The sequence below is a fragment of the Brevibacterium sp. S22 genome (assembly GCF_004745485.1).
Classification (GTDB): Bacteria; Actinomycetota; Actinomycetes; order Actinomycetales; family Brevibacteriaceae; genus Brevibacterium.
In genome coordinates, this window is sequence record NZ_RHFG01000017.1 from 1 (window position 1) to 83,318 (window position 83,318).

Below are 83,318 nucleotides of genomic sequence, written 5' to 3' on the forward strand. Positions count from 1 at the left end.
TCTCAACCACTCACGCAGCAGTGGTTCCTCATCCTCGAGCAGGGTCAGAGCCGGAGCGGGAGAATTCGCCATAAACCAATTCTCCCAAACACCCAACCATTCAGGAATTAACGACACGCGACACTAGAGGCCATTCGCCGGAGGTGTAGCGGCCTACGTAATCAGCCACAAAAAACAACCGCCGGTCGGCAGCGAAGTGCACTGCCGACCGACGGCCGTTGACTAAACGAAGCCACCCTGCCGAGGCTACGTGCTCGGAAAGGGCAGGGCCGCCTCGGTGGGGGTGGCCCGTCACTTCCGCTCGAGTTCCTCGAGGCTGGGGTAGATCGTCTCCTTCGGGGCAACTCCGTGGTTGCGGATGAGCACGTAGTAGAGGACGAAGGTGACGACGATTCCGACGAGCCACGAGATGTCCGCGCCGCCGAGCTTCGCGACCAGCGGGCCGGTGTAGAACGACTGTGCGAGGAACGGGATCTGGATGAGCACGCCGACGCCGTAGGCGACGAGCGCTCGCCAGTTCCATGCGCCGTAGCGGCCGGCCCGGTCGTAGAAGGCCGGAATGTCGAAGCGGTCCTTCGAGATCAGGTAGTAGTCGGTGAGGTTGATGATGGACCACGGGGTGAAGACCATGAGCAGCGCGAGGACGAAATTCTTGAAGTTCGCCAGGAAGTCCGCCGAGGCCAGCAGCGCCACGAGCACAGTGAGCGTGACGATGCCGATGACGAAGGCCGCACGGGTCCAGCGGCGGATCGTCGCCTTGTTGCCGAAGGACGTGAGGATCGTCAGCGTGCACATGAACGCCCCGTAGGCGTTGAGCGTATTGACCGTCAGCTTGCCCAACAGGATGACGATGAAGATGAGCAGAGCGAACACGCCCCCGCCGACGATGTCGCCGACATAGGCGACCTGGTTTTCGACGAACAGGTTGCCGGACTCCGTCATGGCGGCAGCTCCGATGAGCGCACCCAAGGTCATCGACCATTGCGAGCCGATGACCGATCCGCCGAAGGTGAACCAGAACGTCTTCGACGACGGGGTCGAACGCGGCAGGTAGCGCGAGTAGTCCGCGACATAGGGCCCGTAGGTCAGCTGCCAGCCGACCGACAGAGCGATCGCCGAGAGGAACGCGGGGAAGGCGAAAGAGGAGCCTGAGATCAGTCCGGGTACGTCGACTTGCGTGAGCACACAGTAAGTGATGAACAGGAACCCGAGCAGGCCCGTCACCGAGGAGATCCGTCCGAGCACATGGATGTACTTGTATCCCAGCAGAGCCACGAGGGCAGTGAGTGCGCCGAAGATGACGATGCCCACTGCCGGGGTCTGAACGCCGATGATGAGGTTGACGGCCTGACCGGACAGGACCGCGCCGGTGGAGGCGAAGCCGATGTACATGAGGACGACGAGCACAAGCGGGATGATCGCCCCGATGATGCCGAACTGTGCACGCGAGGAGATCATCTGCGGTAGACCCAGCTGCGGACCCTGAGCCGAGTGCAGCGCCATGACGATGCCGCCGATGATGTTGCCGATGAGCAGGCCGATGATCGCCCACAGCGCATCGGCACCGAAGACGACGGCCAGAGCTCCGTCGACGATCGCGGTGATCTGAGTGTTGGCGCCGAACCACAGGGTGAACTGTGAACGTGGCGTTCCGTGACGCTCGGCGTCAGGCACCATCTCGATGGATCGCTTCTCGATCCCCGAACTGGTCGTACCAGCCATGATCTTCTCCTTTGAACTGATGAACCTGGTTCAGTGTGGCACCACTGCACAGCACCGACGAGGTTCAGATCACACTTTCTGTCCGAGATATCGGAATATCGACGAGGCGTGCTCAAGCCTCGGACGTAGAGTGGTCGGCCCGTCTGAGCGTGTGCTCTTACTTCGATAGGGAACGGGCGATGATCGTGCGCTGGATCTCCGAGGAGCCCTCGTAGATCCGGTAGATCCGGGCATCACGGACGTAGCGTTCGAGCGGGAAGTCCCGCGTGAAGCCGTATCCACCGTGGATCTGCAGGGCTTCATCGGCAATGAATGCGGCCGCCTCGGAGGCGGCGAGCTTGGCCGTTGCCGAGGACCGAGTGAAGTCCACCTCGGCGTCGCGCTGTTCGGCGGCATCCATCGTCAGCAGCCACGCCGAGCGGTACTTCGTGTACATGTCCGCGAGCTTGAACGCGATGCCCTGAAGCCGATTGAGCGGCTTGCCGTTGATTTTCCGCTCGCCTGCCCAGGCGACGGCGGCGTCGAGCGCGGCCTTGCCGATGCCCAGGCTCATCGCGGCGACCTCGATGCGCCCGCGGTCGAGCACGCGCATGGCCGTGGTGAAGCCCTCGCCCTCGACTCCGAGGAGCGCATCCTCGGGAACGACGGTGTCGATGACGAATTCGTAGACCGGGCTGCCGCGCAGACCCATCGTCTTCTCCGGGGGATTGAAGTCCAACCCCGCCGAGGAGGCCTTCGGGTCCACGATGAATGCACTGATCCCTTTGTGCCCGGCTTCGACGTCGGTCTTCGCGTAGACGACGATGAAGTCTGCGAAGCCGGCGTTCGTGATGAAGCATTTCGCACCCTTGATGTGCCAGCCGCCGTCGACCCGGGTTGCCTTCGTCGACATCTCCGCCGGGTTCGACCCGGCCCCTGGCTCGGTCAGTCCGAATGACCCGATGACCTCGCCCGCTGCCGCTCTCGGCAGCCAGTCCTGCCGCTGTGCATCGGTGCCGCCGAGGAGGATCGAGTCCGTGGCCAGGAATTGTGCGGTGATGATCGATGCCGTCGACGCGCAGGCCTCGGTGACCGCAGCGACCATCTGGCTCATTGCCACCGACCCGACGCCGGGCCCTCCGAACTCTTCGGGCAGGTTGAGGCCCATGACCCCCACCTCGGCGAGGGTCTTCAGGGTTTTATCGGAGACGCGTTCGTTCGCGTCCGCGGCGGCGGCCTGTGGGGCCAGGACATCCGCACTGATCTGGGTGACGGCATCGACGAGTTCCTGTTCGTCGGCGGTGATATCGAATGCCATGGTTGCTCCTTGCGACCGGGTTTGAACGTGAGGTAGACGCGGTGGACTGTCAGTGTGAGGCTGTGTCCGCGGGTGCGAAATCGGCATTGTGCTCGCCGAGGTGGGGCGCCGGCAGAGTGGATGCGGGGCGGGCGCCGTCGACGAGGAGAGGGTGGCCGAGATAGGCGTGCCCGGTGCGCGGATCGGTGGCGGTGAGGCCGCGGCCGGAGCCGATCGGACCGTCGACGGCTTCGTCGAAATCGAGGACTGGGGAGTTCGGGACACCGGCGGCGTCGAAGATCGCGCACAGCTCATCGACGGTGCGACCGGTCGTGAACTCTTCGATCTCGACGCGCAGCACCTCGTCGTTGTCTGACCGCTGGCCGTCGGTGGCGAAGCGCGGATCCGTGGCCAGCTCCGGCTTGCCCAGGGTGGCGGCGAGAGTGCCGAAGAGGCGGTCGTTGGCCACGGCTATGACGATCAGCCCGTCAGCTGCACGATAGGTGTCGAAAGGTGCAGAGACCGGGTGACGGTTGCCGACCCTGGCCGGGGCGGAGCCAGCGGCATGAAGCGAGGCATTCGTCGGCTGCATGGCGAGCATGACGTCGAGCATCGGAATGTCGAGGTGGGTGCCTTCGCCGGTGGTCTGGCGGTGGAAGAGCGCGGTGGAGATGCCGAAGGCGGCGAAGACACCCGCGGAGACATCGGCGATGGACTCGCCGATCCGGGTGGGGGAACCTTCGGGGAAGCCGGTCGAGGCCATGAGTCCGCTCAGGGCCTGGATGACTGTGTCGTAGGCCGGACGCCCGGCCTGCGCGCCATGCTGGCCGAAGCCGGAGATCGAGGCGTAGACGATATCGGGTTTCACGGCCTTGGCGTCCTCGTAGGACAGGCCGAGCTTTGCGGCGACGCCGGGGCGGAAGTTCTCGACGACGACATCGGCTTCGGCGATGAGGTCGAGCAGCCGTGCATGGTGCTCGGGATCTTTGAGGTCGGCTTCGATCGAGCGTTTGCCGCGGTTGAGGCCGGTGAAGTACGTCGACCCGGAATCGGTGAATGGTCCGAGATGTCGGGAGTCATCGCCGTGTCCGGGCATCTCGACCTTGATGACTTCTGCACCCTGGTCGGCGAGCATCGCTGTGGCGTAGGGACCTGCGAGAACACGGGAGAAATCGACGACCCGAACCCCGGAGAGCAGCTTCTTCGTTGCATTCATACGAGCTATCTTCGGCGCGGTCCAGGACGAAGACAACGGGGTGTGGTGCGAATTCGTCCGAAGTGTCGGATGCCGAGAGGTGATAGAGGTCAGTCCTGTTCAGTGGACGACATGAGGGCCCCGGTTCGCTGTGCTGCGAACCGGGGCCCTCGTGCTCTAACTGGGATCAGGGAGCGACGCGCTCGAACACTGCGGCCATTCCCTGGCCACCGCCGATGCACATGGTTTCCAGACCGAAGCGCGATTCGCGACGATCCATCTCGTGCAGCAGAGTGGCGAGGATGCGCCCGCCGGTGGCGCCGATCGGGTGACCGAGCGAGATGCCCGAACCGTTGACGTTGAGGCGCTCGGCGAAGTCGGATTCCGCGAGTTTGAACTCCCGCGTGCAGGCGAGCACCTGGGCGGCGAAGGCCTCGTTGAGTTCGATGAGGTCGATGTCGGAGAGTTCGAGTCCGGCGCGCTGCAGCGCCTTCGTCGTCGCCGGCACTGGACCGATGCCCATGGTCTCCGGCCCCACTCCGGCGACCGCCCAGCTGCGCATCCGAGCGAAGACCCGCAGGCCCAGCTCGGCGGCCTTTGTTGCGGTGGTGACGATGCACATCGCCGCGCCGTCATTCTGTCCCGAGGCGTTGCCCGCGGTCACCGTCGCCTCATCGTCGACCTTCGCCCGCAGCGGCTTGAGCTTCGCGAGCTTCTCCGCCGTGGAGTCGGGGCGGATGTGCTCGTCTGTGGTGATGACCTGTTCCGGAGTCTTGCGTGTGGCCGGCAGGGTGATCGGAACGATCTCCTCGGCGAACTTGCCCTCCTCGGTCGCCGAGGCGGCCCGCCGGTGCGATTCCGCGGCATAGGCGTCCTGTTCCTCGCGCGGGATCGAGTACTCACGGCGCAGATTCTCCGCAGTCTCGATCATCCCGCCGGGAACCGGGTAGTCGTCTCCGCCGGCGGTCACCCGACCGCGTGCCAGGCTGTCCTTGAGTTCGACACCCGTGCCTTTGACGCCCCAGCGGATCTCCTCGTTGTAGAACGGTGCCCGGCTCATCGACTCCGCACCACCGGCGATGACGAGATCGGCGAACCCAGCGTGGATCATCGCGTAGGCGTCGCCGATCGCCTGCAGGCCGGATCCGCAGCGGCGGTCCACCTGACGACCGGGAACCGTGGTCGGCAGCCCGGAGTTGAGGGCGACGACGCGGCCGATGGACGGGGTTTCCATATGCGGGTAGCCGTTGCCGAGGATGACATCGTCGACGGCCTCACCCGGCAGTGAGGTCTTCTCGAGCAGGGCGGTGAGCGCCTGCCGGCCGAGCTCTTCATGCGGCACGTTCTTGAACTGCCCGCCGAATCCGCCCACGGGGGAGCGGAGGGGTTCGCAGATGACGATGTCTTCGGACACAGAGTCTCCCTTTGGATCGTGATCGAGCCGTCCTGCCGGGGCAGAAGGCTCGATCCATTCGGCATCACTGCCGATACTGATATCAATACGTACTGATTTTGAACATATCCGAATGGATCGCCAGTGACAAGGGGGCGTCTCAATGAATGGGCGTCCGGGGGTGCGGCGCTGAGTGCGGTGAGCGAGTTCGCTCCTGCACGGGGCACGACTTGCCGAGATCGGTCGAGGCTGCCGGGTGGTCGGCAGGACCGCCTCGGCGAGCTCAGCGGACGGTCGGCAGTACCTCCTCGGCGACATCGAGGACCGTGCTCAATGCGGCATCCTGATGGTCGAGCCGGTAGGCGAGGTAGAGCTGCGTGATCTCGTTCGGGGTGTTGAGAGGGACCGCCGCGATCCGGGAATCGTAGCCGACGGCCACGGAGTCGAAGGTGATCGTCACGCCCATCCCAGCGGCGACGAGAGCGGAGATCGACTGCGAATCCGGTGCCTCCTGGACGACTCGTGGGCTGAAGCCGGCGTCGAGGCACAGGCGCATCGCCGTCTCGCGCAGGCTCGAGTTCGGTCGGGCGGGAAAGAGGACGAACGGCTCATCGGCCAGCTCCTTGACGTTGATCGATTTTCGTCCGGCCAGTCGGTGGCTGCTGGGAACTGCGACGCAGGGCCTCTCGACCGCGACCGGGCGTCCGGCAATGAGCGGCGGGCGCTTGCGCCACCGGACGAGTGCGAGATCGAGCGTGCCGTCCATGATCCGTTCGAGCCCTTCTTCGGAGTAGACGCTCGACTCGAGCTGGAAGGTGATCCCCGGGTTGCGCTCGTGCGAGGCGGTGACGAGGGCGGCGACGAGGTCGCGCGAGGACGGCTGTGAGTAGCCGAGGCGGACGCGACCGACCTCTCCGCTGGAGGAGCGGTGAACCGATTCGATCGCGGCCTGCTGGGTGGCGAGCATGTGCTTGGCCGGTTCGAACAGTGCCTTGCCGGCTGGAGAGAGGCTGACCGAGCGGGTGGTGCGCTGGAACAGGGAGGCGCCGAGCTCAGTCTCGAGGGTGCGGATCGTGCGACTCAGCGGCGGCTGGGCCATGCCGAGGCGTTCGGCGGCACGGCCGAAATGGAGCTCCTCGGCGACGGCGACGAAGGCGCGGATCTGCTGCAGCTCCATGGACGGTCTCCCCGGTCAGGTGGTCGATGACGAATTATTGCCTGGATTGATAATAATACGAAAGCTGTGGTTGCAAAGGTGATAATTCGACGGCGCGAGCCACAGACGGCGGCAAACCCGTCCGCTGATGGCAGTCGTTGATGGGCTCGTAAGGAAAGCGGGCGAGTCTGACGCCACCGCACGGGTGCGATAGCGTCATCAGTAACAACCATTATTGAGGGAACGGTGCTTGTTGAATAGGCCTCCGCCCAGGCGGGGCGGGGAAATCCCTTCTGAACGATCACGAGGAGTGGCAGATGACGGTGGAACGAGGCTTCGGCAGGCACCTCCGATGGATCGTTCCGCTCCTCCTCATCCCTCTGTCGGTTGTGATCTTCGGAATGATCGCACTGATGGCCTTGCCGGGTTCAGACGGTCCGGGCCTGACGTGGCTGGTCGTCGTCGCCGGTCTGTGTATGGCAGTGGCTCCGATCGTTTTCCTCATCCTGACGATCACAGGTGCGCAGAAGACTTATCGTCTGAGCGAAACGTATCGGCGGAAGGTGCAGAAGCGCTGCGAAGTACAGGCTCGCAGAACGGAGCAGCAGATCGTCGCCGAAGGAGGGCCACGCTGTGACTTCGAGGCTCGAACGATCGCGAGAGTGCAGGCTACTCACTGGTGCGAAACTCTGATGAATGGCGAAGCGCTGTCGGCCTCAGAGAACTTCAGCCTCAACCTTGAACCAGGCGAGTCTCTTGTGGATCAGTTCCGGGCCAAGTATGCACGCTTCTACGGCCAGAACGTGACCTACCGGACCGGCGGTGTCGTCGCCATGGGAAGCCCGCTCTTCGTCGTCGGTGCAATGATCGGATCGTCGGTCGGGAATGCGAATGCTCGATCCCAGGCGCGGCGGCAGGCGGCCGCGCAATGGAGAGAAATCCAGTACGTCGATGTGTTCGTCACCGACCGTAGGCTGATCGTTCCAGTTGGCGGACGCACGTTGTCCTTCTATTACGATGCTTTGGCTGCGTTCTACCCCGAGCTGGATGCAATGACCCTCACGATGGACTTCGGCGATAAGACCGAGCCGTTGCAGCTCTTCTCGCCGGACATCGCGGCGACGTCGGTCCTCATCATTCGTCAGCTTCAGGGCGTCGACGGACTGCGGCGCCACCCTGCGATCAAATCAATCAGCGACCGCGCGATCGCTTCTTGAATTCGTCGAGAGGGCAGGGCGTGGGTATCTGCATCATGTAACGAGTCGTCCGGGTCGGTCTACAAGTGCACGATAACGAGCATGTCCGAAATACCGGACAGAACTTGATGCAGCCCACTTCCGCATTCTGTTCCAGTCGTCAGAATGGATGGTGTAGTCAGAGCCGACAGCGCAGGGGAGTCCACGCCTCGGCGCGACGGCGAAGCGGCAGCCAAGCATCCGCCTCGTCGGACACAGCGACAAGGAGAATCCCATGACCACCAAGCCGTCGTTCACTCAGCACGACCCGTCCCGCGTCATCCGTGCCGACCGCGGAACCGAGATCACCGCGAAGTCCTGGCAGACCGAAGCACCCAAGCGCATGCTCATGAACAACCTCGACCCCGAGGTCGCCGAACGTCCCGAAGACCTCGTCGTCTACGGCGGCACCGGCCGCGCCGCCCGCTCCTGGGAAGCATATGACGCAATCGTGCGCACCCTCGACGACCTCGAGGACGACGAAACCCTCCTCATCCAGTCCGGCAAACCCGTCGGCGTCATGCGCACCCACGAATGGGCGCCTCGAGTGCTCATCGCGAACTCCAACCTCGTCGGCGACTGGGCCAACTGGGAGCACTTCCGCGAGCTCGAGGCCGAGGGCCTGATGATGTACGGCCAGATGACCGCCGGATCCTGGATCTACATCGCCACTCAGGGCATCCTCCAGGGCACTTACGAAACCTTCGGCGCCATCGCCCGCAAGCGCTTCGACGGCACCCTGGCCGGCACCCTGACCATCACCGCCGGCTGCGGCGGCATGGGCGGAGCCCAGCCGCTGTCCGTGACCCTCAACGGCGGCGCCTGCCTCATCATCGACGTCGACAAGACCCGCCTCGACCGCCGCAAGGGTAAGCGCTACCTCGACGAGGTCGAAACCGACCTCGACACCGCACTGGCCAAGGTCATCGAAGCCAAGAAGAACAAGCAGGCACTGTCGGTCGGACTCGTCGGCAACGCCGCCGAGATCCTCCCGCTCATCCTCGACCGCCCCGAGGCGGCCGAGGTCGACATCGTCACCGACCAGACCTCCGCGCACGACCCGCTGTCCTACCTGCCGATCGGCGTGAGCGTCGACGAATGGCACGACGAAGCCGACCAGGACGCCGAGAAATTCACCATCCGCGCCGAGGAGTCCATGGCCAAGCATGTGAAAGCCATGGTCGAATTCCAGGACCGCGGCGCCGAGGTCTTCGACTACGGCAACTCGATCCGCGACGAAGCTCGCAAGGCCGGATACGATCGCGCCTTCGAATTCCCCGGATTCGTCCCCGCCTATATCCGTCCTCTTTTCTGCGAAGGACTCGGACCCTTCCGCTGGGTGGCACTGTCCGGCGACCCGAAGGACATCGAAGTCACCGACCAGGCGCTGAAGGAACTCTTCCCGGAGAACGAACACCTCCACACCTGGCTCGACGCCGCCAACGAATACGTTGAGTTCGAAGGTCTGCCGGCACGCATCTGCTGGCTCGGCTACAAGGAACGCCATCAGGCCGGCCTGCTGTTCAACCAGCTCGTCGCCGAAGGCAAGATCTCGGCCCCGATCGTCATCGGCCGTGACCACCTCGACTCCGGGTCCGTCGCCAGCCCCTACCGCGAGACCGAATCCATGCTCGACGGCACAGACGCCGTGGCCGACTGGCCGCTGCTCAACGCCCTGGTCAACACCTCCTCGGGTGCTACCTGGGTGTCGATCCACCATGGAGGCGGCGTCGGCATCGGCCGCTCCATCCACGCCGGTCAGGTCTCCGTGGCCGACGGCACCGAACTGGCCGCGAAGAAGCTCGCCCGCCTGCTCACCAATGACCCGGGCATGGGCGTCATCCGCCACGTCGACGCCGGCTACGACCGCGCCTCCGAGGTCGCTGAAGAGCGTGGCCAGCGCGTGCCGATGATCCCCGAGCTCGACAAGCGCGACGAGGAATCTGCCGCACAGTAAGCAGTCTGCGGTGCAGCTGCGTACACAGGCGCTGCGTGGACAGGCGCTGTCGCGAATGTGGCGGCCTCTTAGGCACACACTGTTCTGAAATGCTCACGTTCCTCGGTGAGCATTTCAGAGAAAGGTGTGCCGAACGTGGAATCCGGCGTGCAGCTGCTGAATGGCTCACAAAAGGCGGGCAGCTCAGTTCTGAAACTGGGCTGCCCGCCTTTTTGTGGGCTGAGAGTGATTGAGCTGACGGCCGTCTGGGCAGAAGAGGTCTCTTTGGTACGCACTTCTCTGAAATGCCTACGTTCCTCGGTGAGGAATTCAGAGGAAGGTGTACCGGAAGAGGGACCTGGCCTGACGAGTGCCTACTCGTCGAGGAAGAGGTCGAGTTCGAGGTCGTCGGGGCCGTGACCGATGGACCCGGCTCGCGACGGATCGTGTGCGTAGACGGAGAAGTCCGTGACGCCGGCGTCGCTGAGCACCTCGTCGTCGATGAAGAAGTTGCCGGTGACCTCGCGGGGGTCGGAGGTGAGGATCGTCCATGCCGCCTCGGCCATGATCTCGGGCTTGCGACTGCGGGCCATTAGCTGTTCGCCGCCGAGGAGGTTGTTCACAGCGGCCGTGGCGATGGTCGTCCTCGGCCAGAGGCTGTTTGCCGCGACTCCGGCCTCGCGCTGCTCCTCGGCCAGCCCGAGCGTGACCAGCGACATCCCGTACTTCGCCATCGTGTAGCCCAAGTGCTTGCCCGCCCACGCAGGATTGAGGTTGAGCGGCGGAGAGAGGGTGAGCACATGAGCGGCGTCAGAGGCCTGGAGGTGCGGCAGAGCGGTCTTGGCCAGGAGGTAGGAGCCGCGCGAGTTGATCGAGTTCATCAGGTCGAACTTCTTCATCGGCAGGTCCTCGGTCGAGGACAGGTCGATAGCGCTGGCGTTGTTGACGACGACGTCGATCCCGCCGAACGTCTCCGCAGTCTGCGCGACCGCCCCGGCGACGGACTCATCGCTGCGGACATCACCGATGATCGGCAGCGCCTTCCCGCCGGCCTCCTCGATCTGCTCGGCCGCGGTGTAGACCGTGCCCTCGAGCTTCGGATGCGGCTCCGCCGTCTTTGCCAACAGCGCCACATTCGCCCCGTCCGCGGCTGCGCGCAGCGCGATCGCCAGGCCGATTCCCCGGCTTCCGCCGCTCATGAGAATCGTCCGTCCTGCCAGCGACCGGGTGGTGCTTCCCGCGCCGAGGTTGCCGTCAGTGGTCATTGTTCGTCTCCTTTGTCGGTGGTTCGATGCTTGGTATCTGTGATGCAGACTACTCGTTTGTGAGTTGTGCCGGGGAGTCGGCTGCCGCGACGTCCTCTGCCGCGGCCGCGTTCCCGTCGAAGCCGGCTCTACCCCTGTTTCCGTCAAGGTGGGTCAGGGCCGCGTTCCCGCCGAGGTCGGCGATCGCGCGCCTGGCAGCGAGGAACCCGCACATTCCGTGCGCTCCCGGGCCGGGTGGAACCGCGGCCGAGCAGAGGTAGATCCCTCCGTCGTCACGGCGCGCGCTCAGCCGGTACGGGTCGAAGCCGGGACCGGGGCCGAACACAAGCTGCAGCGGATCCTTCCGTCCCGTGAGGATGTCCCCGCCGACGAAGTTCGCATTGAGCGCCTCGATCTCGGACGTGCCCCGCGGAGTCACGGCCAAAATTCGATCCTGAGTACCGGGTGCGAAGCGTTCGATCTGGGACAGGATCGCCTCGGTAGCATCGCCGTCGAAGCCCTGTGGCACATGTGCATAGACGTCGATGGGAACGACCGAACCCTGCCCCCGACTGGGATCGGCCAGATGCTGCTGTGCGAGAAGCGCATACGGACGCTCTGGCATCCGCCCTTTGGCGACGTCCTTCTCCGCGGCAGCGACCTCTTCGTAGGTGCCGCCGAGGTGGACCGTGCCGGACCGTCGCGACGCTTCGTGTGACCACGGGATCCCGCCCTCGACGGCGAGTGCGACCTTGAATGCGGCCGGCCCGTTCTGCCAACGGCCAAGGGTCGTGCGGGCCCAGCCGCCTAGCTGGGACCCGGCGATGCGCTCCGCCTCGGCGGGGCCGGTATCGAGCATGAGCACATCGACGCCACCGAGATCGCGGACATCGTCGATGCGACGACCGGTTACGATCCGCCCGCCGAGGTGGTCCAGCAGAGACGCCATTGCCTCGGTGATCGCCCCGGAACCGCCGACGGCGACGGGCCAGCCGAAGTAATGGGCAGCCGAGGCCAGCGAGGTCCCGATCGCCGCGGACAGCGGCATATCGAAGGGGCCGAAGGTATGGGCGGCGACGCCGGACCACAGGGCCTTGGCCTCCTCGGTGCGGAAGAGGCGGGCGACGGCGGCCGCCGGCAGAGACGCCCGCATCCCCAAGGTCGCGAGGTGGAGAGGATGGCGGGGAATGTGAATGAGGGATTGGAGGAATTCGTCGGCCACGGTGGGCATTCGGGAAGCGACAGGGGAGAAGAAGCGGCGATAAGTGCGCGCATCGGAACCGAGGGTCCGCGAGGTCTCGACGACCGAGCGCAGTGCCGCAGCCCCGCGGCCACCGTCGAGCGGATGGGAGAACTCCACCTCGGTGAAGGCCCACTCCAAACCGTGTGCGGCAAGATCGAAGGTGCGGGAGAATTCGGCGGCGAGGCCGAAGGGATGGTGGCTGGAGCATTCGTCGTGGATGAGGCCGGGCAAGGTGAGCTCGGCGCTGCGGGCACCCCCGCCCACCCGGTCGGCGGCTTCATAGACGGTGACCGAGACGCCGGCGGCGGCCAATGTGATGGCCGCCGCCAGTCCGTTCGGGCCACTGCCGATCACAGCAGCGGTCGTCATTGTTCACTCCTCGGTCGGTTTGAAGGCCAGCGGATGCTGGCCCGAGGCCGGCCCCTGCCTGTCAGTCTGTCTGTCGACGACCGGCAGACTGACAGGCAGGGGCCGATCGGTTGCGGATCACTCAGCGGTTGAGGTCGGTCACCTGGGTCTCAGGGACCTGTTCCGTGACCACCTGGCGGGCCACCTCGGAGGCGGGGGTGTAATTCGGATTCCGCCAGGTGACATTGACCGGGATGGGGCCGTTGGGCAGCCAGGGCTGCTCGGCGACCGCATCGGCGACTTTCCACGTTCCGCGCTCCACGATACCCACGGCTGCATCGATGACCATATAGGTCTGCGTGTTCTTGTGGATCGGCTGTGATTCGACGAAGGCGACGATGAACTCGCCCGGCTCGAAATGGCAGCGACGCTGCAGCACGGCGATCAAGTGGTGGTTGTGCAGATGACCGTCACCGAAGTTGAACCCGACGAGCGAGTTGCACGCGAACTCGGCTTCACGGATCGTCGCCCGGTCAACGTCTTTGACGTGCTTGTACATCAGGGACAGCAGGCCGCGGCCTTGGCTGTGCATGCTCCGCCAACCCAGCGTCTGCTGAACGGTGAGCTCAGCGGCTTCCTGCGGGAAGCCCATCTGCTGCAGCTGGTTGACCTGGTTCTTCGTCGGCCGGGTGATGGCTTCGAGCTTGTCCTCGGCGCCGGGCTGGAAGCCCCACAGAGCCGATGCCCAGTTACCTGCGTACTGACGCATCGACGGGGTGAACGCGACGAGGTCCGGGCGCAGGTTGCCGAGCACGGGGAAGAAGAACAACCCGGCCAGCGACACGATGACCAGCCACGGCGACGAAGCGTCATAGATGCTGTAGCCGTCAGCGTTGGGGAACCCGAGGAACAGGAATCCGGCGGTGTAGGCGAACAGCAGGTTCCATTCCAGCGGCACTGCGAGCGGGAAGGTGGCGGTGATGAAGAGGTGGAAGCAGATCATCAGCCCGGCGGCGACGAGCGCGACCGTGAAGTTCGTGGTGAACAGCAGGACGATCGGCGTCGCGATCTCGACGAGTGTGCCGAGGCCGTGGCCGACGGCCACACCCAGTCCGCCGGGACGGACATCCTCGGGGAAGTTGCGGTAGTGGATCCGCTTGATGAGCTTGGACGGGATGATCGGGGCGTTCGAGATCATCGGCGGGATGACGAACGAGAAGTGCTTGCCGAACTTCGACACCCCGGCGCCGACCCACACGGAGAAGATGAGCAGCTTGAGCATGATGATCATGTCGACGAAGCCGCCGGCGAGCACCGGGGCGAGGGTGAACATGAGCACCGCGGGGCCGTACTGCTCGGCGCGGGCGGCGATGAAGATGACCTTGTCGCGCAGGCCGACGAGGGCGAGGAGCACGAGCGGGGCGATCATCATCACAGGAGAGACGAGGTTGCCGAAGCCCTCAGGGTAGTTCACGGTGACCTGTGCACCGGGAGAGCCGGGCAGGATGATCGGCACGAATGTGGCCACGAGCAGCAGGGCGTAGAGCACGACATCGACTTTGGTGCGATTGAAGCCGTTGGTGCCCGGCACCTTGCCCGGCCAGGGTGGCATCCGGATGGTGCCCGGACGCAGCCAGAACAGGTAGCCACCGGTCATCGGCTTGAACTTGCCGGCCAGAGGACCCCAGGAACCGGCGACGCCGATGGTCTCGAGCAGAAGCGTCCAGAGGACGAGTTTCTGGTAGACGATCGGTTCGTTCCACCACTGCGTGACGTGCCACGGAGCGCCTAGACCTGAGGTCAAAGTCGCGAGAGTGACGCCGAGTCCGATGTAGAGCACGGCGAGCTTCATGATGTAGATGCAGTGGAAGAGGAGTGGTGAGCCGAAGCCGAAGTCAACCCAGTGGAGGACGACGGCGCGGACCCGATCGGACAGCGGTTGCGACTGGAACGTCTCCATGTCGACCGGAGGTGGCACGGGAGTTGAGAACCCCATGGCGCTTCCTTTCTCGGCAGGTGCCCGACCCCGATGTCGGACAGTGGACCTGAACCCAGATTAGGAATGATGTGACGCAGATCCCATGGCCGGGGAAGCCGAACCTCAACGGTGCGCTTGTATCGGGGGTACAAAAGAGCGGGGAAGCTCAGTGTTCTGTGGGGGTGAGGTGATGGTGTGCGCAGAGTGCGGTTTCGATCGCGAGGCGGTCCGCGCTCACGGTCGTGCCGAGTTCAGCTTCGGCCATTTCGATGCGGTAGCGGATCGAATTCTTGTGCATCGACATCGCCGCTGCGGTTGCTGTGTAACTGAGGTCGTGGCGGAGGAATTCGCGCAAAGTCCGGCGGTGTCGGGAATTGGCCTCAGTGTCCTCGGCGATGGGACCGAGGACTGAACGCGCCCACGTCCGCGCCGCTTCGAGATCGCCGGCGAGGAGGGACACGACACTCATTCCCCACTGGTCATGGGAGACTAACGGGGCGTCGCAGGAACCGGCGATCGACACCTGCTGCACCCGGACGGCTTCCTGGTGAGAGAGCCTGAAGCCGGCGGTCAGTGGATGGGCCGAACCGATGGCAAGCTGGACCGATCCGTGCCGCGCGGCGAGCGACCCCGAGACGCCTGTTGCCGCACTGCCGGCGAAGCCGGCGAGCAGGGCTGAATCGAACGCCCAGTCATCGGGCACGGAGATCCATCCCCACGCAGTGTTCTGATCCCGGCCGATGATGAGCACCGGCTGCTTCGTTCCCAGCGCCTGGCCGAGGGCGCGGATTGCGGCGGTGAACCTCCCGAGCTGATCGGCCGTGTGATCAGCGCCCGGTGGAGTCCACGCGATCACCCCGATATGTCGAGCAGACAGTCCGTAGCCGAGTATCCGTTCGGCCGATGACGGGTCGACGTCATCCCCGTCGATGATCCTGCGTACCTGCGTCTCGCGTGCCGTGGCACGGTTGGCCAACCATGATTCGCGTTCGACCTCATAGTGGTCGGCGACCTTCTGGGAGATCCAGTCGATGTATTCGGAGACTTCGTCGACTTGGAATTGGAACACCGCCGTCACCAGCTGCGGTGGCAGCTCGTCGTCGGCAATGACGACTTCGTAGACCCGCTGGAGGAGCCGCTGCTGGCCCAAACGGTACGCCCTGACGAGGGCATTGACCGAGATTCCGCGCTGTGCCAGGGTCTTCGCGTAGTCGAACGCCGCTTGCGGAGGGCGGAGATGATCGGGGGAGAGCCGCTGTTCGAGGGCATCGAAGATCGTTTCGACATTCGACTCGATGCTTGCCCGCAACAGCTCCAGCAGTGCTGTTTCCCTGCTCAGTTCCGTGATTCGCGCGGCCAGATAGTCGTAGACGAGCGCGGTGAACTCAGTGATGTGCGGTCGCATCTGCGCGACGATCCGTGAGGTGTAGAGCTCTACCTCAGTCACATGCCCCTCATTGGGCAGGTGTTTCTGCGTTTCGGCCATAGCAGCACCCTAGTGCGCCGGATCGTGATCAGTGAATGAATCCGCGCGCGGACCGAAAGGATTTTGTACTCTGGAACGAATTCGGTGGAACCCTTTGGATGCCGCGGCCGGTGCCCGGGAGGGGCGATCGGCATACGGTTGGCCCATGGCAACGACGGCATTTGGCAATTCCCGCCCCGAGGCGGCCCTGGACCCCACGATGGAAGCGGCACAGACCTTCAGTGTCGCCGAGGTGGTCGGCTTGCCCTTCATCCGTGCGCACAGCGACCCGAACGGTGCATGCCTGAGCTGGCCCGAAGGCCGACTCAACAACTCCGAATTCGCTGCGGCTGTGGCAGCGACTGCGCAGACTCTGCGCGACCGACACGGCATCACCAGCGGCTCGGTCGTCGGCGTGCTGCTGCGCAACGTTCCTGAACTCATCACCACAATGTTCGCCACCTGGTCACTCGGAGCCGCACTGACGCCGATCAATCCGTCACTGACCGATGACGAAGTCCTCTTCCAGCTCGACGACTCCGGGGCGAAGGCTCTCGTCGGCGAGGAACGTGCGGATGCATTGTCTTTCGAGCTCGGACTCGGGTACCTGTCAGTGACTGATGAGTGCTTCCGCGCCGATCCGGGAGACGATCTCGCTGATGCTCTCGATGGCTCTGCCGTTCGGGAGGACGACGCCGGTCTCGTCGTCTACACCTCGGGAACCACCGGCCGACCTAAGGGCTGTGTGCTCGAGCAGTCGAACCTCGCCGCCATGGTGTGGTCTCTGGTCAACGGGCTCGACCATGGTGAAGACGTGCGCAGCCTGCTCGTTCTTCCGCTCTTCCATTGCAACGGGCTTCTCGCTGGGACGGTGATGCCGCTTAAGCTGGGTGGCAGCGTCCATGTGCTTCCGAAATTCGATCCGTCGACTTTCTGGGACGTCGTCGAGGCCGAACGCCCGAGCTATTTCTCCGCCGTGCCCACGATCTTCTCGGTCCTCGAGGCGCGGACCACTCGTGAGGTCGATGCGAGTTCACTGCGCTTCGTCATCTGCGGGGCGGCTCCCATGTCGAAGGACGCGATCGCTCGGTTCGAGAATAGATTCGACATCGATATGGTCGAAGGCTACGGGCTGTCCGAGTGCTCGGTGTGCGCGACTCTCAACCGCAACGACGGTACGGCCAAGCCCGGCACAGTCGGCCCTGCACTTCCCGGCTTCGAGATCGGTATCAAAGACCCCGACGGCACCCTCCTGCCCGTCGGCGAGACCGGCGAAGTCGTCATCGCCAGCCGCACGATCATGCGCGGTTATCTCGATCGTCCCGAAGCCACCGCCGAGGTGCTCCGCGACGGTTGGCTGCACACCGGGGATGTCGGATTCCTCGATGCCGACGGCTATCTCACCCTCGTCGACCGCATCAAAGATCTCATCATCCGCGGCGGCGAGAACATCTACCCCAAGGAGATCGAGGACGCCCTCCTCGGACATGATCTGGTCGTCGAAGCGGCTGTAGTCGGTGCCCCGGATGAGAAGTACGGCGAAGTCGTCGTCGCCCATGTGGCCCTGCGCAGCGGTGCATCTATCGCAGAGGAGGAGCTGCTCTCCTTCCTCGAACCGAGACTGGCCCGGTACAAGCTGCCTGCGCGAATCCACCTGTGCGAGAGCCTTCCGAAGAACTCGGTCGGCAAGATCGTCAAGGGAGACCTCCGCACCCGCTGAGCGACGCGTCACCAGCTGTCCGAAATATCGGACAATTCTCTGCGGGAGAGGTTCTGCCCTGCCACCGAGCGGTCCATACTGGGTGTGGACCACACTCGATCGGAAAGGGCCGACCGTCATGCAGCTATTCACCGGGATCAGCGAATTGGTCGTCAACGACCTCGACCGCCTCGGCGAACTCGACGTCATCACCGACGCCGCACTGCTCGTCGACGACGGCCGAGTCATCTGGGCGGGGCCGTCCGCCCAGGCGGACACGGCGGTGCAGAACCACCTCGGCGATGCGACGGCACGCGGCGTCAACGACGATGACATCGTCAATGGGGAAGTCACCTCGGCGAATGAATTGGGCGGACTCGAGACGATCGACCTCGATGGGAAGGCCGTCATCCCGGGCTTCGTCGACAGCCACAACCACCTCATCTTCGCCGGCGATCGGTCCGAGGAATTCGCGGCCCGGATGGCCGGGCAGAAGTACTCGGCCGGGGGCATCGCCACTACCGTGGCCGCGACCCGAGCCGCCACCGAGACTGAGCTCGAGGCGAACCTCGTTCACCTGGTCAAGCAGGCGAAGCGGCAGGGAACGACGACGTTCGAGATCAAGTCCGGCTATGGGCTGACCGTGCCCGACGAGATCCAGGCCCTCGACATCATCAACCGGCACACCGAGGAATCGACGCTCATCGCCGCCCACGTCGTCCCCCCGGAGTTCAAGGACGAGCCGGAACGCTACGTCGACCTCGTCATCGACGAGATCATCCCAGCAGCCGAAGGCAAAGCGAAGTGGATCGACGTGTTCTGCGAAACCGGTGCCTTCGCCGAGGATCAGACCCGGCGGATCATCGAAGCCGGCAAGGCCGTCGGAATGAAACCGCGGCTGCACGCCAACCAGCTCACCGAGGGAGGGGCGCTCAAGCTCGGCGTGGAACTCGGCTGCGTGTCCGTCGACCATGCGACCTTCGCCTCCGATGAGGACCTCGCCGTCCTCGCTGAGGCGGGCACCGTCGTCACTCTGTTGCCGAGTATCGAATTCTCCACCCGCCAGCCCTACCCCGACGCCCGCCGCTACGTCGACGCGGGAGTATCGCTGGCGATCGCCAGCGACTGCAATCCCGGGTCAGGGTTCTCCAACAGCATGCCGTTCGTCATCGCCATCGGCGTCCGGGACATGCACTTCACCGTCGAACAGGCGGTGTGGGCAGCGACAGCCGGCGGAGCCAACGCTCTGCAGCGCACCGATGTCGGCCACCTCGGAGCGGGAGCCCGCGCCGACCTGGCCATCCTCGATGCACCCAGCTACCGCCACCTGGCCTACCGGCCGGGTGTCCAGCTGGTCGAGAGGGTCTACTCCGGCGGTGAGCTCATCGTCGACAACCGATCCCGCGACTGAACGACATCACCACCCACGACATCGTCATCTGAGACGCACTCACAGAAAGGCACACGATGACCGACTTCATCGATCTCGACCCCGATACGCTGACCTTCGCCGAGGTGGTCGACGTCGCCCGCCGCGACGCAAAGGTCTCCCTGTCCGAAGCCACCCTGGCCCGGGTGAACAAGTACCGCGAGGCCATTGACGCCCTCGCTCAGGCGGAGAAGCCCGTCTACGGAGTCTCGACTGGATTCGGTGCGCTCGCCCAGCGTCACATCCCCGCCGAACTGCGCACCCAGCTGCAGAAGTCCCTTATTCGCTCCCACGCCGCCGGCGTCGGCGAACCCGTCGAACGCGAGGTCGTGCGCGCCCTCATGCTGCTGCGCGCCCGCACCCTGGCCACGGGGCGGGCCGGCGTCCGCGCCGAGGTCCTCCAGACCTACGTCGACCTGCTCAACGCCGGAATCACCCCGGTCGTCCACGAGTACGGCTCACTCGGCTGCTCCGGTGACCTCGCACCACTGTCGGCATGCGCCCTCGTCGTCATGGGCGAAGGCGTGGCCGAAGGACCCGACGGAGTGGCAGGGCCCGCCGATGAGATCCTCGCAAAGGCCGGAATCACCCCGGTCACCCTGGCCGAGAAGGAAGGCCTCGCTCTCGTCAACGGCACCGACGGCATGCTCGGCATGCTCATCATGGCCCTGACTGACTTGGAGAACCTGCTCACTGCCGTCGACGTGTCCGCGGCCATGAGCATCGAAGGACTCTTCGGCACCGACGCCGTCTTCGCCCCCGAGCTCCACTACGCACTGCGCCCGCACGCCGGTCAGGCCGCCTCGGCCGCGAACATGCTCGCCGCGCTCGCCGATTCCGGCATCACCGCCAGCCACCGCGACTCCACCCACCTCGTCCAGGACGCTTATTCGATGCGCTGCGCCCCGCAGGTCAACGGTGCCGCCCGCGACGCCGTCGCCTTCGCCACCCAGGTTGCTGAACGCGAGCTTCGGGCCGCCATCGACAACCCCGTCGTGCTCACGAACGGAATGGTGTCATCGAACGGCAACTTCCACGGCGCACCACTGGCCCACGCGTTGGACTTCCTCGCCATCGTCGCCGCGGACGTCGCCTCGATGTCCGAGCGCCGCACCGACCGGATGATGGATGTCGCCCGCAACCAGAACCTCACCCCGTTCCTCGCCGATGACGCCGGCGTCGACTCGGGCCTGATGATCGCCCACTACACGCAGGCGGCCATGGTCTCCGAGGCCAAGCGGGGCGCGACACCGGCCTCGGTCGACTCGATCCCGTCCTCGGCCATGCAGGAAGACCACGTGTCCATGGGGTGGTCGGCCGCTCGCAAACTGCGCAAGGTCGTCGACAACCTCGCCTCCGTCGTCGGCATCGAACTCTATGCCGCCTCCCGTGCCTGCGATATGCGCGACGCCGCACCGGCACCGGTGACAGGAGCCGTGATCGCGAAGATCCGTGAGACCGTTCCCGGACCAGGCCCTGACCGGTTCCTCTCGCCCGAACTCGCCGAGACCATCGCGAAGGTCAAGGACGGAACGCTGGTCGCAACCGCCGAGGCGGTTGCACCGCTGACCCACACCGTCACCGCTGCTGCCGGAACCTGGCAGCCGGAAGACGGCGGACCGGCCGTCAACGATCCAGAGTTCACTGCGCTGGGTAACCTCGAAGCCGCCGCCGAGGCTTCGGGCACCTCAGCAGCCACCACCCACCAGGACTGACACCGGGCTGGGACCGGTCGCCGACCGGACCCGACCGACGGGCCTCTGATGCCAGGGCCGGCCGACCACGGCGCCGACGCATCACCGGACCCGACCGATTTCGAACGGAGTGAACTGACAATGAGCGATGTCGTCTCGCTGCTGAGCCAGATCGAGGACACCGGCCGCGACACCCGCGGTCCGGGCTACCAGCGGCCCGGATTCTCGGACACCGAACGGGAGCTGCGTGAGTGGTTCCTCGCCGAGGCGGCCCGCCGCGGTCTCGATACCGAGATCGACGCCAACGGAATCACGTGGGCCTGGGCCACCCCGCAAGGTGCGAACGCCGTCGTCACCGGTTCCCACCTCGACTCGGTGCCCGGCGGCGGCGAGTTCGACGGTCCTCTCGGTGTCGCCTCGGCGCTGGCGGCCTTCGATGTGCTCAATGCCTCCGGCGCACTCGACCAGTCCACCCGACCCTTCGCTCTGGCTGTGTTCCCCGAGGAAGAAGGTTCACGCTTCGGCGTCGCCTGCCTCGGTTCGCGGCTGCTCACCGGTGCCATCGACGCTGACCGTGCACTCGGTCTCAAGGACGCCGCCGGTGACACCTTCGCCGACGTCGCCCGTGGCTATGGCCTCGATCCGGATCGGATCGGGCGTGACCAGTCTCGGCTGGCCGGAATCGGTTCCTTCATCGAACTCCATGTCGAACAGGGCGTCGGTCTGATCAACACCGATCAGGCCGTCGCCATCGGCTCCTCGATCATCGGTCACGGGCGCTGGCACTTCGCCTTCTCCGGTCAGGGCAACCATGCCGGCACGACTCCGATGAGTCATCGCGCCGACCCGGTGGTCGCGGCCTCCCGTGTGATCGGGGACATCCCGACCCTAGCGGCCGCCACTGACGCGAGCGCCGTGGCGACTGTGGGGCGCACTCTCATCCACCCGGGCGGGACGAACGTCATTGCCTCGTCCATGAGTTTCTGGCTCGACATCCGCCACCCTGACGACGCGGTCGTCAAGCAGGTGCTCGAGGCGATCAGCCACCGCGCCCAGGACCACGGCGCCGATTCCGGTGTCGAGGTGACCATCTCGCAGGAGTCCTACTCGCCGACGACTCACTTCACCGCCGATCTCAACTCCCGCTTGACCTCGGTGTTGCCGGACGCGCCGCTGCTGCCCTCGGGTGCCGGCCACGATGCGGGCATCCTCGCACCCCATGTGCCTTCGGCGATGCTCTACGTCCGCAACCCGACCGGCGTCTCCCACGCTCCCGAAGAGGCCTGCGAGGTCGACGACCAGAGGGCCGGAGTCGATGCGCTCGTCAAGGTGCTCGCCTGCGAACTCGGCATCGAGAACGCCCTGGCCGACGGCAATGCGGCAGGCCCGACGACAGGAGGTGCGCGATGAGCACCCGCTACTGGTGCGAATCCGCCTGGATCGACGGAGCCGTTGCTCACGGAGTCCTGCTGAGCGCCGACGACACCGGAACGCTCACCGCCGTCGAAACCGGGATCGACACCGCTCCGTCCGACGCCGAGGCGGTGTCCGGGTTCGTCCTGCCCGGCGGAGTCAACGCCCACTCCCATGCCTTCCATCGGATGCTGCGCGGTCGCACCCACGGCGACGGCGGCACCTTCTGGACCTGGCGCGAAGTCATGTACTCCGTCGCCGCGAAACTCGACCCGCAGGCCTACGAGACCGTGGCGCGCGCAGTGTTCGCCGAGATGCTCGCCGGCGGCTACACCTCGGTGGGCGAATTCCACTACGTCCACCACGCGCAGGACGGAACGCCGTACGGCACCGAGCGTCCCCGCGGGGACGCGAGCGACGATGCCGGACTCCGCGCCCACGCGATGGAACGAGCGCTGGCACGGGCGGCCGCCTCGGCGGGGATCCGCATCCGACTGCTCGACACCTGCTATCTCACCGGCGGCATCGACGCCGAACTCTCGGCCGAACAGTCCCGATTCGGCGACGGCACGATCGACGGATACATGGACCGGCACGCCGGCCTGATCGACACCTTTGCCGACGAATTTCCGGTCAACGCTCCAGGTGAGAGCTTCGTCCACGTCGGTGCCGCGATCCATTCGATTCGCGCGGTCCCGGCGGCGAATCTCCAGCGGTTCACCGAACTGTCCGGAGCTGTGCACGTGCACCTGTCCGAACAGCCGGCGGAGAACGAAGCCTCGCAGGCTGCGTACGGGGCTACCCCGACCGAGGTTCTCGCGCGCTCGGGGGTCGTCGACGACCGGCTCTCGGCCGTCCATGCCACCCACCTGAGCAAGCAGGACATCGCGATCCTCGCAGGCGCCCAGTCGACGATCGTCATGTGCCCGTGCACCGAGGCGGACCTCGCCGACGGCATCGGACCGGCCCGGGAGCTCGCCGACGCCGGAGCTGTGATCTCGCTCGGCTCCGACCAGCACGTCGTCCTCGACGCTCTGCGCGAGACCCAGGGACTCGAAGCGGGGGAGCGGCTGCGCTCCGGCCAGCGCGGACGGTTCTCACCGGCCGAACTCATCACCGCGCTCACCGAAGGCGGGGCACGCAGCCTCGACCTCCCGGTCGGTTCCCTCGAGGTCGGGAAGGCGTGTGACTTCGTGGCTCTGCGCACCGACAGCATGCGAACCATGGGGTCGCTGGACGAGCAGATCATCCTCACGGCCAGCGCGAGCGATGTGCATCTGACCGTCACCGGTGGCCGGGTCCGCGTGCGCGACGGAGTGCACACCGAGCTCGGCGATATCGCCGAACTCTACGCGCAGGCTTTCGCCGCGTTGGAGATGGAGGGCTGAGTCGTGGCTGAGGTTCCCGCACTGCGGCGGGCGATCGCGATCCTGCGGCATATGGCCTCGTCGAACCGATCGATCACGGCCGGCGCCCTGGTCCGGTCGCTGGAGATCCCGCGGTCGAGTGCGTATGACATCCTCGCCGTGTTGGAGGAGCTCGGGCTCGTGGCGCGCACCGAATCCGGGTATGTGCTCGGAGCCGGCGTGCACGAGCTCGGGGCATCCTACCTGCGGACGAACCCCCTGCAGCGGTTGGCGCAGCCGATCGTCCGGCAGCTCGCCGAGGATACTGCGACGACTGCGCAGTTGGCCGTGATCCGCGGCTGGGAGACGGAGTACGTGCTCAAGGAGCAATCCCTGAAATCCGTCGCGGTCATCACCGCCACCGGTGTGCGCATGCCCAGCTACCTCACGGCGACCGGGCGGGCGATCCTCGCTCAGCTTCCGAAGTCTGAGGTGCTGGCGATGCTGCAATCCGAAACCGAGTTCGTCACGCGCACGGGCAAGGGCCCGACCTCGGTGAAAGCGCTCAACGCGGTGCTCGCTCAGGAGCGACGGACCGGCACCGCGATCGAACACGGCGAAGTCACGCCGGGGATCTCGACGCTCGCGGCACCGGTGTTCGACGTGTTGGGTCGCCCGATCGCGGCCATCGGCCTCTCGTTCGTCACCGAGACCCTGCCCGAGGACACCGATCCGATCGTCGACCAGGTCAAGGCCGCCGCCGCCGAGGTGACCGCCAAGCTGCGGTGAATGTGTCCGATCCGCCTGCGCCGACTTTTCGGCGCGGTCGGGCCGAGCGTCAGAGCCCGAGGACTCGTCGCTCGCGCGCGACCTCCTCGACGATCTGGTGATCGCTGCGCAGCTCCTTGATCAGCGCGATGCCGAGGACGACCACGATGACGGTGAACGGAACCGCTGAGAGCATCGCCGCCTGCTGCAGGGCCTGCAGTCCGCCCACGAGGAGCAGGACCACCGCGCAGCCTCCGGTGAGGAAGCCCCAGGTCGCGATCACGGGACGCCGGGGCGCGAAGGATCCCTGCGACGACAGCGAGCTGAGGACGAAGGTGTTCGAGTCTGCGGACGAGACGAAGAACAGGATGACCATGATGATCGTGAAGACCGAAGTGAGCATGGACAGCGGCAGCTGGTCGAGGAGGCTGAAGAACGCGGTGTCGAGGTTGTCCTGAGTGGCGTCACCGATTCGGGCCCCGTCCATGTCGAACTTGATCGCCGAACCGCCCATGACGGTGAACCAGATGAAGAACACGGCGCTGGGAACGAGAAGGACTCCGGCGACGAATTCCCGGATGGTCCGGCCCTTCGAGATCTTGGCCAGGAAGATGCCGACGAAGGCGCTCCAGGACAACCACCACGCCATCATGAAGTAGGTCCAGCCGAGCATCCATTCGCTGTCTTCGGCATTCGTGGGTGTCATGAAGCTGAGCTCGACGAAGTCTCCGGCGAAGGCACCGACGGACCGGACGAACAGGTTGGAGACGAAGCCGCTGGGTCCGGTGATGAAGACGAACAGCCCCAGCAGAGTCGCCATGGTCAGCGTGATCTGCGAGATGTACTTGATGCCTCGGCTCACTCCGGTCAGTGCCGAACCGGTGAAGAGGAGGGTGAGCACGGTGATGACGATGATCTGCATGACGATGGTGGAATCGACGCCGAGGACGGTGTTGAGTCCCTCTCCGATCTGCGAGGCGCCGAGCCCCAGGGACGTCGTCGTCCCGAAGAGTGTGGCGATGATGGTGAGGATGTCGATGACGTTGCCGACCCAGCCGTCGACGAAGCGGCCGAGGACGGGGCGCAGCATCGTGGATACGAGTGCCGGTCGGCCCTTTCTGTGGGTGGAGTAGCCGATCGCCAGTCCGAAGACGCCGAAGATCGCCCAGGCTTGGAAGCCCCAGTCGAGGTAGGAGAACTGCATTGCGCGGATCGCCGCGTCCATGGTCTCCGGCTCGGCCAGTCCGTGGGGCGGGGTCATGAAGTGCGACATCGGTTCGGCCACTCCGTAGCTGACCAGGCCGATTCCCATCACAGCTGCGAGGATCATCGCGAGCCAGGTGATCGTGCGGTATTCGGGACGCGAGTCCTGCGAGCCGAGGCGGAGGCGACCGAATCGACTGGCGGCGAACGACACGAGCATCGCGATCGCGGCGAACGGAACGACGAGGTAGATCCAGCCGAATCCGGTGGACACTGTCGTCATGGCTCGCGTCATGATGTCAGAGAGCGCATCGGGTGCGATTGTCGCCCACACCATGAAGGCGATGACGACGGCGACCGAGCATACAAAGACTTTCCCCACTCGGTTGGAGTGTGGGGCTGCATCGGGTGCCGTGGGGGAGTCGGCCGTATCAAGTGCGGATCCGGCCCCGCCGGCAGGGGGAGGGTCGTCTGACCCGCTCGAGGAAGCGGACGCGGTTGAGCGGTCGGAACCGCCTGCAGTGCCGCTTGCGGGTTCGGGGGTGGGTGAGTTCAGCATCGTCATCGTGGTCTCCGGACTCACAGCCGCCTCGGTGGCGGGTATGAGCAATCGTCGGTTCAGCGGGTGGGATCGGGCAGATTACACAACAGGCCCCGCGAACTGGGTCGTTCGTGGGGCCGTGCGACTGACGAGTCTATGCGCTCGCCGCCGAATCGCCACATGTATGAAAGCGGAAACAGCAGAGTGTGAGTCTTCTCGCGGTGGAGTACTGACGCTGCCGGGCCCCGCCGACCGCTCGAGTTGTCGTCGCTGTGCCGAGTTATGCGGCGAGCGGTGGACGCTGGCTCGATCGGTCGGCGAGGGGCAGCAGCTGCTCAGAGGTATGGACGAGTGATGAGCTCGAGATACATTCCCGACGGGTCGAGGAAGTAGACATCGCGACCCCCGTGCTCGGTGTTCGTCTCCTGCGGGCGAGTGCGCTGTGGGTCCGCCCAGTAGTCAAGCTCGCGCTGTTTCAGCAGGTCAAGGGCTCGACCGAAGTGGTCGTCCGAGCAGAGGAAGGCCATGTGCACGGGCAGGATGTCGTACCCAGGCGGGGGAGAGGCGAACTGGATCATGACCCCGCCAGAGAGCATGATGTTGGCGAACGGTCCCCAGGACTGGGTGTGATCGGCTTCGAGAATATCGACATAGAACTGCGCCGAGGCGGCTGGATCGGCTGCGGCGACGATGGTGTGGTTGAAGGTTGCTGACATGATGAAGTCCCTTTTCGGATGGAGGGTGGTTCGCTGATAGCCCGAGATGTTTTCGGGCATGGTGAACTGAGAATTGAGAATTGACTTCATCATGAGGAGGACCGCGAGCAGAACGCTCGTGACCTCTGCGGCTCAACCGTCGACCGGGTTACCGATCCGTGAGCGGCTATATGCCTGTCCGGTCATCGGCAACGAGCATACAATCCGCCGGGTCGAAGCGGAACAGCTGTCGCGAACGTGGTCTGGGGTAAGGCACCTTCAGGATTCGACTGACGTGCGCATTCACGCTGTCGGCCGTGCACTTGTGCTCCAGGTGGCTTCTCCAAGAGGTAGAGTGTTGGCATGCGCAATTCCGGACTCAATTGGTGGTGGCTGCTCCTCACAGCAGCCGACTGACGCATACCCGCGGGCTGCATGGCAGCCCGCAACTTCTGTGGATCCTTCTGTGCGACCCGTGCAACTCTGACCGCATCACCGCACAATCGGGAGATCACACATGGATTCCTATTCCGCCACACTCGCACGAATGTCCCAGCTCCGCAGTGAGGTCGAAACGCAGCCGGACAAGTACAGAATGCTCACGGGCGAGCGTCCGACTGGCCCGCTTCATCTCGGCCATCTCTTCGGCTCGATCCTCGAGAGAGTCAGCCTGCAGAATCGTGGAGTCGAGACCTTCATCGTCCTCGCCGACTACCAGGTGATCACGGACAGGGACACCTCGGCGAATGTGAAGAACAACGTCCGCGAGGCGATCAAGGACTACGTCTCGGCCGGTATCGACCCCACACGGACAACGATCTTCACCCACTCGGCCGTACCTGCCCTGAACCAGCTCCTTCTGCCCTTCCTCAGCCTGGTCTCGGACAGTGAGCTTCGGCGAAACCCAACTGTGAAGTCAGAGCTTGCCGCCTCAGAGCGCCCGTTGAGCGGACTGCTGCTGACCTACCCTGTTCACCAAGCTGCGGACATCCTTTTCTGCAAAGGCAACTTGGTGCCGGTAGGCAAAGACAATCTTCCGCACGTCGAGATCACCCGGACCATCGCGCGCAGATTCAACGAACGATACGGCGGAGTTTTCCGCGAACCGGACGCAATGCTGACGCAGACTCCCGAGCTTCCTGGCCTCGATGGGCGAAAGATGTCGAAGAGCTATGGAAATGCCATCTCGTTGGGAATGAGCGCTGATGAGACTGCCGCCGTCATTCGCAAGACCCAGACAGATTCTCAACGACAGATCACCTATGACCCCCAGGGGCGGCCGGGGATTTCGGCACTTTTGGTGACCACGGCAGTCTGCACAGGTGCCGAGCCGGAAGATATAGCTTCGGAGGTCGGAGAATCCGGTGCGGGCGCGCTCAAATCCCTGGCCACAGAGGCGGTGAACGAATTCCTCTCCGACCATCGTGCGCGCCGGCGAGAACTTGGTGCGGACCCGACGACGGTTGATCGAATACTCGCGAATGGCAACGAGCGCGCCAATGCCATCGCTGACGCGACATTGGCGGAGGTCCGTGCAGCTATGGGGATGGACTATTGATTCAAGTAGGGCGCGCCCTCACCGCCGCTGGAGCAGGACTGCGATCTCGAGGTGCTTCGTGTGCGGGAACATGTCGAAGATCCGTGCCTGGGCGACCTCGTAGGCAGGCATCCGGGCGAGATCCTTCGCCAGAGTGACGGGATTGCAGCTCGAGTAGACGATGTGCTCGACGCCGGAGTTCTCCAGTGCTGCCGACAGCCGCGCCCCGATCCCTCGCCGAGGCGGGTTGACGATCACGCAGTCCGGTCGTTCGACGCCGGTTGATGCCGCCAAGTTCGCCTCGGCGAACTCCGTGGCATCGCCGGAGAGGAACCGGGAGTCGATGCCGAGCTCGGCGGCGCTGACCTTAGCGGACTCGATGGCCTGCTCGCTGACCTCCACCCCGGTGACCCGGCGGGTAGGGCCCGCACAGTAGAGAGCGAACCCACCGACACCGCAGTAGAGGTCCCACAGGTTCGATGCCTCCACCGCATCTACCCACGCGGCGACTTGGTTATAGAGCCCAATAGCTACGTGCGTGTTCGTCTGGAAGAAACTCTGTGGCCGCAGATGCAGATCGACACGATCGAGGTTCATCCGCAGCGATTCGCCGCGGAACATCTCCTCGCGGCTGCCTTCGAGAACGGCCTTGTGCTCGGGCAGCAGATTCACCGACACCACGGACGCGGCGGGAATGAGCTCGAAGAGCGGCCCTTTCCGCGACCGCAGCACATCGAGACCGTGCTGAGTGCGGACGACGAACCGGATCATCAGCTCACCCGACGGCGCCGCCGTGACATGGACGAACTTCAGCTCCCCGCGGCGAGCAGAGACATCGTAGGGCTCGAGCCCGGTGCCATCGAGGAAGTCCGCAAGCACCGGAATCACCGCACGGATCGCCGGGGCCTGAATTCCACAATCACGCAGATCGACCCCGTGGAACTCCTGATCGAGGATGCCCAAGGTGATGTGCCTGGCCGACCCGCCGACGGCGAGCTTCGCCCGATTTCTGAAATCCCGTGCCCCGCCGGCGAAGGTCGGCAGCCAAATCCGGGGCGCTGCCTCGGCGAGGGTCTCCCGGCACCAGGACTCCTTGTCCGTGATCTGCTGCCCATAAGGCGTCTCGATGAGCGCGCAGGAACGGCATTCCCCGCGCTCGAAATACCCGCAGTTCAGGCGCCCATGATCCGCCGAGGCGGGGGTCAGCGGCAAGGTCGTCATCCCCTCATTCTATTCCGCGATCGGCTCCGGAATATCGTTGACCCGGATCGTCTGGCACCGTAGAGGAATTCGGACAGATCGCCGAAAAACGGGGTGAGCGTCGAGAAACGCACGCGCACACCCGTGCCTCGACGCTCAGCCCGTTTTTCGGCGGAGCCGGGAGATCAGGCGGCAATGAAGGCGAGGGCGACGAATGTGCCGAATGAGACGAACGGGGCGATCGCTGCAATCGCGATGGCGATGATGCCGGGTGTTCGGCCCCGCCCGGTGACCGCGGCCGTGATGCCGAGGATGATGCCTGTGAGACCTAAGCAGGTGCACAGGCCCTGGACTCCGACGAGAACGGTCGCCAGGGTCTGATACCAATCCGGTGTGTCCGTGAAGTAGTAGCCGGACGGGGCCTCGGACGGCCCGACGGTCACGCCCAGGATCACCGAGGCGGCCAGGCTCAGGGCCATGGCGACGATCGAGAGCGCCACGGCCACCTTGCCCAGCGCCGGCGACTTCACCGAGGCGGCGCCATCCATTCGAGTGTTGACGCCGTTGTGCGCATCAGCCAGATCGTCGGGCCGCGGCGAGGCATAGACGGGATGGACGGGAGGGGCGGGGACTCGGGACTGTTGTGCCGCGAGCTCATCGTCGGTGGGCTGGGGGTACGAGAAGTCCGTCGAAGTCATGCTTCGACGCTATCGACGCAGAAAGGCGGCGCCCCACCCTGCTATCCCAAGAGTGGGGTCGGGAAAACCACCCTGCAGGCAGCGCGAGTCAGGGCTTGTGGGCGACGATGAGGAATCTCTTCTGGCTGACGGTGATCGGCTCACTCGATTCGGCCAGGCGTCTGAGGACATCGAGGTTGGACCTGACGGCGAACCCGGGAACGTCCCACGGAATATAGGCGAGGTACTCGATGACCGCCTCGACGTCGGTGAAGCGCATCGTACCCTGCCATTTGCGAGCCGCCTCGATCGACAGACCCTGACTCTCGGCGTCGCTGACGCACGGCTCGAGCTGCTGGTGCAGATCGCCCACCCCGCCGCCGAAGAGGTCGCGGAACTCCTGCGCCTCCGTGCCGTCGACCTGCTGGGTGAGGAACAGCCCGCCCGGGGAGAGGACACGGGCCACTTCGGCGAGGTCATAGCTTTCGTGTCGATTCATCACGAGGTCGAACTCACCGTCGCCCCACGGCATCTCCGGGTGATGATCACTGTCGTACCGGGTGACCTCGACGCCATAGTCCTGCAGCGTCGAGGCGGCCAGGGGAACATTGGGCTCCCACCCTTCGGCCGCGGAGATCGTCGGCGACGGTTCGCCGGGAGGCCTGGCCTCGTCGAGCCGCTCGATGAGTTCGCTGAGGCGCTCGCCGCCTCCCGTGCCCATGTCGAGGCATCTGCTCGACTCGGCCATGGCATCGAGGCAGATCTGATCGAAGTCCCACGGCGGATCATCGGCGACGAGGCGGCCGGCCAGTGGGGAGAAATCCCACCCGGTCATCGCCGCCGTCTCATGGATCCAGGCCCATCGCTCGTGGCGTTCATGGGGAGTCTCGTCGCGCGTGCGACTGCTGTCGGCATATTCGGGCATGTCCACACTCCTCTGCCGGGTGGCTCGGCACCATCACCGAGCAGGTCAGCAATTCTGCCGGACGGCTCAGCGTCGAAGGAGGCGCCGGTGCCGTACTTCGACTCTAGGCCAAAACGGGATCGAGGTGCGGGATGTGGGAGAAGAATTCTCCGGACTGAGACATGGGATATTCAGAGGAAGCAGAACACGAGCACCGCGATGCAGACGACGAGCATTCCCAGACAATTGAGCCAGAAATCCCGACCGACATACCTCGCTCGCAGGTGAGCGGCAGCGGCGCAGAGGAAGTAGACGACGAGGCCCGCCGCGGCTGCTGCGCCGAGCCCGGGAATCCAGATCCCCGTCACCAGGCCTGCTGCGGCGAGGAACTTCACGACGGCGAGTACCCACCACCACTCCCGCGGGAAGCCGACCCCGTCGAGGCAGGCGGCGATCGCCCGCGGGGGACGGAAGGTGAGCAGGCCGTCGCCGAAGACGATGACCGCGAGGACGATAACCGGCCAGACCGGTTCGGGCAGGAGCGTCACAGCGAGCTCCTGACTCTCGTATGGAAGACGATGCTCGCGAGCATCGCCTCGACGGCGTCGTCGAGACCCATCGTCGTCGCCGCCCACCGGAAGAGGATGCCCAGGTAGGAATCGTAGAGAGCCGCGGCGCTGGCCCGTGCGTGGTCCTCATTGATCCCGATCGAGACCAGTGACTCGCTCAGGCGGCTCTGCAGGTCCACGGCGAGAGCGTTGAACACCTCCGGCTCGCCCTTGACTCGCATCATCGCCGCCGCATAGTCGCGGGACAGATCCTCGTGTTCGGCGAAGAATTCGAGGAAGGGCAGGAAGAGTTCGAGCAGATGACGCTGCACCGCCGAGGATGGTCGGGGCGGGCCCGTTGTTGCGCCGGCGTTCGTTTCCCGACGCGACAGGCTCGTGTGTCGCGCCGGTGGCGTGTACCTCCCGTTCTGCAGCTGCCCGATCCACCGATCGAAGCACCGGACGAGGATGACGTCCTTATCACCGACCGACATCACTCTGCCCACCGACACCTCGGCAGTTTTCGCGACTGCCCGAATGGTCGTGGCCTTGAAACCATGTTCGAGGAACAGCTCGGCGGCGGCACCGATGATCCGTTCCTCGGTCTGCCGGCGCTTGCCGGACCTCAGCTGAACGTGTTCACTGACCATGCTCGAACCCTAAGCCCTTCCGTGTTCACTTTCCAGACCCGGTGTGGTGTTGCCCGCAACGGGAAAGTTAATGTACCTTAACTTTATGAACGTCGATTCCTCATCGGTGCGCACCCGCGAGCGCGGGCGGAAGAAGCACGGCCGGAAGAAGATCTCCACGGCAGTGCTCCTCGGCCCGGCCTTCGTCGCGGCCATCGCGTATGTCGACCCGGGCAACGTCGCGGCCAACCTCACCGCCGGTGCGGAGTACGGGTACCTCCTCGTCTGGGTGCTCGTGGCCGCGAACCTCATCGCCGTTCTCGTCCAGTACCTGTCCTCGAAGCTCGGACTCGTCTCCGGGCAGTCGCTGCCGAGCCTCCTCGGTGATCGCCTCCGCAAGCGAAGCCGACTCGCGTACTGGGGGCAGGCCGAGGTCGTCGCCATCGCCACCGACCTCGCCGAAGTCATCGGCGGCGCGATCGCACTGAAGATCCTCTTCGACCTGCCGCTCCTCCTCGGGGGTGTCATCGTCGGCGTGGTGTCGCTGTTCCTGCTCTCGATCCAATCCACCCGCGGTCAGCGTCCCTTCGAGTTCGTCATCATCGGATTCCTGGTCATCATCGCCATCGGCTTTCTAGCAGGCCTGTTCGTCGGGGATGTGAATTGGGGGCAAGCCGCAGGTGGAATCGTGCCTCGGCTCGAGGGCACGAACTCCGTGGTCCTGGCCGCGAGCATGCTCGGCGCCACCGTCATGCCCCATGCGATCTACCTCCACTCAGCGCTGTCGGTCGACCGGCATCGTGACAATGCGACCGCTACGACTGGGCAGCTGCTGCGCGCCAGCCGCTGGGACGTCGTCCTCTCCCTCGTCGTCGCCGGTTCCGTGAATATCGCGATGCTCCTGCTGGCTGCCGCGGCACTGCGCGGCCAGACCGGAACCGACACCATCGAAGGTGCGCACGCGGTCGTCACGGCCAACCTCGGCGAGGTCGTCGGCCTCTTCTTCGGCATCGGTCTCCTCGCCTCGGGGCTGGCCTCGAGCGCCGTCGGATCCTATGCTGGCGCTTCGATCATGCAGGGCCTGCTGCGGGTGAACATCCCGATCGTGTGGCAGCGCGCGTTCACGATGATCCCTGCACTGATCGTCCTCGCCATCGGCGTCGACCCGACCTGGGCGCTCGTACTCAGCCAGGTCGTGCTCAGCCTCGGCATCCCGTTCGCGATGATCCCCCTGGTCAGGCTCACGAGCAGCCGTCGAGTGATGGGGGAGTTCGCGAACGCACGGTGGATCACGTTCGTCGCGGTGGCCGCCTCGGCGCTCATTATCGTCCTCAACGTCGTCCTCATCGTCCTGCTGGCGCTCGGGGTGGACTGACCCTCGCCGAGGAGCGGGTCGGTTAGGGTCGCCCTATTGAATTGCACCAAAAGTGCATTATGATGCACTTATGGATTCGCACGAGGAATCATTGGCGCGGTTGATCGGTGCGCGAGTGAAGCGAGAACGGAAGGCCCTCGACTGGACGCTCGACCACCTCGCCGAGGCGGCCGAAGTCAGCCGCCGCATGGTCGTCAACGTGGAACAGGGGGCGGTCAACCCCAGCGTGGGGACACTGCTGCGACTCAGCGATGCGCTCGGTGTCGGGCTTCCCTCACTTGTCGAGACCGCCGACCAGCCTGCGTCGAAGCTTGTTCGCAGCGGTGACATTCCGGTCCTGTGGAGCGGGGAGCACGGAGGCCGCGGTCGACTCGTCGTCGGCACGGAACCGCCGGACATCGTCGAACTCTGGGACTGGGAACTCGGCCCGGGTGACCGGCACGAGAGCGAGGCGCACGCTCCACATACTCGCGAACTCGCTCACGTTCTCGACGGCGCCATAGTCATCGACGTCGGAGCCGAGCGACATGAGCTCAGCACCGGAGACGCCCTGACCTTCTTCGGCGACGCAGACCACGCGTACTCCAACCCCCACGACGAACCCGCTCGATTCTCACTCTCGGTATACGAGCCCGGTGTGAGGACGAAACACAGAACGGAGAAGCACTGAATGAAGGAATCATCGACGGCGCAGGAATTCCTCGCCGCCAGCAGCGTCGACGCAGAGGTGTTCGAGCTGCGTCCCGATTACCGAGCCATGCTCCTGGTGGTCGACGGGATCGATCCGAGGTCCGCCTCGGCGATGGCCGACGATATGATCGCCGTTGCCGAAGCGCATGCCAGGATGCTGCTGGCCGATCGGCAGGTGGAGGACCTGCCGCACATCGCCGCCTGGCGCGAGGCCTATCGCGCCTTCGGGGCCAAGCCGCAGCGCACACGCAACAGCCTCGAAGCCCTCACCCGTCGTGCGAGCGAGGGACTGCCCAGGGTGAACGCTCTGACCGATGTCTACAACGCGATCTCTGTGCTGCATCAGGTGCCCCTCGGAGGTGAGGACTTCGATCTCTACGACGGACCGGCTCAGCTGGTTCGGGCCGGCGGCGAGGAAGACTTCGCAACCGTGGCTGGCGGAGAACAGGCGATCGACCATCCCAAGCCCGGTGAGGTGATCTGGCAGGACGATGCCGGCGTCACGTGCCGACGCTGGAACTGGCGCCAGGGACCGCGCACCGCGCTGAGCGATGAGACACGAACCGCCTTCTTCATTCTCGATGCGCTCGAACCGATGGATGACGACTCATTGAACGATGCCGCCGATGCCCTCATCGAGGGTCTCAGTTCGCTCGGTGCCGAAGTCAGCGTCTCCCGTCGTCTGATCGGAGCGCCGTGAGCGTCTACACCGGCCTCAGTGCCTTCCCACTCACGCCGCTGCACGCCGACACCGTCGACGAGGCGGCTTTCATCGGCCTCATCGACCGTCTGACCGGGGCCGGAGTCGACTCGATCACGGCGTTGGGCTCAACTGGCTCATACGCATACCTCACCCAAGAGGAGCGAGCCCGCGTCGCCCGACTCGCCGTCGAGCACGCAGGTGGCACGCCGGTGGTCATCGGCGTCGGCGACCTGCGCACCTCTAGAATCCTCACCCACATCGATGCGGCTGAAGACGCCGGGGCAGCCGGTGTCCTGCTGGCACCTATGTCGTATCAGCAATTGACGGAGACCGACGTCTTCGAACTCTTCCGAACCGTCACCGAGCACACGAAGCTGCCGGTCGTCCTCTACGACAACCCCGGCACCACGCACTTCTCCTTCACCACCGAGCTCTACACGCGCATCGCTGAGCTGCCGGGAATCGCCTCGATCAAGATACCCGGAGTCCCCGTCGGCGCTGAGGCGGCTACAGCGCATGTCGAGTCGATTCGCGCTGTGATCCCCGAGCACGTCAGCATCGGAGTTTCGGGCGATGCCGCCGCAGCTCGTGGCCTCAACGCTGGCTGCGACGCGTGGTACTCGGTCATCGGCGGCACACTTCCGGAACCGGCGCTGAGGATCACCCGTGCCGCCCTGAGCGGGGACTCCGACGAGGCGAGTGCGGAGTCAGACAGACTCGCCCCGCTGTGGGACCTGTTCGCCGAATTCGGGGGCAGCCTGCGCGTCGTCGCGGCGATCGCCGAACACCTGGGCCTTGTGCCGAATGAAAGCCTGCCGCTGCCGCTCATCGGGCTCGACCGACATCAGCGACAGCGAGTCGCCGACGTGGTCGACCGGCTCGACCTTGGCTGAACCGCAAGCGCGCGGTGCCGGAAACGGAGATCGGGGCTGGGCTCTGACACGTTACGTCTTCGCCGCGACATTGGTCCGCTCGGCCGACGGGGGAGCGGTCGTCGCCATCGTGCTTCTGGCCCACTCGACCGGGCAGCCAGGATGGGTTGCAGGACTGCTGGGAGCGGCCGTCACGGCTCCGCACCTGCTGGGACCCTTCATTGCCAGAAGACTCGACACTGCCGCCGATGGTCGCAAAGTGATCGCCGTGTCCGCGCTGGCTCACGGTGCTCTGCTCGGAGCCGCTGCCCTGCTCATGCCCGTGGCCTGGGTCGGGCTATCGGCAGCCGGCCTGTTCGTCTCGGGCCTGTTCGGGCCCATGCTCACCGGCGGTGTGAGCAGTCGTCTCCCGTCCATCGCCGGACCCTCGCAGAAGAGTCAGCGGCGGGCACAGAGTTGGGACGTGGCCAGTTACGGACTCAGCGGCACTTTGGGCCCGGCGGTCGTAGCTTCGGTCGCCGCAGTGTTCGGCCCCTTGTCGGCAACGCTGATGCTGGCGGCTGCGGCCATGATCGGGGCGGTGGCCGTGCTCGTTCTGCCCAAGCAGGCTCCCCTTGCGCAGGCAGCCGACGTGCCTTCTCCGCTGAAGACACTGAAAACGATCTGGAATTCCGGCCAACTGAGACGCACCTTGGGCCTGACAATCGTCGTCGCGTACTCCGTCGCGGTCCTGCCGATCTACGCTGTAGCGATCGCCCCGACCTACGGCGCCCCCGCCTTGGCCGGCACACTGGTGGCTGGTTACGGAGTGGGCAATCTTGCGGGGTCGGCCGTGCTCATGGCCGTGCCTCTGCGGGGAGAAGCTGACCGGCTCACGATGATTCTCGCGGGAGTCGTGGCCCTCACCCTGGCCATCGTCGTACCGATGCCGAATCTCATCACTGCGACGGCGGCTTTCACTCTGGTGGGAATTGCCAATGCTCTCTTCTTCGCTGCGACCTTGGCCGCCCGCAGTGAGTATGCCCCAGCTGCAGCGCGGGGGCAGGTGTTCATCTGGGTCGGTGCCTTGAAGATCGCCACAGGTTCCGCGGGAACTGCGGTGGCCGGGGCACTCATCGGCGGCAGCGCGTGGGTTCCGGTGGCTGTCGCCATCGCGCTGACCGGTGGAAGCGCAGCCATCTGCGCAGTCGGTCGTCAACCGTCATGATGAGGTTCCGGCGGAGCAGCCGTCCGATGGCGGCACAAGTGAGCACCCCGCCGAGGCGGCTCCTCAGTCCGGAACGTTCCCTGTGCGGGCGAGGACGGTGAGCTTGCGCGCGAAGTCGGCGGCCTCCTCGGCGTCGGTGCCAATGAGCCGCATCGCCGGCCGGTCGCGGAACCGGATGACCGTCGTCGTGTGCCCGTGGTCGGAGCGGGTGCTCGCCTCGACCAACTGGTTCGGCGCGGCTTCGTCGAGGATCTCCGTGGGATCGGCAACGGCGGTGCGCGCGTGAACGATGCGCACGGCCGTGGCCATGAGGAACTCCTGCTCGCGTGGATGCCGGTTGCCGATCTTCACCAGCACGGACTCGCCGCGGTCAAGGGCGTCAAAAGGCGGTGGGGTCGGGCCGCGACGGCGGGCGCGAGCAGACACCGACGTGTCCTGGGAGAGCGTGGAGACCGCAAGTCGGCGGGCTCCGTACAGTGTGAGGGCGGAGACCGCCGCGGCCGGCACCGCGATGACCGCGGCCATGACGGTGCTCGCATAGGCGAGCCACGCGAAGAGGGCGCCGGAGCCGATTCCCGCGATGACTGTGCCGAAGACAAGTGAGAGCGCGAGGCGCACGCGGCTGCGCACTGCGACGGTGATGCCGGCGAGGGTCAGACCGAAGTTCGTCGAGGCGAGAATCGCCGCGAACAGAACGACGAACGGCAGCGGTGCGCTTGTGAAATCACCCCATACCGTCCCCGAGGTTCCAGGAGCCGCGGCGAAGGTGTGCCAGAGCAGGGCAGCAGCGCAGAAGAAGAGCCCGAACAGCGGTCCGATGCTCATCAGCCCGACCAACGGGTCCCTGGTGAAGAGCGTGCGTGACCCGCGTGGGGCGCCGTCGAGTTCGGCGTGCAGGCCCTCACCACGGTCGGTGCCGCTGAAGAAGATGATGGCGACGAAGGTGATGAGCCCGATGAAGGCGAAGCTCAGAGGTCCGGCCGCCTTGGCGTCGATGATGTGATCCGAACTCTTGGAGGCGCGGGCCATGCCGGTGTTGGTGACGAAGAAGACCACCGTGGCCACGGCGCTGAGGGTGATGGCGCCGGTGAGGGCGTGGGTGAAGATTCCGCTGCGCCTACTCATCGCCGTTCAGCCCTTCCGCACGTCGATGGGCTTGACGAGGATCCGCGAGGCCGAGCGCACCCACCACGGCTTCGGTTCTCCGGCGGCGACGGCCGCTCGGCGTTCGGCACGGGTGGCATAGCGGTAGGTGAAGACACGGACGCGGATGAGCTCTGGTGCGGCACCGTCGAAAGGGTCGGGACCCATGAGGCGGCGGATCTGCGGGTCGCCGGAGCCGACCTTCCGCACGAGTTCGGTGAACCAGGTCTGCCGATAGTCTCCGAGCGCGGCGAACCACATGAGCCAATCGAGGCGCAGATGATAGGGCGCGACGACCGGCCCGTGACGAAGAACGTCACCGGGTTTGCCCTTGAACCGATACTCGCTCCAGCCTGCGTCGTCGATCCACCCCTCGATGATGATCTCGTTGCGGGTCTCGGTCATCGACCCGAATGCACCATAGGCGTTGCCGAGCCCGAGTCGATTGAAGCTCGCGTTCATCAGCTGATTAGCTGAGAACAGGTTCCGCACAGCCGGCACATTCAGCCACACCTGCCACGCGACGAACACGAGGACGACGATCAGCCACCAGATCGGCAGGGACTCGACCGGGGAGGTGGCGGCGGTGCGGTCGGCCGCCTCGGTGCCGGTGGGATCTGTCAGGATTCCGGTCACGGAATTCCACCCCCACCCGGGGAACGGGCCGCCGACGATCCACCGGAAGAAGGTGTCGCTGATGCCGGAGCAGGCGAGCAGGATCGTCGCCCAGTTCAGCCACGCATAGTTGCCGCTGACCACGAGCGCGAGCTGGGTGATGATGATGGCAACGGCGGCGAACGACGCGATCGGCTGAGGCAGGAACAGCAGCCATGGAGCGGCGAGCTGGACGATGTGGCTGCCCAGGGTCTCACCCTTGTGCCACCAGCCGGGCATGAGGTGGGCGCGGCGGCTCAGCGAGTTCGGCATCGGCTGCGTCTGATGGTGATAGTCCATGGCGGTGAGGTCACGCCAGGAAGAGTCCCCGCGCATCTTGATCATTCCGGCACCGAATTCGATGCGGATGACGAACCAGCGCAGCAGCAGGATCATCGCCCACGTCGGGGCCACCTCGTGAGAGCCGAGGAACCCGATGAGGAACCCTGCCTCGAGCAGCAGCGATTCCCAGCCGAAGCCGTAGAAGCGCTGCCCGATCGACACGATCGAGAAGTACAGCGCCCACACGCCTAAGAACACCGGGATCGGCATCCATGCCGGTCCGGCCTGAGGCAGACCGATGATCGCCGAGGCGGCCAGGACCATTCCGATCACGCAGACGAGGCGCAGCCGTCGGTCCGAATACGAGAACCGCTTCCACCGGAAGAGACTCGGTGCCTGCCGGGCCGAGGTCAGAGCGATGAACCGTGGGGCGGGCGTGAGTCCGCGCTCCCCGAGGAGGGCCGGGAACTGATTGAACGCCGAGGCGAAGGCGATGAGGAAGAGCACGCCGAAGCCGCGTTGGATGATCTCACGGGAGATCGTGTAGTCGCCGGCGGTGAGCAGAGCGACCACCTGGCCGAGTTCCATGGCTTAAGTCTCCTCCTCCTGCGGCAGACGTCCCGTCGTGGCCAGAGCGGTCAGTGCTTCGGCGAACGTGTCTGCCTCGCTCGGGTCCCCGCCGACGAGTTCCATGTCCGGACGGTCCCGGAAGTGCACCGAGGTGGTGTGTCCGGCTGGGCGGAACTTGGTGCTGGCTCCGCGCAGCTGTCCGGGATGTGCCTGGTCGAGGATGCGGACCGGGCCCGGTCGGGCGGACTCGGTTCCGGTGCCGGTGGGTGCGGCCAGGAGGAGTCGCTGGTTCGTGGCGGCGAGAATCTGCCCGGTCGGGTTATCCCTATCGGCGAAGTGGAGCATGAGGTTCTCACTTGGGGCGAGAGTCATCAGCAGAGACTGCAGTCGAGCCTCGTGGGCCGCATCGATCCTGTTGGTGACGCGTGCTCGGGCGACGGCGAACAGGCGGGCCGGGACCAGTGCGACCGTTGTGATGATGAGGCAGACGGCGGCCACTGCCAGCCCTGCCGGCGGTGACACCGTGAGGATGTTCGATGCCACGACGCCGATGGTGATGGCCAGGATGGCGATGAGCACAGAGACGATGAGGAAGACCGCCCAGAGCGTGCGGTGGAAGGCGTCGGCGATCGCTCCGAGGGCGAGGCTGAAGTTGGCGGTGGCCCACAGTCCGAAGAGCAGGGCGAAGGCCGGCAGAGGCGATGCGGTGAGGTCGCCCCAGACGGTTCCGGGAATGCCGGAGTCCTTAGCGAAGGCGTGCCAGACGAATGCGGCGATGACTCCGCAGACGGCCCATACCGGTCCGACGGCGAACACTCGAGGCCATGGATTCCGGACGAAAGCGGTGGGCGGCTGTCTGCGTTTCACTCCATGCGGATCCGCGGCCTGCTGCGCACGGGCGGCATCGCTGCCAGCGGGCGGTTTGTCCTCATAGAAGGCGAAGGCGGCGATGGCCGAGAAGAAGAACAGGACCAGGATCCCGATGCTCGGCGCCTGGTCCGGGTTGATGCCTCTGAGCACATGCTTGCGGAGCGGATTGATACCGGCATTGGCAAGGAAGAACGGAATCGAGGCGAAGACGGCGAATCCGATCCCGAACACGAGAGTCATGCCCCTAGAGCGTCTGTCCCTATTCATACCTCCATCCTCGCAGGAACTCTGCGAGCCATGGGTGCTGAGATGTTCCGGATCCGTTGCGTCGGAACTACAAGTCTGGTCGAAGGAGTATGCCGGATCAGCGGGGAAGACGGCCCGTCCGGGCAAGGACGGTGATCGCCTCGGCGAAGCGACCAGATGCTTCCTCGGTGCCGCCTGGCACGCTCATCGGCTGCCGGCCGTTAAAGAGCACCGTCGTGATCACGTGGTTGCTGCGACATTCCGATGCGCCGCCGCTCAGCTGACCGGGTTCGGCCTGTTCGAGGACGAATGTGCGCCCCGGCGCGATGATTGAGGCGCGAAAGATCCGTCGGTCAGTCAGCACCAGCATCTGCGGGTCGGCGGTGCTGCCGTTCGCATGGGCATTCGGCACCTCACCGAGGTAGGTGGTGAGGATCCGCTCTCCCGGTCGGAGGGCGTCTTCGGGCGGTTGAGCGGACCGGCCGGGACTTCGCCGAGTGCCGGCAGTCGGCCGTTCAGCGGAGTCGAAACGGTCGACTCGCCTGATCGCCCACCATCTGAGCGGGATGAGCAGAGCCGTCGAGACGATGAGACAGACCGCGCCGAGCAGAAAAGCGATGACTGTCGGAAGTGTGGCGAGTCCGAAGAAACCGAAGAGACCGGCCGTCAGACACCCCAGGCCGAGCCCGCAGGTGAGAATCGTGAGAGAGACCGGCCGACGATCTCGGCTGAACGCTTCGGCCAGTGACGACCAGGCGAAGGCCATGTTCGCCGTCGCCCAGCAGAGGAACACGATGGACAGGGCGGACAGCGGGTTGCCGGTGAGGTCTCCCCACACAGTTCCCGGAACACCTGGATCCGCGGAATACGCATGCCCGATGAACAGTGCCACCAAAGAGCAGACCGCCCAGATCGGACCGACGAGGAGGACTCGCGGAAGCGGAGCGTGGACGAACCGGGTGAACGACTTCGGTTGCCGTGGAGTGTGCGGCTCCGCCTCGGCGCGGTCGGGATGATCGTCTTCGCCGGCGATGGCCAGCGCCGCGATTGCGACCGCATTCAAGGCAAGGAGAAGTCCGAGAATTATGGACGGCGCCAAATAAGGGTCGCCGCCGAAGTCGTCGGGGCTGTGCTTCGATGCGACTCCTGCATTCGTCGACGTGAAGGCGATGAGTGCGATGCCGGCAATGAGCAGACCGAAGACGACGATCTTGCCGATGGTCGGATTCTTCAACTCCATGATTCGATTGTGTCACCGCCGAGGTCGGCACCGATGGTGTGCCGGTAGCGGTCCTGACACATCTGAGCGGTCCCCGGTCAGATTCCCCGTCCCGACGCAGAAGGAGCGGTGACCGTATCGGTCACCGCTCCTTCGATCGCTGTGCTCACCCCGTCACCGAGGCGGCTGTGCACGGGTGGGCACGGGCGCCTCGGCGTGGGGAATGGTTCAGTGCTTCGGCGCTTCGAGCTCTTCGACGTCGTCGGCATCCTTGGGCACCGCCGGAATCGAATCCGTGGTCGGCGGTGTGGGAGGGGTGACGACCGACTGGTAGGAGTGCTCGTGCGAATAGGCGAGGAACGACAGGTGGTTCTCGTACCGGTCGAGCACGTCATCGATGATCTGCTGCGAGCTCAAGCCCATGAGGTCGTAGCCTTCCGAACCGGTCTGGGTGAAGACCTCGATGCGCAGGTACTTGTCGTCGCCGCGCGGGGCATTGCGGGCACCGAACGACGGCACATTCGCTTCGACGGCCGCGGCTTCATAGTGGAAGTCGCGCTGCTCGCCCATGTCGACATTGAGCGTGTTCGTCGTGATGCCGGTGTCCTCGTCCATGGTCTGGAGGTGCTCGACGGTGTAGCCGAGTTCGCGGAACTCGTTGGCCACGGCCTCCAGGGACGGTCCGACCACCTCGGCGACGAAGCGTTCGACGGATTTCTTCGTCGGGTAGGACCGCAGGGTCGCCAGGCGCTGACGCCAGGTCTTCTCCGGAGCGCGTCCGCCGTGGGCGGCAGTGGCGCGGCGACGACGGATACGGCCCTCGCGTTCGGCGCGCTCCATGCGCAGCACCTTCGAGAACGAGGCCATGACGAGGTAGGAGATGATCGTCACCGGCAGGGCGAAGATCAGCGTCGCGTACTCCATCGTGGTTACGCCGCCGGCGACGAGCATGGCGATTGTGAGCACTGCCGTGACCAGGGCCCAGAAGATGCGCAGCCACTTCGCTCCGTCCTCTTCCGGATTCGGAATCGAGGAGGAGAAGTTCGACATCACCATGGCGCCGGAGTTCGCACTTGTGAGGTAGAAGAGCAGTCCGGACAGAGTGGCCAGGCCGATGAGGAACGTCGCTCCCGGGAACATCTCGAGCAGGTCGTACCAGCCCTGTTCCGGGGAGGCGATGGCCGTCTTCGCGAACTCGTCATTGCCGTTGAACACCTCGGACAGGGCCGAGTTGCCGAAGATCGTGACGATGATGAAGTCGCAGATGACGGGTGCGGTGATCGCGGCGATGACGAACTCACGCAGGGTGCGTCCGCGGGAGATGCGGGCGAGGAACAGACCGACGAAGGGACCCCAGGCGAGCCAGAAGGCCCAGAAGAAGAGGGTCCAGCCGCCCATCCATTCGGATCCGCCGTCGACATAGGCGAACGTCGACAGCGTCCGTTCGGGCAGGGTGAAGATGAAGCGGCCGATGTTCTCGACCATGGCGTTGAGCAGGAAGGCGGTCTTGCCGGTGACGAGGATGTAGAGCATCATCGCCGCACACGACCAGAGGTTGAGCTCGGAGACGAGGCGTATGCCCTTGTCCACGCCGGAGGTGCAGGCGGCCACAGTCATGACGACGGCCACGATGACGAGCGCGATCTGCAGGGCCAGTCCGGTTTCGAGACCGAAGAGAGTGGCGAACCCGACGTTGAGCAGGACGACGCCGATGCCCATCGAGGTGGCCACACCGAAGACGGTGCCGACGAGGGCGAAGATGTCGATGACATCACCGGTGGCTCCGCGCACGCGCTTGCCCAGCAGCGGGTAGAGGACCGCACGGATCGACAGGGGCATGCCCCACCGGTAGGCGAAGTAGCCCATGGCCATGCCCAGCAGCGAGTACATCGACCAGCCGGCGATGCCGTAGTGGAACATCGTCCACACCACGGCGTCCTGTGCGGCGGCGGCCGATTCGGCTGTGGCGTTGACCGGTTCGAGGTACTGGGTGATCGGTCCGGTTACCGAGTAGAAGAGCATGTCGATGCCCACGCCCGCGGCGAAGAGCATGGCGACCCAGGTGAAGAGGTTGTACTGCGGACGAGAGTGGTCGGGGCCGAGCCTGACGCTGCCTTCCTTGGACAGCGCCACCCAGAGGACGAAGCCGATGACGACGGTGACGGTGACGACATAGAACCAGCCGAGGTTCTCTGCAATCCAGTCCACGACAGTCTTCATCGTCGACTGAGCCGAGTCGGGCATCATCATCGCCCACACGGAGAACGCGAGGATGATGAGGGAGGCGACGATGAAGACTCGCCAGTTGACCCGGGAGCCGCGTTCGTCGGAGAGCTCCTCCGGGCCCTTGCTCATCTCTGTGCTGTCGATCGGAGCGCGCTTCTCGGGGTCGACGTCCCTGCTGATTCTCGTGGCCCGGTCGGTTCCGCCGAATCGTTCGCGTTCGACGACTGGGCGCTTCAACGTCTCTTCGTTCGGATCCTGCACGCATTGACCTCCGGTAGACAAAAAGGGACAGGGCCCGAAAATGGGCCCGATCTATTCTACGGGTGGAGGTTTCTCACAAATTCAACACCCCCTCTTTTCAGGAAGTTGACTAAGCCGCGGGGGCGTCCAGGTCAGGCGGGGAGTGGGTGAAGTCAGGTCGGGATTCGCGGGGTCATGTTCGGGAGCGGGCGGCCACCTCGGTGACGGTGTCGACGAAACGCTGAGCCTCGGCGGGGGTGGTCTCCTCGAGCCGCATCGACGCTCCGACCTGCAGCTCCACGGTGACGGTCGCGCGTCCACGGAGATCTTCTGCGCGAACAGCTCCGATCTGCCGCAGGGACGCCTGCGAAAGCTGGGTGACGGAGCCCCGAGTATCGGTGCGCACCCGCATGATCCGCAGGTCGGTGAGGATGAGCAGATCCGTGTCGAAGGGCGGCAGACTCCGCAGCCGTTCGTACTCGATCTCACCGGGGCGGAACAGGCCGACCGCGTTGGTCGACGCTGCTCGCATCCGTGGGCTGCTCGGCATTCGACGGGTTGCTGATGCCGTCCTGCGGGTTCGAACCCAGCGGCGGATCGCGCGGAGCGGGGACCACGCGTCTGCGGGCGAGGAGCCGTCGGGGCTCTCGGGGCGGAGCGACTCCGGTCGGTCGGCGTCGGCTGGGGGAACCGGATCGGAGGGGAGGGAATGGGAGGTCATGACTGTGATTCTGGCAGGGCCGCCTCGGTGCCGGGCCGGGTCGGAGGTAATCGTTTCGCAACATCTGTGTCGGTTCGTCCATGGGATACTGAAGGCATGCGTGCAGGTGAAGTCTCCGAGGTCAGCCAGGACTACCTCAAGGCCATCTGGTCGGCCCAGGAATGGGGCGGGGACCCGATGACGGCCACCGAGCTTGCGAACCGATTCGGAACGACGAAGGCCAACGTGTCCGAGGTCCTCAAACGTCTCGACGAGCTCGACCTCATCACTCGGGTGCCCTACCGCCCGCCGGTGCTCACCGACCAGGGCAAGGCGATCGCCCTGTCGATGGTGCGCAGACATCGGCTCATCGAAACGTTCCTCGTCGAGTCGCTCGGCTACGGCTGGGACGAAGTCCACGACGAGGCCGAGATCCTCGAACACGCCGCCTCCGATCGGCTCATCGACCGTATCGACGCATTCCTCGGCCACCCGACGTCCGATCCGCACGGCGATCCCATTCCGGGTGCTGATGGTGCCGTCGATTCCCATACCCCGACGCTGCTCGCCGAGGCGGCGGCCGGGTCCTATGCGGTGTTGAGGGTCTCCGACGCCGATCCGCAGGTCTTGGGCATGCTCGCCGAGGCGGGTGTGCTTCCCGATGTCGCGCTCGACGTCATCGACCGTACCGATGAGGAGGTCATCGTGGAGATCGGAGGGAAGCGGGAGACGATCGCTTCCGCGCTCGCCGCGGCCGTGTATCTGCGCATGGCCGCGGCGACGGGCTGATCCTCGGCGAGCTGACGGGGTCGGCCCACTCGCTGAGCCGAAGGACTCTACCCTTGGTCGTCGTTGTGCGGCCGTGGGAACTTCGGTTCGGCGCGCAGCAGTGCCAGGGTCGTTGCCGTTCGGGCCTCGAAGCCTTCGGTGAGGAAGAGCTTCGGCCAGTCGCTCCACAGCTCGGATTCATACGGTGTGCCGGGCAGATAGGTTGTGAATGTCGCCTGTCGGTGTCCCGGGTGGGATCGGAATGCCGTTTTCGGAATGGTGCGCAGACTCTCGAACAGTGCTGTGTAGAGCACCGGGTTGAAGCCGTCTGCGCGGGCGGAGTCGGCGGTGCTCACCCAATCGGGCCCGGCAATCGGAATGCCGCGGGCGATCGCCGAACTCATCTGAGCTTTGATGCCGGCCCGCTGTGGGTCGGGGGAGTGGTGGAGCAGGACCTTCGCCCAGCGCAGCGCCTCCTCGGGTTCGAAACCCGGCCACTGTTCAGCCGCCCTGCGGCGGTTCTCGGCGTCGCGGCGATCGGCTGCTCCATTGGAATGAGGTACCCCATGACGGTCGGCGTGAGCGGCCGAGTCGTCGGGCGGGAAACTGTCATGGAAGTCTGCAGGCATGGCGGACCGTCCTTCTCGGGCGCATCGTCCCGGATCGAAGCTTGCCCGAGCGGTCGGCGCGGGCCCGTTCTTCCCCTGGGGCACCCGGTCGATGACGGGTTGCCGTGTGGCCGGCCAGGTACCGATGGCCACAACTCGCGAACGTGATTTCAGTGTAGCCGGAGGGGCTGACACAACAGCGTGGACTGACGGAGAGTCCGGCGCGTTAATCCATCAGTCTGCAGGGGGCATCAGTTTGCAGGTGGTGAGTATTCGAATACTGCGCCGAGGCCGTCATCCGGGTGATAATTCCAAGAGACTGAAAAAGCATCCCATTCTGCGGACTGGGTTCCATCGAGCGCGCGCGTTTGACCCATTCGCGACGTTACGGAATCTGGCATTCCAAGGTTCTCACCGATGCAATAGACGTCTGAGATCTCCGGACCGTAATACTCTCCAGCCCCGCTGATAGTGATGCTCAGTTCGTCTGAGCTCAACGTAGCTCCGTCGGCACTGTCCAGAGAACAAGTCGCATAAGCTTGCGCAATGAGGTCTGCTTTCGCTGACTCTTGACTTTCGTCAAAGGCGGCGTTGACGCCGATGATCCCGCCGACTGCTCCAGCGCCGAGCACGACTCCAATACCAAGCCCTCCAAGTCCGAACCAGAGATGCCGTTTGGATCCCGCTTGTTTAGCAGGCGGATAATAGCTCGGGCTGAACTGCGGTCGTTCGGGAATCGGAAGTTCGTAGTTATTTGTAGGTGGGAATGACACTCGACTTCGGGCTTTCTCGTGCGGTGAAGAATTCGGTTTCCGAATTCTTCCTATCTCCAGAATCGGCAATCTACTGACAATTAGACTGCAAATGAGATTGATTGGCAATCGAGAGAATGTCGCGTTCGTCACTGCTGGTGAGAAAGTCTGGCTGTGCGCAGGACTTGATTGGGTACGGCCACCGAACAGATCCGGTCAGCTGCTCGAATGCTGACGAGCTTTCCGGAACGTTTCCGTCTGTGCCCAACCGGATTGCAGCTGTTCTGTTTTCACCCGAGGCGGAGGCTGGATAAGTCCTTCTTCACTGGCATCGGCGACCGATGACCAGAAGCGGAGGTCGTGGCCCTCGGCCGTTTCGTCGCAGTCGACACAGGTGCGAAACTCGATGGTCCCCTCTTCAGTTGAGGCGGCCCGTCAGAGCCCCGGCCCGACGGGGAAACGTCGGGCCGAGGCACTGGACTCTCACCTCCGCGGCAGGTTCCACCTCGGCTGGGGCTGCTGCGGTTTCTGGTGCTGGTTCATGAAACCGCGTTCGGCCTGCAGGTGGCCCTTGTCATGGCTCTTCGCCTTCGGATCGGCACCCGGAATGGAGGCCTGCAGCTTCTCGGCTGCCGGTGTGGCGCCGACGATGGGCAGCTCTCCGGTGATCAACGGCTTCTCCGGGGCCGCCTCGGTGATGGGGTTCCTTTTGGGTCCTTTGTCGTTTCGCATGGTCTTTCCCTTCTTCGCATTCTTCGGCTTCTGCGCGGTCTTCGCGGATTTCTGCTGGCCGCCGGCGTTCTTCCGGCTGGGCTCGGCGGCCAGCTCGGTGAACAGTCCGGTCCACTGGTCGGGGGTGAGGTCCTTGGGCAAGGTGTCTCCTCTGATGTCGTTGCGGTCCATGGTCGATTGCAGCGTGCGGTGATCGGTGATGCTCATCTTCGAGAGGATTCCTTTCATTCCTCGCCCGCGGCCGGTGAAGACCGACCGGACGAACTGTTGATAATCGGATCGAACACCGGCTGGGATCGATCCGGTGGGGCAGCGATCGATGGTGAGGATTCCGCCATCGACGCTGGGTTTCGGGGTGAACGCGTCTGCGGGGACGCGGGTGATGAGGCGGAAGTCGAACCATGGGGCCCACTGGGCGGTCATCATGGTCGACCCGCCGACTCCTGCGCGTTTGCGAGCGACCTCCCATTGAGTGAGGAGGATCGCCTGCTGCCAGCGTCCGGAGCGCAGCAGCTTGCGGAGGATGGGCGTCGTGAGATGGAACGGCAGATTGCCGACGATGACCGGCCGGTCGAGCCGGGTGGTCAGGACGTCGGCGTGCCGGACCTCGGCCCGCGGGTACGTGTCTTCAAGGTGATCCAACCTCGTTTCGTCGAGTTCGACGAGTGTGAGCTCTCGCCCGAGCCGGTAGAGCTCGGCGGTGACTGCCCCATCGCCGGGGCCGATCTCCATGATCGGTCCGGAGGTGGAACGAGCCAGGCTCGCAATCGTTGTGATGGTGGTGTGTGAGCGGAGGAAGTTCTGACCGAGTTCGTGGCCTCCGCCGTGCATCGACCGTGAAGTCGAACGCGGCGATGTCGAACGCGTGGGTGTCGAACGGTTACGTGGCGATTGGTGTAGCAATGGGATGTGCTCCAAAAAGAAGATGGAGGCACCCGAGGCAGCGCAATGATGGTGATGCAGACCGATTCGCGATGACCTGGTCGACCGTTGTGATCGAGGTGGTCAGTGGAATGGAAGAAGATCAGCCGATTGTCGCATCGCCCGGATGCCGATGGCTCTCCGGGAGGACAACGCGCTTGCGGAAGTGATCAGGGTGACCGTCGTCGGTCAGCCGATCTCAGAAAGATTCGCCGAGCGCGCCGTCAGGCGCTGCGGTGACGAATGTAGAAGCAAGGCGCAGTCATTGCGCTGCTGTTCAATGTTCCCATGCCGAACAAGGTAGCACAGCGGATCCTGCCGTGACCAGAGGCAGATGAAAAATACCCCGCCGACTTCGACTGGAAGGCGGCGGGGCGGGAGTTCGGATCCGTTCGGGCGGATGCCGCGAACGGATCCGGCCAACGCTTCGGGAGCGTTCGTGTCAGTGGGTCATCCCATAATGGTGCGCAAGGTGATGACGCCGATCGAACCGATGGCCGCGGCGGCCGGAAGGGTGATGATCCAAGCCAGCGCGATCGGCTTCATGAGCTTCCAGTTCGCCGATCGGTTGACCAGCCCGACACCGATGATCGCGCCGATGAGGATGTGCGTCGACGACACAGGCAGCCCACTCACCGAGGCGGCCATGACGATCCCCGCGGCAGCGAGTTCCGCGGCGAATCCGGAGGCCGGGTGGATCTCGGTGAGTTTCGTTCCGACGGTGGAGATGACCTTGCGCCCGATGAACCACAGCCCGGCGACGAGGGCGATACCGCAGGTGAGCAAGGCGGCGAACGGAACGGTCGCTTCGCCGTTGATGCTGTCGGTGCGAAGCACATCGAGGACGGCGGCGAAGGGGCCGACGGCGTTCGCGATGTCGTTGGAGCCGTGGCTGAAGGCGAAAGCAGAGGCGGTGAACACCTGCATCCACGAGAAGATGACGTAGGTGGCGCGGGGAACGGTCTGCTTGCGCAGGGTCCTTGCGAAGACGAAGACGGCCAGCCACACGGCGGTGCCGATCATCGCCATGATGAGGATGCCGCCGAAGACGCTCACGCTGACGTCGAGGTTCTTCAGCCCCTTGAACAGCAGCATCGCGGTGATGATGACCGCCCCCGCGGCCGCGATGAGCGGAACCCAGCGCTGCAGTGCCGAATGGGTGCCGACCGATCCGTTGTCGGTGGGGGCCTCCTCGGTGGCGGTGTCGATCTGTGCGTCGACGGAGCCCTCTGCCGGGGAGACCGGGCTGAGCATGTGGGGCTTCAGTGTGTGCGACAGTGCCTTGCCGAGGACGTATTTCTTGATCAGTCCGTAGGTGAGGAATGCGGCGAGGCCGCCGAGGGCCGGTGAGACCACCCAGGAGATCGCGATCTGGCCGACCTCGGACCACTGCACCATGGAGAATCCGCCGGTGCCGGTGACGAAGCCGATCGTCAGGGAGGCGCCGATGATGCCGCCGATGATCGCGTGCGTCGTCGACACCGGCCAGCCCATCCGGGTCGCCAGGAGCAGCCAGACCGACGCACCGAGCAGAGCCGCCATCATGATGTACGCGAAGTCCATCGGGTTGATCGCCACCCCGCTGAGGTCGACGATTCCGCTCTTGACCGTGTCGGTGACGTCCCCGCCGGCGAGCAGTGCACCGCTGACCTCGAAGACCGCGGCGATGAGCAGGGCCTGCTTCATCGTCAGGGTGCCGGCGCCGACGGAGGTGCCGAAGGCGTTGGCGACATCGTTGCCGCCGATGTTGAAGGCCATGAAGGCACCGAAGAGCACCGTGGTGATGAGCACCATGCGGGGCGCGTCCCGGCCGACGAAGTCGAAGGACCACAGGGTGAAGGCGATGAGGGTGATCGCCAGCAGGGCGCCGAAGGCCAGATGCCAGAGACGGTCGTTGCTGCGGCCGACGGTAGGCGGCGGAGTGTGGCGCTCCGGTGCCAGAGCCTGGGTCATTCGTACTCCTAGCGAGAATCTGTCGATGAGGCTGTGTCTGCTTCCATGATTCTCGGACCGAATGGCCGCCAGGTTACGGGAAAGGTGAATGGAGAGTTAACTCCGATTCCGTGATCCGCGAAATGCGCATGCACACTCGGTGCCTTTTGCCTTCCGTTCACGCAATGTTCCAGGTCAGATGCTATATAGGCGCGTTCTCGCGAAACGAAGTGGACGGGGCTTTCTAAGCAGAAAGTCATGTTGTGACAATGACCACTTCGGCCGGAATCGGGTGCACGAAAGAGCCCGGATCCGCGCATCTGCGGATCCGGGCTCCACCGGTGGCAAGAGTTCGCCGAGGCGGTCTGACTCAGTCGATGATCTCGCCGCTGATGACATCGCCGCCGCCGTCATCGGGACGGTTGCGGTGCGGATCGGACTTCATCTGCCGGTCGGCCCTGCGCAGGCGACGGCCGAGGGCGATGAGGGCGATGCCGACGAGGACGATGAACCCGGCGAGGGTGAAGATCAGCGCCGTCACTCCGGCGGCCGGGGCGAAGAGGAAGAAAGCGCCGAGGATGATGCCGATGACGCCGATGACGGTGAGCACCCACCAGGACCGGACCTCCATGCGGCGGATGAAGAGGGACACGGTGAGGGACAGGAAGCTGAAGAAGATGATCGCGAATCCGGTGAGGACTGTGACCATGGATGCGAACAGCATCGGGGTGAGGAAGATGAGCACACCGAGGAGGATGAGCAGCACCGCGCGTGTGACCATGCTGCCGGTGCGGCCTCCTCGCGGTGCGAATACGAGAGAGGAGATGGCGATGACGGCGAGCCAGCAGGCGAAGATCCGCACAACCACCTCGGCGGAGGTGCCTGGCCAGACCATCATCAACGCACCCATCACGAGGGCGATGACGCCGTTGACGATGACTGTTCTTCCAGTGCGCTTGAGGTCCATGCCTTCAGCCTAGTCCTCCGGTTTGGACAGACGCTGAGGACATCGATGCGGGACCGGTGGACGACCGGGGCGCAGTGGTTCAGGCATGCCCGAGGTGCTCCTCCTGTTCGGCTGAGTTGACCTGTTCAGCCGAATCCGAGGTGGTCCGCTCCTGTTCGGGCATGTCCGAGGTGACGCGCTCCTGTTCGGGCATGAGCCCGGTGAGTTTGAGCGATTCGGACATCGCCTGGACGATGGCGTCGAGGTCGGCCGGAACGCTTGCCGCTGCGTCCGCAGCGGACCGATCGGCCGCCTCGGTGGGGGTGTCCGTCGTGGACCGCGCACCCTCCTCGGCGGTGGGAGGAGCGGTCGGGGTGTTGTTCTCGAGGAAGCGCAGCAGCTCGACAGGGAACGGCAGGACCAGGGTCGAGTTCCGTTCCGCGGCCACCTCGACGATGGTCTGGAGAAGGCGCAGCTGCAGGGCGGACGGGGTGTCGGCCATGGCCTCGGATGCTTGGGCGAGCTTGTTCGACGCCTGCAGCTCACCATCGGCGATGATGACGCGGGACCGACGTTCACGTTCGGCCTCGGCCTGGCGCGACATCGAGCGTTTCATCGTCTCGGGCAGGGCCACGTCCTTGATCTCGACGCGGTCGATGTGAATGCCCCAGTCGACGGCGGGGTTGTCGATCATGATCGCCAAGCCCTGGTTGAGGCGTTCGCGATTGGTGAGCAGGTCATCGAGCTCGCTCTGGCCGATGATGGAACGCAGCGAGGTCTGCGCAACTTGGCCGACGGCGAGCTGGTAGTCCTCGACGTCGACGATGGCTTTGCGCGGATCGATGACCTTGAAATAGATGACGGCGTCGACTCGGACGGTGACGTTGTCGCGAGTGATGCCTTCCTGAGCGGGGATCGGCATCGTCACGATCTGAAGGTTGACCTTCTCGATCTTGTCGACGAACGGGATGATCGCTGTCATCCCTGGGGACTTCGGCTCGGAATTGACTCTGCCGAGGCGGAAGACCACCCCGCGCTCATACTGTCTGACGATCTTCAGGCTGTTTCCCAGCGTGATTGCTCCGAGTGCGACAAGTGCGGCGAGGATACTGAGCGCCAACATGTCGAATCGCCTCCTTTGACGATTGACTGTCCAGCCCATTCTACGCCTGTGTGACGGGGAAAGACACGGGTCAGAGGCAATGCGCAGGTGGCGCGCCCGAGGTGCTCCGGGCTCGCTGCACCCGGCTGAGTCTGGCTCAGGAGGTCTCTGCCTCTCTGGCCAGCAGCCGCTTGCCCGCCGGGTAGGCGGCCAGCGATTCGGGGAGGCTGAGTCGTCTGCCGGAGGCGAAGGTCGCGAGCACCCGTCCGGTGCCTGGCTGATCATCGTCCACTCCGGCGGGTTCGAGGCCGATGCGGCGCAGGGTCTGTTTGGCAACCGGCATGGGGGAATCGAAGACGGTGAGGGCTCCGGCACGGGCGGCCATGATCCGATCGGCGACGAGTCCGTAGTGAGTGCAGCCGAGCACCACGGTCTCCATCCCGGGCCCCATCTGGGTGAAGGCATCCTCGATGGCGGTATCGATCTTCTCCAGATCGGCCGCGTTGATGGCCTCGGCCAACCCCGGGCAGGCGACCTTGGACACGTGCAGATCGGCGGCGAAGGAGTCGATGAGGTTCTGCTGATACTCGCTTCCCGTGGTCGCCGGTGTCGCCCAGATCGCGAAGTCCTGGCCGGTGCCGGCGGCCATCTTCACCGCCGGAACGACGCCGATGACGGGAATGGCCGGCTCGTAGCGGGCGCGCACGGCTTCGAGCGCCTGCACAGAGGCGGTGTTGCAGGCGATGACGATGGCGTCGGGCTCCCATGCGGCGAGCACCCCGGCCGAATGCAGGGCGCGAGCCTCAAGGGTCTCGGCGCTCAAATTGCCGTAGGGGCTGAAGTCCGGGTCCATGGCGAGGACGAGATCCGCGTCGGGGGCGAGATTGAACAGCGCGTCGGCGGTTCCGAGGAGTCCGAGTCCGGAATCGAGCAGGCCGATGCGCGTCATGAAGTCCCCTTCGGGTCGGATGTCGTCGAATCGTCGGTCATTGAATCGCCGGTCTTCGGGTAGGCGAATTCCCGGATCTCCTTGAGATGAGCCTTCGTCAGGCCGTGGGAGAAGTCGGGGGCGATGAGTTTGAGGCGGTTCGGCGAGTAGCGCCTGAGGAAGTACTCGCGGGTGGCAGGCCAGGCCAGGTCGTCGTCGATCCAGATTGCGCGCCCATGCTCGTGCGTGGACAGCCAGTCCTCCATCGCGCGCGCCTTCCACCACTGCTGCGGATCGTGGGCGAAGCGATTGTGGGTCGTATCCGGCATCTCGATGACATCGAACGAATTGCGCAGACCGAACTTCGGTTCGAGTTCGGACTTGCACCGCTGCGACCAGGTCGACAGCCACACGACGTCGACCTCATGGGTCTCGACGATGCGGTCGAAGAATTCGACGACGGCGGGCCGGTAGTGGAGCTCGTAGTGCCACGCATGCAGCTTCTTCCGCCCCTCTGCCATGCCGCGAAGCTTAGGCACGGGATAGGAGTTGAGGACGCCGTCGACATCGAGGAAGACAGTGACGTGGCGAGCCTGCCTGCGCGCCGATGCCGGCGCCGCGGATGCTGCAGCCATCATTCCTTCCCGTGAGCTCTGGCGTTCGGCCCGAACGAGCCGTCCACGCGTTATTCTGGGGACAGATCGCGCCGCCCGCACCCGATGAACACAGCCGAGTTTACCGCCGAGAGCGTCAAGAGGCCGAGTCCATGTATCGACAGACCCACATCCCGCGTCTGCGGGCGTGTCTGTGGATCTCGGCTCCTGACAAGGCGGATGACCTCGCCGAGGCGGCCGGATCGTCTTCGCTCATCGTTCCCGACGGGTGCATGGACCTCATCGTCCTCAATGGACAGATCGTCATCGCCGGTGCCGATTCCACGGCCCGGATGTTTCACGGTTCGGCCGCCCCGACCGTGGGCCTGCGCTTCGACTCCGGCGTGCTTCCGCAGCTGCTGACCACCTCGGCGGGAGAACTGGCCGACCGGGTGACGCCCCTTGACGCGGTGCTCAGACGCACGAAATTCGAGGTGCGGGGCACGGGCGAGGGAGGAATCCGGGGTGCAGATGAGGGCGGGATCCGGAGCACGGATGGGGACGCAGCCGCCTCGGTGACGGGAGCTGCTCGCGCCCTGCTCGACGCGGCCTGTGGTCTGTCGGACCGGGCATCACTCGATCCGCGGCCGATGGCCTTGGCCGAGCGCCTGGACGTGCGGTCAGGCGTGTGGTTGGGCGACCGGCTCGGCGCAGGGACGGGCACGCCGTCGCAGAGCGTCGCCGAGGCGGCCGCCGACTTCGGATATTCGACCCGGCAGCTGCGCCGGTTGAGCGCGGAATGGTTCGGCTACGGCCCCAAACATCTCGCGAAGATCCTGCGTTGGCAGGCCGCGCGAGACCTCATCGATTCGGGCCGGTCGCGCACGGCGGCTGCGGCTGAGGTCGGGTATGCCGACGCCGCTCACCTGCGTCGCGACGAGCGCTCACTCATCGGGTCATGATGCTCTCGGTCACCGCAGATGGGATGTGGCCTCGCTCATCGGCAACGGAGTCGACGGTCGCTCACCGGCGATGGGATGAGCATTCGCTCACCTGCTGAGGAGGCGGACGGCCTCAGTTGAGGGCGGCGAAAGGCCTCAGCGGAGGGCAGCGAAGAGGTCGACCTTGTTGCCGTCGGGATCGGAGACCACGGCATAGCGCTGGCCCCAGAACGCGTCCCAGGGTTCGTGGACGATTCCGGCCACGGGATCTGTGCCCTCATCGCCACGGCCGGTGAGCTGGGCGAATGTCGCATCGACCGCCTCGGCGGTGGCGCAGTCGAAGGCCAAGGACATCTTGTGTCCGCCGGTCGGCCAGGACCATTCGGGATCGATGCTGAGCATGACCGCCTCGGTGTCGAGGAGAATCCGCAGGGAACCGGAGGTGAACTCGGTGTGCGGGGCGTCCGGGCCGCCGTCGGCGAGCTCGAGGCCGAGCGCGGTGTAGAAGGTGACGGCGGCGGGCATATCTGAAGTGATGATGGAGATCGCGTCGAGTTTCATGACTTCAGACTAGGCGGACGGACGCGGCGCCGGCTTGAACGAATCGGCCATCCCTGCGCGGACGTCTGACTATTCTCGCGGTGCTTGGGTGGTCGAAATGGTCACGCTGGGTGGGCAAAATGGTCACGCCCCATCGCGGGTTTTCGTGACCATTTCGCCCACCCAAGACGGCGGTCTGTGAACCCAGTCTCTGTGCTGGCTCTGTGCTGACCGACGCGTTCGGGACTCAGCTCTGCAGGTAGGGCTCGAAGAGTTCTCGCAGCTCGGGAGGGAGTGGGGTGGGCTTCGCGGCCTCGCGATCGATGTGCACGAGCACGCAGTCGTGGTCGAAGACCTGACGTCCGTCCTGGTCACCACGAGTGTTGACGGTGAACGAGGAATTGCCGAGCTTCTTCACCGTCACGGTCATCTTCAGTTCGGGGCCGTACATGACGGGAACGAGATAGTCGATGGTCTGACGGGCGACGAGCAGCCCGCCGCCGGTGATGTGACCGGCGCGGATCTCATGCATCCAGCGCACGCGGCATTCCTCGATGAGTGTGATCATCTTTGCGTTGTTGACGTGGCCGAGCAGGTCCTGGTCCGACCAGCGCACTTCGGGTGAGAGTTCGAACGTGGCCATGACTGCCTCCGGAAGCTGATAGGGAACAAAGTCTGAACGATCGTTCCATAGTTAACCAGTTTGCGGACGGTCACGGAAATTGCTCCCATGGCAAGGAGACTCAGCCGCGGCGGCGGACGATCTCCTCGTTCACGGCTCCGACCACCTCGTGGAGGTCGCCGATGATCGCATAGTCGGCACGTTGGACCATCGTGGACTCCTCGTCGGTGTTGATCGCCACGAGCGTCTTCGCCCCCTCGATCCCCGCCATGTGCTGGATCGCTCCGGAGATGCCGCAGGCGATGTAGACGTCGGGGGAGATGCGACTGCCGGTCTGGCCGACCTGCTCGGCGTGCGGTCGCCAGCCGAGGCCGGTGACCACGCGGGAGACGCCCAAGGCCCCGCCGAGGTGGTCGACGAGATCGAGGGCTTCGGAGAACCCGTTTTCCGAACCGACGCCGCGACCGGCCCCGACCACGGCCCTTGCCGAGGTCAGTCCGGATGCGTCATCGGCGGCCTCGACCTCGGTGCGCTGGACTCGGGTGGCCAGGTCCGCCTCGGCGACGGTGAGGTCGTAGTCATAGACCTCCGGGTCGATCGGGGTGGTCTCTTCCGGGGTGCAGGCGTGACCGGCGATGGTGAGCACGTGCAGGTCGCCGTCGAGGCGGAGCCGCTCGAACGCGGTGCCGCCGTGGACCTGCCGCAGCAGACCCTCCTCGTCGCAGGCGATGACGTTGGCGGCCATGCGGGCGCCCGCGCGGACCGCGGCGTGGGCCATGAGCTCCATGCCGCGCGGGGTGCCGGAGGCCAGCAGCATCCCGGACTCCGGGGTGATGTCGACGATCGCCTGTGCCCAGGCCGGAGCCGAATAGGCCTCGAGGTCCGGATGTTCGAGATGATGGATGACGCTCACCCCGAGCCGCCCCAGCTCGGCCACGGCGGAATCGCTGAGCGGCCCGATCACCACCCCCTCCGTGCTACCTGACGGCGGCTCAGCAACCCCGCGCGGGGTTGCTGAGCCGCCGTCAGGTAGCAAATTGGGGTGGGTGCGGGCGAAGGTGACGGCCTCGGCGGAGGTGAGAGTCACCTTGCCTGCCGCGTCCGTTTCGACGAAGACGTGAGTCATGGCCGGATCACTCCGATCTCTTCGAGCACATCGACCAGGGCGGGGGCCGCCTCCGGGCCCTCGCCGAGGATGGTCACCGAACTCGCTTTCACTTCCGGCAGTTCGAGTCGGATCCGGGGATTGCCCGTCCCGGGTTCGGGGGCGTCGTACTCGACGATCGCCGCCTTCTTCGCCTTCATCCGCCCGGTGATCGAGGGATAGCGCGGGTCGACTCCTCCCTCGTGGACGGCGATGACGGCAGGCAGGTCGAGTGCGAAGATCTCGGTGCCGTCCGGGCCGATCCCGCGGGCTTCGATGCTGCCCGAGCTGCGCTCGCCGCCTCCTGGGTCCGTGCCCGAGCTGTTGTCACCATCAGCAACGGTGATCGTCTGAATGTTCGTGAGCACGGGGTATCCGAGGTCGTATGCCAGCCGGATCCCGACCTGGAAATCCCCGGTGTCGGCGGCATCGTCACCGGTGAGGACGAGATCGAAGGTCTGCCCCGCCTCGGCGCGATCGCGAACGACATCACCGATGACCTGCGCAATGTCCTCAGGGCCGAAGACGGACGGGGCGGCGGCCTCGACGAGGATTCCGTCGTTCGCGCCCACGGCCACGGCCGCCCTCAGCTGCTCGACCGCCTCGGCGGGACCGACCGTGAGCACCGTGACCGTCCCACCGGTCGCGGCCGCGGTCTGGATCGCGATCTCGACCGCGCATTCCTCATGTGAGGACATCGCGTGGCCGAGCCCGGATTCGTCGATCCCGGTCCCGGTGCCGTCGAGGGTGACGGCCCCGGCGATATCGGGGATGCGTTTGATGCACACGAGCACGTTCACGGCTGCCTCCTGATGCACTCGTTGTCGGGATCGAACAGCGGTGTCGAATCGATCGACGCCACCGTGACGGGAAAGAACTCCTCCATGTACACGACCTGCAATCGGTTGCCGAGCACCGCCTCGGCAGGTGGGAGGAACGCCATGAGCACATGCTTGCCCAGGCTCGGAGCCGACCCCGCCGAGGTGACATAAGCATGGCGTCCGTGCCCGTCGACCAGAGGCTCACCGCTCGCTGCCACGATGGGTTCCCCGCCGAGCATGTACCGTCTCTCCCCGCTCGCCGAGGTGTGGTCATCGACCGTGAGCGAACACAGCACCGTCTTCGGCTCTTCCTCACGGTGGCGCAGGTGCGCGGCTCTGCCGATGAAATCCTGAGCCTTCACCTTCGGACGGCTCATCCCGACCTCGACGACGGTGCGTTCGGAATCGAGCTCTGCCCCGAACGCCCGGTAGCCCTTTTCGATCCGACCGGTCGTGCTGTAGACGCCGAGGCCGACGGGGATCAGCCCGTGGTCCTGACCGGCCTCGAAGAGCACATCCCAGAGCCTCAGGCCGGATTCCATCGGCACGTAGAGCTCCCAGCCGAGATCGCCGACATAGGAGATCCGAGAGGCGAGGACCTCGAGCGAACCGATTTCGATCGTCCGGGCCGTTCCGAACTTGAACCCCTCATGGGAGACATCGGCACTGGTGAGCTCGCCGAGGATGTCGCGGGCTCGCGGTCCCCACAGGCCGATCGTCGTCCACGAGCTCGTGAGGTCGGCGATCTGCGCGCCCGTATCGGGCAGCCGATCGGCGAACCATTTCACGTCGACCATTCCGTGGGCGGCACCGGTGACGACACGGAACCGGTCGTGGTCCAGACGCATGATCGTCAGGTCCGAGCGGAATCCGCCGCGCTCATCGAGGATCGGAGTGTAGACGACGCGGCCGATGGCCACATCCATCTGCGCCAGAGCGATGGCCTGGACCGCGTCGAGGGCCGCGGGTCCGAACACGTCGAAGATGACGAAGCTGGAGAGATCGACGAGTCCGGCGCGCTGCCGCAGCGCGAGGTGCTCGGCGTTGATGATCGGGGACCACCAACGGGAGTCCCATTCGGCGCTGCGGTCCATGACGGCGTCACCGAACTCCTCGACCAGACCGGCATTCGACTCATACCACTGCGGGCGCTCCCACCCGCCGGCTTCGAAGAACACCGCTCCAAGCTCCGCCTCACGCTGCCACATCGGTGAGCGGCGCACATCGCGATCGGAGCTCCACTGCTCGGACGGGTGGACGATTCCGTAGGTTTTGTTGAAGGCTTCAGAGGTCCGGGCCCTGACATGGGCACGGGTGCGCTGATGGGCGTGGAAACGAGCGATGTCCGCACCTTGGACGTCGATCTCGGGCAACCCGTTCGTCATCCATTCGGCCACCGCCCGTCCGACGCCGGGGCCTTCCTTGACCCATACGGCTGCTGCCGACCACAGGCCTGCCACCTGCGGTGATTCGCCGAGGATGGGTGGCCCGTCCGGGGTCAGGGAGAGCAGGCCGTTGATGGCGTAGCGGATCTCGACGTCCGGGTTCGACAGCACTTCGGGCATGAGTTCGACGGCCTGTTCGAGCTGCGGATCGAAGTCCTCGTCCGTGAACGGCATCTCCGTAGGGGAGAGCTTCGCGGCCTCGATCGAGGGGATCTCGTCGGGGTCGTGGAGAATCGGCCGGTGCGCATACGAACCGATCTCCATATCGGAGCCGTGCTGACGTTCATAGCAGAAGGTATCCATGTCCCGCACGATCGGAAACGAGATCTCGCCGGGACGTGCGGCCAGCTGCGGGACCGGTCCGACGCTGATCATCTGATGGACCGCCGGCGTCAGCGGAATCGCCGCCCCGGCCATCGCCGCGATGCGCGGAGACCAGACTCCGCAGGCGATGAGGATCCGGTTCGTCGCGATCTCACCTTTCGTGGTGTGCACGCGTACGACCTGACCGTGATCGACATCGATTCCGGTCACCTCGGTGTTGGGCGAGACCGTGAGCGCTCCCTTCGCTTCTGCGGACTCGCGCATCATCGTGCCCGCCCGCACCGAATCGACGACCCCGACTGTCGGGGTCCAGAGGGCCCCGATAATGACCTCGGGATCGAGGAACGGCACCTTCTCGGCGACCTCAGCCGGGGAGACGAGGGAGGATTCGATGCCCCAGGCGCGGGCGGATGCCATACGCCTCCGCAGCTCCTCCATGCGCTCTTCGGTGCGGGCGACTTCGAAGCCGCCGGACTCGGTGAAGACGCCGAGCTCCTTGTACTGGCGCATGCTGTCGAGGGTGAGGTCGGCGATCTCACGCGAATGGTCCACGGGGAAGATGAAGTTCGAGGCGTGGCCGGTCGAGCCACCCGGATTCGGCAGCGGACCCTTGTCGACCTGGACGATGTCGGTCCATCCGAGTTCGGCGAGGTGATGGACGAGGCTGTTGCCCACGATGCCGGCTCCGACGACGACGACGCTGGCTTGGGCGGGGACGGAAGCCATGAGCAGGCTCCTCTCTGAAGGCATCTTCACCTTCACCGGCATAGTTGCGAATTATGCAACGTTGCGCGCTATGTGGAACTGCGTACCATGATCGTCCTCCGCCGAGGAGGGTGTGTCAAGAGGTTCTTCCGCGCCGTCATCGCGTGGTTGAGCGGCAGCGACGCGCGGGCTGGTTCAGCCCACGGGGCGACCGAAGTCCTTCAGTGTTCGCGCCAGCCGAGGCGGGCGGAGATATCGGCGGCAGCCTGAATGAGCAGCTCTCTGGCCGAGGTGACCTTGTCCGCGGTGAAGCGGAAGCTCGGTCCCGATGCCGAGATCGATGCGATGACATCGCTGTGGGCGTTGCGCACGGGAGCGGACACCGCGGTGAGCCCGACCTCGAGCTCATCGATGACGAGCGAGGACCCGGTGGCGGCGACCTCGGCGATCTGGGTCAGCAGCTGCGGAATCGACGTCACGGTGTGCGGGGTGTAGCGGGTCGGTTCTGCGCCCAAGGTCTCACGGATGCTCGTGTCGCTCAGGCCGGAGAGCAGGACCTTGCCGTTGGAGGTCGCATGCAGCGGAATGCGCTGACCGACCCAGTTGTGGCTCTGCACCGAGGCGGTCGACGCCGCCTGGTCGAGGTAGAGGGCGGCGCCGTCGGAGAGGACGGCGACGTTGATCGTCTCACCGGTCGCCTCGGCGAGCATCTTGGCGATCGGTCGGGCCTCCTGGACGATGTCGAGACGTGCCGTGGTCGCTCCGGCGAGGCGGAGGATGGCCAGGCCGAGCCGGTACCTGCCGCGATGGTGGTCCTGTTCGACGAGGCCGCGAGCTTCGAGAGTGGAGACGATGCGCGAAGCCGTCGATTTGTGCACCCCGAGTTCACCGGCGATCTCGGTGATCCCGGCGAGCCCCGTGCGGGCGATGATCTCAAGGATCGTCACGGCCCGATCCACGGATTGGACGCTGCCCGAGCCCGCTTCACTGTTGCTCATTTCGAAACTGTAACTCACACCTCGCAACCCGACCAGAGGCTGAGAGCGTGGGGTAGGGTGAGTGCGGTCGGTGGACCTCGATGCCACCGGCGCCCTTTCCCCGACGGAGCTGAGCACGATGAGCAATGGGACCCAGTCGATCGACCGGGCGGCCGAAATACTGTCGCTGGTCGTCAGATCAGACGCCCCGATCTCCTACACCGAGGTGGTCGAAGAGACCGCATTGGCCCGATCGACGGTCTCGCGCCTGCTCTCCGCTCTCGAGCGAAACGGCCTGGTCGAACGCGACGGCGACGGCCTCTACCGCGGCGGATCGCTGTTCGCGACCTATGCGTCCCGCTTCGACCGGGTGGAGAATCTCGTCTCCGCAGCCGACCCGACCCTGCAGCGCCTGAGCGAGGAGACCGGCGAGACGGTCAACCTCGCGATGCCGGGACCCAAGGGCGTCGTGCAGGTCGCTCAGGTCGATTCGACCTTCGTCCTCGGCGCCACGAACTGGGCCGATGTCGAGGTTCCGCCGCACTGCTCTGCTCTGGGCAAGGTCATGTTCGCCCATGACGTGATTCCGCTGCCGACCGGTCGGCTCGAACGTCGCACCGATAAGACCCTGGGCTCACGCAGGGAACTCACCGATGACCTCGCCAGGGTGCGCGAACGCGGATTCGCCATCGTGCACGAAGAGTTCGAGATCGGCCTCGACGCGCTGGCCGCACCGGTATTCGGCATCGACGGCGATGTCGTTGCGGCTGTAGGAATCTCCGGACCGACGATGCGCATCGCCGAACACCACGACCGCCTCGGTGCGCTGCTGGCCGATGAGGCGGGCCTGCTCTCGCGCACCCTCAAACGCAAGGTCACCCACCGGTAGACGGACGGTCGGCCACCAGGAGGCGGACGGACGCTCACCCGCCAGGAGGCGGGCGGATGGTCACCGGGAGGCGAGCGGTCCGCCGGCGGTAAGCGGACGGCCGGTCGGCCAGCGCTCGGAACGTCACCAAAGCACAGAGACGGCCGGGCATCCGTGGTCACCGCAGACGGCCGGTGCGCACTCGTTCCAGTTTGAACGGGTTGTTCACTTGTCGCAGACCTGTCACGAGACCGGTGTCGTCGACCTCGACGGCAAGCACTCGCACTGCCCCGTCCTTGGCGATTCCGATGGCTGCTTCGCCGTTGACGTCGATGATTCCGGAAACCTGCTGGCTGCTGGGGTCGCTCGAATCGAATACGGCGGCGAAGAAGCGAATGATCCGATCGATGCCGAAGAGCGGGTTGCGGGTTGCCGGGACCTGACCTCCGCCGTCGCTCCAGAAGATGGCATCGTCTGCCAGCAGCAGGCGCAGTGCTGTGCTCTGATCACCAGAGCGGATCGCATCGACGAGGCGGTCGATCACCTGCCGGTTGCCGGAGCGCGATACGTGTCCGCCGAGGTCGAGTCGCCGTTCGGCTCGGGAGATCATCTGCCGGACAGCGGCGGCAGACTTGTCCAAGATCAACGAGATCTCGCCCGTGGGGACGTCGAACGCGCGAGCGAGGACCACGGCGGCTCTGGCTTCGGGAGTGAGCTGCTCGGCCAGATGCAGCAAGGTCACCGACAGCAGCTCCCTGTTTGCCAGGGCCTCGTCGGGAAGCGCCTCGGTCGCAACCGGCTCAGGCAGCCACGAGCCGGGGTACTCCTCTCTGATGCTGTCGAGGTGCCGCGCCTGGTCGATCGACCGGCGAACACAGACCGTCGTCATCCACCCGGGCCAGGAACGCACAGTGCTCCTGCCGGTGCCATGCGAAGGCTCACTCGACTCGCAGGCGTCATCGGAGTGATCGTCGGCGGGCTTCCGCTCCTGGACGACCGCAGCGATTCCGACCTCGGAGACGATGTCTTCGGCCAGCCCGACATCCCCGAGCATGCGATAGGCGATACCGAAGAGACGGCCGCGATGGGCCTCCCAGGCGCGGGTCGCCGGCGATTCGGTGTCAGGGGCGTTCACATGCACCAATGTAGACCACGCTCGAGCCTCAACTGTCTCGCTTCACGGCTGTTCGTCGGACACAGGCGATGCAGCGGACTCCGCCTCTGCCGGTGGTGTGGTCTCGGTGCTGATCGCCAGACGGTTCCACACGTTGATCGTTGCGATTCCGAGCAGCAGGTCACCGAGCTCCTCGGGCGTGAAATGACGCGCAGCCGCCTCCCAGATCTCATCGGTCACGGAATCCGGACCGATCCGGGTCACCGCGTCGGTGAGGGCGAAGACGCTGCGCTCGCGGTCGTCGAAGATCGGTCCGGCATGCTGCCAGGCGGCGACATTGACGACCTTGCGCGACGAGACTCCGTTGGCGATGAGATCGCTTGAGTGCATGTCGACGCAGTATCCGCATCCGTTGACGATGGAGGCGCGCAGCTTCACGAAGTCGTAGAGTTCGGTGCCGAGTGCCCGTCTGCAGTATGAGTCCATATGGGCGACCGAAGCGTAGGCCTTCGTGTTCATCTGGTCGAGGCTGATGCGTGTCATGGGATCCCTTTCGCTTGATGCGTTCGCGGCGGGCGAGTCTTCTGCCCGTCACTCTGTGTGTCGGATCGGGATCGCGATGTGTGACATCTGATGGTCGGATCGGCTGCCTCGGCGCCTCTCACCAGGCAGTCGTGACCTCTTCGGCGCCGCCGAGCGCCGCGAGCTGCTTGCGGCGCCAGAGCTCGGTGTCCTTGATCTGGTTGAACGTATAGATGTGCAGGCCGGCGACACCCATGGCCGGGTCGTCGAGGACCGGGGTGATCTTGTCGAGGAACTTGCGCGGATTGTAGCCGCCGGGCTTGGCCATCCGTGTGAACGTCGTCGTGTTCTTGCGCAGGAACCGTGTGGACTCGCCTACCCCGATCTTCGTCGCGACTCGGGCGAGTTTCGCCAGCTCCACCTTGCCGGAGATGCCGAGGACGAGCGGCAGTTCGATGCCGCGTGACCGCACCCGTGCCACCCAGGATGCGACGATGGTCGGATCGAAGCAGAGGTTCGACACCAGGTGCGTGGCGTAGTCGCGTTTGTCCCACATCGCTTGGACGGTCACGTCATCAGGGATGATCGGGTGTGATTCCGGGTAGGCGCTGACGCCGATGTGTCGGAACGGTGCGGCCATGGAAGAGAGATCGACGAGGAGGTCGTGCGCGCCGACGTACCCGCCGGCAGGGGGCGTGGCGTCCCCCGCGGGGACGAAGACTCGGTCCACAGCCGCCTCGGCGAGGCGATCGACGATCTCCGTGAGCTCGGGTCTGCCGTGGATCATCCGTGCCGCGAGATGGGGTACGGCGCGGAAGCCCAAAGCCTGGAGCTGCTCGGCCGTGGACAGGGTCGCCTCGAGGGTCAGCCCCGTCGACGCGGTCACCGTGATCTCGCGGCCGGGTGCCACGTACTCCTCGATGCGTTCGACGATTCCGGCTGTGGGCAGAACCTCGTAGCGGGCGGTGCTCAAAAGCCTGCGCAGCGTTGACTGTGACATCCTCGTCTCCTTCTCGGAGGTCGATTCATGAAACTCGGGGTGCGAGTCCCTTGCGTCCCGGTGTCTTCGATCTTACACTCATTATACCCATGATATGGGAATTGAGTTCCATAATATAGAACTGTGCAAGCAGGGGGAACACCATGGACAACAACGTCCCGACAGTGGACCAAAGCGACAGAGAAGTCCCGATCAACCTACGTCAGTCCGGCCCCACTCCGGTGGAAATGCTCATCGACACCCGCGTCCGCAAGTCCCCTTATTGGGAACTGTCCATGCAGCAGGGATGCTGGCGGGCGTCGATCTACAACCGGATGTACCACCCGCGTGGCTACATCCCCCGCGACGAGGGCGGGATGATGGCCGAATATCAGCCCCTCGTCAACGATGTGACCCTGTGGAACGTCGCCGTCGAACGGCAGATCCAGGTCAAGGGTCCCGATGCCGAGGCGTTCGTCAACTTCGTCATCACCCGTGACGCGACGAAGATCCCGGTCATGCGTGCCCGCTATGTCATCCTGTGCAACGAAGCCGGCGGTATCCTCAACGATCCGATCCTGCTGCGGGTCGGCATCGACGAGTTCTGGTTCAGCCTCTCCGACACCGACCTCATGCTCTGGCTGCAGGGGGTCAATGTCGGCGGCAGGTTCGACGTCACGATCCAGGAGATCGACGTCGCGCCTGTGCAGGTCCAGGGGCCGAAGTCCGTCGATGTCATCGTCGACCTCGTCGGAGAGGAAGGACGCACACTGCCGAGTTTCGGGCTCATGGAGGCTCAGGTCGGCGGCCGCGACGTCATCATCTCCCAGACCGGATTCACCGGCGAGAAGGGCTACGAGATCTACCTCAAGGATGCGACGAAGTACGCCGAGGATATGTGGAACGCCGTCCTGGCAGCCGGCGAGCCGTACAACCTCAGGGTCGTCGCCCCCAGCCACCTCCGCAGGATCGCCGCCGGCATCCTCTCGTGGGGCCAGGACATGGACTTCGAGACGCTCCCGTTCCAGGTCAACCTGTCCTACCAGGTGCCGCGGAAGAAGGAGGCCGACTATATCGGAAAGACCCGGCTCGAGGAGGTCCGCGGACTCATCGAAGCCGGGACCCCGCCGTATCGGACGCAGCTGGTGGGTCTGCTGGTCGGCGGCAAGCCGATCACGGACTATGCGCCGGACTTCTGGCTCGTGTCTGCCAGCGCCGACGGTGAGGCCGTGGGCTACGTGACCTCCCCGTGGTACTCGCCGGAGCTCGAGGCGAACATCGCCATGGCTCATGTGCCGGTCGAATCGACGGCATTGGGCACCGAGTTCTGGGTGCATCTGCCGGAGCCGTTCGCGGATACTCCGGGAGTCCCGGTCCGCGCCGAGGTCGTCGAGATGCCGTTCCGTCCGAGCGTGAACCCCAACCAGCGTGAGCGTCTGAAGACAAAGGGCCTCGACGCCGCCGTGTGAGGCGGGTTCTGGCACTCCCGGGACCGAGCGCCTTTCGCCCCAGGACCGAGCGCGGTCGCCGTTGCGCAAAGCCGGCGGCCGCGTTCGTATGTCTGTGCGCATGTGGGGCTGGCCGTAACTGCCTCTGCAGAGCGTCGGCATCAGGCACCGTCGGCGCCGAATCCTCCTCGCGGCGGACGGGCATCAGGCACCGTCAGCGCCGAATCCTACCGTCGGCTCTCTTTTGCCGCGGTTCTTCGGTGCTGCGCGTGGGAGCATCCCGCACCGTAACCACCATTGTGCATCCGCAGTGACTTCTCCTACAGGCACCAAGGAATCCCTCACCGTCAGCGCCTCATCACCCTGTTGCAAAGGGGTGATGAGTCCCTAGCGGTGAGGAGCGCGGCCAACGGTGAGGGATGCCCGGCACGCGCCGGCCCCGCATCCCGCGCCGGCCCCGCATCCCGCGCGGCCGCCGATCACTTCTTGCGCAGTGACTTCACCTTCGCGAGGAGCTCGACCTCGGCGTTCGGGCCGGCCTTGATGCCGGTGGGCAGCCTGAACATGAACCAGATGCCGACGAGCAGCCAGACTGCGAACCCGACCCACGACTGCCAGGCCAGCTGAGCCGAGACCGGCGTGATCGGGATGTAGAGGATGAACAGGATGAGCGTGAGCACGGAAGAGATCACGCCGATGATCACTCCGCCGCCGCGCTGACCGCCGACGCGCAGGGGGCGTTCCATGTTCGGTTCGCGCTTGCGCAGGACGAGGAAGCCGACGCTGACGAGGAAGTAGGCGATGACGATGGCCGGCGAGCCGGCATCGACGATCCAGCCCAGCGCCGCGGTGCCGAAGAACGGTGCGATCGCCGAGAGGATGCCGATGAAGATGATGGCATTCGACGGGGTGCGGTACTTCGGGTGCAGCTTGCCGAACCACTTCGGGATCATGCCTGCCGCCGCCATCGCCCACATCAGCCGGGAGGAGCCCATGAGGAATGCGTTCCACGAGGTGATGATTCCGGCGAGCCCGCCGGCGATGACGATCTTGCCCCAGATGGCCGAGTCGAACATGATCGACAGCGCGTCTGCGGTGACGAGGTCGTGGGTGCCCAGCTGATCGGCCGGCATCGCCATCGAGGTGGTGCCGATGATGATGATGTAGAAGATGATGGCCATGATGACCGAGAGCACGACGAGCTTGCCGATCTTCGCCGGAGGAAGTTTGACCTCCTCGGCGGATTGGGGGATGACGTCGAAGCCGACGAAGAGGAACGGGACGACGGCCATGACGCCGATGAAACCGGCCCCGCCGCCGGTGAACAGAGGTTCGGTGTTCTCGAGGTCGCCGCCGACGAATCCGCCGGTCAGCAGCATGAGGCCGACGATGATGAGGAACCACACCACGAAGGTCTGGACCATGGATGCGATCTTGACGCCGCGGATGTTGACCCAGGCGATGACGATCGCAGTGATCGTGCCGACGAGAGCCCAAGTGAGGTAGACGTCGAAGCCGGCGACATTCCAGAGCTTGATCTGCTCGAGGTTCGGGAACAGGTAGACGGCGGTCTTCGGCACCGAGACCGCTTCGAACATGACGACGCTGATGTAGCCGCCGGTGATCGCCCATGAACCGAACAGGGACACTCGCGGGCCCATCGCCCTGATGAGGTAGTTGTGCTCGCCGCCGGCATGCGGCATCGCCGCGACCATCTCCGAATACACGGTGCCGACGAAGCACATGATGATTCCACCGACGGCGAAGGCGATGATGGCCCCTAGCGTGCCCGCCCCATTGAGCCATTCTCCGGTGAGCACGACCCAGCCGAAGCCGATCATGGCACCGAAGCCGATGAAGAGTGCGTCGACCGTGCCGAGTGCCCGGACGAAGCCGTGCCCTCGATCGCCGGTGACCGTCTGGGTATCAGGTTGACTCATGAGTTTCCTCGAGACTTCTCTGTGGACGAACGAACAGATGCTGGACAGTGCCGCGAGCACAAGCCGAATCGCGGCAGTTCTGATAAGGCAGAGTAGCAGGATTCTGACTGTTACTGGTGAGTTGTCTGCGTGCGGTTCCATCCCGAGCGAAGGTGCTGCATTTCGTGGGCGCACGGCTCTGCCGGGACGGCCGGTCTGCGGCTGCGCCGATGACGAGATCCTCGTGGCCGGCAGTTCGAAGAAGGTCGCAGAGTTGAGTGAATCGGACAAGGACGCCGACGCATGGGTCGACGTCCTTGAGTATGGAATATTGCCTCGCCGAGGCGGCCGTTGAGTTCTCGACGACGTCTCGTTGAGGCGGGCGGAGTTCGGGTGTGCCCGCTCCGGGGCGCAGCTCTCACTCGCCGAGGTCGACAACCTCGAACTCGAGGAGCTCCGCGGCGCTCGAGACGGGTTCCTTGCCGGTGGATTCGTGGGAGGACTTGCGGCCCTGCTTCCAGTTCTCGAAGTCTTCCTTCGTCGCCCATTGGGTGTAGACGAAGTACTTATCGCCGCCGGCCACCGGGCGCAGCAGCTGGAAGCCTTCGAATCCGGGAGCCCCGTCGACCGAATGCTTGCGATCAGCGAAGCGCTTCTCGAGTTCGGCGCGGGCCTGTTCGGGAACGGAGAGGGCGTTGATGGCGACGACTGACATGGTTGCTCCTTTTTCGGATTGGGCAGCTGGATCTCCTCGACCTTACGACTTCGAGCCGAATGCTGTCTGAGGAGTCCGCCAGTTCGCACTCAGAGTCTCAGGACCTGTCTCAGAAATCCTGCCGGCGAAGCCGCCACGCCGCGAACAGCGCCCCGCCGGCCACCCATATGACGAGTACGGCGAAGGCCGGAACTGCGCCGATGTGCTCTGTTCCACCCGCCTCGGCGACACCGCTGATATTGTGCACACCACCCAACGGCAGGAGCGGCCGAAGCACTGAAGCGGGACCTTCCGGCAGCCAGCCGGCGATCATGGACCCAGCCAGCAGGGCCAGCGGAGTGAGCACCCCACCGGCGACCGAGCGGAAGCCGATCGCACCGAAGACCGCCAGGACCGAAAAGACCACGGGCAGGAGCGTGCTGCCGAAGGCCAGCCGCAGATGATCGCGGCTGCCGGCAGCCGCAAGGACCTCCGACCAGTCGGCACCGGCGACGGTCCCAGCAAGGATGCCGCCGACGATCGTGACTGCCACAGCCGTGATGAGCGCGGTGACGGCTGCCGCCGCGGCGATGACGAGGGCCTTCGCCGTGACCATGCTCGATCGGCTGCGGGCGCGCAGCAGAGCCTCGGTGATCGCGCCGGTGCGGAACTCGACCCCGGCGAACCAGGCTGCGAGGACGACGAGGACGGCCGCGGCGGCATCCACGCCGAGCACGCTGGCCGAGAGCACATCCTCGGTGCTGGTCTCCGACAAGGGGGTACCGCGGGTGGCGGGGATGGTGAGCACGAGCAAGACGGCCGTGACCACGCCCAGCGCGAGCGTGACGATGAGCAGTTGCCGCGGCCGTCGCAGGTCGCGGAACTTCGCCCATTCGGCCCCTGCCCACCGTGGACGAGAAGCGATCGGCGAGGACGGCGCGGACGGTGAGTTCGGTGCGGTCGGTGGCGTCGTGGTCATGGCCTCGCTCCCTGCATCGCTTGTCGTGGAGTGTGTCCGTGCTGGTCGTCGCTGGTGTCTGTGAGGCCGAGGAAGGTGTCTTCGAGGCCGCGTTCCTCTGCGGCGAGCCCTGTGAGTTCGACTCCCAAGCGCACGCAGAGTCCGAAGATCTCGCCGGGTTCGCGGCCGGAGATCGTGGCGTGGGTGCCCCAGCCATCGGTGTCGACTGAGATGCCCTCGGCCTGCAGATGATCGAGCAGCGGTGCGAGGTTCTCACCCTGTACTCGTACTCGCGTCGAGGACTCCCGCCGCAGCACATCGAGGGGGTCGTCGGCGATGAGCAGGCCGTCGCGGATGATGATGACGTGATGGGCGACGAGTTCCATCTCTCGGAGCAGGTGGCTCGACAGCAGCACCGTCCTGCCGGTGTTCGCAAAATCTGTGAGCAGCGACCTCAGCCAGGTGATTCCGGCGGGATCGAGTCCGTTGAGCGGTTCGTCGAGGATGAGCACTTCGGGGTCGGTGAGCAGCGCGGCGGCGATCCCGAGCCGCTGTCGCATGCCCAGTGACAGTTGGGAGATGCGGCGGGAGCGTGCACGGGTGAGGTCGACCAGTTCGAGCATCTCGTCGATCCGGGCGGTCGCGGTTCCCGTCGCCGTGGCGATCCAGTTGAGGTGTCCGCGCGCGGTGAGCCCCGGCAGCATGTGTTCGACGCCGAGGAACGCTCCCGCGACGCGTCCGGGTTCTGTGTGTTCGGGCAGCCGGCGGCCGTGGATGGTTGCGGTGCCGGAGTCCGGGGAGGCGAGGCCGAGGACCATCTGCAGCGTCGTTGATTTGCCGGCGCCGTTGGGGCCGAGGAACCCCGTCACCTGGCCTGGCGCAACATCGAAGCTGAGATCGTCGACGACTCGATGGTCGCCGTAGCTCTTCGTCAGTCCGCGGACCGAGATGCCTTCATCGCTCGATGGCAATACATTCATACCGCAATAATGATGCAAGTTGATCGTATTGTAAAGTGAGAGGATGCCGAAGATCGTCGACCATGCCCAGCGCCGCACCGAGATCGTTTATGCCCTGTGGCAGGTCATCTACCTCAAGGGGATCGACGGGGTGTCGTTCCGCTCCGTCGCCGAGGCGGCCGGAATCTCCGTCGGCCGCGTACAGCATTACTTCCCCTCGCGCAGCGAGCTCATCCTCGAAGGCTGTCGACAGATCGTCCAAAGCGCCGAGGTGGCCGATCCGGAGGACGTCGATGCGTCATCCGATCCCGGTTCCGTGCGTGCACTGAGTGCGCTCCGTGAGTTCTGTTTCGCGTTCGTTCCTGCAGGTGAGGCCATGCGCATCGGTGCGTCGGTGTGGTATACGTACGTCGCCCGGGCAGTGATGGACGAGCAGATCGCCGATATCATCCGCGCCAGCGACCGCGCGACTCTCACGCTCGGAATCCGACTCTATCGGGCAGCCGTCGGCTCTGAAGCCGGCTCTGATGCCGGCTGTGATGCCGGCCGTGAAGCCGACTCTGCTGCCGGCTGTGATGCCGGCTGTGATGCCGGCTCTGACGACTCAAGCAGCGACGATACAGCTGCCCGCGCGTGGGTGATGCGGATGATCGCCTTGGGGAAGGGGCTGGCTCAGGAGGTCATGCTCGATGAGTGCAGCGCCGCCTCGGCGAAGGAGATCCTCGAGGCGGAACTCGCACAACTGGCCGCTCACTGACCCCGCTCTGGGGGGGGGTGCGGGTGGGCCGAAGCCCAGTTGGACGCGATTGTCTGGTCGATCCACGGCGTGCTGCCGCGCGAAATCACGGCGGATCGACCAGTAAATTCATGCAGCGAGCGCGGCTGGGCGGAGCGCAGCTCTACTCGGTGCGGCCGAGCTCGGTGACCTCGAGCTGAGTGAACGCCAGGTCGGGGGAGTGGACCTTCGCCGCGCGGCGGATGCGTTCGGCGGTGAGCTCGCTGATCGTCGGGAACGCGGCATCGTCTTCGGTGTGTGAGTCACTCGTCGTGTCGTCGCCTCTTCCGGCGGCCTCACCGTACGCACCAGCCGCGCTGACTCCGCCGCCCTTGCTGCCCGCACCGTCCGCACTGCCCGCGCTGTCTCCGCCGTCCGCGCCACCCGCACTGCCCGCGCTACTCGCTCCGCCCGCGCCGCCCGCGCCACCCGCACTGCCCGCACTGTCTCCGCCGTCCGCGCCGCCCGCAGCCACCACGTCTCGGGCCGTCTTCGACCGCAGCGGCTCAGGGGTCTGCACGAGCACGAACGACCGCGCGCCGGCATCGCGCGAATTCGCGGCCATCACGGCATGCGCCGTGGTCCCGGACCCGGCGAAGAAATCGAGCACAACGGCATCGGGGTCGAAGAAGGTCTGCGAGGCCACGAGCGCCTTGACCAGCTCGACCGGCTTCGGATAGCTGAACACCCCGGCCAGCCCCAGCGGCTCGAGATCGTTCTGCCCGCCGAGTGCCTTGATGATCGAGTACATCTTCGAACTCGCCTTCTCCGCCGGCGTCACCCGCACCACCGCGTGCTTGCCTTCCGAACCCCAGGGCCGCAGGATGTACTCGCCCGTCGCGAGCTTCGCGTCCACCTCGGCGAGCTTCTTCGCGCCCTTCACCGCGACGATGTCCTCATACATCAGACGCCGCTCGGACCCACGCGCATACCGACCGAACCCGGCGCGCAGCACATCGGTCTCCACGAGCATCCGTCTGCCGTCGATGACCTCGAGCTTCGCCGGTGACTTCTTCTCCGTCAGGAACGGCCCGACCAGGTTCGCATCCCGTCCCCACACGTGGACATAATCGTGCCCGCGCACGAACGAGCGCGCATTGCCCCCGCCCTTCGCGCGCTGATGGATCAGAGTTCCCAGCGAATTGTCCTCACCGAAGATCTCGTGTCCGAGCAGCTGCGCCCACGCGCTCTCCTTGTCATCGAGATGGAGGAACAGCACCCCGTCGTCGCGCATGAGCTCGCGCGCCAACAGCAGCCGCGGCGTCATGAACGACAGCCAACTGGCGTGATCGTGCCCATGATCCTTGTACGTATGTGCATTGCCCGTGTTGTAGGGCGGATCGATGTAGACGACCTTGACCCGCCGACGGTGCGTGGCCAGCAGCGCGGTCAGACCCGGCAGATTGTCCCCGACGATGAGCAGATTCTCGTGCGGATCGGGAGCGTGGCAGCTGCCGTCGGTCTTCCGCAGGTGCGGACGCCCGTCTCCGAGGCGGCTTCCCTGTTCAGGGGAACCGTCCCCGAGGCGGCCTCCCCGTTCACGGGTACGTTCCCCGAGGTGGCTCTCCCGTTCAGGGATGCCCTCCCCGAGGCGGGGCCCGGGTCCTCGTTCGTCTCCATCGAGGCGGGACTCGGTGTCGGCTTCCGCGATGAGACGGCGACCGAGGGCGAAGGCGGCAGCCTTGCCCGGCCACTCCAAGACGGTCGTCATCCTTCTCCTTCACCTCGAACGGTGCCAAGATTGCTGTATGAGTATTTCACGAGTGGCCGTCGTCGGTGCCGGCATCCTCGGTGTCGCCGCCGCCCGCGAAGTCACCACGAGGTTCCCCGACGCCGAGGTCACCGTCTTCGACAAAGCCGGCGCCGTCGCCGCACATCAGAGTGGTCACACCTCCGGAATCGTCGATTCCGGACTCGACCAGAGGCCCGGCTCGGCGGATGCGAAGCGCACTCGGCGGGGTCTCCAGCTGCTCATCCCCTATATGGCCGAGGCCGGAGTCCCCTACCGGGAATGCGGTCAGCTGCTCGTCGCCCAGAACACCGACGAAGCAGAACGGCTCGAAGAGATCTTCGCCCGTGCCAAAGACAATGAGGTCCCCGGTGCGAGACTGCTCGAACGCCACGAAATCGGAACCGTCGAACCAGCCGTCAGAGGCGTTCTCGGACTCTTCTCACCCCATGCGGCCATCGCTGACTACTCTGCACTCACCGAAGCGCTCGCCTCCGATGTGCGCGCCGCCGGAGGGGCATTTCGCTTCAGCACCGAGGTCACCGGCTTCGACGCCATGAGCAACGAGGTCCGACTGCGCGGGCGTCCCGTTCCGGCAGACGGATCGCCGTCGGGGAGCCCTTCGTCGACGGCAGACGATGGGATGAAGCCCGAACCGGATTCCGTCGCCGACGGTCAGGGTCGCGGTGAGGGCGGTGGGGGCACCAGCGACCCAGACGAACAGGTCCACGACCGGCCGCGCACGTATCACGGCCGCGAACCCGTCATCGGCATCGGCGATGAGCTGCGCGAGCGCTTCGGCGAGCAGGACTGGTTCCGGCAGGCCGAAACGACGATCGGCGAGTGGACTCAAAAGCTCTCGGATTCCTGGGCCCGACGCGACGACAGGCGCCCAGGAGACAGCCGCTCAAGTGACAGGCGCCCAGGCGATGCGCGCAGCGACGACCCGCCAGCCGATGGCTCGCATCGCGAGCGCTCGCACCGTGACGGATCTGCCCGTGAGACTCCGGTCGAAGAGGTCCTCGGCACCTTCGACATCGTCATCGTCTGCGCCGGGCTCCAGGCCGATCGCCTCGCGACCGCCGCCGGACTCGATGCCGAACCGAGGATTGTGCCCTTCACCAGCGACTACTATCGGATTCCGACCACCGACACCGAGGTGGCCCGCGGCATCATCGGCACCGTCCCCGATCCGCACGCTCCCTTCGCCGAGACCTCGATCGTCCGCGGGCTCGACGACGGGCTCATCCTCGGACCGAACACCTCCGTCGCCCTCGGCCGCGAGTCCTACGAGCGGCGGGGCTTCGACCTCGGCGACATCGGTTCGACCGCACGGTTCAAGGGGTTCTGGAAGTTCGCCGCGCAGAATGCGAAGACGGCGGCCAAGGGAGTGAAGACCGCGGTCAGCAAGTCGGCCTTCATCGACGAGGTGCGCAGAATCGTGCCCGACCTCGATGCCGCGTCCGTCGCAGAGGGAGCTCGCGGCGTCCGGGCGCAGGCGATGAACGATGACGGTGAACTCGTCGATGACCTCATCGCGACCACGCGCGGCAGGCTCACGGTCGTCCGGTCCGTCCCGAAGTGGGGAGCCACCTCGGCGCTGGCCATCGCCGAGGATGTCGTCGACCAGGCGCTGCGCGCTCACCTCCGTTGAGGAGACCGTCGACCGGGGACCGGGCGGTCACACCTGCTGTGGAGACCGTCGACCGGACACCGGGCGGTCACACCCACTGGGCGGGTGAAACGACGATGGTCTGCACACGACTCCCGTGATAACTTAGCTGAGGCTAACCAAAACTCAACCAGAAGTGCTGATGTCTTCGAACTCGACCGTCCCCACCTCGGTCCCCGTCCCCGCCCCGCGCGTCTGCCTGCGACTCGCAGCCGCGGCGGCAGTATTCACCTTCGCGCTCACCGGCTGTGCAGGTGGCTCGCCGGCCGGTGCGGGTGGCGAGGGAACCGCTGCCGACAGCGTCGATGACGCCTTCGGATCCGTGGATATCGCGAAGGCCGAGCGAGTCGTTGCGCTGTCGGTCTCCGACGCTGACGCTGCTCTGGCCGCCGGCGTCGTCCCCGTGGCGATGACCGAAGCCCCCGTCGAGCCTGTGATGCCGTGGGCGAAGGACGCGATCGACGAGCTCGGCGCGGACGACCCCGAACTCTTCCACAGCCCGGACGAAGTCGGTGTCCTCTATGACAAGGACGCGGCGACAGTCCAGTTCTTCAGCGAGCTCGGACTCAGCCTCGACCCCGTGGCCGAGCAGATGGCCGCAGGCGACGTCCCCAACAGCCTGTCGCTGGAGAAGCTCGATGTCCTCCGATCCGATGTCCTCGTCGGCTACTTTCCCGAGGCCGAGCTGCAGAAGAAGTACGAAGACGTCCCCACATCCACGAGCCTGCCGGCCGTCGAGGGCGGACACCTCTACCGCCCGACCGATGAGGAATGGCGTGGCCTGCGGTCGGTCTCCGCATTGGCCGTGCCCGAGATCGTCGACCCCATCGCAGAGAAGCTCGATGACGCCGTGGCGGGAAAATGAGCGAGCGGAAAGCGGAGTCAGCTGAGGCGACTCAGGTCGAGCGTCCGGCAGAGTCGGGGCAGACCGATCGTCCGACAAACCATCCTCTGGCAGGCGTGCTGTCCCTTGCGCAAGCAGGCGGGCCGACCACTGTGCAGGAGGGCCGCTCGACCCCGGCGCTGTGTACGTGGACCGACATCGGTGAGGCATGGCATCTGCGACTGGTGCTTCCGGACTCACTCATCCCCGCCGAGGCGGGGCTCCAAGAAGGCGAAGACGTGTTCGCCGATGTCAACGGCATCACCGACCGGCGGGATGTGCCTGGTGGAGTGATGGCCCGACGCACTGGGGCACCCACTGGTGAAGGAACGGCGACACCCACCGGGGAAGGAACTCAGGGAGAGCGGTCGCTCGAACTCGTGGTTCCCCGCGGCTTCCGTGGCAGCCTCCAGTTCCTCCCGGTCCCCCACACACTGCAGGCCGCCGACCGTCCCACCTGGCTCAACGCTCTCGAGCGGGCGTTCCTGCCCACCGGACAGCACGGACTGCGCGAGGTCGTGGACATGCGTACCCAGCGTACCTTCGAGCTCTCCGCACCCGATGCCCGACCGTTGATCTGGACCGGTGGGGACGAGCCCGAATCAGAGCCACCAGTCTCGTCGGGGGCGCCCCCGCGTCCGGGGATCGGTTCGGCAGGCGTGTCCGAACAGGTCGTCGAACTCGATTCCACTCCGCGGAAGATCTGGACTCATCGTCCGGACCGGGCCCCCGCCTCGGCGCCGGTGCTCGTCGTCTTCGACGGGGAACGGTTCATCCGCGGCGGACTGCTCGCCGGGATCGACGAACTCATTCGCCCACCGTCGGTGATCATCGCGATCGACCATGCCCCCATCGCCGAGGCGGCCCCTGGCAGCGAGGGCGACGGGCTCGATGGTTCTCCTGTGGGGACAGTTCGTTCCGCGGCCACCGACAGGGAGGCGGCAGCGGACCTGCGGGCCAGCGACCTCGTGCTGAATCCGCGATTCTGCGACGATGTGCTCGAACTCGTCCGCGACACCGCACCAGAGGCACCAGACCGGATACTCGTCGCCGGAGCCTCCTACGGCGGGCTGGCCGCGACCTATTTCGCGCTGCGCCACCCGGACTCGTTCCGCGGAATCAGCCTCTCACCGTCGTACTGGCAGTCCGATGATCAGGGACGACGCATCTGGGACTGCGTACCGGACAGGGCCGGCGGGACCGAGGCTCCGGGGCAGGGCGAATCTGCTGGATCCGTCGAGTCCGAGCGGGGCGAACCTGCCGCGCGCGGCGAGCCCGGGCGGGGCGAACCTGCCGCGCACGGCGAGCCCGGGCAGGGCGACCCTGACGCGCGCGGCGAGCCCAGGCAGGGCGACCATGCCGCGCGTGTTGATTTCTGCATCGATCACGGCACCCTCGAGACCGTGATCGCCGAATCCGCAGCCGAAGCGGTCGATGAATTCGCCGCCCGCGGCATCGAGGTCACTGCCCGACCATTCATCGGCGGCCACGAACATCTGTGGTGGCGTGAACTCGTCCTCGTCCGTCTGGCCGAGATTCTGGCGGAATAGACCGAACTCTGTCTGCGAAGAGCGATCGCCCCTCAGCTTGAATGGCGTTCGAGGAACTCGTAGACCTCGGTGTCGTCGACGCCGGGCACCGCACCGGGCGGAACCGCGGCAAGCAGGGACGCGTGCATACGAGCCGACGGCAGCGCCTGATCCTCCCATTTCTCGGCCAGATCATCAGGCGCCTGTCGGCAGCATGACGGGTCCGGGCATGCCGACTGCGAACGGATCGGCGATTCCCGCCCCTCGAACCAGCGGACATGGGAGAACGGGACGCCGACGCTGATGGCGTAGTCGCCGCCGGGCAGCACGCGGGCGGTGCACCAATACGATCCCTGCGGGGTATCGGTGTACTGGTAGTACGGGCTGAACCGGTCGGCGACGCGGAAGACGGTGCGTGATGTGAAGCGTTTGCACGCGAACTGACCTTCGATCGCGCCGAGCGGATCCGTGGGGAACGGCAGTCCGTCGTTCGAGTACGCCTTGTGGATCGTGCCGGAATTGTGGACCTTCATGAAATGCACGGGCAGCCCGAGGTGCTCGGTGGCGAGGTTCGTGAACCGGTGGGCGGCCATCTCGTAGCCGACGCCGAACATATCGCGCAAATGCTCGACCGAGAGCACCCGCTTCTTCTTCTCCTCCTCGAGCATCGGCACCGCCGCACGCTCGGGCAGCAGAATCGCCGCGGCCAGATAGTTCGCCTCGACCCGCTGCTGGAGGAACTCGTGAAAATCCTTCGGAGAGTCATAGCCGAGCACATGCGGGGCCAGGCTCATGAGCAGATGGGAGCGTGGATCGAACGCGGCATCCGTGTTCGGCAGATAGAGGCGCTTGTTCGCAGTGTCCGAGATCGACCGGGTCGATTCGGGCAGGTCGGAGACGTAGTGGAGGCTGAAGCCGAGCTTCTCGGCGATGAGCGCTGTCTGCCGTTGTGACACGGTTCCGGATTCGTAGCCGACGAGGTCGAGCAGCTCGGCAGCGGTGGCCTCGAGCTCGGCGAAGTAGTTGTTCTTCTCCTTCATCCGATCTCGCAGCTCCCGGTTGGCCCGCCTGGCCTCTTCCGGGGTGGCCGCACGGCGTTCCAAAGCCTCGCCGAGCTGCCGCTGGAGACCGACGATCGCCTCAAGGGCATCAGCCGGCAGGGACTTGATCCGCACCTGCGGCAGCCCCAGCGAGGAGTACATGGGCGAGGCCTGATTGCGTTCGGCCTCAAGTTCGAGGGCCTGGCGTTCGTCGATCGGAGCAGGGTCGATGAGCTCGGAGACATCCGTCTTCAACGCCTTCGCGATCGTGGCCAGGAGCGTCACAGAAGTTTCTCGCTTGCCGTTCTCGATCGTTGAGATCTGGGAGGCTGCACGCCCCACTTCCTGCCCCAGCTCGTTGAGTGTCAGGCCACGCTTCTTGCGAAAAAAGCGGATTCTTCTGCCTATGCTGAGCGGGTCGGTCTGCTGTTCTTCGCTCTCTGTGTCCGCTTCAACGCTGACCAAGGCCCCTCCATTCGTTCCTGTGTGCTGGTTCACACGACTGAGAATCAGTATGACAGAACTGCGAAATTTCTGAAACCGGAAATATGGCGATTATTCATCCAGAAATTCAATGCAGAACCCCTTGCACCCCCCGCAGACTGGATACATCAACAACCCCGACAGATCCAGAAAGAGAAGGACAATGACTGAGAACACCACGCAGAACAGCTTGCACGATGCTGAAGCCATCCGCCGCGACTGGGCGACCAACGCCCGTTGGTCGGGAATCGCTCGCGACTACGAGCCCGAGGATGTCGTCAAACTGCGCGGTTCCCTGATCGAGGAGCACACGCTGGCTCGTCACGGTGCCGAGCGCCTCTGGAAGCAGATCAGCTCGAGCGACATCAAGTCCGGCGAATACGTCAACGCACTCGGTGCGCTGACCGGCAACCAGGCAGTCGAACAGGTCAAGGCCGGCCTCAACGCCATCTACCTCTCCGGATGGCAGGTCGCCGCCGATGCGAACGCCGCCGGACAGACCTACCCCGATCAGTCGATCTACCCGGCCAACTCGGTTCCGCAGGTCGTGCGTCGGATCAACAACGCACTGATGCGCGCCGACCAGATCGAGTCCTCGGAAGGCGATAAGAAGGTCGACGACTGGTTCGCCCCGATCGTGGCCGACGCGGAAGCAGGCTTCGGCGGTTCGATCAACGTCTACGAACTCATGCGCTCGATGATCAACGCCGGCGCGGCCGGTGTGCACTTCGAGGATCAGCTCGGTTCCGAGAAGAAGTGCGGCCACCTCGGCGGCAAGGTCCTCGTTCCGACCTCACAGCACATCCGCACGCTCAACGCAGCGCGGCTGGCCGCCGACGTCGAGAACGTGCCCAGCCTCGTCATCGCTCGCACCGACGCCGAGGCGGCCACGCTCATGACCTCGGACATCGACGAGCGCGATCAGCAGTTCGTCACCGGTGAGCGCACCTCCGAAGGCTTCTACAAGATCCGCAACGGCATCGAAGCAGGAATCGCCCGCGGTCTGTCCTTCGCTCCCTACGCGGATCTGCTGTGGATGGAGACCTCCACCCCGGATCTCGAAGCTGCGAAGCAGTTCGCGGACGCGATCCACGCGGAGTACCCGGACCAGATGCTGGCCTACAACTGCTCGCCGTCGTTCAACTGGAAGAAGCACCTCGACGATGCCACCATCGCGAAGTTCCAGCGCGAACTCGGAGCCATGGGCTACAAGTTCCAGTTCATCACCCTGGCCGGCTTCCACGCCCTGAACTACTCGATGTTCGATCTGGCCCACGGCTACGCCCGTGAGCAGATGAAGGCCTACGTCGAGCTGCAGGAGCGCGAGTTCGCCGCCGAGGATCGCGGCTACACCGCGACCCGCCACCAGCGTGAGGTCGGCACCGGCTACTTCGACCTGGTCTCGACCGCGCTGAACCCGGAGTCCTCGACCACAGCCCTGACGGGCTCCACCGAAACCGCTCAGTTCAGCTGAGCCGCACCGGGTTCTCACCCCGCCCAGCGGGGATGAACCCACCAGGAACTCGGGGCGGATCGGCAATGTTTTCACGGGGTTTGCATTGTCGATCCGCTCCGTCACATCACAGATGAAATCGAACCCCGCCACGATCCCTCCGGAACGCTCACGCTCACGCTGAGCCGCCTCGGCGAGGATCCCCCACAGGCTTAAGCACACATTCCAGGCACACACTACGACGGGTGAGGAGAAGCCCATGTCTTACATCAAGATCAACGCGCCGCTCGAAACCGGCTTCGGCACCGTCCTTTCGGAGCCTGCCCTGACATTCATCGCCAAGCTCCACGACGAGTTCGCCGGCACCATCTGCGACGTGCTGCGCACGCGCCGGGCCCGCGCGGCCGAGATGAACGGCGGCACCCTCCCCCGTTTCAAGCCCGAAACCGCCCGCATCCGCGCTGACCGCTCGTGGTCGGTCGCCGGATCCGCCGGCGCACCCGGCCTCGAAGACCGCCGCGTGGAGCTCACCGGTCCGGTCACCGAAGGCGAGGTCGTGGCCGCCCTGAACTCGCAGGCGAAGGTGTGGCTGGCCGACCTCGAAGACGCGACGAGCCCCACCTGGGCCAACGTCATCGGCGGACAGGTCAACCTCTTCCGCGCCATCCGCGGCCAGCTGCCCGGAGTCAACAACGACAACCAGCCGACCATCGGACTGCGTCCCCGCGGCTGGCACCTGCCCGAGAAGCACCTGATCTACGTCGATGACAACGGAGCTGAGTTCTCGACCTCCGGTGCTCTGGTCGACTTCGGCCTGTACTTCTTCCACAACGCTCGTCACCTCATCGACAACGGCTCCGGCCCGTACTTCTACCTGCCGAAGCTCGAGTCCTCGCAGGAGGCGCGGCTGTGGAACAAGGTCTTCGTCAGTGCGCAGAACATGCTCGGCATCGAGCAGGGCACCATCCGGGCCACCGCGCACATCGAGACGATCACCGCTGTGTTCCAGATGGAGGAGATCCTCTACGAGCTGCGGGAACACTGCGCCGGCCTCGAAGCCGCCGGGTGGGACTACCTGTTCTCCGTGGTCAAGAATCTGCGCAACTCCACCGACTACGTTCTGCCCGACCGCGAGCGTCTGACGATGGACCTGCCGCTGATGAAGGCCTTCACCGATCGCCTCGTGGCCACCTGCCACCGCCGCGGCGCACACGCGATCGGCACCATGTCCAACCTCATGGCCGATCACCCGGACCGGGAGTTCGTGGCCGCCGAGTTCGAGCGCATGCGCGAGGACAAGGCCCGCGAGGCCTGGCAGGGCTTCGACGGCACCTGGGTGGCCGATCCGGCTCTGGTTCCTGCTGCTCTGGCCGTGTTCGACGCCGCTCTGGGCTCGCAACCGCACCAGCTGGAGAACAAGCGTCCCGATGTGCAGGTGACCAGCGAGAACATCCTCGACGTCGCCGGCCTCGAACCGGTCGTGACCGAAGAGGGTGTGCGGGTGAACATCCGCGTGGCCATCGGCTACATGAACGAATGGCTCGGCGGCAATGGACACGTTGCCCTGGAGAACCAGCTCGAAGACGTGTCGACGGCCGAGATCTGCCGCTCGCAGATCTGGCAGTGGATCCGCCACGAGGTGACCCTGGACAACGGTCAGCAGCTGACCTCGCGTCTGGTGGAGCGCTACCTCGGCGAGGAGCTGGCAGGCATGGAGCGTCGCGCCGACGACCACTTCGACGAGGCCGTGGAGATCTTCCGTGAGACGGCACTGGGTGAGGAGTTCGCCGAGTTCCTGACCATGCCGGCCTACACCGACCACCTGGTCGACCGGGTGTCGAAGGCCAGCGAAGCCTTCGTAGCCTGACCCCAATTTGCTACCTGACGGCGGCTGTGCAACCTTGCGCTGTGAGTATTGACAGTGGCTGGTCTGGGACTGGCTGGCAGAGTAGGTGTTGGCCTCTCCATCCCGTGATCGTGACTCCACCTTGCGCTGACCCACACAGTGGTGTCGTGACCTC

Annotated in this window: 69 protein-coding genes, 1 pseudogene and 1 riboswitch; of the genes and pseudogenes, 24 read left to right on the forward strand and 46 right to left on the reverse strand. The window is 65.3% G+C overall.

Translation table 11 applies throughout. The features are described from left to right. Nucleotides 1-291 precede the first annotated feature (291 nt). The 5 genes from EB835_RS13655 to EB835_RS13675 all read right to left on the reverse strand — a co-directional run bounded on the left by EB835_RS13655 (nucleotide 292) and on the right by EB835_RS13675 (nucleotide 6,763). Complete coding sequence (locus EB835_RS13655) at nucleotides 292-1,722, reverse strand: purine-cytosine permease family protein (RefSeq protein ID WP_135810013.1); 1,431 nt, start codon at nucleotides 1,720-1,722, stop codon at nucleotides 292-294. A 157-nt stretch (nucleotides 1,723-1,879) separates the two neighbouring features. Then, on the reverse strand, nucleotides 1,880-3,019 hold the full coding sequence (locus EB835_RS13660; protein ID WP_135810014.1) for an acyl-CoA dehydrogenase family protein: 1,140 nt from the start codon (nucleotides 3,017-3,019) through the stop codon (nucleotides 1,880-1,882). Between the two features lie 49 nt (nucleotides 3,020-3,068). Then, the gene (locus EB835_RS13665) at nucleotides 3,069-4,214 is read right to left on the reverse strand and encodes a CaiB/BaiF CoA transferase family protein (protein ID WP_135810015.1); all 1,146 of its coding nucleotides are present in this window, start codon (nucleotides 4,212-4,214) and stop codon (nucleotides 3,069-3,071) included. A 166-nt stretch (nucleotides 4,215-4,380) separates the two neighbouring features. After that, the gene (locus EB835_RS13670) at nucleotides 4,381-5,607 is read right to left on the reverse strand and encodes an acetyl-CoA C-acetyltransferase (protein ID WP_240688744.1); all 1,227 of its coding nucleotides are present in this window, start codon (nucleotides 5,605-5,607) and stop codon (nucleotides 4,381-4,383) included. A 262-nt stretch (nucleotides 5,608-5,869) separates the two neighbouring features. Further along, nucleotides 5,870-6,763 carry a LysR family transcriptional regulator gene (locus tag EB835_RS13675; RefSeq protein WP_135810017.1) on the reverse strand — a complete coding sequence of 298 codons (894 nt, stop codon included), beginning with the start codon at nucleotides 6,761-6,763 and terminating at the stop codon, nucleotides 5,870-5,872. Between the two features lie 380 nt (nucleotides 6,764-7,143). On the opposite strand from EB835_RS13675, the gene EB835_RS13680 reads away from it, so the two are divergent. Continuing rightward, nucleotides 7,144-7,959 (forward strand): hypothetical protein, encoded by an 816-nt coding sequence (locus tag EB835_RS13680; RefSeq protein WP_135810018.1) that lies wholly within the window; start codon nucleotides 7,144-7,146, stop codon nucleotides 7,957-7,959. Nucleotides 7,960-8,212: 253 nt separating this feature from the next. Continuing rightward, nucleotides 8,213-9,934: a urocanate hydratase gene (gene hutU, locus EB835_RS13685; RefSeq protein WP_135810019.1), complete on the forward strand. Its 1,722-nt coding sequence runs from the start codon at nucleotides 8,213-8,215 to the stop codon at nucleotides 9,932-9,934. A 353-nt stretch (nucleotides 9,935-10,287) separates the two neighbouring features. On the opposite strand, the gene EB835_RS13690 is transcribed toward hutU, so the two are convergent. From EB835_RS13690 to EB835_RS13705, 4 genes are all read right to left on the reverse strand, one after another. Continuing rightward, the gene (locus EB835_RS13690) at nucleotides 10,288-11,178 is read right to left on the reverse strand and encodes an SDR family oxidoreductase (RefSeq protein ID WP_135810020.1); all 891 of its coding nucleotides are present in this window, start codon (nucleotides 11,176-11,178) and stop codon (nucleotides 10,288-10,290) included. 49 nt (nucleotides 11,179-11,227) lie between these two features. Further along, nucleotides 11,228-12,769 carry a phytoene desaturase family protein gene (locus EB835_RS13695; RefSeq protein WP_135810021.1) on the reverse strand — a complete coding sequence of 514 codons (1,542 nt, stop codon included), beginning with the start codon at nucleotides 12,767-12,769 and terminating at the stop codon, nucleotides 11,228-11,230. Between the two features lie 121 nt (nucleotides 12,770-12,890). Beyond that, a complete protein-coding gene (locus tag EB835_RS13700; protein WP_135810022.1) occupies nucleotides 12,891-14,744 on the reverse strand; it encodes a DUF3556 domain-containing protein in 1,854 nt (617 codons plus the stop codon). Nucleotides 14,745-14,892: 148 nt separating this feature from the next. Further along, a complete protein-coding gene (locus tag EB835_RS13705) occupies nucleotides 14,893-16,212 on the reverse strand; it encodes a PucR family transcriptional regulator (RefSeq protein WP_135810023.1) in 1,320 nt (439 codons plus the stop codon). A gap of 145 nt (nucleotides 16,213-16,357) precedes the next feature. Here EB835_RS13705 and EB835_RS13710 point away from each other — a divergent pair, with 145 nt between their 5' ends. The 6 genes from EB835_RS13710 to EB835_RS13735 all read left to right on the forward strand — a co-directional run bounded on the left by EB835_RS13710 (nucleotide 16,358) and on the right by EB835_RS13735 (nucleotide 24,561). Continuing rightward, entirely contained in the window at nucleotides 16,358-17,911 is a 1,554-nt protein-coding gene (locus EB835_RS13710; RefSeq protein ID WP_240688745.1) for a class I adenylate-forming enzyme family protein, read from the forward strand. 118 nt (nucleotides 17,912-18,029) lie between these two features. Continuing rightward, nucleotides 18,030-19,301: an imidazolonepropionase gene (gene hutI, locus EB835_RS13715; RefSeq protein WP_135810024.1), complete on the forward strand. Its 1,272-nt coding sequence runs from the start codon at nucleotides 18,030-18,032 to the stop codon at nucleotides 19,299-19,301. A gap of 56 nt (nucleotides 19,302-19,357) precedes the next feature. Further along, nucleotides 19,358-21,034: a histidine ammonia-lyase gene (gene hutH / locus EB835_RS13720; protein ID WP_135810025.1), complete on the forward strand. Its 1,677-nt coding sequence runs from the start codon at nucleotides 19,358-19,360 to the stop codon at nucleotides 21,032-21,034. A gap of 120 nt (nucleotides 21,035-21,154) precedes the next feature. Continuing rightward, a complete protein-coding gene (locus tag EB835_RS13725; protein WP_135810026.1) occupies nucleotides 21,155-22,423 on the forward strand; it encodes an allantoate amidohydrolase in 1,269 nt (422 codons plus the stop codon). Beyond that, nucleotides 22,420-23,814: a formimidoylglutamate deiminase gene (locus tag EB835_RS13730; protein WP_135810027.1), complete on the forward strand. Its 1,395-nt coding sequence runs from the start codon at nucleotides 22,420-22,422 to the stop codon at nucleotides 23,812-23,814. Before EB835_RS13725 ends, EB835_RS13730 begins: the two co-directional genes overlap by 4 nt. 3 nt (nucleotides 23,815-23,817) lie before the next feature. Then, nucleotides 23,818-24,561 (forward strand): IclR family transcriptional regulator, encoded by a 744-nt coding sequence (locus tag EB835_RS13735; RefSeq protein WP_039211444.1) that lies wholly within the window; start codon nucleotides 23,818-23,820, stop codon nucleotides 24,559-24,561. 49 nt (nucleotides 24,562-24,610) lie between these two features. Here EB835_RS13735 and EB835_RS13740 read toward each other — a convergent pair whose 3' ends face one another. Both EB835_RS13740 and EB835_RS13745 read right to left on the reverse strand, forming a co-directional pair. Next, nucleotides 24,611-26,125, reverse strand: coding sequence for a BCCT family transporter (locus EB835_RS13740; protein WP_240688746.1), 1,515 nt, complete (start codon nucleotides 26,123-26,125; stop codon nucleotides 24,611-24,613). 494 nt (nucleotides 26,126-26,619) lie between these two features. Further along, nucleotides 26,620-27,000 carry a VOC family protein gene (locus tag EB835_RS13745; protein ID WP_135810028.1) on the reverse strand — a complete coding sequence of 127 codons (381 nt, stop codon included), beginning with the start codon at nucleotides 26,998-27,000 and terminating at the stop codon, nucleotides 26,620-26,622. 496 nt (nucleotides 27,001-27,496) lie between these two features. Here EB835_RS13745 and trpS point away from each other — a divergent pair, with 496 nt between their 5' ends. Further along, entirely contained in the window at nucleotides 27,497-28,537 is a 1,041-nt protein-coding gene (gene trpS, locus EB835_RS13750) for a tryptophan--tRNA ligase (RefSeq protein WP_135810029.1), read from the forward strand. Between the two features lie 18 nt (nucleotides 28,538-28,555). Here the strand turns inward: trpS and EB835_RS13755 are convergent, their stop codons facing one another. From EB835_RS13755 to EB835_RS13775, 5 genes are all read right to left on the reverse strand, one after another. Further along, nucleotides 28,556-29,737 (reverse strand): methyltransferase domain-containing protein, encoded by a 1,182-nt coding sequence (locus EB835_RS13755; protein WP_205749940.1) that lies wholly within the window; start codon nucleotides 29,735-29,737, stop codon nucleotides 28,556-28,558. Between the two features lie 164 nt (nucleotides 29,738-29,901). After that, nucleotides 29,902-30,414 carry a hypothetical protein gene (locus EB835_RS13760; protein ID WP_135810030.1) on the reverse strand — a complete coding sequence of 171 codons (513 nt, stop codon included), beginning with the start codon at nucleotides 30,412-30,414 and terminating at the stop codon, nucleotides 29,902-29,904. A gap of 88 nt (nucleotides 30,415-30,502) precedes the next feature. Further along, nucleotides 30,503-31,318 carry a class I SAM-dependent methyltransferase gene (locus EB835_RS13765; protein WP_135810031.1) on the reverse strand — a complete coding sequence of 272 codons (816 nt, stop codon included), beginning with the start codon at nucleotides 31,316-31,318 and terminating at the stop codon, nucleotides 30,503-30,505. A 170-nt stretch (nucleotides 31,319-31,488) separates the two neighbouring features. Beyond that, nucleotides 31,489-31,845, reverse strand: a complete 357-nt coding sequence (locus EB835_RS13770; protein ID WP_101545914.1) for a DoxX family protein — start codon at nucleotides 31,843-31,845, stop codon at nucleotides 31,489-31,491. Then, nucleotides 31,842-32,495, reverse strand: a complete 654-nt coding sequence (locus tag EB835_RS13775; RefSeq protein ID WP_135810032.1) for a TetR/AcrR family transcriptional regulator — start codon at nucleotides 32,493-32,495, stop codon at nucleotides 31,842-31,844. Before EB835_RS13775 ends, EB835_RS13770 begins: the two co-directional genes overlap by 4 nt. Before the next feature lie 85 nt (nucleotides 32,496-32,580). Here EB835_RS13775 and EB835_RS13780 point away from each other — a divergent pair, with 85 nt between their 5' ends. From EB835_RS13780 to EB835_RS20665, 5 genes are all read left to right on the forward strand, one after another. After that, nucleotides 32,581-33,849 (forward strand): Nramp family divalent metal transporter, encoded by a 1,269-nt coding sequence (locus EB835_RS13780; protein ID WP_240688747.1) that lies wholly within the window; start codon nucleotides 32,581-32,583, stop codon nucleotides 33,847-33,849. A gap of 70 nt (nucleotides 33,850-33,919) precedes the next feature. Next, nucleotides 33,920-34,519, forward strand: coding sequence for a helix-turn-helix domain-containing protein (locus EB835_RS13785; protein ID WP_135810034.1), 600 nt, complete (start codon nucleotides 33,920-33,922; stop codon nucleotides 34,517-34,519). Then, nucleotides 34,520-35,239: a B3/B4 domain-containing protein gene (locus EB835_RS13790; protein WP_135810035.1), complete on the forward strand. Its 720-nt coding sequence runs from the start codon at nucleotides 34,520-34,522 to the stop codon at nucleotides 35,237-35,239. Further along, a complete protein-coding gene (locus tag EB835_RS13795) occupies nucleotides 35,236-36,135 on the forward strand; it encodes a dihydrodipicolinate synthase family protein (RefSeq protein ID WP_135810036.1) in 900 nt (299 codons plus the stop codon). The genes EB835_RS13790 and EB835_RS13795 overlap by 4 nt, the downstream gene beginning before the upstream one ends. Further along, nucleotides 36,128-37,321 carry an MFS transporter gene (locus tag EB835_RS20665; RefSeq protein ID WP_240688748.1) on the forward strand — a complete coding sequence of 398 codons (1,194 nt, stop codon included), beginning with the start codon at nucleotides 36,128-36,130 and terminating at the stop codon, nucleotides 37,319-37,321. Before EB835_RS13795 ends, EB835_RS20665 begins: the two co-directional genes overlap by 8 nt. Nucleotides 37,322-37,384: 63 nt before the next feature. Here the strand turns inward: EB835_RS20665 and EB835_RS13805 are convergent, their stop codons facing one another. From EB835_RS13805 to EB835_RS13830, 6 genes are all read right to left on the reverse strand, one after another. Further along, nucleotides 37,385-38,446, reverse strand: coding sequence for a hypothetical protein (locus EB835_RS13805; protein WP_135810037.1), 1,062 nt, complete (start codon nucleotides 38,444-38,446; stop codon nucleotides 37,385-37,387). Between the two features lie 6 nt (nucleotides 38,447-38,452). Then, on the reverse strand, nucleotides 38,453-39,988 hold the full coding sequence (locus EB835_RS13810) for a lipase maturation factor family protein (RefSeq protein WP_135810038.1): 1,536 nt from the start codon (nucleotides 39,986-39,988) through the stop codon (nucleotides 38,453-38,455). Between the two features lie 3 nt (nucleotides 39,989-39,991). Then, on the reverse strand, nucleotides 39,992-41,080 hold the full coding sequence (locus EB835_RS13815; protein WP_135810039.1) for a hypothetical protein: 1,089 nt from the start codon (nucleotides 41,078-41,080) through the stop codon (nucleotides 39,992-39,994). Between the two features lie 124 nt (nucleotides 41,081-41,204). Next, nucleotides 41,205-42,326, reverse strand: a complete 1,122-nt coding sequence (locus EB835_RS13820) for a hypothetical protein (protein ID WP_135810040.1) — start codon at nucleotides 42,324-42,326, stop codon at nucleotides 41,205-41,207. Between the two features lie 207 nt (nucleotides 42,327-42,533). Beyond that, nucleotides 42,534-44,792 carry a choline BCCT transporter BetT gene (betT, locus tag EB835_RS13825; RefSeq protein WP_135810041.1) on the reverse strand — a complete coding sequence of 753 codons (2,259 nt, stop codon included), beginning with the start codon at nucleotides 44,790-44,792 and terminating at the stop codon, nucleotides 42,534-42,536. A gap of 172 nt (nucleotides 44,793-44,964) precedes the next feature. Further along, nucleotides 44,965-45,492: a hypothetical protein gene (locus tag EB835_RS13830; protein ID WP_135810042.1), complete on the reverse strand. Its 528-nt coding sequence runs from the start codon at nucleotides 45,490-45,492 to the stop codon at nucleotides 44,965-44,967. A gap of 96 nt (nucleotides 45,493-45,588) precedes the next feature. Between EB835_RS13830 and EB835_RS13835 the strand changes: the two genes are divergently transcribed. After that, nucleotides 45,589-46,260, forward strand: coding sequence for a metal-dependent transcriptional regulator (locus EB835_RS13835; RefSeq protein ID WP_135810043.1), 672 nt, complete (start codon nucleotides 45,589-45,591; stop codon nucleotides 46,258-46,260). Between the two features lie 47 nt (nucleotides 46,261-46,307). Here the strand turns inward: EB835_RS13835 and EB835_RS13840 are convergent, their stop codons facing one another. The 9 genes and pseudogenes from EB835_RS13840 to EB835_RS13875 all read right to left on the reverse strand — a co-directional run bounded on the left by EB835_RS13840 (nucleotide 46,308) and on the right by EB835_RS13875 (nucleotide 54,795). Continuing rightward, the gene (locus EB835_RS13840) at nucleotides 46,308-46,868 is read right to left on the reverse strand and encodes a hypothetical protein (RefSeq protein ID WP_135810044.1); all 561 of its coding nucleotides are present in this window, start codon (nucleotides 46,866-46,868) and stop codon (nucleotides 46,308-46,310) included. Nucleotides 46,869-46,900: 32 nt separating this feature from the next. Then, nucleotides 46,901-47,011, reverse strand: a riboswitch (SAM riboswitch). Nucleotides 47,012-47,098: 87 nt separating this feature from the next. After that, nucleotides 47,099-47,689 carry a hypothetical protein gene (locus EB835_RS13845; RefSeq protein ID WP_135810045.1) on the reverse strand — a complete coding sequence of 197 codons (591 nt, stop codon included), beginning with the start codon at nucleotides 47,687-47,689 and terminating at the stop codon, nucleotides 47,099-47,101. Nucleotides 47,690-48,082: 393 nt separating this feature from the next. Further along, entirely contained in the window at nucleotides 48,083-48,271 is a 189-nt protein-coding gene (locus EB835_RS20455) for a hypothetical protein (protein ID WP_205749941.1), read from the reverse strand. 68 nt (nucleotides 48,272-48,339) lie between these two features. Beyond that, a pseudogene (gene erm, locus EB835_RS13850) lies at nucleotides 48,340-49,162 on the reverse strand (23S ribosomal RNA methyltransferase Erm); the annotation flags it as partial. Between the two features lie 540 nt (nucleotides 49,163-49,702). Next, nucleotides 49,703-51,205: an inorganic phosphate transporter gene (locus EB835_RS13855; RefSeq protein WP_135810047.1), complete on the reverse strand. Its 1,503-nt coding sequence runs from the start codon at nucleotides 51,203-51,205 to the stop codon at nucleotides 49,703-49,705. Between the two features lie 349 nt (nucleotides 51,206-51,554). Then, nucleotides 51,555-52,151 carry an HdeD family acid-resistance protein gene (locus EB835_RS13860; protein ID WP_135810048.1) on the reverse strand — a complete coding sequence of 199 codons (597 nt, stop codon included), beginning with the start codon at nucleotides 52,149-52,151 and terminating at the stop codon, nucleotides 51,555-51,557. Between the two features lie 79 nt (nucleotides 52,152-52,230). Next, complete coding sequence (locus EB835_RS13865) at nucleotides 52,231-53,253, reverse strand: slipin family protein (protein WP_135810049.1); 1,023 nt, start codon at nucleotides 53,251-53,253, stop codon at nucleotides 52,231-52,233. A gap of 136 nt (nucleotides 53,254-53,389) precedes the next feature. Continuing rightward, nucleotides 53,390-54,181, reverse strand: a complete 792-nt coding sequence (locus EB835_RS13870) for a glutamate racemase (protein WP_135810050.1) — start codon at nucleotides 54,179-54,181, stop codon at nucleotides 53,390-53,392. Further along, nucleotides 54,178-54,795 (reverse strand): HAD domain-containing protein, encoded by a 618-nt coding sequence (locus EB835_RS13875; RefSeq protein ID WP_135810051.1) that lies wholly within the window; start codon nucleotides 54,793-54,795, stop codon nucleotides 54,178-54,180. The genes EB835_RS13870 and EB835_RS13875 overlap by 4 nt, the downstream gene beginning before the upstream one ends. Before the next feature lie 131 nt (nucleotides 54,796-54,926). On the opposite strand from EB835_RS13875, the gene EB835_RS13880 reads away from it, so the two are divergent. After that, the gene (locus EB835_RS13880) at nucleotides 54,927-55,715 is read left to right on the forward strand and encodes a helix-turn-helix domain-containing protein (RefSeq protein ID WP_168216739.1); all 789 of its coding nucleotides are present in this window, start codon (nucleotides 54,927-54,929) and stop codon (nucleotides 55,713-55,715) included. Nucleotides 55,716-55,850: 135 nt separating this feature from the next. On the opposite strand, the gene EB835_RS13885 is transcribed toward EB835_RS13880, so the two are convergent. The 6 genes from EB835_RS13885 to EB835_RS13910 form a co-directional block, all read right to left on the reverse strand. Next, complete coding sequence (locus EB835_RS13885) at nucleotides 55,851-56,255, reverse strand: VOC family protein (protein WP_135810053.1); 405 nt, start codon at nucleotides 56,253-56,255, stop codon at nucleotides 55,851-55,853. Between the two features lie 226 nt (nucleotides 56,256-56,481). Further along, nucleotides 56,482-56,877 carry an acyl-CoA thioesterase gene (locus EB835_RS13890; RefSeq protein WP_135810054.1) on the reverse strand — a complete coding sequence of 132 codons (396 nt, stop codon included), beginning with the start codon at nucleotides 56,875-56,877 and terminating at the stop codon, nucleotides 56,482-56,484. 100 nt (nucleotides 56,878-56,977) lie between these two features. Next, on the reverse strand, nucleotides 56,978-57,982 hold the full coding sequence (locus tag EB835_RS13895) for an electron transfer flavoprotein subunit alpha/FixB family protein (protein ID WP_135810055.1): 1,005 nt from the start codon (nucleotides 57,980-57,982) through the stop codon (nucleotides 56,978-56,980). Then, a complete protein-coding gene (locus EB835_RS13900; RefSeq protein WP_135810056.1) occupies nucleotides 57,979-58,800 on the reverse strand; it encodes an electron transfer flavoprotein subunit beta/FixA family protein in 822 nt (273 codons plus the stop codon). The genes EB835_RS13895 and EB835_RS13900 overlap by 4 nt, the downstream gene beginning before the upstream one ends. After that, complete coding sequence (locus EB835_RS13905) at nucleotides 58,797-61,316, reverse strand: GcvT family protein (RefSeq protein ID WP_135810057.1); 2,520 nt, start codon at nucleotides 61,314-61,316, stop codon at nucleotides 58,797-58,799. Before EB835_RS13905 ends, EB835_RS13900 begins: the two co-directional genes overlap by 4 nt. Before the next feature lie 200 nt (nucleotides 61,317-61,516). Then, nucleotides 61,517-62,293 carry an IclR family transcriptional regulator gene (locus EB835_RS13910; RefSeq protein WP_135810058.1) on the reverse strand — a complete coding sequence of 259 codons (777 nt, stop codon included), beginning with the start codon at nucleotides 62,291-62,293 and terminating at the stop codon, nucleotides 61,517-61,519. Nucleotides 62,294-62,411: 118 nt separating this feature from the next. Between EB835_RS13910 and EB835_RS13915 the strand changes: the two genes are divergently transcribed. After that, nucleotides 62,412-63,161 carry an IclR family transcriptional regulator gene (locus EB835_RS13915; RefSeq protein ID WP_135810059.1) on the forward strand — a complete coding sequence of 250 codons (750 nt, stop codon included), beginning with the start codon at nucleotides 62,412-62,414 and terminating at the stop codon, nucleotides 63,159-63,161. 157 nt (nucleotides 63,162-63,318) lie between these two features. On the opposite strand, the gene EB835_RS13920 is transcribed toward EB835_RS13915, so the two are convergent. The 3 genes from EB835_RS13920 to EB835_RS13930 form a co-directional block, all read right to left on the reverse strand. Then, on the reverse strand, nucleotides 63,319-64,275 hold the full coding sequence (locus tag EB835_RS13920; RefSeq protein ID WP_240688749.1) for a sigma factor-like helix-turn-helix DNA-binding protein: 957 nt from the start codon (nucleotides 64,273-64,275) through the stop codon (nucleotides 63,319-63,321). 42 nt (nucleotides 64,276-64,317) lie between these two features. Beyond that, nucleotides 64,318-64,797 carry a carboxymuconolactone decarboxylase family protein gene (locus EB835_RS13925; protein ID WP_135810060.1) on the reverse strand — a complete coding sequence of 160 codons (480 nt, stop codon included), beginning with the start codon at nucleotides 64,795-64,797 and terminating at the stop codon, nucleotides 64,318-64,320. Nucleotides 64,798-64,915: 118 nt separating this feature from the next. Then, nucleotides 64,916-65,776: a methylenetetrahydrofolate reductase gene (locus EB835_RS13930; protein ID WP_135810061.1), complete on the reverse strand. Its 861-nt coding sequence runs from the start codon at nucleotides 65,774-65,776 to the stop codon at nucleotides 64,916-64,918. Between the two features lie 143 nt (nucleotides 65,777-65,919). Between EB835_RS13930 and EB835_RS13935 the strand changes: the two genes are divergently transcribed. Next, a complete protein-coding gene (locus tag EB835_RS13935) occupies nucleotides 65,920-67,224 on the forward strand; it encodes a glycine cleavage T C-terminal barrel domain-containing protein (protein ID WP_135810062.1) in 1,305 nt (434 codons plus the stop codon). Between the two features lie 458 nt (nucleotides 67,225-67,682). Here the strand turns inward: EB835_RS13935 and EB835_RS13940 are convergent, their stop codons facing one another. The 4 genes from EB835_RS13940 to EB835_RS13955 all read right to left on the reverse strand — a co-directional run bounded on the left by EB835_RS13940 (nucleotide 67,683) and on the right by EB835_RS13955 (nucleotide 71,754). Next, nucleotides 67,683-69,143, reverse strand: coding sequence for an APC family permease (locus EB835_RS13940; protein WP_135810063.1), 1,461 nt, complete (start codon nucleotides 69,141-69,143; stop codon nucleotides 67,683-67,685). Nucleotides 69,144-69,540: 397 nt separating this feature from the next. Further along, nucleotides 69,541-69,837: an antibiotic biosynthesis monooxygenase family protein gene (locus EB835_RS13945; RefSeq protein WP_135810064.1), complete on the reverse strand. Its 297-nt coding sequence runs from the start codon at nucleotides 69,835-69,837 to the stop codon at nucleotides 69,541-69,543. Nucleotides 69,838-69,946: 109 nt separating this feature from the next. Continuing rightward, a complete protein-coding gene (locus EB835_RS13950; protein ID WP_135810065.1) occupies nucleotides 69,947-70,795 on the reverse strand; it encodes an ABC transporter permease in 849 nt (282 codons plus the stop codon). Beyond that, complete coding sequence (locus tag EB835_RS13955; protein ID WP_135810066.1) at nucleotides 70,792-71,754, reverse strand: ABC transporter ATP-binding protein; 963 nt, start codon at nucleotides 71,752-71,754, stop codon at nucleotides 70,792-70,794. Before EB835_RS13955 ends, EB835_RS13950 begins: the two co-directional genes overlap by 4 nt. 43 nt (nucleotides 71,755-71,797) lie before the next feature. Between EB835_RS13955 and EB835_RS13960 the strand changes: the two genes are divergently transcribed. Next, nucleotides 71,798-72,490: a TetR/AcrR family transcriptional regulator gene (locus EB835_RS13960; protein WP_135810067.1), complete on the forward strand. Its 693-nt coding sequence runs from the start codon at nucleotides 71,798-71,800 to the stop codon at nucleotides 72,488-72,490. A gap of 142 nt (nucleotides 72,491-72,632) precedes the next feature. Here EB835_RS13960 and EB835_RS13970 read toward each other — a convergent pair whose 3' ends face one another. Then, a complete protein-coding gene (locus EB835_RS13970; RefSeq protein ID WP_240688750.1) occupies nucleotides 72,633-74,219 on the reverse strand; it encodes a site-specific DNA-methyltransferase in 1,587 nt (528 codons plus the stop codon). A gap of 37 nt (nucleotides 74,220-74,256) precedes the next feature. Between EB835_RS13970 and EB835_RS13975 the strand changes: the two genes are divergently transcribed. From EB835_RS13975 to EB835_RS13985, 3 genes are all read left to right on the forward strand, one after another. After that, nucleotides 74,257-75,891, forward strand: a complete 1,635-nt coding sequence (locus tag EB835_RS13975; RefSeq protein WP_240688751.1) for an FAD-dependent oxidoreductase — start codon at nucleotides 74,257-74,259, stop codon at nucleotides 75,889-75,891. Nucleotides 75,892-76,051: 160 nt separating this feature from the next. Further along, the gene (locus EB835_RS13980; protein WP_135810068.1) at nucleotides 76,052-76,774 is read left to right on the forward strand and encodes a TroA family protein; all 723 of its coding nucleotides are present in this window, start codon (nucleotides 76,052-76,054) and stop codon (nucleotides 76,772-76,774) included. Then, nucleotides 76,771-78,342, forward strand: a complete 1,572-nt coding sequence (locus EB835_RS13985) for an alpha/beta hydrolase-fold protein (RefSeq protein WP_135810069.1) — start codon at nucleotides 76,771-76,773, stop codon at nucleotides 78,340-78,342. The genes EB835_RS13980 and EB835_RS13985 overlap by 4 nt, the downstream gene beginning before the upstream one ends. 32 nt (nucleotides 78,343-78,374) lie before the next feature. Here EB835_RS13985 and EB835_RS13990 read toward each other — a convergent pair whose 3' ends face one another. Then, nucleotides 78,375-79,769 carry a helix-turn-helix domain-containing protein gene (locus EB835_RS13990; RefSeq protein ID WP_346763153.1) on the reverse strand — a complete coding sequence of 465 codons (1,395 nt, stop codon included), beginning with the start codon at nucleotides 79,767-79,769 and terminating at the stop codon, nucleotides 78,375-78,377. A gap of 238 nt (nucleotides 79,770-80,007) precedes the next feature. Between EB835_RS13990 and aceA the strand changes: the two genes are divergently transcribed. Together aceA and aceB are read left to right on the forward strand one after the other, a co-directional pair. Beyond that, the gene (gene aceA / locus EB835_RS13995) at nucleotides 80,008-81,318 is read left to right on the forward strand and encodes an isocitrate lyase (RefSeq protein WP_135810071.1); all 1,311 of its coding nucleotides are present in this window, start codon (nucleotides 80,008-80,010) and stop codon (nucleotides 81,316-81,318) included. A 238-nt stretch (nucleotides 81,319-81,556) separates the two neighbouring features. Then, the gene (gene aceB, locus EB835_RS14000; protein WP_135810072.1) at nucleotides 81,557-83,164 is read left to right on the forward strand and encodes a malate synthase A; all 1,608 of its coding nucleotides are present in this window, start codon (nucleotides 81,557-81,559) and stop codon (nucleotides 83,162-83,164) included. Nucleotides 83,165-83,318 lie beyond the last annotated feature (154 nt).

Excerpts from the sequence above, each read along its gene's own strand:
- EB835_RS13655 (WP_135810013.1), bottom strand. The coding sequence starts at position 1,722 with ATGGCTGGTACGACCAGTTCGGGGATCGAGAAGCGATCCATCGAGATG.
- EB835_RS13660 (WP_135810014.1), bottom strand. The coding sequence starts at position 3,019 with ATGGCATTCGATATCACCGCCGACGAACAGGAACTCGTCGATGCCGTC.
- EB835_RS13665 (WP_135810015.1), bottom strand. The coding sequence starts at position 4,214 with ATGAATGCAACGAAGAAGCTGCTCTCCGGGGTTCGGGTCGTCGATTTC.
- EB835_RS13675 (WP_135810017.1), bottom strand. The coding sequence starts at position 6,763 with ATGGAGCTGCAGCAGATCCGCGCCTTCGTCGCCGTCGCCGAGGAGCTC.
- EB835_RS13680 (WP_135810018.1), top strand. The coding sequence starts at position 7,144 with ATGATCGCACTGATGGCCTTGCCGGGTTCAGACGGTCCGGGCCTGACG.
- hutU (WP_135810019.1), top strand. The coding sequence starts at position 8,213 with ATGACCACCAAGCCGTCGTTCACTCAGCACGACCCGTCCCGCGTCATC.
- EB835_RS13690 (WP_135810020.1), bottom strand. The coding sequence starts at position 11,178 with ATGACCACTGACGGCAACCTCGGCGCGGGAAGCACCACCCGGTCGCTG.
- EB835_RS13695 (WP_135810021.1), bottom strand. The coding sequence starts at position 12,769 with ATGACGACCGCTGCTGTGATCGGCAGTGGCCCGAACGGACTGGCGGCG.
- EB835_RS13700 (WP_135810022.1), bottom strand. The coding sequence starts at position 14,744 with ATGGGGTTCTCAACTCCCGTGCCACCTCCGGTCGACATGGAGACGTTC.
- EB835_RS13705 (WP_135810023.1), bottom strand. The coding sequence starts at position 16,212 with ATGGCCGAAACGCAGAAACACCTGCCCAATGAGGGGCATGTGACTGAG.
- EB835_RS13710 (WP_240688745.1), top strand. The coding sequence starts at position 16,358 with ATGGCAACGACGGCATTTGGCAATTCCCGCCCCGAGGCGGCCCTGGAC.
- hutI (WP_135810024.1), top strand. The coding sequence starts at position 18,030 with ATGCAGCTATTCACCGGGATCAGCGAATTGGTCGTCAACGACCTCGAC.
- hutH (WP_135810025.1), top strand. The coding sequence starts at position 19,358 with ATGACCGACTTCATCGATCTCGACCCCGATACGCTGACCTTCGCCGAG.
- EB835_RS13725 (WP_135810026.1), top strand. The coding sequence starts at position 21,155 with ATGAGCGATGTCGTCTCGCTGCTGAGCCAGATCGAGGACACCGGCCGC.
- EB835_RS13730 (WP_135810027.1), top strand. The coding sequence starts at position 22,420 with ATGAGCACCCGCTACTGGTGCGAATCCGCCTGGATCGACGGAGCCGTT.
- EB835_RS13745 (WP_135810028.1), bottom strand. The coding sequence starts at position 27,000 with ATGTCAGCAACCTTCAACCACACCATCGTCGCCGCAGCCGATCCAGCC.
- trpS (WP_135810029.1), top strand. The coding sequence starts at position 27,497 with ATGGATTCCTATTCCGCCACACTCGCACGAATGTCCCAGCTCCGCAGT.
- EB835_RS13755 (WP_205749940.1), bottom strand. The coding sequence starts at position 29,737 with ATGACGACCTTGCCGCTGACCCCCGCCTCGGCGGATCATGGGCGCCTG.
- EB835_RS13760 (WP_135810030.1), bottom strand. The coding sequence starts at position 30,414 with ATGACTTCGACGGACTTCTCGTACCCCCAGCCCACCGACGATGAGCTC.
- EB835_RS13765 (WP_135810031.1), bottom strand. The coding sequence starts at position 31,318 with ATGCCCGAATATGCCGACAGCAGTCGCACGCGCGACGAGACTCCCCAT.
- EB835_RS13775 (WP_135810032.1), bottom strand. The coding sequence starts at position 32,495 with ATGGTCAGTGAACACGTTCAGCTGAGGTCCGGCAAGCGCCGGCAGACC.
- EB835_RS13780 (WP_240688747.1), top strand. The coding sequence starts at position 32,581 with ATGAACGTCGATTCCTCATCGGTGCGCACCCGCGAGCGCGGGCGGAAG.
- EB835_RS13785 (WP_135810034.1), top strand. The coding sequence starts at position 33,920 with ATGGATTCGCACGAGGAATCATTGGCGCGGTTGATCGGTGCGCGAGTG.
- EB835_RS13790 (WP_135810035.1), top strand. The coding sequence starts at position 34,520 with ATGAAGGAATCATCGACGGCGCAGGAATTCCTCGCCGCCAGCAGCGTC.
- EB835_RS13805 (WP_135810037.1), bottom strand. The coding sequence starts at position 38,446 with ATGAGTAGGCGCAGCGGAATCTTCACCCACGCCCTCACCGGCGCCATC.
- EB835_RS13810 (WP_135810038.1), bottom strand. The coding sequence starts at position 39,988 with ATGGAACTCGGCCAGGTGGTCGCTCTGCTCACCGCCGGCGACTACACG.
- EB835_RS13815 (WP_135810039.1), bottom strand. The coding sequence starts at position 41,080 with ATGACTCTCGTGTTCGGGATCGGATTCGCCGTCTTCGCCTCGATTCCG.
- EB835_RS13820 (WP_135810040.1), bottom strand. The coding sequence starts at position 42,326 with ATGGAGTTGAAGAATCCGACCATCGGCAAGATCGTCGTCTTCGGTCTG.
- EB835_RS13830 (WP_135810042.1), bottom strand. The coding sequence starts at position 45,492 with ATGACCTCCCATTCCCTCCCCTCCGATCCGGTTCCCCCAGCCGACGCC.
- EB835_RS13835 (WP_135810043.1), top strand. The coding sequence starts at position 45,589 with ATGCGTGCAGGTGAAGTCTCCGAGGTCAGCCAGGACTACCTCAAGGCC.
- EB835_RS13840 (WP_135810044.1), bottom strand. The coding sequence starts at position 46,868 with ATGCCTGCAGACTTCCATGACAGTTTCCCGCCCGACGACTCGGCCGCT.
- EB835_RS13855 (WP_135810047.1), bottom strand. The coding sequence starts at position 51,205 with ATGACCCAGGCTCTGGCACCGGAGCGCCACACTCCGCCGCCTACCGTC.
- EB835_RS13860 (WP_135810048.1), bottom strand. The coding sequence starts at position 52,151 with ATGGACCTCAAGCGCACTGGAAGAACAGTCATCGTCAACGGCGTCATC.
- EB835_RS13865 (WP_135810049.1), bottom strand. The coding sequence starts at position 53,253 with ATGTTGGCGCTCAGTATCCTCGCCGCACTTGTCGCACTCGGAGCAATC.
- EB835_RS13870 (WP_135810050.1), bottom strand. The coding sequence starts at position 54,181 with ATGACGCGCATCGGCCTGCTCGATTCCGGACTCGGACTCCTCGGAACC.
- EB835_RS13875 (WP_135810051.1), bottom strand. The coding sequence starts at position 54,795 with ATGGCTGCAGCATCCGCGGCGCCGGCATCGGCGCGCAGGCAGGCTCGC.
- EB835_RS13880 (WP_168216739.1), top strand. The coding sequence starts at position 54,927 with ATGTATCGACAGACCCACATCCCGCGTCTGCGGGCGTGTCTGTGGATC.
- EB835_RS13885 (WP_135810053.1), bottom strand. The coding sequence starts at position 56,255 with ATGAAACTCGACGCGATCTCCATCATCACTTCAGATATGCCCGCCGCC.
- EB835_RS13890 (WP_135810054.1), bottom strand. The coding sequence starts at position 56,877 with ATGGCCACGTTCGAACTCTCACCCGAAGTGCGCTGGTCGGACCAGGAC.
- EB835_RS13895 (WP_135810055.1), bottom strand. The coding sequence starts at position 57,982 with ATGACTCACGTCTTCGTCGAAACGGACGCGGCAGGCAAGGTGACTCTC.
- EB835_RS13905 (WP_135810057.1), bottom strand. The coding sequence starts at position 61,316 with ATGGCTTCCGTCCCCGCCCAAGCCAGCGTCGTCGTCGTCGGAGCCGGC.
- EB835_RS13910 (WP_135810058.1), bottom strand. The coding sequence starts at position 62,293 with ATGAGCAACAGTGAAGCGGGCTCGGGCAGCGTCCAATCCGTGGATCGG.
- EB835_RS13915 (WP_135810059.1), top strand. The coding sequence starts at position 62,412 with ATGAGCAATGGGACCCAGTCGATCGACCGGGCGGCCGAAATACTGTCG.
- EB835_RS13925 (WP_135810060.1), bottom strand. The coding sequence starts at position 64,797 with ATGACACGCATCAGCCTCGACCAGATGAACACGAAGGCCTACGCTTCG.
- EB835_RS13930 (WP_135810061.1), bottom strand. The coding sequence starts at position 65,776 with ATGTCACAGTCAACGCTGCGCAGGCTTTTGAGCACCGCCCGCTACGAG.
- EB835_RS13935 (WP_135810062.1), top strand. The coding sequence starts at position 65,920 with ATGGACAACAACGTCCCGACAGTGGACCAAAGCGACAGAGAAGTCCCG.
- EB835_RS13940 (WP_135810063.1), bottom strand. The coding sequence starts at position 69,143 with ATGAGTCAACCTGATACCCAGACGGTCACCGGCGATCGAGGGCACGGC.
- EB835_RS13945 (WP_135810064.1), bottom strand. The coding sequence starts at position 69,837 with ATGTCAGTCGTCGCCATCAACGCCCTCTCCGTTCCCGAACAGGCCCGC.
- EB835_RS13950 (WP_135810065.1), bottom strand. The coding sequence starts at position 70,795 with ATGACCACGACGCCACCGACCGCACCGAACTCACCGTCCGCGCCGTCC.
- EB835_RS13955 (WP_135810066.1), bottom strand. The coding sequence starts at position 71,754 with ATGAATGTATTGCCATCGAGCGATGAAGGCATCTCGGTCCGCGGACTG.
- EB835_RS13960 (WP_135810067.1), top strand. The coding sequence starts at position 71,798 with ATGCCGAAGATCGTCGACCATGCCCAGCGCCGCACCGAGATCGTTTAT.
- EB835_RS13970 (WP_240688750.1), bottom strand. The coding sequence starts at position 74,219 with ATGACGACCGTCTTGGAGTGGCCGGGCAAGGCTGCCGCCTTCGCCCTC.
- EB835_RS13975 (WP_240688751.1), top strand. The coding sequence starts at position 74,257 with ATGAGTATTTCACGAGTGGCCGTCGTCGGTGCCGGCATCCTCGGTGTC.
- EB835_RS13980 (WP_135810068.1), top strand. The coding sequence starts at position 76,052 with ATGTCTTCGAACTCGACCGTCCCCACCTCGGTCCCCGTCCCCGCCCCG.
- EB835_RS13985 (WP_135810069.1), top strand. The coding sequence starts at position 76,771 with ATGAGCGAGCGGAAAGCGGAGTCAGCTGAGGCGACTCAGGTCGAGCGT.
- aceA (WP_135810071.1), top strand. The coding sequence starts at position 80,008 with ATGACTGAGAACACCACGCAGAACAGCTTGCACGATGCTGAAGCCATC.
- aceB (WP_135810072.1), top strand. The coding sequence starts at position 81,557 with ATGTCTTACATCAAGATCAACGCGCCGCTCGAAACCGGCTTCGGCACC.